General features: G+C 74.4%; 95 protein-coding genes (2 of these 95 running past the window's edge). 54 read left to right on the top strand and 41 right to left on the bottom strand.

The features are described 5' to 3' along the window. A protein-coding gene (locus OSR43_RS13330; protein WP_302267061.1) for a helix-turn-helix domain-containing protein crosses the window boundary here: on the bottom strand, nt 1–79 show its 5' end (the start). The gene continues 764 nt to the left of window position 1, outside the view; 79 of the gene's 843 nt are visible here — the first part of the coding sequence; the start codon lies at nt 77–79; the stop codon falls past the left edge of the window. A 51-nt stretch (nt 80–130) separates the two neighbouring features. On the opposite strand from OSR43_RS13330, the gene OSR43_RS13325 reads away from it, so the two are divergent. Then, nucleotides 131–514, top strand: a complete 384-nt coding sequence (locus tag OSR43_RS13325) for a VOC family protein (protein ID WP_302267060.1) — start codon at nt 131–133, stop codon at nt 512–514. A 62-nt stretch (nt 515–576) separates the two neighbouring features. Here OSR43_RS13325 and OSR43_RS13320 read toward each other — a convergent pair whose 3' ends face one another. Next, nucleotides 577–1,404: a 2-keto-4-pentenoate hydratase gene (locus tag OSR43_RS13320; protein ID WP_302267059.1), complete on the bottom strand. Its 828-nt coding sequence runs from the start codon at nt 1,402–1,404 to the stop codon at nt 577–579. A gap of 129 nt (nt 1,405–1,533) precedes the next feature. Between OSR43_RS13320 and OSR43_RS13315 the strand changes: the two genes are divergently transcribed. Further along, nucleotides 1,534–3,213, top strand: coding sequence for an AMP-binding protein (locus OSR43_RS13315; protein WP_302267058.1), 1,680 nt, complete (start codon nt 1,534–1,536; stop codon nt 3,211–3,213). Here the strand turns inward: OSR43_RS13315 and OSR43_RS13310 are convergent. From OSR43_RS13310 to OSR43_RS13280, 7 genes are read right to left on the bottom strand one after another with little or no spacing between them, the layout of a single operon-like run. Beyond that, on the bottom strand, nt 3,198–4,781 hold the full coding sequence (locus tag OSR43_RS13310) for an AMP-binding protein (RefSeq protein WP_302267057.1): 1,584 nt from the start codon (nt 4,779–4,781) through the stop codon (nt 3,198–3,200). The two genes, OSR43_RS13315 and OSR43_RS13310, sit on opposite strands and share 16 nt — an antisense overlap. Next, nucleotides 4,778–5,563, bottom strand: a complete 786-nt coding sequence (locus tag OSR43_RS13305; RefSeq protein WP_302267056.1) for an SDR family NAD(P)-dependent oxidoreductase — start codon at nt 5,561–5,563, stop codon at nt 4,778–4,780. The genes OSR43_RS13310 and OSR43_RS13305 overlap by 4 nt, the downstream gene beginning before the upstream one ends. Continuing rightward, nucleotides 5,560–6,063 carry a nuclear transport factor 2 family protein gene (locus OSR43_RS13300; protein WP_302267055.1) on the bottom strand — a complete coding sequence of 168 codons (504 nt, stop codon included), beginning with the start codon at nt 6,061–6,063 and terminating at the stop codon, nt 5,560–5,562. Before OSR43_RS13300 ends, OSR43_RS13305 begins: the two co-directional genes overlap by 4 nt. Next, nucleotides 6,060–6,938 (bottom strand): TIGR03619 family F420-dependent LLM class oxidoreductase, encoded by an 879-nt coding sequence (locus OSR43_RS13295; protein ID WP_302267054.1) that lies wholly within the window; start codon nt 6,936–6,938, stop codon nt 6,060–6,062. Before OSR43_RS13295 ends, OSR43_RS13300 begins: the two co-directional genes overlap by 4 nt. Further along, entirely contained in the window at nt 6,935–7,741 is an 807-nt protein-coding gene (locus OSR43_RS13290) for an SDR family oxidoreductase (RefSeq protein WP_302267053.1), read from the bottom strand. Before OSR43_RS13290 ends, OSR43_RS13295 begins: the two co-directional genes overlap by 4 nt. Beyond that, nucleotides 7,738–8,085 carry a hypothetical protein gene (locus OSR43_RS13285; RefSeq protein WP_302267052.1) on the bottom strand — a complete coding sequence of 116 codons (348 nt, stop codon included), beginning with the start codon at nt 8,083–8,085 and terminating at the stop codon, nt 7,738–7,740. Before OSR43_RS13285 ends, OSR43_RS13290 begins: the two co-directional genes overlap by 4 nt. Continuing rightward, a complete protein-coding gene (locus tag OSR43_RS13280) occupies nt 8,085–9,239 on the bottom strand; it encodes a Rieske 2Fe-2S domain-containing protein (RefSeq protein WP_302267051.1) in 1,155 nt (384 codons plus the stop codon). Before OSR43_RS13280 ends, OSR43_RS13285 begins: the two co-directional genes overlap by 1 nt. A 228-nt stretch (nt 9,240–9,467) precedes the next feature. Here OSR43_RS13280 and OSR43_RS13275 point away from each other — a divergent pair, with 228 nt between their 5' ends. The 6 genes from OSR43_RS13275 (at nt 9,468) to OSR43_RS13250 (ending at nt 14,902) form a co-directional block, all read left to right on the top strand. Then, entirely contained in the window at nt 9,468–10,289 is an 822-nt protein-coding gene (locus tag OSR43_RS13275) for an IclR family transcriptional regulator (protein ID WP_302267050.1), read from the top strand. Beyond that, the gene (locus tag OSR43_RS13270) at nt 10,286–11,164 is read left to right on the top strand and encodes an alpha/beta fold hydrolase (RefSeq protein WP_302267049.1); all 879 of its coding nucleotides are present in this window, start codon (nt 10,286–10,288) and stop codon (nt 11,162–11,164) included. Before OSR43_RS13275 ends, OSR43_RS13270 begins: the two co-directional genes overlap by 4 nt. Nucleotides 11,165–11,285: 121 nt before the next feature. Beyond that, nucleotides 11,286–12,470, top strand: coding sequence for an acyl-CoA dehydrogenase family protein (locus OSR43_RS13265; RefSeq protein ID WP_302267048.1), 1,185 nt, complete (start codon nt 11,286–11,288; stop codon nt 12,468–12,470). A 25-nt stretch (nt 12,471–12,495) separates the two neighbouring features. Further along, a complete protein-coding gene (locus tag OSR43_RS13260; protein ID WP_302267047.1) occupies nt 12,496–13,425 on the top strand; it encodes a VOC family protein in 930 nt (309 codons plus the stop codon). Between the two features lie 109 nt (nt 13,426–13,534). Then, nucleotides 13,535–14,158 (top strand): PaaI family thioesterase, encoded by a 624-nt coding sequence (locus tag OSR43_RS13255; RefSeq protein WP_302267046.1) that lies wholly within the window; start codon nt 13,535–13,537, stop codon nt 14,156–14,158. Between the two features lie 105 nt (nt 14,159–14,263). Further along, nucleotides 14,264–14,902, top strand: coding sequence for a TetR family transcriptional regulator (locus OSR43_RS13250; RefSeq protein ID WP_302267045.1), 639 nt, complete (start codon nt 14,264–14,266; stop codon nt 14,900–14,902). 16 nt (nt 14,903–14,918) lie between these two features. Here OSR43_RS13250 and OSR43_RS13245 read toward each other — a convergent pair whose 3' ends face one another. Then, nucleotides 14,919–16,586, bottom strand: a complete 1,668-nt coding sequence (locus tag OSR43_RS13245) for a class I adenylate-forming enzyme family protein (RefSeq protein WP_302267044.1) — start codon at nt 16,584–16,586, stop codon at nt 14,919–14,921. Between the two features lie 402 nt (nt 16,587–16,988). Between OSR43_RS13245 and OSR43_RS13240 the strand changes: the two genes are divergently transcribed. The 7 genes from OSR43_RS13240 to OSR43_RS13210 all read left to right on the top strand — a co-directional run bounded on the left by OSR43_RS13240 (nt 16,989) and on the right by OSR43_RS13210 (nt 24,929). After that, nucleotides 16,989–18,392: an ABC transporter substrate-binding protein gene (locus OSR43_RS13240; RefSeq protein WP_302267043.1), complete on the top strand. Its 1,404-nt coding sequence runs from the start codon at nt 16,989–16,991 to the stop codon at nt 18,390–18,392. A gap of 93 nt (nt 18,393–18,485) precedes the next feature. Next, entirely contained in the window at nt 18,486–20,804 is a 2,319-nt protein-coding gene (locus OSR43_RS13235) for an ABC transporter permease (RefSeq protein WP_302267042.1), read from the top strand. Further along, nucleotides 20,791–21,546, top strand: coding sequence for an ABC transporter ATP-binding protein (locus OSR43_RS13230; RefSeq protein ID WP_302267041.1), 756 nt, complete (start codon nt 20,791–20,793; stop codon nt 21,544–21,546). Before OSR43_RS13235 ends, OSR43_RS13230 begins: the two co-directional genes overlap by 14 nt. Beyond that, a complete protein-coding gene (locus OSR43_RS13225) occupies nt 21,543–22,295 on the top strand; it encodes an ABC transporter ATP-binding protein (protein WP_302267040.1) in 753 nt (250 codons plus the stop codon). Before OSR43_RS13230 ends, OSR43_RS13225 begins: the two co-directional genes overlap by 4 nt. A gap of 3 nt (nt 22,296–22,298) precedes the next feature. Next, nucleotides 22,299–22,652: a hypothetical protein gene (locus OSR43_RS13220; protein WP_302267039.1), complete on the top strand. Its 354-nt coding sequence runs from the start codon at nt 22,299–22,301 to the stop codon at nt 22,650–22,652. A gap of 1 nt (nt 22,653) precedes the next feature. Continuing rightward, nucleotides 22,654–24,081 (top strand): amidase, encoded by a 1,428-nt coding sequence (locus OSR43_RS13215; protein ID WP_302267038.1) that lies wholly within the window; start codon nt 22,654–22,656, stop codon nt 24,079–24,081. 161 nt (nt 24,082–24,242) lie between these two features. After that, nucleotides 24,243–24,929: a hypothetical protein gene (locus OSR43_RS13210; protein WP_302267037.1), complete on the top strand. Its 687-nt coding sequence runs from the start codon at nt 24,243–24,245 to the stop codon at nt 24,927–24,929. Between the two features lie 7 nt (nt 24,930–24,936). Here OSR43_RS13210 and OSR43_RS13205 read toward each other — a convergent pair whose 3' ends face one another. Both OSR43_RS13205 and OSR43_RS13200 read right to left on the bottom strand, forming a co-directional pair. Continuing rightward, nucleotides 24,937–25,623 (bottom strand): response regulator transcription factor, encoded by a 687-nt coding sequence (locus tag OSR43_RS13205; protein WP_302267036.1) that lies wholly within the window; start codon nt 25,621–25,623, stop codon nt 24,937–24,939. Beyond that, nucleotides 25,620–27,026, bottom strand: a complete 1,407-nt coding sequence (locus tag OSR43_RS13200; RefSeq protein WP_302267035.1) for a sensor histidine kinase KdpD — start codon at nt 27,024–27,026, stop codon at nt 25,620–25,622. The genes OSR43_RS13205 and OSR43_RS13200 overlap by 4 nt, the downstream gene beginning before the upstream one ends. Before the next feature lie 619 nt (nt 27,027–27,645). Between OSR43_RS13200 and OSR43_RS13195 the strand changes: the two genes are divergently transcribed. Genes OSR43_RS13195 through OSR43_RS13175 form a run of 5 tightly spaced genes read left to right on the top strand, consistent with a single transcriptional unit; the run spans nt 27,646 to nt 34,457 of the window. Beyond that, nucleotides 27,646–29,361 (top strand): hypothetical protein, encoded by a 1,716-nt coding sequence (locus OSR43_RS13195; protein WP_302267034.1) that lies wholly within the window; start codon nt 27,646–27,648, stop codon nt 29,359–29,361. Then, the gene (locus OSR43_RS13190) at nt 29,358–31,061 is read left to right on the top strand and encodes a lipopolysaccharide biosynthesis protein (RefSeq protein ID WP_302267033.1); all 1,704 of its coding nucleotides are present in this window, start codon (nt 29,358–29,360) and stop codon (nt 31,059–31,061) included. Before OSR43_RS13195 ends, OSR43_RS13190 begins: the two co-directional genes overlap by 4 nt. After that, a complete protein-coding gene (locus OSR43_RS13185; RefSeq protein ID WP_302267032.1) occupies nt 31,043–31,942 on the top strand; it encodes a sulfotransferase in 900 nt (299 codons plus the stop codon). The genes OSR43_RS13190 and OSR43_RS13185 overlap by 19 nt, the downstream gene beginning before the upstream one ends. Next, nucleotides 31,939–33,267 (top strand): methyltransferase domain-containing protein, encoded by a 1,329-nt coding sequence (locus OSR43_RS13180; protein WP_302267031.1) that lies wholly within the window; start codon nt 31,939–31,941, stop codon nt 33,265–33,267. Before OSR43_RS13185 ends, OSR43_RS13180 begins: the two co-directional genes overlap by 4 nt. After that, entirely contained in the window at nt 33,264–34,457 is a 1,194-nt protein-coding gene (locus tag OSR43_RS13175) for a hypothetical protein (RefSeq protein ID WP_302267030.1), read from the top strand. Before OSR43_RS13180 ends, OSR43_RS13175 begins: the two co-directional genes overlap by 4 nt. Before the next feature lie 46 nt (nt 34,458–34,503). Here the strand turns inward: OSR43_RS13175 and OSR43_RS13170 are convergent, their stop codons facing one another. From OSR43_RS13170 to OSR43_RS13160, 3 genes are read right to left on the bottom strand one after another with little or no spacing between them, the layout of a single operon-like run. Beyond that, nucleotides 34,504–35,517: a hypothetical protein gene (locus OSR43_RS13170; protein ID WP_302267029.1), complete on the bottom strand. Its 1,014-nt coding sequence runs from the start codon at nt 35,515–35,517 to the stop codon at nt 34,504–34,506. Between the two features lie 7 nt (nt 35,518–35,524). After that, on the bottom strand, nt 35,525–36,544 hold the full coding sequence (locus tag OSR43_RS13165) for a glycosyltransferase family A protein (RefSeq protein WP_302267028.1): 1,020 nt from the start codon (nt 36,542–36,544) through the stop codon (nt 35,525–35,527). Continuing rightward, nucleotides 36,541–38,733 carry an O-antigen ligase gene (locus tag OSR43_RS13160; RefSeq protein ID WP_302267027.1) on the bottom strand — a complete coding sequence of 731 codons (2,193 nt, stop codon included), beginning with the start codon at nt 38,731–38,733 and terminating at the stop codon, nt 36,541–36,543. Before OSR43_RS13160 ends, OSR43_RS13165 begins: the two co-directional genes overlap by 4 nt. Nucleotides 38,734–38,885: 152 nt before the next feature. Here OSR43_RS13160 and OSR43_RS13155 point away from each other — a divergent pair, with 152 nt between their 5' ends. From OSR43_RS13155 to OSR43_RS13145, 3 genes are all read left to right on the top strand, one after another. Continuing rightward, nucleotides 38,886–41,033, top strand: a complete 2,148-nt coding sequence (locus tag OSR43_RS13155; protein ID WP_302267026.1) for a hypothetical protein — start codon at nt 38,886–38,888, stop codon at nt 41,031–41,033. After that, on the top strand, nt 41,030–41,854 hold the full coding sequence (locus tag OSR43_RS13150) for a hypothetical protein (protein WP_302267025.1): 825 nt from the start codon (nt 41,030–41,032) through the stop codon (nt 41,852–41,854). The genes OSR43_RS13155 and OSR43_RS13150 overlap by 4 nt, the downstream gene beginning before the upstream one ends. 221 nt (nt 41,855–42,075) lie before the next feature. Continuing rightward, nucleotides 42,076–42,699 carry a LuxR C-terminal-related transcriptional regulator gene (locus OSR43_RS13145; RefSeq protein ID WP_302267024.1) on the top strand — a complete coding sequence of 208 codons (624 nt, stop codon included), beginning with the start codon at nt 42,076–42,078 and terminating at the stop codon, nt 42,697–42,699. A 6-nt stretch (nt 42,700–42,705) separates the two neighbouring features. On the opposite strand, the gene OSR43_RS13140 is transcribed toward OSR43_RS13145, so the two are convergent. From OSR43_RS13140 to OSR43_RS13125, 4 genes are all read right to left on the bottom strand, one after another. Then, nucleotides 42,706–44,274, bottom strand: a complete 1,569-nt coding sequence (locus tag OSR43_RS13140; protein WP_302267023.1) for a cellulase family glycosylhydrolase — start codon at nt 44,272–44,274, stop codon at nt 42,706–42,708. Nucleotides 44,275–44,372: 98 nt separating this feature from the next. Continuing rightward, on the bottom strand, nt 44,373–45,953 hold the full coding sequence (locus tag OSR43_RS13135) for a sugar transferase (protein ID WP_302267022.1): 1,581 nt from the start codon (nt 45,951–45,953) through the stop codon (nt 44,373–44,375). Nucleotides 45,954–45,965: 12 nt separating this feature from the next. Further along, entirely contained in the window at nt 45,966–46,517 is a 552-nt protein-coding gene (locus tag OSR43_RS13130) for a glycosyltransferase (protein WP_302267021.1), read from the bottom strand. After that, nucleotides 46,517–46,966, bottom strand: coding sequence for a UDP-N-acetylglucosamine--LPS N-acetylglucosamine transferase (locus OSR43_RS13125; RefSeq protein WP_302267020.1), 450 nt, complete (start codon nt 46,964–46,966; stop codon nt 46,517–46,519). Before OSR43_RS13125 ends, OSR43_RS13130 begins: the two co-directional genes overlap by 1 nt. A 277-nt stretch (nt 46,967–47,243) precedes the next feature. On the opposite strand from OSR43_RS13125, the gene OSR43_RS13120 reads away from it, so the two are divergent. The 6 genes from OSR43_RS13120 to OSR43_RS13095 all read left to right on the top strand — a co-directional run bounded on the left by OSR43_RS13120 (nt 47,244) and on the right by OSR43_RS13095 (nt 58,032). Beyond that, nucleotides 47,244–53,666: a PKD domain-containing protein gene (locus OSR43_RS13120; protein ID WP_302267019.1), complete on the top strand. Its 6,423-nt coding sequence runs from the start codon at nt 47,244–47,246 to the stop codon at nt 53,664–53,666. Between the two features lie 90 nt (nt 53,667–53,756). Next, nucleotides 53,757–54,290 (top strand): hypothetical protein, encoded by a 534-nt coding sequence (locus OSR43_RS13115; RefSeq protein WP_302267018.1) that lies wholly within the window; start codon nt 53,757–53,759, stop codon nt 54,288–54,290. 59 nt (nt 54,291–54,349) lie between these two features. After that, nucleotides 54,350–56,038 carry a bifunctional 3'-5' exonuclease/DNA polymerase gene (locus tag OSR43_RS13110; RefSeq protein WP_302267017.1) on the top strand — a complete coding sequence of 563 codons (1,689 nt, stop codon included), beginning with the start codon at nt 54,350–54,352 and terminating at the stop codon, nt 56,036–56,038. Nucleotides 56,039–56,257: 219 nt separating this feature from the next. After that, the gene (locus OSR43_RS13105; RefSeq protein ID WP_302267015.1) at nt 56,258–56,485 is read left to right on the top strand and encodes a hypothetical protein; all 228 of its coding nucleotides are present in this window, start codon (nt 56,258–56,260) and stop codon (nt 56,483–56,485) included. A gap of 84 nt (nt 56,486–56,569) precedes the next feature. Then, a complete protein-coding gene (locus OSR43_RS13100) occupies nt 56,570–57,097 on the top strand; it encodes a SigE family RNA polymerase sigma factor (protein WP_302267014.1) in 528 nt (175 codons plus the stop codon). Continuing rightward, nucleotides 57,094–58,032 (top strand): hypothetical protein, encoded by a 939-nt coding sequence (locus OSR43_RS13095; protein ID WP_302267013.1) that lies wholly within the window; start codon nt 57,094–57,096, stop codon nt 58,030–58,032. Before OSR43_RS13100 ends, OSR43_RS13095 begins: the two co-directional genes overlap by 4 nt. Nucleotides 58,033–58,038: 6 nt before the next feature. Here OSR43_RS13095 and OSR43_RS13090 read toward each other — a convergent pair whose 3' ends face one another. Continuing rightward, the gene (locus tag OSR43_RS13090) at nt 58,039–58,911 is read right to left on the bottom strand and encodes a sigma-70 family RNA polymerase sigma factor (RefSeq protein WP_302267012.1); all 873 of its coding nucleotides are present in this window, start codon (nt 58,909–58,911) and stop codon (nt 58,039–58,041) included. A 237-nt stretch (nt 58,912–59,148) separates the two neighbouring features. Here OSR43_RS13090 and OSR43_RS13085 point away from each other — a divergent pair, with 237 nt between their 5' ends. Then, the gene (locus OSR43_RS13085) at nt 59,149–60,687 is read left to right on the top strand and encodes a methyl-accepting chemotaxis protein (protein ID WP_302267011.1); all 1,539 of its coding nucleotides are present in this window, start codon (nt 59,149–59,151) and stop codon (nt 60,685–60,687) included. 149 nt (nt 60,688–60,836) lie between these two features. On the opposite strand, the gene glnA is transcribed toward OSR43_RS13085, so the two are convergent. Continuing rightward, complete coding sequence (gene glnA / locus OSR43_RS13080) at nt 60,837–62,261, bottom strand: type I glutamate--ammonia ligase (RefSeq protein ID WP_302267010.1); 1,425 nt, start codon at nt 62,259–62,261, stop codon at nt 60,837–60,839. A gap of 204 nt (nt 62,262–62,465) precedes the next feature. Between glnA and OSR43_RS13075 the strand changes: the two genes are divergently transcribed. Beyond that, a complete protein-coding gene (locus OSR43_RS13075; RefSeq protein WP_302267009.1) occupies nt 62,466–62,885 on the top strand; it encodes an RDD family protein in 420 nt (139 codons plus the stop codon). A 148-nt stretch (nt 62,886–63,033) separates the two neighbouring features. After that, entirely contained in the window at nt 63,034–63,942 is a 909-nt protein-coding gene (locus tag OSR43_RS13070; RefSeq protein ID WP_302267008.1) for a hypothetical protein, read from the top strand. Between the two features lie 137 nt (nt 63,943–64,079). On the opposite strand, the gene OSR43_RS13065 is transcribed toward OSR43_RS13070, so the two are convergent. Then, nucleotides 64,080–64,829: a DUF4191 domain-containing protein gene (locus tag OSR43_RS13065; protein WP_302267007.1), complete on the bottom strand. Its 750-nt coding sequence runs from the start codon at nt 64,827–64,829 to the stop codon at nt 64,080–64,082. Nucleotides 64,830–64,879: 50 nt separating this feature from the next. Continuing rightward, nucleotides 64,880–65,824: a lipoyl synthase gene (gene lipA / locus OSR43_RS13060; RefSeq protein ID WP_302267006.1), complete on the bottom strand. Its 945-nt coding sequence runs from the start codon at nt 65,822–65,824 to the stop codon at nt 64,880–64,882. Between the two features lie 76 nt (nt 65,825–65,900). Between lipA and OSR43_RS13055 the strand changes: the two genes are divergently transcribed. Next, entirely contained in the window at nt 65,901–66,389 is a 489-nt protein-coding gene (locus tag OSR43_RS13055) for an SRPBCC family protein (RefSeq protein WP_302267005.1), read from the top strand. A 22-nt stretch (nt 66,390–66,411) separates the two neighbouring features. Here the strand turns inward: OSR43_RS13055 and OSR43_RS13050 are convergent, their stop codons facing one another. Genes OSR43_RS13050 through lipB form a run of 3 tightly spaced genes read right to left on the bottom strand, consistent with a single transcriptional unit; the run spans nt 66,412 to nt 69,083 of the window. Beyond that, a complete protein-coding gene (locus OSR43_RS13050) occupies nt 66,412–67,368 on the bottom strand; it encodes a hypothetical protein (protein WP_302267004.1) in 957 nt (318 codons plus the stop codon). After that, the gene (locus tag OSR43_RS13045) at nt 67,365–68,300 is read right to left on the bottom strand and encodes an ABC transporter ATP-binding protein (RefSeq protein ID WP_302267003.1); all 936 of its coding nucleotides are present in this window, start codon (nt 68,298–68,300) and stop codon (nt 67,365–67,367) included. The genes OSR43_RS13050 and OSR43_RS13045 overlap by 4 nt, the downstream gene beginning before the upstream one ends. 54 nt (nt 68,301–68,354) lie before the next feature. Then, complete coding sequence (gene lipB / locus OSR43_RS13040) at nt 68,355–69,083, bottom strand: lipoyl(octanoyl) transferase LipB (protein ID WP_302267001.1); 729 nt, start codon at nt 69,081–69,083, stop codon at nt 68,355–68,357. Nucleotides 69,084–69,144: 61 nt separating this feature from the next. Here lipB and OSR43_RS13035 point away from each other — a divergent pair, with 61 nt between their 5' ends. Genes OSR43_RS13035 through OSR43_RS13025 form a run of 3 tightly spaced genes read left to right on the top strand, consistent with a single transcriptional unit; the run spans nt 69,145 to nt 70,836 of the window. Continuing rightward, entirely contained in the window at nt 69,145–69,642 is a 498-nt protein-coding gene (locus tag OSR43_RS13035; RefSeq protein ID WP_302266999.1) for a hypothetical protein, read from the top strand. Between the two features lie 32 nt (nt 69,643–69,674). Next, nucleotides 69,675–70,187, top strand: coding sequence for a GNAT family N-acetyltransferase (locus tag OSR43_RS13030; RefSeq protein ID WP_302266998.1), 513 nt, complete (start codon nt 69,675–69,677; stop codon nt 70,185–70,187). 22 nt (nt 70,188–70,209) lie between these two features. After that, on the top strand, nt 70,210–70,836 hold the full coding sequence (locus OSR43_RS13025) for a maleylpyruvate isomerase family mycothiol-dependent enzyme (protein ID WP_302266997.1): 627 nt from the start codon (nt 70,210–70,212) through the stop codon (nt 70,834–70,836). A gap of 3 nt (nt 70,837–70,839) precedes the next feature. Here the strand turns inward: OSR43_RS13025 and OSR43_RS13020 are convergent, their stop codons facing one another. The 3 genes from OSR43_RS13020 to lpdA all read right to left on the bottom strand — a co-directional run bounded on the left by OSR43_RS13020 (nt 70,840) and on the right by lpdA (nt 75,135). Further along, a complete protein-coding gene (locus OSR43_RS13020; RefSeq protein WP_302266996.1) occupies nt 70,840–71,730 on the bottom strand; it encodes a TIGR01777 family oxidoreductase in 891 nt (296 codons plus the stop codon). A gap of 89 nt (nt 71,731–71,819) precedes the next feature. Further along, the gene (gene sucB / locus OSR43_RS13015) at nt 71,820–73,724 is read right to left on the bottom strand and encodes a 2-oxoglutarate dehydrogenase, E2 component, dihydrolipoamide succinyltransferase (RefSeq protein WP_302266995.1); all 1,905 of its coding nucleotides are present in this window, start codon (nt 73,722–73,724) and stop codon (nt 71,820–71,822) included. Between the two features lie 31 nt (nt 73,725–73,755). After that, nucleotides 73,756–75,135 carry a dihydrolipoyl dehydrogenase gene (lpdA, locus tag OSR43_RS13010; RefSeq protein ID WP_302266994.1) on the bottom strand — a complete coding sequence of 460 codons (1,380 nt, stop codon included), beginning with the start codon at nt 75,133–75,135 and terminating at the stop codon, nt 73,756–73,758. A gap of 154 nt (nt 75,136–75,289) precedes the next feature. Here lpdA and OSR43_RS13005 point away from each other — a divergent pair, with 154 nt between their 5' ends. Further along, nucleotides 75,290–75,613: a hypothetical protein gene (locus OSR43_RS13005; protein WP_302266992.1), complete on the top strand. Its 324-nt coding sequence runs from the start codon at nt 75,290–75,292 to the stop codon at nt 75,611–75,613. A 384-nt stretch (nt 75,614–75,997) separates the two neighbouring features. Then, entirely contained in the window at nt 75,998–77,305 is a 1,308-nt protein-coding gene (locus OSR43_RS13000; RefSeq protein ID WP_302266991.1) for an HNH endonuclease signature motif containing protein, read from the top strand. Between the two features lie 417 nt (nt 77,306–77,722). Here OSR43_RS13000 and OSR43_RS12995 read toward each other — a convergent pair whose 3' ends face one another. Continuing rightward, the gene (locus OSR43_RS12995) at nt 77,723–79,234 is read right to left on the bottom strand and encodes a leucyl aminopeptidase (protein WP_302266990.1); all 1,512 of its coding nucleotides are present in this window, start codon (nt 79,232–79,234) and stop codon (nt 77,723–77,725) included. Nucleotides 79,235–79,273: 39 nt separating this feature from the next. Here OSR43_RS12995 and gcvT point away from each other — a divergent pair, with 39 nt between their 5' ends. From gcvT to OSR43_RS12950, 9 genes are all read left to right on the top strand, one after another. Beyond that, nucleotides 79,274–80,386, top strand: coding sequence for a glycine cleavage system aminomethyltransferase GcvT (gcvT, locus tag OSR43_RS12990; RefSeq protein ID WP_302266989.1), 1,113 nt, complete (start codon nt 79,274–79,276; stop codon nt 80,384–80,386). Further along, nucleotides 80,386–80,643, top strand: a complete 258-nt coding sequence (locus tag OSR43_RS12985) for a hypothetical protein (RefSeq protein WP_302266988.1) — start codon at nt 80,386–80,388, stop codon at nt 80,641–80,643. The genes gcvT and OSR43_RS12985 overlap by 1 nt, the downstream gene beginning before the upstream one ends. Nucleotides 80,644–80,666: 23 nt before the next feature. Next, nucleotides 80,667–82,154 carry a hypothetical protein gene (locus tag OSR43_RS12980; RefSeq protein ID WP_302266987.1) on the top strand — a complete coding sequence of 496 codons (1,488 nt, stop codon included), beginning with the start codon at nt 80,667–80,669 and terminating at the stop codon, nt 82,152–82,154. Between the two features lie 22 nt (nt 82,155–82,176). Then, on the top strand, nt 82,177–83,001 hold the full coding sequence (locus tag OSR43_RS12975; RefSeq protein ID WP_302266986.1) for a PhzF family phenazine biosynthesis protein: 825 nt from the start codon (nt 82,177–82,179) through the stop codon (nt 82,999–83,001). A 27-nt stretch (nt 83,002–83,028) separates the two neighbouring features. After that, on the top strand, nt 83,029–83,838 hold the full coding sequence (locus tag OSR43_RS12970) for a thymidylate synthase (RefSeq protein WP_302266985.1): 810 nt from the start codon (nt 83,029–83,031) through the stop codon (nt 83,836–83,838). Nucleotides 83,839–83,845: 7 nt separating this feature from the next. After that, nucleotides 83,846–84,340: a dihydrofolate reductase gene (locus OSR43_RS12965; protein WP_302266984.1), complete on the top strand. Its 495-nt coding sequence runs from the start codon at nt 83,846–83,848 to the stop codon at nt 84,338–84,340. Nucleotides 84,341–84,414: 74 nt separating this feature from the next. Continuing rightward, the gene (locus tag OSR43_RS12960) at nt 84,415–85,362 is read left to right on the top strand and encodes an LLM class F420-dependent oxidoreductase (RefSeq protein ID WP_302266983.1); all 948 of its coding nucleotides are present in this window, start codon (nt 84,415–84,417) and stop codon (nt 85,360–85,362) included. A gap of 9 nt (nt 85,363–85,371) precedes the next feature. Beyond that, entirely contained in the window at nt 85,372–86,295 is a 924-nt protein-coding gene (gene dapA, locus OSR43_RS12955) for a 4-hydroxy-tetrahydrodipicolinate synthase (protein WP_302266982.1), read from the top strand. Nucleotides 86,296–86,308: 13 nt separating this feature from the next. After that, nucleotides 86,309–87,994: a ribonuclease J gene (locus tag OSR43_RS12950; RefSeq protein ID WP_302266981.1), complete on the top strand. Its 1,686-nt coding sequence runs from the start codon at nt 86,309–86,311 to the stop codon at nt 87,992–87,994. A gap of 161 nt (nt 87,995–88,155) precedes the next feature. Here OSR43_RS12950 and OSR43_RS12945 read toward each other — a convergent pair whose 3' ends face one another. Continuing rightward, the gene (locus tag OSR43_RS12945; protein WP_302266979.1) at nt 88,156–91,044 is read right to left on the bottom strand and encodes a M4 family metallopeptidase; all 2,889 of its coding nucleotides are present in this window, start codon (nt 91,042–91,044) and stop codon (nt 88,156–88,158) included. A 247-nt stretch (nt 91,045–91,291) separates the two neighbouring features. Here OSR43_RS12945 and OSR43_RS12940 point away from each other — a divergent pair, with 247 nt between their 5' ends. The 3 genes from OSR43_RS12940 to OSR43_RS12930 all read left to right on the top strand — a co-directional run bounded on the left by OSR43_RS12940 (nt 91,292) and on the right by OSR43_RS12930 (nt 97,434). Next, nucleotides 91,292–93,964, top strand: a complete 2,673-nt coding sequence (locus OSR43_RS12940) for a DNA translocase FtsK (protein ID WP_302266978.1) — start codon at nt 91,292–91,294, stop codon at nt 93,962–93,964. Further along, nucleotides 93,961–95,913, top strand: coding sequence for a helix-turn-helix domain-containing protein (locus tag OSR43_RS12935; protein WP_302266977.1), 1,953 nt, complete (start codon nt 93,961–93,963; stop codon nt 95,911–95,913). Before OSR43_RS12940 ends, OSR43_RS12935 begins: the two co-directional genes overlap by 4 nt. Nucleotides 95,914–96,066: 153 nt before the next feature. Continuing rightward, entirely contained in the window at nt 96,067–97,434 is a 1,368-nt protein-coding gene (locus tag OSR43_RS12930) for a GntP family permease (protein WP_302266976.1), read from the top strand. Between the two features lie 9 nt (nt 97,435–97,443). Here the strand turns inward: OSR43_RS12930 and OSR43_RS12925 are convergent, their stop codons facing one another. Then, nucleotides 97,444–98,331, bottom strand: coding sequence for a LysR family transcriptional regulator (locus OSR43_RS12925; RefSeq protein ID WP_302266975.1), 888 nt, complete (start codon nt 98,329–98,331; stop codon nt 97,444–97,446). Nucleotides 98,332–98,429: 98 nt separating this feature from the next. Here OSR43_RS12925 and gabT point away from each other — a divergent pair, with 98 nt between their 5' ends. The 3 genes from gabT to OSR43_RS12910 are packed head-to-tail and all read left to right on the top strand — an operon-like array spanning nt 98,430 to nt 102,468. Further along, nucleotides 98,430–99,779: a 4-aminobutyrate--2-oxoglutarate transaminase gene (gene gabT / locus OSR43_RS12920; protein ID WP_302266974.1), complete on the top strand. Its 1,350-nt coding sequence runs from the start codon at nt 98,430–98,432 to the stop codon at nt 99,777–99,779. After that, the gene (locus OSR43_RS12915) at nt 99,776–101,059 is read left to right on the top strand and encodes a Glu/Leu/Phe/Val dehydrogenase (RefSeq protein ID WP_302266973.1); all 1,284 of its coding nucleotides are present in this window, start codon (nt 99,776–99,778) and stop codon (nt 101,057–101,059) included. The genes gabT and OSR43_RS12915 overlap by 4 nt, the downstream gene beginning before the upstream one ends. Beyond that, nucleotides 101,056–102,468, top strand: a complete 1,413-nt coding sequence (locus OSR43_RS12910) for an NAD-dependent succinate-semialdehyde dehydrogenase (RefSeq protein WP_302266972.1) — start codon at nt 101,056–101,058, stop codon at nt 102,466–102,468. Before OSR43_RS12915 ends, OSR43_RS12910 begins: the two co-directional genes overlap by 4 nt. 126 nt (nt 102,469–102,594) lie before the next feature. Here OSR43_RS12910 and OSR43_RS12905 read toward each other — a convergent pair whose 3' ends face one another. From OSR43_RS12905 to OSR43_RS12875, 7 genes are all read right to left on the bottom strand, one after another. Next, complete coding sequence (locus OSR43_RS12905) at nt 102,595–104,742, bottom strand: ATP-binding protein (protein ID WP_302266971.1); 2,148 nt, start codon at nt 104,740–104,742, stop codon at nt 102,595–102,597. 151 nt (nt 104,743–104,893) lie between these two features. Then, nucleotides 104,894–106,345 carry an NAD-dependent succinate-semialdehyde dehydrogenase gene (locus OSR43_RS12900; protein WP_367891495.1) on the bottom strand — a complete coding sequence of 484 codons (1,452 nt, stop codon included), beginning with the start codon at nt 106,343–106,345 and terminating at the stop codon, nt 104,894–104,896. Further along, nucleotides 106,342–107,310, bottom strand: a complete 969-nt coding sequence (gene speB, locus OSR43_RS12895; protein WP_367891494.1) for an agmatinase — start codon at nt 107,308–107,310, stop codon at nt 106,342–106,344. The genes OSR43_RS12900 and speB overlap by 4 nt, the downstream gene beginning before the upstream one ends. Then, entirely contained in the window at nt 107,307–107,678 is a 372-nt protein-coding gene (locus tag OSR43_RS12890; protein WP_302266968.1) for a cupin domain-containing protein, read from the bottom strand. Before OSR43_RS12890 ends, speB begins: the two co-directional genes overlap by 4 nt. Next, complete coding sequence (locus OSR43_RS12885) at nt 107,675–109,315, bottom strand: N,N-dimethylformamidase beta subunit family domain-containing protein (protein ID WP_302266967.1); 1,641 nt, start codon at nt 109,313–109,315, stop codon at nt 107,675–107,677. Before OSR43_RS12885 ends, OSR43_RS12890 begins: the two co-directional genes overlap by 4 nt. Before the next feature lie 13 nt (nt 109,316–109,328). Beyond that, nucleotides 109,329–111,899, bottom strand: a complete 2,571-nt coding sequence (locus OSR43_RS12880; RefSeq protein ID WP_302266966.1) for a CehA/McbA family metallohydrolase — start codon at nt 111,897–111,899, stop codon at nt 109,329–109,331. Beyond that, nucleotides 111,893–113,416 (bottom strand): APC family permease, encoded by a 1,524-nt coding sequence (locus OSR43_RS12875; RefSeq protein ID WP_302266965.1) that lies wholly within the window; start codon nt 113,414–113,416, stop codon nt 111,893–111,895. Before OSR43_RS12875 ends, OSR43_RS12880 begins: the two co-directional genes overlap by 7 nt. A 302-nt stretch (nt 113,417–113,718) precedes the next feature. On the opposite strand from OSR43_RS12875, the gene OSR43_RS12870 reads away from it, so the two are divergent. Beyond that, complete coding sequence (locus OSR43_RS12870; protein ID WP_302266964.1) at nt 113,719–114,609, top strand: Lrp/AsnC family transcriptional regulator; 891 nt, start codon at nt 113,719–113,721, stop codon at nt 114,607–114,609. An 18-nt stretch (nt 114,610–114,627) separates the two neighbouring features. Here the strand turns inward: OSR43_RS12870 and OSR43_RS12865 are convergent, their stop codons facing one another. Then, nucleotides 114,628–115,335 (bottom strand): cache domain-containing protein, encoded by a 708-nt coding sequence (locus OSR43_RS12865; protein WP_302266963.1) that lies wholly within the window; start codon nt 115,333–115,335, stop codon nt 114,628–114,630. Then, nucleotides 115,332–115,343 carry the end of a FadR/GntR family transcriptional regulator gene (locus OSR43_RS12860; RefSeq protein WP_302266961.1) on the bottom strand. Its footprint extends 735 nt past the window's final position, so only the last 12 of its 747 coding nucleotides appear in the window; its start codon lies off the right edge, out of view; it ends in the stop codon at nt 115,332–115,334. Before OSR43_RS12860 ends, OSR43_RS12865 begins: the two co-directional genes overlap by 4 nt.

The raw sequence follows: 115,343 nt of genomic DNA, 5'->3' as shown, positions 1-115,343 counted from the left end.
GCAGCGACGGGGTGAACCCGCGCGCGTCCCGCAGGTGGGCGGGCTCGTCCACCTCGATCGGTGCCACGGACCAGGTCACTGTCGGATTCTTGCAAGACCCACCGACGGTGGGTCGCCGATCGTGTTCACCATGACCAGCACCCCCGTCACCGCCCTCCTCGCCGTCACCATCGACTGCTCGGACTCCGCCCGGCTCGCCCGCTTCTACGCCGACCTCGTCGGTGGGGAGGTCACGGGGGAGTACCCGGAGCATGGCTTCGCCCAGGCCGTCCTGGACGGCACCACCGTGAACTTCCAGCGCGCCGAGGGGTTCACGCGGCCGCAGTGGCCCGGGCAGGAGCACCCGCAGCAGTACCACCTGGACTTCCGCGTCAGCGACCTCGGCCGGGCGGTCGCCCACGCCGAGTCGCTCGGTGCCACGCCGGCGCCCGAGCAGCCGGGCGGGGAGCAGTGGCACGTGATGCTCGACCCCGACGGGCACCCGTTCTGCCTGTGCCCGCCGCGGGAGGGCTGATCGCGGCCGGAAGATTCATCGGCCGGCCGATGTAGCTCCCGGTCAGCCGACGAAGCTCCCGGTCAGCCCGAGAACCGCGCGGTGACGGAGCCGAGCCCGCCGATCTCGGCGACGACGGTGGCACCGGGGTGCACCTCGCGCATCGGGCCCAGCGCGCCGGAGAGGACGACCTGGCCGGCGCGGAGCGGCTCGCCGTACGCCCGGGCGGCGCGGGCCAGCCACGCCAGGGCGTTGATCGGGTCGCCGAGGCAGGCTGCGCCGTTGCCGGTGGAGACCTCCTCGCCGTCGATCGTCATCCGCATGGTGACCTCGACCGGCTCGACCTCGTCGAGGGTGCGGCGCTCGGTGCCGAGGACGTAGAGGCCGCTGGAGGCGTTGTCGGCGACGGTGTCGCCGAAGGAGATGTCCCAGCCCGCGATCCTGCTGTCGACGACCTCGATCGCGGCGACGGCGTGGTCGACGGCCGCGCGGAGCTGCGCGTGGTCGAGCGGGCCCTCGTCGAGGTCGGCGCCGAGGACGAAGGCCACCTCGGCCTCGGCCTTGGGCTGCAGCAGCCGGGCCATCGGCACCTCGGCGGCGCCGGTGAGGTCCATGTCGTCGAAGAGCCAGCCGAAGTCCGGCTGGTCGACGCCGAGCTGCTGCTGCACCGCCACCGAGGTCGCGCCGATCTTCCGGCCGACCACCACCGCGCCCTCGGCCCGCCGCGCGGCGACGAGCCGGGACTGCACGGCGTACGCCGCGGCGAGGTCCTCGGAGCCGATCAGGTCGCGCACCGGCGCGCAGGGCTCGACGGTCCGCGCCGCCTCGAGGAGCCGGTCGGCGGCCTCGCGGATCGCGGCGTCGGGGACGTCGGTGCGGCCGACGTTGCTCGGGGAGTAGGGGTCGCTCACGGGGCCAGCGTGTCGTGCGCCGCGGGCCGGCCGCCGGACGGTCTCGCTGATCGGTACGGCCGGCGCGCGGAGGTACCGGTGGTCGGGAGGCCGCTGCGGGCGCCACCGTCCGCGACCTAGCGTGCGGTCGTGGAGACCTTCGCGCAGATCGTCCGCTCCCGGCTCGGCGACGGGGCGGCCGGGCTGCGCTTCGAGGACCGGGAGTGGACCTGGGACGAGGTCGTGCGGGAGGGGGCGGTGCGTGCCGCGGCGCTGGCGCGGCTCGTGCCCGGCCCGCCGGCGGGGGAGCGACGGCAGCTCCACGTCGGCGTCCTCCTCGAGAACGTCCCCGACCACGTCTTCTGGATCGCGGGCGCCTCCATGGCCGGCGCGGTGGTGGTCGGGCTCAACTCCAGCCGCAGCGGCCCCGAGCTGGCCCGCGACGTCCGGCACGCCGACGTCGACCTGCTGGTCACCGAGGACCGGCTGGCCCACCTCCTCCTCGGCGCCGACCACGGCGTCCCGCCGGACCGGGTGCTCGTCGTCGACCACCCGTCGTACGACGCGGCGCTGGCGCCCCACCGGGGCGCGGACGTGCCGGAGGAGCTGCCGCCGGCCGAGGCGGTCGCGCTGCTGCTGTTCAGCTCGGGATCCACCGGCGCGCCGAAGGCGGTCGTCGTCAGCCAGGGCCGGCTGGGGCGGCTGACGGAGGCCCTCGTGGAGCGGGTGCGGCTGCGGCGCGACTCGGTGACCTACCTGTGCATGCCGCTCTTCCACGGCAACGCGGTGATGCTCAACCTGGCGACCGCGATGCGGGTCGGCGCGACGGTCGCGATGGCCCGGAGGTTCTCCGCGGGCGGCTTCGCCGAGGACGTGCACCGGCACGGGGCCACCTTCGTCAACTACGTCGGGCGGGCGCTGTCCTACGTGCTGAGCCGCCCCGAGGGCCCGCGGGACCGCACCTCGACCCTCGAGCTGGCCTTCGGCACCGAGGCCTCCGAGGTCGACGTCGCCCGGTTCGCCGAGCGCTTCGGCTGCGAGGTGGTCGAGGGCTACGGGATGAGCGAGGGCGCCTTCCGCGTGGCGCGGACGCCGGACACCCCGGCCGGGGCGCTGGGCGTGCCTGCCGGTGGCGCCGACGTGCGCGTCCTGGACGAGGCGACCGGGGAGGAGTGCCCGCGGGCGGTGCTCGACGCGTCCGGGCGCCTGTCGAACCCCGAGGCGGTGGGCCAGATGGTCGCGATCGGCGGCGCTGCGTCGTTCGAGGGCTACTGGCGCAACCCGGAGGCGACGGCGGACCGCGTCCGCGGGGAGGACTTCTGGTCCGGTGACCTGGCCTACCGCGACGAGCAGGGCTTCCTGTGGTTCGCCGGGCGCTCCTCGGACTGGTTGCGGGTGGACTCGGAGAACTTCGCGACGGCTCCGGTCGAGCGGGTCCTCGCCCGGGTGCCCGGCGTGCTCTCCGCGGTGGTCCACGCGGTGCCGGACCCGGCCACCGGTGACCAGGTCATGTGCGCGCTGGAGCTGCTGCCGGGCGCGCGGTTCGACCCCGACGCGTTCGGGACCTTCCTCGCGGCGCAGCCGGACCTCGGCGCGAAGTGGTGGCCGCGCTTCGTCCGGGTCACCCCCGCGGTCCCGCTCACCGCGAGCGGCAAGGTCGACAAGGCCCCGCTGCGGAGGGCCGCCTGGCTGACCGGCGACCCGGTCTGGGTCCGGGTGGGCCGGACGTCGGCGTACGCGCTGCTCGACGAGGCGGGGCGGCGGGCGATCGAGCGGGACTTCGCCGCGCACGGGCGCAGCGCGCTGCTGCCGGCTCAGCCGGGTGCGTAGCGGTAGGAGCGTCCCTGCCGGATCAGGACGCCGTCGAGCCCGGTGTCGACGGCGCGCTTGACCACCTTGCTCGTCGCCGTGCGCGGCAGCTCGTCGACCAGGCGCAGGTAGCGCGGCACCCAGGTGGTGCCGAGGTCGGGCTGGGCGGCGAGGAAGCCGGCGAAGTCCTCGGCGTCGAAGGACACCCCGGGCGCCAGCTCCGCGACGGCCAGGACAGCGTCGCCGACCGCCTCGTCGGGCACCGCCAGCACCGCGACGGAGGAGAAGGCCGGGAACCGGCCGAGGAGCCGCTCGACGGGGGCGGTGGCGACGTTCTCGCCGTCGACGCGCAGCCAGTCCCCGGTCCGGCCGGCGAAGTAGAAGAACCCGGCGGCGTCGCGGTAGGCGAGGTCGCCGGACCACACCCAGCCGTGCCGCAGCCGGCGGGCCTCCGCCTCGGGGTTGCGCCAGTAGCCCTCGAAGAGCCCGGCCCCGGCCTTGTTGACGATCTCGCCGACCGCCTCGTCGGCGTTGAGCAGCACCCCGGCGTCGTCGAAGCGCGCCGGCGGGCACTCCTCGAGGGTCTCGGGGTCGACGACCACCGTGCCTGCGGGCGCCGTGCCGAGCGAGCCGGGCGGGGTGTCGGGGGTGCGCATCACCCGGACCTCGCCCTCGCTGGAGCCGAAGGAGTCGACGACCTGGCAGTCGAAGCGCCGGGAGAACTCCGCGATGTCGCGCTCCGAGGCCTCGTTGCCGAAGGCGATCCGCAGCGGGTTGTCGGCGTCGTCGGGACGCTCCGGGGTGGCCAGCACGTAGTGCAGCGGCTTGCCGACGTAGTTGAAGAACGTCACGCCGTGCCGCCGCACGTCCGGCAGCCACGCCGACGCCGAGAACCGGCGGCGCAGCACGATGGTGCCGCCGGTCCGCACGGCCGGGGCGATGCCCGCCATGATCGCGTTGGAGTGGAACATCGGCATCACCACGTAGAACACGTCGGCCGCGGTGAGGCCACGCCGCTCGACCTGCTGCGCCGCGATCCGGCCCATCCGGCCCTGCGTGCACACGACGGCCTTGGGGGCCGCGGTGGTGCCGCTGGTGAAGACGAGGGAGTACGTCGTGCCGGGCGCGACGGCCGCCTCCGCACCGGCGGCGAGCGGCGCGGCGTCCGCGAGCCGGGCGGCGTACGCCGGGTCCTCGACGTGCAGCGTGCGCTCGGCCGGGACCCCGGTGTCGACCCCCTCGAGGAGGGGTCGCCGGCTCTCGTCCACGACCAGCGCCTGGCACTCGGTGAAGGAGACGTCCCGCGCGAGGTCGGGGCCGCGCCGGGTGGGGTTCACGCCCACGACGGTGGCGCCGGCGAGCGCGGCGCCGCACCACCAGAACAGGTGCTCGGCGGTGTTCTCCATCGCCAGGCCGACGTGCCAGGGACCCTCGACCCGCAGCTCGGCCAGCAGGCCGGCTCGGCGCCGCGCCTCCTCGACCACCTCGCGCCAGGACCAGCGGCGCTCCTCGAACCACAGCGCGGTGGCGTCGTCCCCGGCGCGGTCGGCGACCAGTCCGGCGAAGGTCGGGTCAGGCGTCTGCGTCACGGCAGGTCAGGCTGCCACGCGACCCCGTTGATGTGCGCGCCACCGTCCACGAACAGCGTGTTGCCGGTCAGGTAGCGGCAGTCCTCGCTCGCCAGGAACACCGCGACCGGCGCGACGTCGGCGAGAGGGTCGCCGATGCGGCCCATCGGGTTGCCGGCGTCGGCCATCGCCTCGAGCTCGGGGTGGTCGCCCATCACCCGGCGGAACGCCGCGCTCTTCGCGCCGGGGCACAGCGCGTTGACGACGACCCCGGTCGGCGCCCACTCGCGCGCGGCGGTGCGGGTGAGCGCGCGCAGGGCCTCCTTGGCGGCGTTGTACTCCAGCGTGCCGACGTGGGCGTTGACCCCGTTGAGGCTGCACATGTTGACCACCCGGCCCCAGCCGCGCGCCGACATGTGGGGGAACGCCGCCTGCATCGCCCACAGGGGGCCGCGGAACCCGACCGCCATGCCCTGGTCGATCATCGCGTCGGTCTTGTCCTCGACCCGGCACAGCTGCGCGGAGCCCCAGGCGTTGTTGACCAGCACGTCGAGGGAGCCGTAGGTGTCCAGGGCGGTCGCGACGGCCACCTCCACCTGCGCCCGGTCGGAGACGTCGGTGCGCACGAAGGTGCCCCCGACCTCCGCCGCGACGGCCGGGCCGGTCTCCTCGGACAGCTCGGCCACGACCACCCGGGCGCCCTCGGCGGCGTAGGCCCGGGCCACCGCGGCGCCGATGCCGTCGCCGGCGCCGGTCACCAGCGCGACCCGGCCGGCCAGCCGGCCGGTGCCCGCGCCGCTCACGGCCGCTCGCCGCGGGCGCCGGCCGCGAGCAGGGCGGGGGACTCGGGCCGACCGTCCAGCACGCGGGTGGTCCGGACCGTCACCCGCCAGCCCTGCGGCGTACGACGCAGCTGCCAGTGGTTGGCGGTCGCCCGCCGCACCCGGAAGCCCTGCTCGCCGTTGACGACCATCAGCGAGTGGCAGACCGCGACGGCCTCGTCGCCGTCGATGCTGACGCGGGGCGGGCCGATGAAGTGCGCGCAGCCCCGCTCGATCCAGCCCTGGTGGCCGGGCGACTCGACCATCCGGCGGATGGCCTTGCCGCCGTCGAGGAAGACCTCGTCGACGTCGTACACGCCGTCCTCGGTCCACAGCGCCGCGACGTCCTCGGCGGCGCCGGCGTCGACCAGCGGGCCGTAGCCGGTGATCAGGTGGGTGATCTCGCGCTCGTCCTCGAGCTGTCCCAGCCGGCGCTCGAGCGCCTCGAGCCGGGCGGTGGTCTCCTCGGGCGGGGTGCTCATCCGATCTCCTCGCCGACGGCGGCCAGCGCCGCCAGCTGCTCGCAGTAGTGGTCGGCCGACTCGGCGTGGACCGCCGTGCTGACCAGGGTGGCTCCGGCGCCCAGCACGCGGCGCAGCCGGTCGGCGGTCGCCTCGGGGTCGCCGAGGGGGTCGACAGGTCGGCCCGGGGAGAGGACGACCTCGAATCCCTCGGGCACCTCCGCGCGCGCCAGCATCTCGGTCAGCGCCGAGAGCCCGAGACCGAAGGGGACCCAGCCGTCGCCGAGGGCCAGCGCGCGGCGCAGCGACCGCGGGGTGCGTCCGCCGATCCACAGCGGCACCCGGTCCTGGACGGCGTGCGGCTCGACGACGACGTCGCCGAAGGAGAAGTGCGGGCCCTGGTAGGACGGCGTGCGGCGGCCGAGCGCCGCGCGGAGGGCGGCGAGGGCGTCGTCGGCGATCGCGCCGCGGCCCTCGAACGTCGCGCCCAGCAGCGCGAACTCCTCCTCGAGGGAGCCGACGCCGAGCCCCAGCACCACGCGTCCGCCGCTGATCAGGTCGAGGGTGCCGTAGCGCTTCGCGATCTCCAGCGGGTGGTGGTAGCCCAGGACGAGCACCTGCGTGGCGAGCCGGATCCGCTCGGTGCGGGCGGCGAGGTAGCCGAGGGTCGCCAGCGGGTCCCAGTACGTCGCGCCGCGCTCGGCCGCGATCGCGGTCGGCACGGCGACGTGCTCGCTGCAGGTCAGGTGGTGGAAGCCCAGCCCGTCGGCCACCGCCGCGATCCGGGCGAGCTCCTCGATGCCGGCCCCCGCCTCCCACTCCTGGTGGGCGCCCGGGTTGGCGGTCACGACCGGGCTGACGACCCCGATCCGCAGCGCGGGCGCGTGGGCGCTCACCGGGCCGGCGCGGAGGCCGGGGGCAGCATCTTCTTCGACGCCTCGTGCGCGCCGAGCACCAGCCGCGCGCGGTCGGTGCGGCTGCGGACCTCGACGGCCTTCTCGTTGCCCGCGGCCACCTGGACCGGGCCGTCGCCGAGCGAGGCGAGCGCCTGGCGGGCGACGTCGTCGGGCTCGGAGACGTGCAGGCCGGGGATGTCCATGGACAGCCCGGCGCGTGCCATCGCCGGGGTGCGCGTCACGCCCAGCACGAACTCCAGGACGTCCACGTCGTGCTCGCGCATCTCCAGCCACAGCCCCTCGGCGAAGACGCGGCAGAACGCCTTGACCGCGGCGTACACCGAGATCTGGGCGGAGCCCATGAAGCCGGCCAGCGACCCCACGAGGAGCAGGCCGCCGCGGCGGCGCTCCTTCATGAGCCCGCCGAAGTGGCGGACCAGGGCGAGCTGGGCGGTGATGTTGAGGTCGATGACCTGCTGGAAGCGGTCGAGCTCGCCGGACACGAACTCGTGCCCGTAGGTGTTCGCGCCGGCGTTGTAGACCAGCAGGCCGACCTCGAGGTCGGCGGTGACCTCGGCGATCCGCTCCATCGCGTCGGCGTCGGTGAGGTCGACGGCGAGCGTCCGCACCTCCGCGCCCAGGGCGCGTGCCGCCTCGGCGGTCTCCTCGAGCGGGCCGGGCTTCCGGGCGAGCAGCACCAGGTCCAGGCCGGCCTCGGCGAGCTGGGTGGCGAAGGACGCGCCCACGCCCTCCGAACCGCCCGCGATGACCGCCCAGGGGCCGTGCCGGTCGACGTCGATCATGCGTGGGACACCTCGTGTTCGGGATTGCCGGGGTGGTCGGGGTTGCCGGGGTGCTCGGGGTTGGTCGGCAGGGGAGCGCCGTCCTGGACGGGCAGCTCGCCGCGTACGGCGGCCTCGCGCACGCTGTCGCGCAACGCCTGGCAGCCCGGGAAGGCCGTGCCGTTCGGGCCGGGCCGCGGACCGCTCGCGCGCCGCTCGAGGCACCGCTCCACGGCGTCCTCGTGCCACTGCACGGTGGTCTGCTCCCAGCTGCTCTTGCGGGCCTCGACCCGGGCGCCGCACGTGGTGCAGGCGACCGGCGTCATCGGCCCGTCGGAGAGGCGGTTGTCGGGACGGACCGCCATCAGACGGGCTGGCCGCTGGCCTCGGCCTTGCGGGCGAGGTTCGCCTCGACCTCCCGGCGCCAGGCCTCGTTGGGCCGGGTGGTGTCGATCTCGAACTCGAAGCGCTCGGTCATCTCGGGGGTCACCGCGGCGGCGTCGACGTAGAACTGCTCGTACCAGCGGCGGAGCTGGTAGACCGGCCCGTCCTCCTCGCACAGCAGCGGGTTGTCGATGCGGGCCTTGCTCTTCCAGATCGCGACGTCCTGCTCGAAGCCGAGCCGGATGAAGTTGCCCATCTTCTGGGCCATGACGGCCGCCTCGGCGTCGTCGAGGCCGGGCAGCTTCTTGACCATCACGCCGTACTGGAGCACGAAGGTGTTGGCGTCGACCGGGTAGTGGCAGTTGATCAGCACGCTCGGGACGTCGAAGTCGTCGTAGTGGTAGACGAGGTCGTCGATCATGAACGACGGGCCGTGGTATGTCGCGACCGAGGTCTGGGCCTTGACGGCGGGCGGGCGACCCGCCTTCGGCGGGGGCAGGATGTCCTCGCGACTCTCGCCGTTCATCCACTGCGTCGCGGTGTGGCCCTCGAAGACGTTCTTGAAGTACGTCGGGAACGAGTAGTGCACGTAGAAGAAGTGCGCCATGTCCACGACGTTGTCGACGATCTCGCGGCAGTTCGCGCCCTCGATCGTGGTGGTGTACCAGACCCAGTCGCTCCACTCGGGGTCCTCGTAGCCCTCGATCCGCGGGATCGTCACGTCGGCCGGCGGCGGGTTGCCCTCGGGGTCGTTCCAGACGAAGAGCATGCCGTCCTGGACCAGCGTGTGCCAGGCCTGGGTGCGCGCGCGGAGCGGGACGCGGCGGGCGTAGGGGATCTGCTTGCAGCGGCCGTCGCCGCCCCAGCGCCAGTCGTGGAACGGGCAGGCGAGCTCGTCGCCCTTGACCGTGCCCTGGGACAGGTCGCCGCCCATGTGGCGGCAGTAGGAGTCGAGGACCTTCACCTCGCCGTCGCTCGTGGCGAAGACGACCAGCTTCTGGCCGAACGCCTCGATGCCGTGCGGCTTGCCGTCACGGAAGTCCCGCTCGAGCCCGAGGCAGTGCCAGCCCCGGGCGAAGCGGGTCGGCGCGGCCTCCGCCTCGATCTGGCGGACCTCGTCCTTGGCGACGCTCATCTGCTCCTCCAACGGTGCTGGGTGCGGTCCGTCGAGTGTCGGACCGCTCGGCCGGGCCGGGATCGGGTCGTCCCGGTGAGCGGAAGCACCGCCCGGCCCCCAGGGAACCGGGTCGCCAGGGCAAAAACAAGAACGAATTCTAGTTTCGCTCTTCCATCCGGCTCGGGGATCGGTAGTGTGGCGCTCGCCACCGCACCTAGAATTCATTTCAGTTCTGGAGGAACCGCCATGACCGTCGCCCGCTCCGAAGCCCCCGAGCGCCGTGAGCTGCCGCCCTCGATGGTCGAGCGGATGACCCTGATCCTCGATGCGTTCCCGGGCCGGTCGGCCCGGCTGACCCTCGAGGACGTCGCCCGCATCACCCACCTGCCGCGCTCGACCGCGCACCGCATCCTCGACCAGCTGCTGAAGCTGAACTGGCTGGAGCACTCCAGCTTCGGCTACAGCCTCGGCCAGCGTGCGCTGCACCTCGGGGGCGTCGTCGACGACACCTCCGAGCTGCGGGCCGCGGCGTCGGCCCACCTGCACTCGCTGATGATCCGCACCGGGCTCACCGTGCACCTGGCGGTCCTCGACGAGGGTCGGGTGCACTACCTGGACAAGATCGGCGCCCGCTTCGCGACGGCCGTGCCCTCCCGCGTGGGCGGGTACGCGCCGGCGCACTGCACGGCGCTCGGCCGCGCGATGCTCGCCTGGCTCCCGGCCGAGGAGGTCGAGGAGCGGGTCGGCGAGGACCTGCGGGTGATGACCGGTCGCACCATCGCCGACGTCGAGGCGCTGCACCACGAGCTCACCCGCGTGCGCGCCCGCCACGGCCTGGCCTTCGAGCGCGGGGAGTGCTTCGAGGACATCGCCTGCGTGGCCGCGACCGTCCGCGGACCCGAGGGCCCCCTCGGGGCGATCTCGCTGGTCGGCGACTCGAGCACGCCGCTGGAGCGCGTGGCGCCGCTGGTGCTCGACGCCGCCCGGAAGGTCTCCCTCGAGCTGCACCCGGACCTCGCCCTCGGGCGCCCGGGCCAGGTCCGCCGCCTGCGCACCGTCACCGCGTGATCGCCGCCGTGCGCACCTGGACCGCCGAGCAGACCCTGCGCGAGCTGGACACCGAGGACGGTGTCCTGCGCTACCACGAGGCCGGCGACGCGGACGCGCCGCCGCTGCTGATGCTGCACGGCTCCGGGCCCGGTGTGACGGGCTGGCGCAACTTCGGCGAGAACCTGCCGGTGTTCGCCGAGCACTTCCGCTGCCTGGTGCTGGAGCTCCCCGGGTTCGGCGTCAGCGACCCCACCGACCAGCACCCGATGGTGGCCGCCCTGCCCTCGGTCGGTCGGTTCCTCGACGGGCTGGGCCTGGACCGCGTCGACGTCGTCGGCAACTCGATGGGCGGGGTGGTGGCGACCCGGCTCGCGATCGCCGAGCCCGACCGGGTACGCCGCATGGTCACCGTCGGCGGCATCGGCCAGGCGATCTTCAGCCCGTCGCCGGGCGAGGGCCTGAACCTGCTCATGGAGTTCACCGAGTCACCCAGCCGCGAGCGGCTCGTGCAGTGGCTGCACTCGATGGTCCACGACCGCTCCCTGGTGACCGAGGAGATGGTCGAGCAGCGGTGGGCCCAGGCGACCGAGCCCAGCACGCTGGCCGCCGCCCGCCGGATGTACAGCCGCGCCGCGCTCGAGGGGATGGGCCGCGCCGCTGCACGGTCGCCGGAGCCGCCGTACTGGGCGATGCTGCACCGCGTCCGCGCCCGCACGCTGCTCACCTGGGGCCGCGACGACCGGGTCAGCCCGCTGGACATGGCGCTGGTGCCGATGCGCACGATCGCCGACGCCGAGCTGCACGTGCTCCCCAGGTGCGGCCACTGGGCGATGATCGAGCAGAAGGCGGCCTGGGAGGCGGTCGTGCTGGCGTTCCTCACCCGCGCCGACTGACCCCGGCAGGGCCCCTCTCCCGTCCCACCTCCGCGCCCCCGCGGTCTCCCGGTCACCGGGAGACCCGGGGGCGCCGGCACGTGCGCGCTGGGAGCGTGGGGACACGTCTACAGGAGGTGTCATGACCAACCCCGCCCTCGCGGCCGTGGAAGAGCGTGCCGAGGAGATCGCCGCGCTGGCCGAGTCCAACGAGCGGCTCGGCCGTCTCGACGACGCAGCGGCCAAGCTGCTCCGCGAGACCGGCGTGATGCGCATGCTCCAGCCCGCGAGGCACGGTGGCGCCGAGGCGCACCCGCGCGAGTTCGCCGAGACGGTCATGCGGATCGCCTCGCTGGACGGCTCCACCGGGTGGGTCGCCGGCATCGTCGGCGTGCACCCCTGGGAGATGGCGATGTGCGACCCGGACGTGCAGGAGGCGATCTGGGGCGAGGACCAGGACACCTGGATCGCCTCGCCGTACGCCCCGATGGGCACGCTGCGGCCCGTCGACGGCGGCTACGTCTTCAACGGCCGCTGGCAGTTCTCCTCGGGCACCGACCACTGCCGGTGGATCTTCCTCGGCGCGATGCTCGCCGACGCCGACGGCAACCGGGTCATGCCGCCGCAGGCCTACCACGTGATCCTCCCGCGGTCGGACTACGAGATCGTCGAGGACAGCTGGGACGTCGTCGGCCTGCGCGGCACCGGGTCCAAGGACGTCGTCGTCACCGACGTGTTCGTCCCCGAGAACCGCACGATGTCCTTCGCCGGCTTCCTCGACGGCTCGCACCCGCGCAACGCCGGCCTCACCAGCCCGACGTACCACATCCCGTTCACCACGGCGTTCCCCATGGGGATCACCAGCGCGGTCGTCGGCATCGCCGAGGGGGCGCTCGCGGCGCACCTGGCCTACCAGCGCACCCGCGTGCAGGTGACCGGCACCAAGATCACCGACGACCCGTACGTGCTCTCGACCATCGGTGCCGCCGCCGAGGAGATCAAGGCCTCGCGGACCGCGGTGCTCGACAACGTCAGCCGCTTCTACGACGCCGCCGAGGCGGGCCGGCGGATCAGCTTCGCCGAGCGCGCGGCGTCGCGCCGCACCCAGGTCGCGGCCGCGTGGCGCGCGGTCCGCGCCATGGACGAGGTCGTCGCCCGGTCGGGCGGCAACGGCCTGCGGATGGACAACCCGATCCAGCGCTTCTGGCGCGACGGCCACATGGGCCTCGCGCACGCGATCCACGTGCCGGGCCCGGTCAACCACGTCTCCGCGCTGACCGACATCGGCGTGACCCCGCCGCCCGGTCCGCTCCTGTCGATGATCTGAGGCGGCGACCCGAGGTGACGACGCGATGACCGACGTCCGCGGCCTGGGCTACCTCCGCGTGCAGACCACCGACGTGCCCCGGTGGCGCGAGCTCACGGTCGAGGCGCTGGGGCTGGCGGAGACCGGTGGCCCCGACGCCGACGGGCTCTACCTGCGCATGGACGAGCGGGCGGCACGACTGGTCGTGCTGCCCGGGGCGACCGACCGGGTCCTGGCGGTCGGCTGGGAGGTGCGCGACCAGTTCGCGCTGGCGCGCGTCGGGCGGGCGGTCGAGGCCGCGGGGTTCGGCGTCACGGAGCTGACCCAGGCCGAGTGCGACGAGCGCGCGGTCGAGGCGGCGATCCTCCTCGAGGACCCCAGCGGGACCCCGGTCGAGGTCTTCTTCGGCCCCGTGCTCGACCACGACCCGGTCCGCACGCGGTGGATGCAGCGGTTCGTCACCGGGGACCAGGGCATGGGCCACGTCGTGCTCCCGACCACCGCCATGGACGACATCCTCTCCTTCTACACCGAGGTCCTCGGGTTCCTCCCGCGCGGCGCCATCCGCGTCGCCGGGCCGCGGCCGCCGGCCGGCCAGCCGCCGCGCCGCGTGCGGTTCCTCGGCGTCAACCGGCGCCACCACAGCCTGGCGGTCTGCCCGGCCCCGCACGGCGAGGCGCCCGGGGTGGTCCACCTGATGGTGGAGGTCGACTCCCTCGACGCGGTGGGCCGGGCGCTCGACGAGGTGAACCGCCGCGGCTTCTCGCTGTCCTCGACGCTGGGCCGGCACACCAACGACAAGATGGTGTCGTTCTACGTCCGCGCCCCCGGCGGATGGGACCTGGAGTACGGCACGGAGGGGGCCCTCGTCGACGAGGACTGGTACACCGCCGAGGAGATCACCGCGGACTCCTACTGGGGCCACGACTGGTCCGGCTCCGAGCCCCTCGCGGCGTTCTCGCCCCGCGCCAGGTGAGGCCGGTGGTGGTCCGTTCACCCCGGGACGCCGTCCCGGCCGGGGCGGCGGCGGACCCCGCGAGGACGCAGTGCCATCCTGCGCACGACCTCATCGACAGGAGCCACCCGTGACCGAGCGACCCGTCCTGACCGCCACCCCGAGCAACGCCGGGGTGGACGCGGCCGTCGCCGCGGCACGCCGCGTGGTGGCCGCCCTGCTGCACGCCGGCGGGTCCTCCCCGGCCGAGATGACGGAGGTGGCCGCCCGGCTCACCGAGGTCGCCGAGCACCTCGAGCAGCACGCACCGACCACCGAGCAGCGGCTCGTCGACATGTGGGGCGGCGAGGGCGTCACCCGGCACGACCCGGTCACCGGGCCGGAGAACGCCGTCGCGCCGCCGCTGCCGCTGCGCGGCCTGCCCGACGGGTCGATCGAGGGGCGGGCGACGCTGGGACTGCCGTACCAGGGGCCGCCGGGCTGCGTGCACGGCGGCGTCTCCGCGCTGCTGCTCGACCACACCCTCGGCGTCGCCAACCACTGGGCCGGCGTCTCCGGGATGACCGGCACCCTCACGCTGCGCTACCACCGGCCGACGCCGCTCTTCGAGGAGCTGGTCGTGCGCGCCCGCCAGGTGTCGGTGGACGGGCGGAAGATCCGCACGACCGGGGAGATCGTCGCCGGCGGCGAGGTCTGCGTGTCCGCCGACGGGCTGTTCGTCGACAAGCACCTCCCGCGCCCCGGCCGCGGCTGAGCGGTGCACGCGGAGCGTGAGCCGCGTCTCACCCAGCGGTAGGCTGGCGGAGGTCCACGCGCGGGGGCGCGGAGGATGGGGGTCCCGATCCACCGAGGGGGAGACGTGCCACGAGTCGCGGAGGACCGGCCGCCCGCCGAGCCGACGTCGCGCGAGCAGAAGGAGCGGTACGCCCGCATCCTGCGCGCCGCCGCCCGCCACGGCGCGGCCAAGGGACTCGAGCGCGTGCAGATGCACGACATCGCCAAGGACGCCGGCGTCGCGATCGCGACGCTCTACCGCTACTTCCCCTCCAAGACCCACCTGTTCACCGCGCTGATGCGGTCCCAGGTCGAGGGCCTGGCCGCCATGGCGGTCGAGCGGGTCCCCGGTGAGTCGCCGGAGGAGGGCATCGCCCGGGTGCTGGTCCGGGCCGGGCGCGAGCTGCTCGGCCGCCCCCTGCTGGCGCACGCGATGATGCAGTCCAACAACGCCACGGTCGCCCAGACCCCGTCCGCCGGGGTCACCGAGGTCTTCATCGACCTGATGCTCGACGCCGGCGGGATCGCCGAGCCGACCGCGCACGACCTGCGCCTGCTCGGCCTGCTCGAGCAGGCGTGGTACGGCATGATCATCTCCGCGCTGAACCGCGGCACCGACCCCCTCGAGCTCGAGCGGGACACCGCCCTGGTCGTCGAGCTCCTCCTCCGGGGCCGGGACCAGGACGGCGCCGCCGGCGGTCGCACCACCGACGACGCCGCCTGAGGCGCCCGGGGGGCGGCTAGGCCTCGAGCGCGATCTCGCGCCGGACCACCTTGCCGGTCGCGTTGCGGGGCAGCGGGCTGCGCGCCACCTTCCAGCGGGTCGGGACCTTGAAGTAGGCGAGCGCGCCGGCGGCGTGCTCGCGCAGCCGCTCCTCGAGGCCCTCGAGCTGCGCGCCGGCGGTCGGCACGACGACGGCGCCGACCTCCTGGCCGAGCTCGGCGTGGGTCACGCCCATGACGATGCACTCCGCGACGTCCGGGTGCTCGGCGAGCACGCCCTCCACCTCGGCGGGGTAGACGTTCTCGCCACCGCGGATGATCAGGTCCGAGCGGCGGCTGCTGAGGCTGATCCGCCCCGCCTCGTCGCGCACGCCGAGGTCGCCGGTGTGCAGCCAGCGGTCGGCGCGGATCGTGCGCTCGGTGGCCTCGTCGTCCTCCCAGTAGCCCAGCATGTTGTAGGCGCTGCGCACGCAGATCTCGCCCTCGACCCCGTCGGGGACGGGGCGGCCCTGGCCGTCGCGCACCTCGAGCTCGACGCCGACGATCGGGTGCCCGAGCGTGCCGGGCGCCTCGGCGAGGTCCATCGGGTTCGCGGCGGCGACGGCGGTGCAGGACTCGGTGAGCCCGTAGCTGTCGACCAGCGAGGAGGCGAACGGCAGCTGGGTGCGCAGGCGCTCCTTCAGCTGCGGGGAGGAGGGCGCCGAGGCCAGCGCGAACGCCCGGAGCGAGGAGGTGTCGTACGGCGACAGGTCGGCCTCGAGCAGGCGCGTGGCCATCGTCGGGACGGCGCCCCAGTTGGTGACCCGCTCGCGCTCGACGAGCCGCATCACCGGGTCGACCTTGAACGCCCCGAGGTGCAGCGCGACCTTGCTGCCGGTGGCGAGGCGGGGGAGGGCGAGGTTGTGCAGGCTCGCGATGTGGAACAGCGGCATCACCAGCAGGTAGGTGCGGTCACGCGGGTCGGTCGGGTCGCCGAAGGCGGCCATCAGCGCGTCGTTCATCCGGTGGTACTCGACGACGGAGAGCAGGTTGCGGTGCGAGTGCGTGGCGCCCTTGGGACGGCCGGAGGTGCCCGAGGTGTAGAGGATGACCGCCGGGTCGTCCTCGGCGACGTCCGCCGAGGGGAGCGGGGCGTCGGGGTACGCCGCGGCCAGGCAGCGCACGTCCTCGAGCCCGAGGACCGGCAGGTCGACGTCGTCGGTCGCCGCGATCTCGGCGAGCTGCGCGCGGCGCTTGTCGTCGGCGACCACCAGCGTCGGGCGGGCGTGGGTGAGGCCGTAGGCCAGCTCGCGCGTCGACCACCAGGCGTTGAAGCCGACGGTGACCGCGCCGATCGAGGCGGCCGCCCAGAAGACGAGGATCCACTCGAGGTTGTTGGCCGACGCGATCGCCACCCGGTCGCCCTGCCGCACGCCGTGGTCCTCGCGGAGGGCGCGGGCCAGCGACGAGACCATCGCCGCGTGCTCGGCGAAGCTCACCTGCTCCTCGAGCGTCGCGACGTACGTCCGGTCACCGTGGACGACCGACTCCGCCAGGACCTCGTGCAGGGCCCGCTTGCGGTGGGCGAACAGCGTGACCGGGGCGCCGAGCACGTCCTCGCGGACCAGCTCGAAGGGCGCACCGGGAGCGGTCAGGCCCGTGACCACCTGTCGGGCGGCGAGTCGGGGGTCGGTCTGGGTGGTCATGCGTTCTCCTGGCGGGCTGGTCCGGCGACGTCGGTACCAGTGTCGTCGCGCGCGTGACGGGGGCCACAGGCGACGTACCGATGAGCGGGACTCGCCACGGGCATGCCTGGCGCGCGGGAGGCAGTCCCGGTCACCGGGACCGTCCCGGATCGGGTGGTCCCGGTCACACCCATGCTCTGCCACCAGGTACGAGTCCCCACCGACGCCGGACCGGCGGAGGCCCGGGGACGTCCGCTCGCTCGTCGCACTCGGGAGCGCGACCCATGCCGGTCACCGGCTGCCACGCACGACGTACGGCAGCCCACCCGGCCCCTTTCCCCGTCTCTGCAGCACCCCTGCAGCACCGCTGCACCCACCCCAGCCCTGTCGCCGTCGGCGGCCGGCGAGAAGGAGAACACCCAGATGCGAAACCTCAGGAGCGTGCGCGCCGCCCGGCTGGGCGTCGCCGCCCTCGCCCTGGCGCTCACCGCCACCGCGTGCGGCTCGGACCGGAGCGAGGAGGACGGCAGCCAGGCGAGCGCAGGCGGCTCCTCGGAGTCGGCGGCCACCTCGGCCACCGCGTTCGGCGACCTCGAGTCCCCCTGCGGGGAGGGCGACGCCGCCGGCGCGACCGACCAGGGCGTCACCGACGACGCGATCACCATCGGCTACGGCGACGACCGCGGGTTCGCCGCGGCGCCCGGCCTGAACCAGGAGATGGGCGACGCGGTCAAGGCGATGATCGCCTGGTGCAACGAGCAGGGCGGGATCAACGGCCGCGAGGTCGTCGGCAACCAGTACGACGCCGCGATGACCAACGCCGCCTCGGTGGTCCAGAAGTCCTGCAAGCAGGACTTCATGCTGGTCGGCCAGGGCTTCGCCTACGACGAGGCCGCCGAGCAGTTCCGCGTCGGCTGCGACCTGCCGACCGTCGCCGGCTTCGTGATCGGCCCGAACTCCGCGATGGGCCCGGACAAGTTCGAGCCCGTCCCGCTGCCGGTCGACCGCTACAACTCCGCGATGCTCGCCTCGGCCATGGAGGTCTACCCCGAGCTCAAGGAGGCCGCAACCGGCCTCGGCTCGACCTCCCCGGCGATCTCGCAGGGCGTCAACAAGGTCCTCGACGCGATCGGCAAGCTCGACGGCAACGTCGTCGACTGCGGGGTCACGATCAACCAGGACGGCGAGGCCAACTACGTGCCGTTCGCCGAGAAGCTCAAGGACTGCGACGCGAAGGCGCTGTGGATCACCAACACCCCCACGCCGATCGCCTTCGGCCTGCTCGAGGCGCTGCAGCGCGTCGACGCCGGCAAGAAGTACGTCTTCGAGTCCACCTGGTACGGCGACGTCACCAGCCAGTGGAACGCCCAGTCGGGTGCCGCTGACGGCCTGCTGACCGGCCTGGTCTTCCAGCCGATGGAGAACGCCGACGCGGTCCCGGCCGTCCAGGACTACCTCGACGTGGTCGTCGACGGCGCCGGCGCCAAGCCGGGCCTGCTGGGCATGCAGGCCGTCTCGGCCTTCCTGCTCTGGGCCGACGTGGCCAAGGACTGCGGCTCGGACCTGACCCGCGAGTGCATGGTCGAGGGCCTGTCGGGGGTCCACGAGTGGACCGGTGGCGGCCTGCACGCCCCGGCCGACCCGGGCGCCAACATGCCGCCGAGCTGCGCGCTGGTCGTCCAGCTCGAGGGCGACACCTTCGAGCAGGTCTACCCGGAGACCAAGGGCGAGTTCAACTGCGACGACTCCTACGTCCTCGAGACCGACCCGGCCAACTCCGGCGTCACGCTCAACGAGGACCGGCTCTCCACCGCCTTCCTCAAGTAGCCCTTCTCGTCGCGTCGCGGCCGGTCGCCCTCCGGCGGCCGGCCGCGGCACGACCAGCGACCTGTCCGAGGCGACCTCCGAGGTGAGCCCCGCATGACCCTCTTCCTGACCTTCACCGTCCTGGGCCTGGTGCTCGGCTCGGTGTACGCCATCGCCGCCTCCGGGCTGGTGCTCACCTACAACACCTCGGGCATCTTCAACTTCGCCCACGGTGCGCAGGCCATGATCGGCGCGTTCCTCTACTACCAGCTCCAGGTGGTGTGGGGGGTCCCGACGCTGCTCAGCGTGCTGGTGCTGCTCCTGGTCGTCGGACCGCTCATGGGCTTCCTGCTCCACCGCTTCATCATGGGTGGCCTGCGCGACACCGCGGAGGTCACCAAGATCGTCGTCACGGTCGCGATCCTGCTCGGCTTCGTCTCCCTGTCCCACTGGGTCTGGGACCCGCAGGAGGCGCGGATGTCGAAGATGTTCTTCGGCGCCGACAGCTACGTCACCGTGGGCGGCGTGGTCATCCGGTACCACGAGATCATCTGCCTGGTCGCCGCCGCGGCCATCGCCGTCGGGCTGCGCCTGCTCTTCACCCGCTCCCGCATGGGCGTGCTGATGCGCGCCACCGTCGACGACCCCGACCTGCTGCGGCTCAACGGCCACGACCCCGAGCGGATCGCAGGTCTCGCCTGGGCGCTCGGCTCGACCCTCGCGGTGCTCGCCGGCATCCTGATCACCCCGGTCGCCGGTGGCGCCCTCGAGGCCAACGCGCTCACGCTGCTCGTCATCGACGCCTTCGCCGCCGCGCTCTTCGGCCGGCTGCGCAGCATCCCCCGCACCTTCGTCGGCGCGGTCGTGCTCGGCCTGGCCAGCACCTACCTGGTCGCCTACGCGCCGTCGGAGTGGACCTGGATCACCAACCTGCGCGACGCGCTGCCGATGATCATCTTGTTCATCGTCCTGCTGGTGCTGCCCCAGGACCGCCTCCGCGGTGCCGCGGTGCGCACCCGCGAGCGCTACGAGGTGCCGACCGTGCGGCGTGCGGCCGTCTGGGCGGGCGTGATGGTCCTGCTCACCGTGGCCTACCGCCAGCTCATCGACGACTCCAGCGTCGGCACGCTGCTGCTCGGCCTCTCCTTCGCCATCGTGGCGCTCTCGCTCACCCTCCTCACCGGGTACGCCGGCGAGCTCAACCTCGCCCCGATCGCCTTCGGTGCGATCGCCACCATCGTCGCCTTCCACAGCGGCATCGACGGCGAGGGCCTCGACGCCCGGATGAGCGTCGTGGGGCTGGGGCTCGGCGTGCTGGCCGCCGCGCTCACCGGCGCGGTGGTCGCGCTGCCGGCGCTGCGGCTGCGCGGGCTCTACCTCGCGCTGGCCACCCTCGCCTTCGGCGGCATCGTCTCCTCGATGGTGCTGCGCGAGACCCAGACCCGGTCCTGGTTCGGGCACGAGATGGCGCTGTTCCCCAACGGCAACCTGATCGTCTCCCCGCTCGCCGTCGGCCCGCTGGACCTGGGCGACCAGGACACCTTCCTCTACACGGTCGCGGCCGTCTTCGCCGTGCTCGGCGTCGGTGTCGTCGCGCTGCGCAACAGCGGCTACGGCCGACGGCTCGCCGCGATGAAGGACAGCCCGGCGGCCGCCGCGATGCTCGGCCAGCGACTGGTCCGGCTCAAGCTCTCCGTCTTCATGATCTCCACGGGCATCGCGGGCCTCGGCGGCATCTTCATGTCGATGGCGCTGACCTCGGTCACCTCCGAGCACTTCGTCTACACGCTCAGCCTGTCGCTGGTCATGCTGACGGTCGTGGGCGGCATCGGCTACGTCAGCGGGGCGCTCTTCGGCGGCCTGCTCGCCGGCGGCGGCTTCGCGCTCATCGTCGGCACCTTCAACGAGCTCTCGATCGACCACCCGGTGCACGCCGAGACCTTCGGCATCCTCTCGCACCTCTTCCTGGTGGCCACCGCGCTCATCGGCATCGGCGTGGGGGACAACCCCAGCGGCAACTTCCACCAGATCTTCCACGGGCAGCGCCGGCTCGCCCGGGCCCCGGAGGCGCGGTACGCCGCGGTCGCGGTCACCGCCGTCCTCTACGCCCTGGCCTACGCCGAGGTGATCGGGACCTGGACGTTCACGATCGTCGTGCTGGTGCTCTGGATGGCGCTGCCGGCGCTCGCCACCGCGCTGCGCCCGCACCGGATGCTGACGCCCGAGGCGCTGGCCGCCCGGCGGTCCGCGCCGCCGGAGCTGGTCGGCATCGACGAGCCGTACCCGCCGGTGCTGGCCGAGCACCTGGACCGCGAGCTCGGCCTCCCCGCGCGGCACCGCGCGCTCCCCGTCACGGTCGCGGTGCCCGCGCCGACCGGGCCCACCCGTCCCGCCGCCACGCCCGAGGAGGACACCCGCCATGTCCCTGCCTGAGACCACCCTCGCGCCGCTGCTGCGCACCGACGGGATCGTGGTGCGCTTCGGCGGCAACACGGCCGTCAACGACGTCGGCATCGACATCCACGCCGGCACCGTGACCGGGCTGATCGGCCCCAACGGCGCCGGGAAGACCACCCTCTACAACTGCATCACCGGCATGCAGCGGCCCGACGCCGGCCGGGTCACCCTCGACGGGGAGGACATCACCCGCACGCCGCCCGGGCGCCGGGCCCGGATGGGGATGGCGCGCACCTTCCAGCGCCTCGAGCTGTTCCTCTCCCTCAGCGTCCGCGACAACATCCGCGTCGCCGGGGACATCGTCAAGGCCAACACCCGCCGCAAGCTCGACGTCGAGGCGGAGACCGACCGGGTCCTGGAGCTGACCGGCCTCACCGACGTCGCCCACCTCGACGTCTCCGACATCCCCACGGGCCGTGCCCGCGTGGTGGAGGTGGCCCGCGCGCTGATGACCGGTCCGCGCCTGCTGCTGCTCGACGAGCCGGCCTCGGGCCAGACCGAGCACGAGACCGAGCGGTTCGCACAGATGCTGCGCGGCCTGGCCGACGACGGGCTGGCGGTCTGCCTCGTCGAGCACGACCTGCCGCTGGTCATGGGCCTGTGCTCCCGCATCCACGTGCTCGACCACGGCGTGCTGATCGCGTCCGGCACCCCCGCGGAGGTCCAGGCGTCGCCGGCCGTCATCGAGGCCTACATCGGGACGGAGGCCGTGGCGTGAGCACCAGCACGGACCAGCCCGAGCCGACGGTCGTCGCGACCGTCGTTCCGGAGTCCCCGGCCGTCGAGCTGGTCGGCGTGCGCGCGGCGTACGGCGCGATCGAGGTGCTCAAGGGCGTCGACCTCACGGTCCCGGCCGGCTCCGTCGTCGCGCTGCTGGGACCGAACGGCGGCGGCAAGACGACCACGATGAAGGTCGTCAGCGGGCTGATGCCCCTCACCTCCGGTGAGCTGCGGCTCTCGGGGCGGAACGTCACCGGCATCACTGCCACCGAGGCGAGCCGGCTCGGCGTCTGCTCGATCCCGGAGGGGCGCGGCATCTTCGCCAACCTCACCGTCCGCGAGAACCTCTGGGTCGCCACCGGCACCGGGACGCGGATGGCCGAGATCGAGGAGGTGGCGTACCGCCGCTTCCCCAAGCTCGGCGACCGCCGCAACCAGCTCGCGGGCTCCATGTCGGGCGGCGAGCAGCAGATGCTCTCGCTGGCCCGCGCCCTCGGGACCGACCCGGCCCTGCTCCTGCTCGACGAGCTGTCGATGGGGCTGGCGCCGATGATCGTGTCGGAGATGTACGACATCGTCGGCGGCCTGGCGGCGGAGGGGATCTCGATCCTCGTGGCCGAGCAGTTCGCCCGCGTCGTGCTGCCGATCGCCGACACCGCTGCACTCATGCTCGGCGGCCGCGTGGTGGAGGTCGGGACCCCGGCCGACATCGAGGCCGAACTCTCCACCACCTACCTGGGAGGCTGACCCATGCTCACCGAAGAACGCCGCGCCGAGTTCCACCAGCAGGTCGCGGACCACAAGCTCAAGGCCGACGGCTCGAAGTCGGACCGTCCCCTGCGGATCATCGGCATCCTGCTGATGCTCGGCGGCGTGGTGGGCGCGTTCGTGTCCTACAACGCCTCCCTGGCGCAGTCCGACCTGCGCGACATCACCTCCAGCCAGATCCTGGCCATCTCCTGCCTCACCCTCGTCGTCGTCGGCGCCGCGCTGTACGTCGCGACCGCGGTGGCCCGCGTGCTGCGGCTCTGGCTGCTGCGCCAGCTGGTCGAGGGCCAGAACCAGGCCGACCAGATCACCACCGCACTGCGCGAGCGCGCCTGAGGTGGCCGCGCTCGACGACGCGACCGGGATCGCACGGGCCGTCCGCGCGGGCGAGGCGGACCCCCGGGAGGTCGTCGAGCGCGCGATCGCCCGGATCGAGGAGCTGGACGGCACGCTGAACGCCGTCGCCCACTCCCGCTTCGAGGAGGCGCTCGCCGAGGTCGACGCGGGCCTGCCCGACGGGCCGCTGCGAGGCGTGCCCGTGCTGGTCAAGGACCTGTACGCCGACGTCGCCGGCCTGCCCTCCACGCGCGGCAGCCGGCTGTGGGCCGACCACGTGCCGGCCGCCGACAGCGAGCTGGTCCGGCGGTACCGCGCGGCCGGCGCGGTCGTGCTGGGGACCACCAACGTCCCCGAGCTCGGCCTCAACGCCAGCACCGAGGGAGCGCTCCTCGGGACCTGCCGCAACCCGCGTGACACGGGCCGGTCCACCGGCGGCTCGAGCGGCGGCTCGGCGGTCGCGGTCGCCACCGGGATGGTGCCGGTCGCCACCGCCAGCGACGGGGGCGGGTCGATCCGGATCCCGGCCGCCATGAACGGCCTCTTCGGGCTCAAGCCCGGTCGCGGCCGCGTCAGCCCGGCGCCGTACCCCTCCCTGCTGGCGGGGCCGGTCAGCGTGCACCACGCGCTGACCACCACCGTCCGCGACAGCGCGCTGCTGCTCGACCTGACCCACGGGTCCCTGCCCGGCGACGCGTTCGGGGCGCCGACCCCCGCGGCCTCCTGGGTGGAGCTGGCGGCGCGCGCCCCCGGCCGGCTGCGGGTCGGGTTGGCGGTGGCGCCCGGCGACGGGGAGCCCGCCCACCCCGAGGTGCTCGCCGTGCTCCGCTCGGCCGCCGACCTGCTCAGCGACCTGGGCCACGAGGTCGTCGAGACCGTCCTGGACCACGCCCTGGCCGACTCCCAGGGCGGGGGAGCGGCGCTGATGGGCGCCGGCCTGGTCGCCGCGGTGGACGCCCGGCTGGCCGAGCTCGGCCGCGGGCTGCGTGAGGACGACCTCGAGCCGTTCACCCGGCTCCTCCTCGAGCACCACCGGTCGACCACGACCGGCGCGGACGTGGTCCGGGCGCTGGAGACCGCGCAGCGGGTGGGCTGGCGGCTCGGCCGCCAGCTGAGCCGCGCCGACGGCGGCTTCGACGTGCTGCTCAGCCCGACGCTCGCCGAGCCCGTCCCGGCCCTCGGCGTGCTCGACACCGCGCGGCCGGAGACGATCTGGGAGCACGCCGGCAGGTACGCCGCGTTCACCAGCGTCTACAACCTGACCGGCCAGCCGGCCATGTCGCTGCCGCTGGGGACCGACGCCGCCGGACTGCCCGTCGGCGTGCAGGTCTCCGCCGACCTCGGCCGGGAGGGGCTGCTGCTCGCGCTGGCGACCCAGGTCGAGGCGGCCGCGCCCTGGCAGCGGCACGCTCCGACCCCGGAGGCCTAGGAGCCGGCCCGCACGAGCCGCTCGCCGGCCCGAGCCGCCGGACCGGTGCTTGCCGCGCACGGGGCACGTCTGCCAGGGTCGCCGACGGGGGGAGGAGCGACTGCTCGTCCTGGGGATGGTGTCGTGCTGCCTTGCGCACACCTCGACGCGGAGGGACAAGGGTGGACACGACCCGGGTGCACCGACCTGTCCCGGTGGTCGCCGACCAGAGGGTGTTCGGCGAGGTCGTCGCCATGGCGCTCGAGGGCCGGGGCGTCCCGGCCACCGTCGAGCCCTGGCGGGCCGGGCTCGCCGACCCCGTGCCGCACGACCCCGGCCGGGTCGGCGCCCTGCTCGTCGCGGCCGACGACGCGCTGGCCCTGGCCGGCGCGGTGGCCTTCGTCGGGCGGTCGACGTCGAGGTGGCTCGTCGTCACCACCGGACCGCCGGGGCCCCGGTGGGGAGCCCTGCTGCACGCCGGGGCCTGCGAGGTCGAGGACACCACCGCGGACGTCGACCGGCTCGTCGAGGCCGTGCGCGGGGTCATGGTCGGCGCCGGCTCGCGGCACCTCGCCACCGTCGGCGCCTTCCGGCGGTGGGCCGTGGAGTCGCCGTCCTCCGCCGTCCTGCTCGAGCGGCTGGCCCGGCTCGACTGGCACGAGCGGCACACCCTGCGCGCCCTGCTCGAGTCGCGGTCGGACGCGGACGTCGCCGCGCTCGTGGCGCTGGCCGCCGGACCCGACCCGGCCGACCGGCCGGCGGTGTTCGAGACGCTGCTGCGCACCCTGGGGGTCACCACGACCACGGCCGCCGTGGCGGCCGTCCGGAGGCTCGAGCACTCCTGGGCGGGCCCCACCCGGCACGGGTGAGCGCCGGTCACCCGCTCGGCGGCACCCAGCCGACGTGGTGGGCGAGACCGACCGCGGCCAGCTGCGAGGACACCTCGAGCTTGGCGAGGATGGACTTCACCTGGGTGCGCACGGTCGCCTCGGAGACGAACTTCTCGGACGCGATCTCCCGCACGGCCTTCCCCTGCACGAGCAGCGCGAGGACCTCGCGCTCGCGCTGGGTGAGCCGGTCGAGGCGCTCGCGGGCCTGCTGCTTCTCGCTGCGCTGGTCGTGCCAGAGGCGCAGCAGCTCCTCGCGCTCGGCGACGTCGGTGACCGGGAGGCCCTGGACCAGGCGGCGCACGGTCGCCAGGATCTCGGTCAGCGGGCGCGACTTGCTGATCACCTTCCGCGCACCCAGGCGCAGGCACTCACCCCACCGCCCGCGGTCCGGGCTGGCCGTCACCACGACGACGTTCACGCCGGCCCTCGCCAGCGGGCCGATGAGGCGGGCGGCGTCGCCCAGCCGGCCGAGGTCCAGGTCGAGCAGGACCACGCGCGGCCGGGTGCCGAGGACCGTGGACAGGATCGAGGCCATCGAGCCGCCGTCGTCGGGGATCGGCACCCGCCGCACGTCGTACCCCTCGACGGTGAGCACCATGTCGAGGGAGTCGGCGAAGAGCGTGTGGTCCTCGACCAGCGCCACCCGGGTGGCGTTCCGGGTGCCGCTGCTCACGAGGCCCGCTCCGCGCTGCCGCCCTCGCTCGACGCCGGCGCAGCGGGCAGGGTGAGGACGAACGTCGCCCCGCCGCCCGTGCGGGTCTCCAGCCGGAGGTCGCCGTCCTGCTCGTTCATCAGCCGGAGGGCGATGTTCAGCCCGATGCCCTGGCCCGACGAGCGCCGGCCCCGGTGGCCCCAGGCGAACACCTCCTCCACCAGGCCGGCCGGGACGCCGGGGCCACGGTCGCAGACCTGGATCTCCACGTCGTCGCCGGTCGAGCGGGCGTCGATGGTGACGTCCGTGCCGGCGTGCTGCGCGGCGTTCTCGAGCAGGATGTTGACGACCTCCACGAGGTCGTCGGGGCGGCACCGGACCTGGAGGCCGCTCGGCTGCCAGTGCACCTGGCGGCCCCGGGCCCGGTGGGCGGTCACCAGCGGCTCGAGCGCCGTGCCCAGGGCGACGTCCTCCAGCGGGCCGGTGCGGCGCCGGTCCACGAGCCGCTGCAGGCGCGCCATCTCGGCGTCGACCATGCGCTCGAGGTCGCGGCGGCGGGCCTGCGCCGGGAGCTCGCCGGAGTGCAGCAGCCGGGAGGCGTGGGCGATGCCGGCGATCGTGGCGCCGACCTCGTGCAGCCGGGCCCGGTCGGTGCGGACGTCGGCCTCGAGGTGCTCGACCCGCTCGTGCAGGCCCCGGATCGCTCCGCGCTGGCGCTGCAGCTGGTGCTGCAGCAGCGCGAGGCCGGCGGTGACGAGCACGACGCAGCCCGAGACGGTCAGCAGCACCGACGCGCCGTCGCCGACCGCGCCGCCGATGCGCGTCGGGGCGCTCAGGAGGTGGGCGCCCGCCAGCAGCACGACGGCGGCCGCGACGCGGGCGCGCACCCAGAGCGGGGAGCGGGGGAGCCGGCCGATCAGGACGGCCCCCACGAGCTGCAGGAGGACGAGCACGACCGCCGCCCGCCGCAGGGACGCCTCGGTGAGGTCCATCGAGGGCAGCTCGAGCACCCCGCCGCGGACGAACGTCGTGAGGAGGCCGCAGAGCAGGCCGAGGACGAAGGGGTCGAGGCGCAGCACGTGCCGGGCGGCGAGCACGGTCACGACCACCACGACGAGCTGGACGCCGAGGTCGACCATGGCCAGCCACCCCGCGTGCTGGGCGGCGGCGCCGGGCTGGGCGAGGTGCACCGCCGACGCCCCGAGTCCCTGCGCGCCGACGAAGGTGACCCCGGCCGCGAGCCACCCGGTGGTGCTGTCCTGGCTCATCCGCCAGCTGATGTAGAACAGCAGGCCCGCCGCGAGGACCGACGGGTAGACGCACAGCTCGTGGGCGAGCGCGGCGTACCGGACGCTCCGGCTGGCGGGCACGAGCAGGTAGACGACCGGGAGCGGCGCGACGACCAGCACGAGGACGGTCAGCACCTGCCCAGCGGCCCCTGGTCCGCTGCGCATCCTGGACGACGTCGTTCCGGTCCTCATCTCCCGCCTCCGCCGGTGTGCACCGAGTGGACGCTGGAAGCCCGAGCTCACAGCTACCGACGCTGCCCCCGCGAGAAGGACCTGACTGCTTCCCCACCACGTGATCGGCCTGCTCATGACGAGCAACCGTCGTCATGTCCAGTCCGTGCGTCAGATGATCTTGTCGGGTATACCGCAAAGTGGGGAACTTCACACTCCCTGGTTGACGAGAACCGGAGAACTTCCGGCCCGGCCCGCGGCCGGAGCCCGGCCGGAGCTCGAGCAAGAGCCCCGGCCGGGCCCACCAGCCAGCCGTTGTGACGGCCCGGGCGCTGGGCAGGCGAGCCGCCCTCGGGGGTGGGGGTGGGGCGGTCGCGGCGCGGGCGGTCCTGGCTGGTGGGCCGGCTCCGACGACGATGCCGCAGGCGATCACCCCTCCGCATCACTGATTTGAGGGAGCAGTGGTCGTCGGTCGGCGGCGCGGGGCAGCGGCGTCCCCAATACGGGGGAAGAAGGTCCGGCAGCGCTGCCCGGGCCGGAGGTGCGACCCGACGATGGCGGCTCCCAGCGAGAGGAGCCTGTCGTGCTCGACCGGACCCACCAGGTGGCCACCACCGAAGACGTCCACCGCCGCCGGCGTCGCCGTGCGCGGGCGGCTGCCGCGCTCGCCATCGTGCTCGGCGTCGTGGCCGGCGGCCTCGCGGGGACGTGGTGGGGGCTCCGGCAGGCCGAGGTGCACGAGGCGTCCTCCGTGGTGCTGGTCAACCCGCTGGAGGGCAACCCCTTCAGCCCGGACGGGCGCGGCGACGAGCTGGTGAACCTCGAGACCGAGGCCCAGCTGGTGCGCTCCGACGTGATGGCCGAGCTGGTGGGGGCCGCGCTCGGCGAGGACGCCGGCGCGCTGCTGGCCGGCCTCTCGGTCTCGGTCCCGCCCAACACCCAGCTGCTCGAGGTCTCCGCCCGGGCCGCGACGCCTGAGGACGCTGCGCTCCGGGCGCAGGCCTTCGCGGAGACCTACCTGGACTTCCGGCAGAGCCGCACCGAGTCCACGCGCTTCGACCGCGCAGCCGAGCTCGAGGAGCAGATCCGCGACCGGCTCGCCGAGCAGGAGACGCTGTCGGACCAGCTGGCCGCGGCACCGCCGCGGACGTCGCGCTCGGCCGTGCTCACCGAGCAGGTCGTCAACATCTCCGCCCAGATCGACGAGCTGCGGGCGCAGCTCGGCGCGACGCGCGGCTCCACGCCCGACCCCGGGCAGGTGGTCACGCCGGCGGTGGTCGGCAGCACCGGCCTGCCGGGCGGGACCGTGACCGCGGGCCTGCTGGGCGCTGCGGTCGGCGGCGTGCTGGCCTGGCTCCTGACCGCCGGTCTGGGCCGGGGCGGCCCGGCCGGGGAGGTCGACCCAGCCGGCAGCGCCCGCGGGCCCGGCAGCTCCGGCAGCGCCGGGGGCCACGCCGGTGCGGTGCCGGGCATCGGGGCGCGCCTGCCCGCCCCGCTGCTCGGTGCGGTCCCGGCCGCGGCCTCGGCCGAGGCGGCCGTGCCGCTGCGTGCCGCGCTCCTCGCCGCCGAGCGAGCACGCCCGCTGACGGTCCTGCTGAGCCACCCGACCGACGCGGCCGGGTCCGCCAGCGCGGTGGGCCTGGCCCGGTCGCTGGCCGCCGCGCACCTGCGCACCGTGCTGGTCGACGTACGGCGCCCGCTGGGCCCTCCCGGCCGCGGGCTCGCCGACGTCCTGCGCGGTGACGCCTCGGTCGACGAGGTGGCGCTGGGGGAGGGGAGCCACCTGCGGATGCTCGGGGCGGGCACGACGCCCCAGCACCTCGACGACCTGGCGGCCAGCCCGGAGGCGGCCCGGCTGCTCGCGGAACTGCGTGCCGACGCCGACGTGCTGCTGGTCTGCACCGGTGGAGCGGCCGATCCCCGGACCCAGGCGCTCGCGGCGTTCGCGGACACGGTCCTCCTGGAGGTCCACGAGCAGCGCCTCGGTCCCGACGAGCCGAGCGGCGCGGTCGACCTCGAGTCCGACGTCGAGCAGCTGCGCCGCGTGGGAGCAGCCTCGGTCCTCCTGGTGCTCGTGACCCCGGCCCCCGCTCGTGCCGCGGCTCCCGAGGCTGCTGCGCCGGGGACCACCGCGACCGCCCTCGGTGCCTCGCCGGCGCGGTCGGGGGTGCTCGCCCGCTCGTGGCGGCGGGTCCGCCTGGGCGCGTCCCGGGTCGTGACCGGTCGCAGCGCTCCCGTCCCGGCCGCGGCGACGGGTCCGGGTGCCGCGAGCTCGCGGGGGCCCGGGAGCGTGCGGTGACGCAGGGGGCCTCCGAGCACCTGCGGCAGGTCGCCCGAGGGGGCCTGGTCGGCCTGCTCGGCTCGGCGTTCGCCGCCGTCTGCGGGCTGGCGCTGACCGTGCTGGTGACGCGCGGGCTCCCCGCCGGCGAGGCCGGGCTCTTCTTCGCGGTGGTCGCCCTCTTCGTCATGGTCGCCACGGTCTCCGGGCTGGGCGTCGACACGGGGCTGGCGCGGTTCCTCCTGCGCCTCGAGGCGCAGGGGCGGGGGCAGGACGTGCGCCGGGCCGTGGTGGTGGCGGCCGTCCCGGCCGGGCTCGTCGCCTGCGCCGTCACCGTGCTCGTCGTGCTCCTCGCCGGGCCGATCGCGTCGGGAGCCGGCCTCGGCGACGAGGGCGCGACGGTGGTCCGGCTGGCCGCGCCGGCCCTGCCCTGCTGCGTCCTCGCCGACGTCATGCTCGCCGCGACCCGCGCCTTCGGCCAGATGGGCCAGACCGCGGTGGTCGACCGGGTGCTGCGTGCCGGCGCCCAGGTGGCGGTGGCGGCCGTCGTGCTGTCGGCCGGAGCCGGGCCCGCGGCGCTCGCCCTGGGCTGGTCGGCGGTCTACGCCGGCTCGCTGGTCCTCGCCGCGGCGGCGCTGCGGCGGTGCCTGCGCGCCCGACCGAAGGGCGCGGCGACGGTCCCCGAGCGGTCGCTGGCCCGGGAGTTCTGGTCGTTCACGTGGCCCCGCGGCGTCGCCGGCCTCGCCCAGGTGGCGGTGCAGCGCGCCGACATCGTGCTGGTCACCGCGCTCCTCTCGCCGCTGCACGGTGCGCTCTACACCGCCGCGACCCGCTTCGTCGCCGTCGGGCAGATGGCCAACCAGGCCATCCACCACGTGCTGCAGTCGCGCTTCACCCTGCTCCTGCTCCGCCGCGACGACGACTCGCTGGGCCGCACGTTCTCGGTGACCACGGCCTGGGCGGTGCTGCTGGTGTGGCCGGTCTACCTCGTCGTGGGCGCAGCGGCGCCCGTGTACCTCGCGATCTTCGGCGAGGAGTACGTCACCCGCGGCGCCGTGATCACGGTGGCGGTGATGGCCTCCACGATGCTGCTGGCGGTGGCCTCCGGGCCGGTGGACACGCTGCTCCTCATGGCCGGCCGCAGCGGCCTCAGCATGGTCAACGGGCTGGTCGCCCTCGCGGTCGACGTCGCGGCGTGCCTGGTCCTCGTGCCCCGGGTCGGCATCGCCGGTGCGGCCCTGGCCTGGGCGCTGGCGCTGGCGGTCCGCTGCTCGCTCGGTGTCTGGCAGGTCCGCCGTGCCGTGGGGCTGACCCGCTCGATGTGGGCCGCACCCGCGCTCGCCGGCGGCGCCGCCCTGGCCTGCTTCGGCGTGCCGGGCCTGCTGCTCGCCCTGCGGGGCGACCCCTCGCCCGGACCCGTGCTCCTCGTGGCCGTGGCCGGCTCCGGCGCCTACGCGGTGCTGCTGGTCGCCCTGCGTCGCCCGCTCGGCCTGGGCGAGGCGGCGGCCGCCGTACGCCGCCGGGCCGGCCGCGAGGCAGCCACCACCCCCACCGCGACCGCCGGCGACCCGGCGCAGCCGCACCCAGGAACCCCGCCGCTCCCGACCGGGGGCGGCACCCATCCAGACGACCGGATCCCCGGCGCGGCACCCATCCGGGTGCCCGGCGGGGGAGCGGCGCGACCGAAGGAGAGTGACGAGCCGTGCTTGCTCGAGACCTGACCCGGCAGCTGGGCGACCACCTGTCCCCGCGCACCACGAGCCGGCTGCGGGCCGCGCTGGGGGCGTGGGGGTGGCTGACCGCACCGGTGCGGATGGAGCCCGACCTCCTGGTCGTGGGGGCCCAGCGGGCCGGCACGACGACGATGTTCCGGCTGCTGTCCGAGCACCCCGACCTGGTGCGGCCCACCGCGACCAAGGGCACCAGCTACTTCGACGACGAGTACCACCGCGGTCCGCGCTGGTACCGCTCCCACTTCCCGGTCCGCGCACTGGCGGCGCTGGCCCGGCCGGGGCGTGACCTGCGCGCCTTCGAGTGCAGCGGGTACTACCTCTTCCACCCGCTCGCCGCCGAGCGCATCGCCCGCGACCTGCCCCGCGCCCACGTCGTGGTGCTCGTCCGCGACCCCGTCGAGCGGGCCCGCTCCGCCCACCGGCACGAGGTCGCCCGCGGGTTCGAGTCGCTCCCGTTCGACGCCGCGGTCGCGGCGGAGAAGCAGCGGCTGGCCGGCGAGGAGCAACGGCTCGTCGACGAGCCGGGGTACCGCAGCCAGGAGCACCGCCACCACGCCTACGTCGGCCGCGGGCGGTACGCCGAGCAGGTCCAGCGCCTCGTGGACGCCCTCGGCCGGGACCGCGTGCACGTGGTCGACGCCGACCGGTTCTTCGCCGACCCGGTCCCGCAGTTCGTCGCGCTCCAGCGCCGGCTCGGCCTCTCGGTGTGGGTGCCCGCCGCGGTCGAGCGGTGGAACGCCCGTCCGGCCGATCCACTGCCCCCCGACGAGCACGCCGAGCTGCTGCAGAGGTTCGCGGACTCCGACGCCGCGCTCGCCGACCTGCTCGGCGAAGAGCCGTCCTGGCGGACCGCGGCGGTGACCCGATGAGCACGCTCACCACCGCCCTGCACCGCTCCCGGGTCCGCGGGCTGCGGCACCGGATCGGACGACGCATCCACGACGGCACCGCGGCGGGGACCGCCGCGGTGGGCCGCGCGCCGATGCCGCCGCCGCTCAAGAAGGCGCTCTCGGTGGCCGTCTGGCACCAGGGCACCAGCCGGGTCCCGCTCGCCAAGGTGCTCCTGGGCGGCCAGAACGGTCTGCCCGCCTCCGCCGTCGCGGAGGCCACCGGCGACCTGCTCTGGGGGTCGCGGACGATCGCCGACGGGCCGCACGCGGCCCTGCTCCGGGCCGGCCGGGAGCGTCCGCTCACCGACGAGGAGGTGCTCGCGAGCGAGTACGCCGCCCTCGCCCGCGCCTGCATCCGGGTGTCGGGGCAGTACTTCGGGGCCACCGACGACGCCGGCGTGCTCGAGATCGCCCGGGAGTTCCTCGCCCGGGCGGCGGACGCGACCGACCTCGGGACGGCCGAGCGCGAGCCGACCCGTCCGAACCAGAGCGCCGCCGGCTCGCCGGTCCTGCTCGCACCGGTGCGGGACTCCGACTGCTACCAGGTCGTGGACGGCCACCACCGGCTCGCCCTGGACGTCGAGCACGGAGCGGTCGCGGTCGAGGCGCGCGTGCGCCGGCTCGCGGTCAGCACCCCGCTGCAGGACGTCCTGGACTCGATGTCGTGGATCGGCGGCGAGCACGAGCTCTACCAGCCCGTCGACGCCCCCGAGCTCCGCCGGTCCTGGCGGGTCGTGCGTCGCTGCACCGACCGGCTCGAGGCGATGTCCCCGCTGCTCGAGGAGGCCGCGGCGGGCAGCGACCACCCGACGTACCTCGACGTGGCCGCCTGCTACGGCTGGTTCGTCAGCGAGGTCGGCAAGCGGGGCTTCGAGGCCGAGGGCATCGAGCGGGACCCGGCGGCGCCGGGCCTCTCGGCGGCGCTGCACGGCACCGACCCCGGGCACATCCACACCGGCGACGCCGTGGACTTCCTGCGCGCCGCCGAGCGCCCGTGGGACGTCGTGTCGTGCTTCAGCCTCCTGCACCACTTCGTCCTGGGCCGCGGCACGTCCTCGCCCGAGGAGCTGGTGCGGCTGCTCGACCGCGCGACCGGCCGCGTGCTCTTCCTGGACACCGGGCAGGCGCACGAGCAGTGGTTCCGCGAGTCGCTCCCGGAGTGGGACGCCGAGCACGTGCGCTCCTTCCTCGCCGAGCACACGACGTTCGACCGGATCATCGACCTCGGTCCCGACACCGACGCCGTCGTGCCCTACGAGCGGAACTACGGCCGTCACCTCTTCGCCTGCGTGAGGGACCGGTGACGAGCCCGGCGGCGTGGCCGGCCCCACCGGTCCCTCCGCCGGACGGGGCGCTGGTCTCGGCGTTCCGGTCGTTGTGGCCCCGGGCGACGCTCGCCGAGGGGTCCGCCGGGGCCTGGGCGCTCGTGCCGAGCGCCCGGACGCCACGCCTCGTCGTCCCCGTGGGCTCCCGCCTGGCCGCCGCCCGCTCCCTGTGCCGCTTCAGCACCGACACCTCCCTGCCGCAGGCGGTACGTCGCGTCGTCGGCGCCGCCGTCGTCGGCACGACCCGGGGCGCCGTGCTCGGCACGCGGGTCGAGGTGACCGGCGCCTCGGAGGACTCCTTCGCCCGGCACCTCGAGGAGCTGCTGGGGCACCCGGTCGTCTTCTCGGTCGGCGTGGGCTCGGAGCGGGTCAACCGGAAGCCGGTGCTGCAGGTCTTCGACACGTCCGGGCACACGGTGGCCTTCGTGAAGATCGGCGACTCCGAGGTGTCCCGGGTCGACGTGGCGGCGGAGGGCGCCCACCTGCGTCGGGTGGGAGCCGTCCCGCTGGAGCTCCTGCGCGTCCCGCGCGTGCTGCACGAGTCGGTGTGGCACGGCCGGGTGGTGCTGGTCCTCGAGCCGCTCCCGACGGGTCGGCCGCGACTGTCCCCGCTGCCTCCGGCCCCGCCGGCCGAGGCGATGGCCGAGCTCGCCTCGGCGTTCGCCGAGGCGCCGGGGACCCTCCGGTCGCTGCCCTGGTGGGCCCGGCAGCGTCGCGCGGCCGCGGACCTCGCCGACCCCGCGTGGTGCCGGCGGCTGCACGACGCGATGGACCGCGTGGAGGAGGCGTCGGGCGACCACGTGTGGTCGGTCGGCGCCTGGCACGGCGACTGGACGCCGTGGAACATGGCGCGGGCGCGCGGCCGGGTGCAGCTGTGGGACTGGGAGCGGTTCGAGACCGGCGTCCCCCACGGCCTGGACCGGCTGCACTTCGCGGTGAACGTCGCGACCACGCGGCGCGGCACGACCCCGGCGACCGTCCTGCAGGCGGTCACCGCCCCGGCGACCGCGCGCGAGGACCGGCCCGGGCCCCGGGGCGTGCTCGCCGCGGCGTACCTCGTCGCGGTCACCGAGCGGTACCTGACGCTGGCCTCCTCGGCCCAGGGGGCCGCCATCCGCGACCGGGGGCTCTGCACGCTGACGGCGCTCGAGGACCTCCTCGACCGGTGACCGGGCCTGGTGGGCCCGGGTGGGCCCGGGTGGTGGGTCAGCCCTGTCAGCGCACCCACCAGGCGCGCGGGCTGCTGAGCAGGGTCTCCCGGAAGGCCTCCTGCTTCGTGCGGGTCTCCAGCGGCCACGAGCCGATCGAGTTCAGGTAGGAGTCGAAGTAGGTGAACGCCACCCCGCCGTAGTGGACCAGGTCGGCGTAGGTCTCCTGGATCCACCGGGGCTCGACCTCCGCGGCGGTGTCGGTGATGCCGGTCTCCGCCAGGCCCCAGGCCACGTCGTGGGCGGCCGCCCAGGCCGCGATCGGCGCGAAGTACTCCGCCCCCAGGTCGGGCCACTCCAGCTCGGTCCGGCCCCCGCGCGTGACCCCGACGTCGTTGTAGACGTCGAAGCCGGCGAGGTCGATCGTGACGTCGCGCGGCCACACCCGCTCCAGGGAGTACTTCTCCTCGCCGTACATCTGGTTCCAGCCGGTCAGCACGACCGTGAACCCGACGTTGTCCGCGAGGCCGCGCACGAGCGGGGCCAGCCGCTCCTGCATCCGCCGCCAGTCCTGGATGTCGCCGTCCCCCTCGGGCTCGTGGTGGAAGGCGACCCACACCGGGCCGGGGAGACGGGCGAGGCGTCGTGCCACGCGACGGGCCCAGGGGTCGCCGTCGCCGGCGGCCATCGCCGCCCAGTCGGTGGGCAGCTTGAAGCTGATCCAGGGCAGCCGGCCGCCGCGGAGGTCCTCGCGCGCGGTGCGGACGGCGCGCGCGACCTGCCCGGGGGTGTAGAAGGTGCGGCGGATGCCCAGCGGGCGCCCCGCCGCGGCCTCCAGCGACGTCGGCGGGGTGTTCGCGCCGTGCGTCGCCCCGACCAGCGCGCCGCAGGTGGGCAGCCCCCGGGTGGTGAGGGGGCAGTCGACGCCGGGCCCGGCCTGTGCGGCGGGTCCGGCGACCGTCGTGCCGGGGTCGGGGGCGGCGGCGCGCGGCACGCCGGGGGAGGTCGCGAGCAGCGCCCACAGGACGCCGGCCGCGAGGACGGCGGCGAGCGCGGTCGAGGCGCGTGCGGAGATGGCCACCGGCCGGTCAGCCCACGCGGCCGCGGCGGTCGGCCCGCTCGACCACCGCGTCGACGGACAGCAGGTGGAGGGCGACGGCGCCGGCGACGTACCCGCTCGGGTCCCAGGGCCAGGTCCGCAGGGCGCGCGCGGCGGCGACGAGCGCCCCGTGCTGGCCGGAGGCGGCGAGCGCGACGGCGCGCTGCCCGTGCAGCCGTCCGAGCGCCCGGGGGTCCTCGGCGAACGCGGCGTGCTTGGCGATCAGCCGGTCGATCGCCGCGACGGCGGCCGGCCACTGCGGGCCGAGGGGCCGGGGGCGGGCGAGGACGAGCCCCATCTCGACCACGGCGAACCGGTCGACGGTCGCGGCCCGCAGGAGCCAGTCGTAGTCCTCGGCGTACCCACCCGGCAGCTCCTCGTCGAGCAGCCCGATGTCGTCGAGCAGGCGCGAGCGCCGCACCATGACGGTCGGGACGTGGCCCGCGGCGGTCGGCCGCCGGGCGAGGCGGTGCACGGTGAGCTCGTCGGGCCTGGGGATGCGCGTGGTGCGGTGGTCACGGTGGTCGACGACCACCCCGGTGACCGAGGCGGCCGCGCCGGTGCGCTCCAGGACGGCCACCTGGCGGGTCACCTTGTCCTCGAACCACACGTCGGCCTGGTCGCAGAACGCGACGAGGTCGCCGCCGCCGGCGAGGATCCCCGTGTTGCGCGCACCCGCGGACCCGGGGGAGCGGGTGTTGGCGAGCACCTCGACGGACCGGCCGGGTGCCCGGCCGTCCAGGCCCTCGAGGCCGCCCAGCCCGTCGAGGCCGCCCGGGTCGCCCGGGCCGCCGCCCGGCCGGTGGTCCCGGTCGTGGACCACCAGGCAGCGGATCCGGCCCGCGTAGTCCTGGGCCAGCACCGAGGCCACGGCGGTGCGCGCCTGCCCGGGGTCCGCGCGGACCGCGACGACCACGTCGACGCTCGGCAGCCGGCGGCGCCCCTGCCTGGGAGCGGGAGTGGTGGCAGTGGTGGTGGTGGTGGGCGTGGCGGGCCGGTCGGTCCTCACGGGCGCTCCTCCTCGTGCTGCGGGTGCAGGGGTCCGCGCCCGGTCGGGCGCTGGGTCGGGCGTCGGGTCGGGCGTCGGGGCGGGCGTCGGACCAGGACCACGCCGGCGAGCAGGCCGAGGCCCGCGCCGGAGGCGACCGGCACCTCGCTGCCGTCAGGCAGCCGCACGGCCGGCATGGTGCGGATGACCTCGCCGACCTTGGGTCGCGACGTTTCGAGGTAGTCGATCTCCCGCGCGATGCCCTGCCGCTGGGTCTGCGACCCACCGACGCCGCTGTCGAGGGCGGCGAGCTCGCGGGTCAGGCGCCGGACGAGGTCGTCGCGGCGCTGCAGGAGGAACGCCTCGCGCTCGCGGAGGTACGACGAGGCGACCTCCGCCGCCGCCGTCTGCGCCTGGTCGGGGTCTGGCAGGTCGACCGAGAGCTCGAGCACCTCGGAGTTCGGCGGGGCGACGACCGCGACCGCCTCGCGCAGGTCGGTGACCGCCACCCCCGTGGCCGCGGACGCCCGGCGCAGCGAGCGCTCGGAGATCAGCAGGGCCGCCTCGGTGTCCACGGTGATGTTCCGCGGCGGGTCGTAGTCCTCGCCGGCGGCGACGCGGTCCGGCCCGGTCGAGAGGTAGACCGGGGCGGGGGTGAGCAGGATGAGCATCCGTGCCCGGTGCTCCGGCTCCTCGGGGGCTGCGGCCACCGCAGCGCCCGCGAGCGCGCCCAGCAGGACGGCCACCGCGACCACCGGCGCCGCCCGGCGCAGCCGCCGGCCGAGGTCGTCGACCCGCCTGCGCGCCGGCAGCGCGCCCGCCCGCTCGGACCGCTCCCGGGCGGCGAGACCGACCGCCACCATGACGATGTAGAGCGACATGCCGAGCGTGTCGTACACCGGCAGCTGGACGAGCAGGAAGAGCAGCGCGAAGGTGCAGACCGTCTCGTTGGTGGTGCGGCAGCGCCAGGTCCGTGCCAGCGCGAGCGCGACGAAGGTCAGGAACAGGCCGAGCCCGACCCAGCCCTGGGAGAACAGGACCAGCCACAGCTGGCCCTGGGTGCCGAGCGGGGGCACGCCGCAGGCGGGGCAGTCGGGGGTGGCGGCCCCGCTGATGGAGGCGAAGCTGCCCTGCACGTCCCGGGTGGTCCCGAACCCGGCGACCGGTGACCCGGTGGTCACCGAGGCGGCGGTCGTGGCCACCAGCTGCCCGCGACGCCCGTTGCTGTGCTGGTTCTCGAAGCGGTCGCCGTAGATCGCGCCGAGCGGACTGGCGAGCAGCGCGCCGACGCCGACGATGACCGCGAGGGCGAGGCCGACCGCGGCCCGCCGGTCGCCGCGTGCGGCGCGGAGCACGACCAGCGCGACCGCCCCGATCGCGATGCTGACCCACAGCCCCCGGTTCAGCGAGTAGACGACCGGCCAGGCCGCCACCACGAGCAGCGCGGGGATCGCGAGCCTGAGCCACGGCCGGCGGCGCCGGTCCAGTGCGACGAGGAAGACGAGGGCGAGGGACAGGACGCTGCCCCACGTGTTGGTGAACGCGAACGGCGCCTTGGGGCGGGGCTCGGGTCGCCCGAGGACCCACTGCACGTCCGCGACCTCCGCGTGCACCAGCGACGCGACGAAGGCGTTCTCGCGCAGGGCGCCCGGCAGCAGCGCCTCGGTCAGCGAGGTGATCTCGAGGTCGGGGTAGAGCAGCCCGACGATGCCGCCCGCCGTGCAGACGAGGAACAGCCAGGCGAGGAGCCCCCGGACGTGGCCGTCCGAGAGGTGCTCGCGCCGGCTGCTGGCGACCCAGACGAGCACGACCGCGCACGCGGCGTACCACGCCAGCCGGAACCCGAAGACGAGGAGGCGGGAGGGCCCGCCACCGCCGGGCACGGCGCTCGGCGCGTCGGTCCACAGCAGTGCGGCACCCAGCAGGATCCAGCAGAGGAACAGCAGGTACCACCCGAGCCCCGCGGGCAGGACGACCGTGCGTCCGCGCAGCAGCTGCCGGGCCATCGGCACGGCCAGGGCGAGGGGGAGGAAGGCGTCGATGCCGAGCAGCCACCACAGGGGGTAGCCGGCGAGGAGGACCGTGATCGGCCAGCCCGGACCGGTCCAGCGCCCGGGTCGCGCCGCCCCCGTCGAGCGCCCCGCCGGCGGTGCGACCGGGGGCGCGACCGGGGGTGCGTTCGGGGGCGGGACGAGGACAGCCGGATGCATGGTCTCCAGCCAACCCACGGGCGTCGCCGCTGCCCTCACCAATGTTGAGGAAGTCCGCGCGAGCGGCGCTCCCGAGCGTCCCCGGCGCTCCTAGCCTTCGAGCCTCGACGACCGGACGTGTCGTCGCCTGCTGCCGAGAGGTCGGGACCTTGATGAGCCTTCGAGCTGCCACGCCGCCGGCGACGGTGCCGGTGACGGTGCTCGTCACCGTGCTGCTGGTGTGCACCGGCCTGGCGGCCCCGGCCGCCCTCGCGGGGTCGACCGGCACCCTCGCGGCCCGGTCGGCGGGCGGTGTGGTCGGGGTGCCCGGCGTCGGCGACCACCTGGCCTCCGAGCAGCCGTCCGCGGGCACGCCGCACGTCCTCAACGGCCGGGTGTACTCCATCGCGCAGGTCGGCGACACGGTGTTCCTCGGCGGGACCTTCACCCGGGTGCGCGAGGACGGACCCGCCCCGCTCGCGACGCCGGTCCTCCAGCGGCGCGGGCTGGTGGCGTTCAGCGCCAGCACGGGACGCGTCCTGACCACCTTCCGGCCGCAGGTGGTCGGCGGCGTCCGGGTGGTCGAGCCGGCTGCGGACGGGGAGAGCCTGTACGTCGGCGGCACGTTCACCACCATCGACGGCGACCGGTACGCGCGGCTCGCCCGGCTGCGCACGAGCGACGGCGCGGTGGTGCCCTCCTTCGACCCCTCCCCGGTGGCCGGCAAGGTGCGGGACCTGCGCCTGCGCGACGGCCGCCTCTGGGTGGCCGGCGCCTTCACCCACATCGGGGGGCGGGCCCGCAAGGCGCTCGCGACCCTCTCGCCCTCGACGGGCCGCCCGACGGGCTACATGACGCTCCGCGTGGGCGGCCACCACCGGCGCGGCCAGACCCAGGTGCTGAAGCTCGACGTGTCTCCGGACGGCTCGCGGCTCGTCGCGGTCGGCAACTTCGCGCGCCTCGCCGGGGCCCGGGCGCACCAGCTCCTGACCCTGGACCTGCGCGGGACGGTCGCACGGCCGGGGCGCCTGCGGACCCGGTTCTACGAGGAGCCGTGCTCGCGCCACAACGACTCCTACATGCGCGACGTCGACTTCTCCCCGGACGGCCGCTACTTCGTGGTGGCCACGACCGGCGCGTACGGCGGCGGGTCGGCGGCCTGCGACTCGGTCAGCAGGTTCGAGGCGGCGGCGACCGGCCGGCGCGTGCAGCCCTCGTGGAACGACCAGAGCGGCGGCGACACGACGTACGCGGTCGAGGTGACCGGCCCGGCGGTCTACGTCGGCGGTCACGAGCGGTGGTGGAACAACCCCTTCGCCGGCAACCGGCCCGGACCGGGTGCGGTGGCCCGCAACGGCATCGCCGCCCTCGACCCGCTCAACGGCCTGCCCCTGGCCTGGGACCCCGGCCGGGACCGCGGGGCCGGTGTCTTCGACTTCCTCGCCACCGAGCAGGGCCTCTGGCTGGTGTCGGACACCGTGCACGTCGCGGGGGAGTACCACGCCCGGGTCGCGCTCCTCCCGCGCGGCGCTGCGGTGCCGCCCCCCGTGCGGCGGTCCGTCGTGCCCAACGACGTCTACGTCGGTGGCGTCGGCGGCTCGGACCGGCTGGAGAGACGCCGGCTCGTCGGCCCCTCCGGTCCGGTGGAGGGCCCCACGACCGCACCGGACGGCGGTGTCGACTGGTCGTCGGTCCGGGCGGCCTTCATGGTCGACGGGTGGCTCTACCTCGCCCACCCGGACGGTTCGCTGACCCGCCGGACCTTCGACGGGACGACGTACGGCGCCGCCGAGCCGGTGGCCACCCAGGACCGGATCCGCGTCCTCACCTCGTGGCGCGACGACGTGCGGAACGCGACCGCGATGTTCTTCCAGGACGGGCGGATCTACTTCACGCGCAGCGGGTCCGACGCGCTGCACTACCGCTACTTCTCGCCGTCCAGCGGCGTCGTCGGCGCCCGGCGCCGCGCCGCCGCCCAGCGGGTGCGTGGCTTCCACCCCGCGGACGTCCGCGGCATGGCTGCGACGAGCACCCACCTGTACGTCGCCGGCGCCGACGGCGGTCTGCGCCTGCTCGGGTGGCGACCGCGCAGTCGGCACGGCGTGCCCGTCGCGTCGTCGGCCCGCCGCCTCTCGGGCCCGGCGCTCGACGGGACCAGCTGGGCCGGCCGGGCCCTGTTCCTCTACTCCGGACCCGGCGGTGCCCCGGCGCCCGCCCCGACCGCGCCGGCACCCGGACCGGCTCCCGAGCCGGCTCCGGGCCCGCCGCCGGAACCGGCCCCCGGACCCGGGCTCGCTCCCGGAGCGGGGTTCGCGCCGTGAGCGCCCGAGCCCGCCGCGTGGCCACGGTCGCCGTCGCCCTCCTGGCGGGGACGTCGGTGGCCTGCACGCCGCAGCAGACCCGGCTCGCGGGCCGCGCGGACTTCCCCGTCGACGACCGGCCCCGCGAGCTCCGCCTGGACTTCGAGGGCGGGGCCGGCACGCCGGGCGCCGTGCTCGCCGGGGTGTCGAACCGCGGCACGCACCCGGTCGTCGTCGACGTGACCACCGAGGACGGCGGTCGGGTGCTCCTCGACGAGGGGGTGCCGGGCACCGGTGCGCGGTTCCCGGGCCTCGGCGAGGACGGCGCGGCCGCGGTGGTGGTGCGCTCCCAGGGCGGCCGCGACCGGTTGAGCCCGGGACTGGTGCGCTTCGCGTTCGGCGCGGACTTCGCCCTGGACGCCGAGTCCGACGGCACCGGCACCGACGACGGCGACAACCTGCTGCAGCGAGGCCTCTTCGCCGACGGCTCCCAGCTGAAGCTGCAGGTCGACCACGGCGTCGTCTCGTGCCGGGTCGCCGGCGACCGGGGCGCCGTGACCGTGAGCGCACGGTCCGCCGTCGAGCGGGAGCGCTGGTACCGCGCCTCCTGCTCGCGCCACGGGCGGCGCCTGGTCCTGGCGCTCGCCCGAGCCCGGCCGGACCGCACCTGGTCACCGCCGAGCCGCGTCTCCGCCGTCGGCCGCATCGGGGCCGTCGTCTTCGACCCCGCCGTCCCGGTGGCGGTGGGCGCCAAGGTGCTGCCCGGGGGCGTCATCGCGGCGTCCGACCCCGACCAGTTCAACGGCGCGGTCGACAACGTCTACGTCGACCAGGGCGGCTGAGCGCGGTGGCCACACGCGCGGGGGACGCGACCAGCCTCACGGGTGGTGAGGCCCCGGACGGAGCCGGGGCGGCGCCGTCGACCGGACCGTCGCAGGCGCGGTCGTCGGGCACTGCCCGCGCCCCGGAGCCGACCGGCCCGGGGGTCCCCGACCCGGCGACGGCCGACGAGGCGCGTCGCGGACCCCGGCCCCGGCTGGTGCTGATGGCGGAGGACCGGCTCGTGGGGGACACCGTGCGCGTCGCCCTCGCCAGCCGCGGGTTCGAGGCCGTCGACCTCGGGTGGCCACCGCCGCACCGCTCCGCCGAGGACCACCGGCGACGGGTCGCCCCGGCCCGCGCACGGGTCGGGATCATCTTCGGCGACCTCACCTCGACGCGGCACCGCGCGGAGGCGCGGGCCGTGGTCGAGGCGGTGCCGCTGCGGTGGCTCCTCGTCGTGAAGGACCCCACCGACCCGGTGTGGGGCGGCATGGTGGAGGCCGGGGCGGCGGGCGTCCTGCCCGACTCCGTCGGCCTCGACGACGTCAGCCTCGCCCTGACCATGCTGCTGGCGGGCGAGGAGCTGCTCTCCCCGGCCCGCCGGCGGCGCATGGTGCAGGACTGGTCCGAGAGCCAGCGCACCGACGCCCACCTCGCCGGGCTGGTCGCCCGGCTCACCACCCGCGAGCAGGAGATCCTCGCGCTGCTCTACCAGGGCGTCACGGTGGCCGGGATCGCCCGGCGCACCGGCGTCACCGAGCAGACGGTCCGCAGCCAGGTCAAGGCCGTGCTGCGCAAGCTCGAGGTGAACTCCCAGCTCGCGGCGGTCGCGGTGTACCGCCGCGTGCTGGGAGGTCCTCGATGAGCCGGCTCAGGGCAGGCGCAGCGCCGCCGTGCCGTCGATCGCGTCGGCGAAGTCCTGACGCTTCGAGGCGCTCGCGATCCGCCACGACCCGGCGCTGTTCAGCTCGGTGTTGAAGTACGCCGCCGCGACGCCGCCACGGGCGACGAGCTGGTCGTAGGTGGTCTGGATCCAGTCCGGGTCGCGCTGGTGCGCCTCGTCGGTGTAGCCCCACTCCGCGAGGCCCCAGGCGACGCCCTCGTCCGCGGCCCACCGCTGGATCTTGGCGAAGTAGTCGCGGTCGATCTCGGTCCACTTCGTGGACTTCTTGCCGTCCTTGACCGCGCCGAAGCCGTTGTAGATGTCGAAGCCCGCGACGTCGATCTCCACCCCGCGCGGCCAGAGGTTCGCCAGGCTGTAGGTGCTGGCGCCGTACAGCTGGTTCCAGCCGGTCAGCACGACGGTGTAGGCGACGTTGGGGGCGGTGCGGCGCACGAGCGGGGCGAGCCGCTCCTGCATCCGGCGCCAGGCGGCGATGTCGCCGTCGCCCTCGGGCTCGTGGTGGAAGGCGACCCACACCGGGCCGTCCAGCGCGGCCAGCTTCCGGGCCAGGCCCGTGGCCCACGCGTCACCCGCGCCGGAGGCCATCTGCTCCCAGGAGAGGGGGAGCTTGAAGCTCATCCACGGCAGGCGGCCGTGGGCGAGGTCGGTCCTCGCCTGGCGGACCGCCGAGTCGACGCCGGAGGCGTTGTAGAAGGTGCGGCGCACACCGAGGCGGCGTCCCACCTGCGACTCGAACGCGGTCGGGTCGGTGTTGCTGCCGTACGTCGCGCCGAAGTACGCGCCGCAGGACGGGACGCCCCGCGCGGAGTAGGCGCACCCGTTGGTCAGGGTCCCGGCACGGGCGGCGTCGACGGGCGCCGCACCGGCGCCGGTGCGGCGAGCCCGGAGGTCGGCGTCGTCGACGAGCAGGCGGACCTGCGAGCCGCTCGAGCGGACGACCAGGCGCAGCTCCACGGTCGAGCGGGCGCGGGTGGTGGTCACGGGGACGCGGAGCCGGGTCCACGTGCCGGCGGCGGGCGTCACGGTGCGTCGCTCGCTGTGGACCCAGCTCCCGCCGCGGAGCTCGCGCGCCACGAGGGTGACCCGCTGGCCACGCACGGCGGACCGGACCCACGCCCGGGCGGTCGTGGTGGTGCCGGCGGGGGTGCGCGTCGCGCGGGAGGTGGCGGTGCCGTCGAGGCGCACGGTGCCGGGCCGGGCCGAGCGCACCTGCAGGGCGCGGTCGCCGCTGCGGCTGGTGCCCGACGTGGTGAGGCGGGCCTTCGGGGCGCCGGTGAGCGACCAGCCGGTCGTGCCGCGCTCGGCTCCGCCGTTGACGACGCCGGCCGGGCTGCCGGCCTTGGCGGCGGGCGTGGCGGCGGGCGTGGCGGCGGGCGCGGCGGCGGGCGCGGCGGTGGCGCTCGGGAGGGTGGAGGGGGCTGTGGAGAGGAGCAGGGCCGCCGTTCCGACGGCTGCGGCTGCTCGGTTGCGGATCGGGTGGATGGGACTGGACCTCTGCGCTCGGCGACGCCCCTCCCGGTCGGGGGAGCGGGCCACCGTAGTCACGTGGAGGTGGTCGCAGGCTCCGCGTCATCCCCCATATGGGGTACGACGTGGCCGGTTCCACACGCGGGAGGTGGTGGAGCGGGGTCGGTTCAGTACGCCCCGTCGTGCCCCACGACGGCGTGGAGGGTGCGGCAGAGGATCTGCAGGTCGAGGCTGAGCGACCAGTTGTCGACGTAGCGCAGGTCGAGGCGGACGGTCTCCTCCCAGGAGAGGTCCGAGCGGCCGGAGACCTGCCAGAGACCGGTGATGCCCGGCCGCACGGCGAGCCGGCGGTGGGTGTCGGCGTCGTACCGCGCCACCTCCTCCGGCAGCGGCGGGCGGGGCCCGACGAGCGACATCTCGCCGCGCACGACATTGACCAGCTGCGGCAGCTCGTCGAGCGAGTAGCGCCGCAGGACGGCGCCGACCCGGGTGACCCGGGGGTCCGCCCGCACCTTGAACAGCACGCCGTCGGACTCGTTGAGGGCCGCCACGGCACTGCGGCGGGACTCGGCGTCGACGCCCATGCTGCGCAGCTTGAGCATGGTGAAGGGGCGGCCCCCGCGACCCACGCGCTCCTGGCGGAACAGCGCCGGACCGGGGGTGTCGAGGCGGACGGCCAGGGCGAGGAGCGCGAGGAGCGGGGACAGCAGCACCAGGGCGGCGGCGGCGAGCGAGCGCTCGGCGGCGGTCTTGAGCATCCGCCGGGCGCCGGTGAGCTCGGCGTGCCGGACGTGGAGGAGGGGCAGGTCGCCGGCGTACCCGATCCGCGCCCGGGTGGCGGAGACGTCGAAGAGCCCGGAGGCGACGAGCAGGGCGGTGCCCGAGGACTCCAGCTGCCACCCCAGCCGGCGCAGCGTCATCGGGTCGAGGTGGCGGCAGGGCGCGACGATCACGGCGCGGGCGCCGTGCTGGACCGCGACGGTCGGCAACCTGTCGAACCCGCACGTCTCGGGCACGCCGAGGTCCCTGCCGTGGGGGCTGGGGACGCACACGCCGGCGACGCGGTACCGGTGGTGGCGGCCCCGGGCGAGCTCGTGCATCACCCGGGCCACCTCGCGCCGGTGGCCCGCGACCACGACCGGCACCTGGGCGGTGCGGCTGCGGCCCCAGTGGTCCCCGACGACCCGGTGGGCCGCGCTCAGCGCGGTCGCGGTGCCGGCGAAGAAGACCAGCTCGACCGGCCGGAGATCAGGGCGGGTGAGGGCGGCGGCGACGGCCGTGACGACGGTGAGGCCGGTGCCGCACCGCAGCACGCGGCGTACCTGGTCGAAGCGGGAGCCGACGTGCCGGTCGTAGCAGTGGTCGGCCGAGAGCAGCAGCACCCAGGCGAGGACCACGAGAGCGAGGACCGGGAGGGGCGGCAGCCCACGGGAGGCGGGGGTCGTGGCCACGACGACCGCCAGCACGTCACCGGCGGCCAGCACGACGGGCGGGCGCCACCGCGGGACCCGGCCGCCGGTGACGTCGGTGCCGAGGAGGGCGGTGATGGGGCTGGGGGAGCGGAGCGCGTCCGCGACCGCGGCGCCGTCGTCCCCGCTGTCGGCGGCGCCGTCGGGAACGGTGCGGGGTGCGGGTGCGGCCTCGAGAGCGGGCTCGACAGCGGTGTCGGTGTCGGTGCCGGGTGGGGCCGGGAGGGCCAGCGGCGCAGCCAGCACGGGGCCGGGCGGCGGCGGGATCGTCGCAGTCACGAGGGACGTCGCTCAGGCCCGGCGGACCAGCTGGTCCACGAGGACACCGAAGCGCTCGGCCGCCGTCGGACCGCCGGGCACCGCGGCGCCCGGGTCACCGGGCAGGCCCGGCACGGCCGGTGCGCCGGAGGTACGCCGGTCGGTCCGGCCCGCGACCAGGCCGGCGGCGACGGCTCGGCGGTAGGCCGGCACGTCGGTGGCCGCGGCGACCAGGCCGGTGCGGGCGATCCGGGCGACGAACCGGAGCTGGTGGTCGTCGACGTGCTCACCGCGTGCGGGGTCGCGCGGCACGACGACCGGGAGGTGGCCGGCGGCCCGGGCCTCCATGATCAGGCCGGGCCCGCCGTGGGTCGTGACCACGGTGGCGCGGCGGAGCAGGGCGTCCAGGTCGCGCACGCCGAGCATCGCGGCACCGTCGAGGTCGGCCGGCAGCGGGGTCGCCCCGTGCTGCACGAAGACGTCGGCGCCGGTGACCCGGCGGACCTCGGCGGCCCAGCCGGTCAGCCGGGTGAAGGGGTGGTGGTCGGTGCCGAGCAGCACGGCGACGAGCGGGCGGGCGGACATCACCACACCTCCCCGAGCAGGACGCTCGACCGGTACATCCGCTGCTGCTCGGGCCACTGCACGAGGAACAGGTCCGAGACCGGGCGGCACAGCCGGCCGGTCAGCGTGGGCGTCTCGATGCGGTCGAACACCTCGAGGTAGACCGACGCCGCGCCGAAGGGGCGGTGCAGCCAGAAGAAGGGCACGGCCACCCCGGCCCCGGTGGTGACGACGACGTCGGGCCGGAACTGCGCCATGAGCCGCAGGGCGAGCGCGGTGTTGCGGGCGAGGTTGCGCACGTTGCGGGTCGTGGGGTGGTGCGCCCAGGTGACCTGCTCGCCCTCGAGCTTGCTGACGGCGTCCTCGGTGTCGAAGGTGACCCAGTGCCGCTCGTGCCCGTCCCACCAGGGCCGCAGGCACATCAGCTGGGCCAGGTGTCCTCCGGACGAACTGACGAGCAGCACTTTCATGGGCGTCTCCTCGGGTGACGCGGCGTGGGCCGCTCGCCCCAATCTCCGGCCGGGCGCCCGGGGACGCATGCCCAAATTCGGTGAGGTGGGGTCGGCGGAGGTGGTGGGGTCCGGCCGATCGGGACCGCCGGACGCGGTCGCCGCGAGGTCGATCAAATTTGGGCATGAGGTGGGGTCCCGGTCGCGCCGACGATGCGGCTAGGCCGCTGTCCGGTGGTCGTCGTCCCTCTGTGGTGGGTGAGCTCCTGTGTCCCGTTCCGTGCCCCGGCCTCCCGAGGTGTCCCGCACCTCCTCCTCCGTCCTGCCGCCCCGGCGGCGCCTGCTGACCGTGCTCCTCACCGTGCTCGTCGCCCTGGTCCCGGCCCTCGCCGTGACGGTCGTGACCGCGGCGACCGTGCCGGCGCAGGCGGCCCCCGGGGTCGTCGACTTCGTCGCGGCCGACAGCACCGCGGGCAACCGCACCGCACACACCGTGCGGGTGCCGGCGGCCGTCCAGGCGGGGGACGCCCTCGTGCTGGTCCTCACCACGAACTCGACCACCTCGACCGTCACGGACACGCTGCCGGGCTGGACGCTGCTGCAGTCGCGTGACGGGGACGGGGTCCGGGGCCGGGCGTGGACACGGACGGCCACGGCCGCCGACGCCGGCTCGACCGTCACCGTCACCGGCAGCGCGCTGGCGAAGTCGGTGCTCGCCGTCTCGGCGTACCGCAGCACCGGCGCCGCGTCGGTCGTCGCCTCCGCCATCGGGGGAAGCGACGCGAGCGGCACGAGCCACGCCACCCCCCCGGCCGCCGTCACCCAGGCCGGGTCCTGGCTGGTGAGCGCCTGGGCGGAGAAGTCCTCCTCGACGCTGGCCTGGACGCTGCCGGCGGGCACGACCGCGCGCACCACCGCCGCAGGGACCGGCTCGGGCAAGATCAGCGGCGTCGTCGGCGACTCCGCGGGCCCCGTGGCCGTGGGAGCGCCCACCGCGCGGACGGCGACCACCGACGTGGCGGCCTCCCGGACCTCCCTCCTCTCGGTCGTCGTGGCGCCCGGCGAGGTGGCCGCGCCGACCAACACCGCACCCGAGCCGGTGTTCACGACCTCCTGCGACGCGCTGTCGTGCACGTTCAACGCGACCGGCTCGACCGACGCCGACGGCGACGAGCTGACCTACGCCTGGGACTTCGGCGACGGCAGCAACGGCACCGGCGCCACCCCCACCCACGCGTACGCCGCCGACGGCACCCGCACGGTCCGGCTCACGGTGAGCGACGGCACGGCGACCGGCACCACCACTCAGCCGGTGACCGTCTCCCGCGCGGTCGCCCAGGGCGAGATCTCCTTCGTCGGCGCCGCCAGCACCCAGGGCGCCCGGACCAACCACCGCGTCGTCGTCCCGGCCACCGTCCAGGCCGGCGACGTCCTCGTCCTCTTCCTGACCACGAACACCACGGCCGCCACCATCACCGCGCCGGCCGGCTGGACGCCGCTGCAGACGCGCACCGGTGACGGCATCGTCGGTCGCACCTGGACCCGCACCGCCACCGCGACGGACGCCGGCGCGGACGCGACGCCCACCACCAGCGTCACCGCCAAGGCCGTCGTCGGCGTGGCGGCGTACCGCAGCACCGGCGGCGCCGACGTCACCGCGTCCGCGATCGGCGGCAGCAACACCTCGGGGTCCAGCCACACCACCCCGTCGGTGCCGGTGGCCCGCACCAACTCCTGGGTGGTCAACGTCTGGAGCGAGAAGTCCTCGACCACCGCGACCTGGTCGCTGCCCGCGGGCGTGACCGAGCGCACCGCCAACGCCGCCACCGGCACCGGGCGCATCAGCGCGGTCCTGGCCGACTCGGCCGCGACCGTGCCGATCGGCACCGCGCCGGGACGCACCGCGACGACGAGCGTCGCGGTCTCCCGCACGGCGCTCTCCTCGATCGTGATCGGTCCCGAGCAGGAGGCGCCCAACCAGCCGCCGACCGCAGCCTTCACCTCGAGCTGCGACGCCCTGGTCTGCACGTTCGACGCGTCCGGCACCACCGACGCTGAGGGCGACGAGCTGACCTACAGCTGGGCCTTCGGCGACGGCCAGAGCGGCACCGGCCGCAACGCGCAGCACACGTACGCCGCGGGCGGCCAGCGCACCGTCACGCTCACGGTGGGCGACGGGGTCGACACCGACACCGCGACCGGCACGGTCTCGCCGACGCCCAGCGTCGTGCAGGGCGACATCTCCTACGTCGGCTCGGCCAGCTCCGCCGGCAACCGGCCCTCCCACACGGTGCGGGTCCCGGCGACGGTGAAGCCGCTGGACCGGCTGGTGCTGTTCCTGACCACCAACTCCACGGAGGTCGCGCTGCCGACCGACATCCCGGGCTGGACGCTGCTGCAGTCGCGCGACGGCACCGGCATCCGCGGCCGCGTGTGGACCCGCAGCGCGACCCCGGCCGACGCCGGCGCGGACGTCACGGTCACCACGGCCTCGTGGATCAAGTCCGCGATGAGCGTGGCCGCCTACCGCAGCACGGGCCCGGCGCTGGTCTCGGCCTCGGCGGTCGGCGGCAGCAACGTCAGCGGGACGAGCCACACGACCCCGAGCGTCCCCGTGGCGCACGCGAAGTCGTGGCTGGTCAACGTCTGGAGCGAGAAGTCCTCGACCGACGGCACCACCTGGACGCTGCCGACCTCGAGCACCCAGCGGACCACCGCGGCGTCCACGGGCACGGGCAAGGTCAGCACGGTGCTCGGCGACTCGGCGGGGGAGGTCCCCGTCGGCACCGCCGCCGGCCGCACCGCCACGACGAGCGCGTCGGTCTCCCGGTCGATGCTGTTCTCGGTGGTGATCGACCCCGGCACGGACGCCACGGAGACCAACGAGGCGCCCACGGCGGACTTCTTCGCCGGCTGCTCCGGCCTCACCTGCGAGTTCGACGCCGGTGACTCCTTCGACCCCGACGAGGACCAGCTCACCTACACCTGGGACTTCGGCGACGGCACGACCGGTGACGGCGTCGACCCCTCGCACACCTACGCCACCAACGGGCAGCGCACCGTCAAGCTGACCGTGAGCGACGGCGTGCTCAGCGACGAGGCGACCCGGACGGTCGCCACCTCGCCGGTGAACCCCGCCCCGGGTCACACCCGGATCGTCCCCGACACCCCGCGCACGAACATGCCCTACATCGCCAACGGCGAGATCTGGGACATCGAGTTCGTCGGCAACCGGGCGTACGTCGCGGGCACCTTCACCACGATCGCCAACCGCGCGAACGGCAGCACGACGACCTACCAGCAGGCCGGCCTGGCGGCGTTCGACGCCAGCACCGGACTGGTCGACGCCCGGTTCCGCCCGGTCCTCGGGCTCGGCGGCGTCGAGGCCGTCGAGGCCTCGCCCGACGGGCAGCGCCTCTACATCGGCGGCGACTTCGGCACCGTCAACGGCGTCTCCCGCAAGGCGATCGCCCGGATCGACCCGGTCACCGGCGCGCCGGTGGAGGAGTTCCAGGCCAACGGCAACGGCAAGGTGCAGGAGCTGGCGGTCACCAACACCACCGTCTACGCCGGCGGCCGGTTCACCTCGGTGAACAACGTCCCGCGCAGCTCGCTGGTCGCGGTCAACGCCGTCACCGGCGAGGTGCGGGGCGACTTCGTCAACAACATCACCGGCGGCATCGGCACCAACGGCGCGACGACGGTCCAGCGGCTCAAGCTGACCCGCGACGAGGGCCGGCTGCTGGTCGTCCACACCGGTCGGCAGGTCAACGGCCACGACCGGTACGGCGTGGCGATCATCAACACCCGGACCAACCAGCTCACCGCCTGGCGCAGCCGGATCTGGGAGGAGAACCTCCAGTACGTCGGCGGCATCCAGCGCATCTACGGCGGCGACATCTCGCCCGACGGCTCCTGGTTCGCGGTGAGCAGCGGCTCCGGCGGCGACCGGCCGCCGATCAACGACACCGTCATCGCGTTCCCGATGGAGGGCGGCGACGACGTCAAGCCGATGTGGATCTCGCGGCTCTTCGACAGCGTCTACTCGGTGGCGATCTCCGAGCAGGCGGTGTACGTCGGCGGCCACTTCGCCTGGAACGAGTCGCCGACCTCGCCGCAGCCGTGGCCGGGGCTCGACGACCAGGGCTACGGCACCGGCCAGGGGCTTTCGGGCTACGGTCTCGGCGACGCCGTGGTCAAGCGCGAGCACCTGGGCGCGCTCAACCCCGCGGACGGCACCGCCGTGGAGTGGAACCCCGGCTCGAACTCCTTCGAGGGCAACAAGCACATCGAGCTCACCCCCCGGGGCCTGTGGACCGGCGGTGACGCCTCGACGCAGGGCGAGTTCAACGTCGGCCGGCTGGCGTTCTTCGACTTCGGCTCCGTGCCGGCGGCCAACGGCGTCGAGACCGCCATCACCGACCCGATCGAGGGCCGGATCAAGCCGGTCGCCGAGGAGTTCACGATCAGCGGGACGGCCTCCGCGGCCAGCGGCGTGCGCAGCGTCCAGGTCGAGATCATGGACCGCGGCTCGCGCCGCTACCTCAACGACGACCTCACGACGTGGGGCACCACGACCAGCAACACGATCACCGCGACCCTGACGACGCCGGGCGCGACGTCGACGGGGTGGACCCTGCCGCTGTCGATGTCCTCGAACCGGGAGCTGAAGGTGCTGGCCCGCACGGTCGCGGCGAACGGCTCGCAGGACCCGTCGAAGGCGACGAAGAAGTTCGAGACCTTCGGCACCGCCGACCAGCCGCCCAGCACGAACGTCACGGGACCGTCCGGATCGGTCATCAACACCACGACGTTCACGATCACGGGCAACGCGACCGACGACATCGGCGTCAACTCGCTGACGCTGGCGGTCAAGGACTCCCAGAACCGCTACCTGCAGGCGAACGGCACGGCTACGTCGACCTACTACGCCTTCCGGGTGACCCCGGACGTCGTCGGAGGCGTCTCCACGACGTGGTCGCAGGAGATCACGGTCCCCCACGAGGACACCTGGATGGCGATGGCACGTGCGACCGACACCGCGGGCCAGGGCGACCTGGACACCGCCGACCGGTCGTGGCTGGTGGCCACCAACGCGGTGGCCCCGACGGTGACCATCAGCAAGCCGGTGACGATGACCCCGCCGACGGCCGTCGGCACGGTGCAGGTCGCCCCGGGCCAGCCGGTGACGTTCTCCGGGACGGCCACCGACGACCAGGACCTGCGCGAGGTGTTCATCAGCCTGCGGAACACCACGACCCGGGAGAACCTCGGCGCCGACGGCAGCTGGGGCGTCGACGTCATCGCCGGGGCCTACCGCGTCTCGCCGGTCAACATCACGGGGAAGACCTTCGACTGGAGCTGGACGACCCCGTTCAACCTCCAGCCGGGCTCCTACTCCTTCTCCGTGGGTGCCGAGGACGACCTCGGGCTCAGCACCCCCGGCTCGATGCAGGGCCGCCTGACGCTGGCCGCCCAGATCACGGGTGACGCGCCGCCCAACGGGCTGCTCAACGTCACCGGGACCGTCACCGGTGGCCAGTCGCTCCACCTGGACCTGGCCGGCACCGCGACCGACGACAAGGGCGTGGCCGAGGTCCGCGTCGCGATCGAGGACCAGGACACCAACCGGTACCTCCAGCCCGGCGGCACCATGGGCGCGGCGTTCGCCACCCGGAACGCGGTGCTCGCCACCCCCGGCGGCACGAGCACCACCTGGACCCTCCCGGTCGACCTGCCGACGCAGGGCGACTGGGCGGTCACGGCGTTCGCCTTCGACACCGCCGGCCAGCAGGACACCTCGACGACGGGGGCGACGGCCCGGTACCGGATCTACCCCGGTGACCAGCCGCCGGTCCTGACCGACAACCTGTTCGCGCCCACGGAGGGGGCGACCTTCCCCGACGGCAAGATCTTCATCAGCGGCCGGGCCGAGGACGACCAGGCCATGCAGCGGGTCGAGGTGGCCGTCGTGAACGCCGCCGGGCAGTACATGAGCTCCAGCGGCACCTTCACCAGCACGACCGCCAGCTGGCGCTCGGCGTTCCTCAACAGCCCGGGCACGCCGGGGTCGAACTTCTCCTACACGACCCCGGTGATCCCGGCCGGGGCCTACACGGTCCGGGCGCGGGCGGTGGACCAGCACGACCAGGTCACGCCGGTGCCGACCGAGCGGCACGTGACGGTCACGGTGCCCGACGGCAACCAGCCGCCGGTCCCGAGCTTCACCGTCACCTGCAACCAGAACGTCTGCACCCTCGACGCCCGCGGCTCGACCGACGAGAACCCGACGGCGCTGACGTACTCATGGAACTTCGGCAACGGCAGCGGCTCGGGCGCGGTCGTGACGAGGACCTACACCGCGGCGGGCACCTTCACCATCACCCTCACCGCGAGGGACGAGTGGGGCGTCACCGCCACGGCCACGCAGACGGTCACGATCACGGAGCCGCCGACCAACCGGCCGCCGAACGCCGTGCTCAACACCCCGGCCTGCACCAACCTGTCGTGCAACTTCTCGGCCGTCGGGTCCGCCGACCCCGACACCGGCGACACGGTGACCTACCGCTGGGTGTGGGGCGACGCCACGCCGAACTCGACCACGGCGAGCGCCACCCACGTGTTCCCGGCGGCCGGGTCGTACACGGTGGTGCTGACGGTGACCGACGGCTGGGGCAAGGCGACCACCGTCGAGCGGCAGGTGACGGTCTCGGCCGGCTGACCGGCGGACCCGGCCCGCGCTCCCGGGCGCGGGCCGGGCCGCCGCCATCGATCCCAGCGTGCCGGCCGAGGGGCCGGGGAGGAGGACGACATGGCCAAGCCCGACCTTCGGCCGCTGCGTGAGGCGGTCGCCCGCTCGACGAGCCTGCGCGAGGCCTCCGGCCACGCGGCGGCCTGGTCGGTGGCGCACCTCGCCGCGGACCACGCCGGCATCGCGGTGCACCCCCCGGGGCGTCGACCGGTCCGGCTCGCGGCGACCAGCCGGGCGCTGCGGGTGCTCGACGAGGTCGTGGAGCGCCACGGCTGCGGCTTCGGCCACGAGCCGCTGCCCGAGGGGCTGGCCGCGGTCCTCGACGACACCCGGCTGGACCTCGAGTGCCCGCCGTGGACCCGGGCCGCGTTGCGGCAGCAGGTCCGGTCGGCCTGGTCGGTGGGCCTGCCACCGATCCGCGGGGTGCCGGCGACCCTGCTCCTCCTCTCCGCGGACGCCGGCACGTACGCCGGGCGGGGCGCCCCGTCGAGCGCGACGGTGCAGGCGATCGGCTACCTGCTGCTCCGCGCGAGCGCCGACCACCGGGTCCGCCCCGCTCGCGCGGTCACGCACCTCCCCGGCGTGCGGTCCTGACCTCCGTCGCGGACCCGGCTGCGCGGTGTGGTGTCGGGGCCGGGTGACAGGGTGTGCCCGTGGTCCGGATCCGTCTCGCGCGCCTGCCGGGGGAGCGGGTGCTCGTCGTCGGGGACGGCCCTCCCGGCGAGCGCGAGCGGGTGCTCGACGCGGCCGACCTGGCGGCGTACGTCGCCGAGCGCGAGGCCGCGGACGGGCCCCGGTGGGTGTGGGACGACACCGCGCGGTGGTACCCGCCGCTGCTCGCCGCCGGGGTGCGGGTGGAGCGGTGCCACGACCTGCGCCTGGCCCGCCGGGTGCTGCGCCGCGCGCCGGCGGTGGACGTGCGCCTGCTGGCCGGGGACGAGGCCGAGCACTGGGACCGGCTCGCGCCGAGCGCCCCGTCGGACCCCGCGCTGTTCGCGGTCGAGGACACCGCCGAGCACCTCCGCGCCGACCTCGAGGACGCCCGCCAGCTCGCCGCGGCCACCGCCTCGCCGGAACCTGCCAGGCTCGGGCTGCTGCTCGCGGCGGAGTCCGCGGGCGCGCTCGTCGCGGCGGAGATGACGTGGGCCGGGGTGCCCTGGCGCACCGACGTCCACGAGCGGCTGCTCGTCGACCTGCTCGGGCCGCGGCCACCGCGCGGGGCCCGGCCGCAGCGGCTCGAGGCGCTCGCGGGCGAGGTGCGCGCCGCGTTCGACGCCCCCGGCCTCAACCCGGACTCGCGGCTCGAGCTGCTCGCCGCGCTGCGCCGGGCCGGGCTGGACGTCACCGACACCCGGGCGGGGACGCTGCGCCGCGTCGACCACCCGGGCATCGAACCGTTGCTGCGCTACAAGCGGCTGGCCCACCTGTTCTCCACCAACGGCTGGTCCTGGATCGACCAGTGGGTCCGGGACGGGCGCTTCCGCCCGTCGTACCAGCCGGCGGGCTCGGCCACCGGCCGCTGGTCCTCCAACGGTGGCGGCGCGCTGTCGTTCCCGGTCCAGGTGCGGTCCGCCGCCGTCGCCGACGAGGGCTGGGTCCTCGTCGTCGCCGACGTGGCGCAGCTCGAGCCCCGCGTGCTGGCCGGGATGAGCGGCGACCGTGCCCTGGCCCGCTCGGCGCGCGGAGCCGACCTCTACCAGGGGATGGTCGACGACGGGGCGGTCGCGAGCCGCAACGACGCCAAGCTCGGCCTGCTCGGGGCGATGTACGGCGCGACGAGCGGGGAGAGCGGACGGATGGTCGCCGAGCTGACCCGGCGCTACCCGGCAGCCTTCGGCCTGGTCGAGGCGGCCGCACGCGCGGGGGAGCGCGGCGAGGTGGTCCGCACGCTGCTCGGACGGGGCTCGCCGGGCCTCGGTGACGCCTGGGACCGGGACCCGGACGACCCGCCGCTCGACCCGGACGGCGAGGCGCGCCGGCGGCGGGCGCACGGCCGTTTCACCCGAAACTTCGTCGTCCAGGGCACCGGCGCGGAGTGGGCGCTGTGCTGGATCGCCGACCTGCGCAACCGGCTCTGGCGGCTGGGCGGCACCGGGCCGGTGACGTCGCGCCCGCACCTGGTCCTCTTCCTGCACGACGAGGTCGTCGTCCACGCCCCGGCCGGTCTCGCCGCGGCCGTCGTCGCGGAGGTGACCGAGGCGGCCGCCGCGGCCGGGCGCCTGCTCTTCCCCGGCGCGGCACTGGACTTCCCGCTCAGCGTCTCGGTGGTCCGGTCCTACGCGGAGGCCGGGAAGGGCGGCGCGGCCGGCGAGGACGGAGCGGCCGGCGAGGACGAGTCCTGACCGGTGACCGGGTCGGACCGCCAGTGGCACCTCCGGCTGCTCCTGCAGCGCGACGCCGGCTTCGAGCCGACCGCGTGCCCCCGGGATGACCGACCCCGCCGCTCGCCGCCGTCCTGCCTTGCGGGACCATGTCCCGCGCAACGACCGATGCCACCCGACGCCGCAGCTGGCCCGGGTGGCGCACCACGAACCCGTGCCGCCGCACAGATGGGTGACGCCGTGGCTGTGCACCACGTCCTGACCGTGCCGAGCGAGGTCCCCGCGCACCTCGCCGACGCCGTGCTGACCGCCGTCGAGCAGGCCCTGCTCCGGGCGGGCGCCACCAGGATCTGGATCGACCCGACCGTCGTCCCGGACGCCGTGGTCATGGCCGAGCTCCCCGAGCCCCCGGTGGCGGCTCCGGACGCCCCTGCGTCGCACGAGGAGCCGGACCAACAGGGCGGGTGACCGGGCCGCGCGAGGTCGCGTGAGACCTCGGCGGGGCCCTGGCGCGTCTTCTCGGTGTACTGGCCCCGGCAGGGAGGAGACACCGTGCGTGTGCGCGGCCGGGACGACACGGAGTTCACCGAGTTCGTGGTCCTGCACTCCGACCGGCTCTACCGGAGCGCCTACCTGCTGACCACCTCGCCCCACGCCGCCGAGGACCTGCTGCAGACCACGCTCGCCAAGGCCTTCGCCGGCTGGCGGCGGCTGCGCACCGCCGACGACCCGGTGGCCTACTGCCACCGCATCCTGCTCAACACGTTCCTCTCCGACCGGCGGCTGCGTCGCAGCGGTGAGCTGCCGGTCGGGGAGCTGCCCGGACGGGACGCTGCCGGCACCGCCACGCCGTCTGCCGACGTCGCCGACCGGGTCACGCTGATGGCCGCCCTGGCCGAGCTCGCCCCGCTCGACCGGGCCGTGGTGGTGCTGCGCTTCTGGCACGACGCCAGCGTCGCCACCACGGCCGCCCACCTCCACCTCACCGAGTCGGCGGTGAAGAACCGCACCGGCCGGGCCCTGCGCCGGCTGCGCGACCTGCTCGCCGACGACATCGACCTCCCGAGGAGCACCTCATGAACGACCCCACGAACGACCCCATGGACGACCGCACGGACGGGACCGAGTCCTTCGACGCACGCGACCGCCACCTCGGCGAGCGGATGGAGCGCGCCGTGAGCGGCCTGCGCGCCCCCGACGTCGCCCACCTCGCGATGGTGCGCGGGCGGCGGCAGCGCACCCGTCGGCGCCTCACCTGTGCCGCTGGTGGCCTCGCCGCGGCCACCACGCTCGTGCTCACCGTCCCGACCGCCGCCACGGACTGGACGGGTCGGGACCAGGACCCCTCCGCACCCTCGGTGGCGACCGACCCGGCCGCCACCGCACCGGCGCCGGGCGCAGGCGCGTCCGGCGCTTCCGGCGCGCCGTGCGGCGCGGCTGCGACCGGGTGGTGGAGCAGGTCCTCGACCCAGGTCGAGGCGGACCTCTCCGCGCTCCTGCCCGGGGCCGTCCGCATCGGCGGGACGGACGACCGCGGGGCCGGCACGTGGAGCGGCGACCTCCTCGCCGGTGGCGACGCGGACTTCGCCAGCCTCACCCTGCTGCCCCCTCCGGGCGTGCCGGGCGGGCGGACGTCCCTGGAGGAGCTGGCGGAGGGAGGGCCCTGCGCCGGGGGCAGCAACGCGCCGATGCAGGCGGTCGAGCCCTGCGACCAGCTCAGCGGCCTCGTCTCCTGCCAGGAGATCCGGTCCGAGGACGGCACGCTCGTCGGTGTCGTCACCGAGGGCCTCGAGCAGACGGTCGTGGACGGGCAGGACCGCCCCACCGACCGGAGCTACGTCCTCGCCACGGTCGCCGTGCCCGACGGCGGGCACGTCGAGCTGTACGTCGCCGAGGGCACCCGCGCGGACCGGCCGGACACGGTGCACGACCCCGCCGACGAGCCCGCACTCACCGTGGACCGGGTCCGCGACATCGTCACCGACCCCGTGTGGACCGCGCCCGCCTCCGGCTGACCCGGGTCAGACGACGCGCGGCAGGTGCGCGGCCCCATGGGCGGCCGTGCTCCGGCCGGCCGCCTCGCGGGCGAGCACGCTCGCGGCGTACGCGTCCCGCCGCCGGGCGGCGACGCCGTCGGCGGGCCCGGCCGCGGTGGTGACGCGCTCCGGGGTGAGGACCGGGTGCAGCGCGTGGCAGATGAGGGACAGGGCCTGCGCCCGCATCTGCGAGATCCGGGACTCGGTGACGCTCAGCTCGCGCGCCAGGTCGGCCATCGGCCGCTCCTCGAGGAAGTAGCCCTCGACCACCCGGCGCAGGCGGGCGGGGAGCTCGGCGATCGCCGCCTCGAGGTAGCGCAGCCGCTCGCCGGTCTCGGCGCTGGCCTCCGGCGACGGGCTGGTGGCGGGCACCTGGTCGACCAGGGGCGCCACCTGGCCCGCCTCCAGGGAGGCGACCTGCGAGCGGGCGACGTCGCCCTCGTGGCGGGCCAGGTCCTGCACCCCGATGCCGAGCGCCTCGGCGACCTGCGCCGGCTCCGGCAGCCGACCCAGCTGGACGGCCAGCCGCTCCCGGGCGGTCTCGACCTCCCGGCTGCGCTGCCGCACCGAGCGGGGCGCCCAGTCCAGCGAGCGGAGCTCGTCCAGGATGCCTCCGCGGACCCGGGCGGTGGCGTAGGCGCCGAACGGCACCCCGGCCGTGGGGTCGAACCCCCGGGAGGCGCGCACGAGCGCCTCGAGCCCGGCGGACCGGAGGTCGTCGCGGTTGACGAAGGACGGGACCCGCCCCATCGTCGCGTTCACCAGGTGGGTCACCAGGGGCAGGTGGCACCGGACCAGGTCCTCGGCGGGTGCGTCCCCGTCGCGTCCGTCGTGCCCTGCCTCGTGATGGCTCGTCAACGTTCTTGTCTCCTCCGCGTGGTGCGGCCACAGAACGTCCCCCCGAAGTGACGTCCAACTTTCAACATCTCCACGGAGTAGGACTCCCGGATCGGCGATTTCATGCCCCGGCGGCCCGCCCGTCTAGACGACCGGTCGCCGACCGTTCAGGTGGGTCGCGGGTGCGACCGATGTCCGGCTCCCAGCCCGGGGGCACGTCGTCGTGCCCGGCGCGTCGACACAGGAGTGGACACCATCGTGCGGAGCATCCGATCCATCCGCTGGACCGTGGGACGGCGACTGGCCGTGGTGACGGCGCTCGCCCTCGTGGCGATCTCGGTCGTGGCCGCGGTCGCCTGGACCGCCGCGACGACCGTCGACACGGACGGTGACGGGGTCCGCGCCTCGGCCGAGGCGGAGGCCGGCTACCTCCGCCTGGACGGCCTCGTCAGCGAGCTGTGGGCGGCGCACCTGGCCAGCACCTCCGCGGGCACCGCGTCCGTGGCCGCCGAGGCGGAGTCCACGGTCCGCGAGCTGGCGGCCGCCGCCGGCACCGACGCCGAGCGGCGCCGGGTCGACGGCGTGCAGCAGGCGGTGACGACGTACGCCGCGGAGGTCGCGGCGGCGGGGGAGGGGCGGCGCACTGCGGCCGCGGACGGGCGCGTCGAGGCCGCCGCCGAGCAGACGCACGACGTGCTCGGGGACGCCGTCGACGCGAGCGCCGCGGACAGCGCCGAGGCGGGCGACCACCTGCTCGACGCCACCGCGTCGATGAAGACCGGCGTCGCGGTCGCCTCGCTGGTCGGCATGGCGCTGCTGGCGCTCGCGGCGAGGGCGATCACCCGCAGCCTGGTGCGGCCGCTGCGCGCGGCCATCGACGCGCTCGAGCAGTTCGCGGAGGGCGACCTGCGTCCGCGGCTCCCGGAGACCGCGACCGGCTGCACCGGCGACCTGCAGGTCGCCTTCAACCGATCGGCGGAGAACATGAGCAGCATCATCGCGACGCTGTCGGCCTCGGCCGACGCCGTCGCGGCCTCCTCGGAGGAGCTGTCGGCGTCGAGCCAGCAGATCGCGGCCGGGGCCGAGGAGACGAGCGTGCAGGCCGGCGTGGTCTCGGCGGCCGCCGAGGAGGTGTCCCGCAACGTCGCCACCGTCGCGGCGGGAGCCGAGCAGATGGGGGCCTCCATCCGGGAGATCGCCCACTCCGCCGACCAGGCCGCCACCGTCGCCTCGCAGGCCGTCGCCTCGGTCGAGTCGACGACCGAGACAGTCGCGAAGCTCGGCGCGTCGAGCCGGGGGATCGGCGACGTCGTCAAGGTGATCACCTCGATCGCCGAGCAGACCAACCTCCTCGCCCTCAACGCCACCATCGAGGCGGCCAGGGCCGGCGAGGCCGGCAAGGGGTTCGCCGTCGTGGCCAACGAGGTCAAGGAGCTCGCCCAGGAGACCTCCCGCGCCACCGAGGACATCTCCCGCCGGGTCGAGGCGATCCAGGCCGACACCGGCAGCGCGGTGACCGCCATCGGCGAGATCGCGACGATCATCACCGCGATCAACGACCACCAGCTCACCATCGCCTCGGCGGTCGAGGAGCAGACCGCCACCACCAACGAGATGTCCCGCAACGTCGCCGAGGCCTCCGGCGGCTCCGGCGAGATCGCCACCAACATCTCCGGCGTGGCCGTCGCGGCCGGGACCACCACCGAGGCCGTCAACCAGACCCTGGCCGCGGTCTCCGAGCTCGCGGCGATGGCAGCGGACCTCAACAGCGAGGTCGCGCGCTTCCGGATGGCCTGACCAGGCGGCGGTCAGCCCGCCCGCGGGCTCGGCCGACGACGAGGTGGCCGCCCCGCCGACCAAGCACGACGGCCCCGCAGGGGGAGTCCTCAGGACTCCGCCGCGGGGCCGTCGCGTGGTGCAGGTCAGGCGGCTCGCGCCGCCGTTCCTCAGATGTCGTAGTACAGCTCGAACTCGTGGGGGTGAGGACGGGCCTGGACGGGCGCGATCTCGTTGGCGCGCTTGTAGTCGATCCACGTCTCGATCAGGTCCGGCGTGAAGACGTTGCCGGCCGTGAGGAACTCGTGGTCGGCCTCGAGGGAGTCGAGGACGGCGTTGAGCGAGGTCGGGACCTGGTCGATGTCGGCCATCTCGTCCGGCGGGAGCTCGTAGATGTCCTTGTCGATCGGGGCGGCGGGCTCGATCTTGTTCTTGATGCCGTCGAGGCCGGCCAGCAGCAGCGCCGAGAAGGCGAGGTAGGGGTTGGCCGACGGGTCGGGGCAGCGGAACTCGATGCGCTTGGCCTTCGGGTTGGAGCCCGTGATCGGGATCCGGACGCAGGCCGAGCGGTTGCGCTGGGAGTAGACCAGCGAGATCGGGGCCTCGAAGCCGGGCACCAGGCGGTGGTAGGAGTTCACCGTCGGGTTGGTGAAGGCCAGCAGCGACGGGGCGTGCTTGAGGATGCCGCCGATGTAGTAGCGGGCCATGTCCGAGAGGCCGCCGTACCCGGTCTCGTCGTAGAACAGCGGCGAGCCGTCGTTCCAGATCGACTGGTGGACGTGCATGCCCGAGCCGTTGTCGCCGAAGATCGGCTTCGGCATGAAGGTGGCGGTCTTGCCGTTGCGCCAGGCGACGTTCTTGACGATGTACTTGAACTTCATGACGTCGTCGGCGGCCTGCAGCAGCTCGCTGAAGCGGTAGTTGATCTCGGCCTGGCCGGCGGTGCCGACCTCGTGGTGGGCACGCTCGACCTGCAGGCCGGAGCGCTCCATCTCGATGACCATCTCGTCGCGGAGCTCACCGAAGTGGTCGGTCGGCGCGACGGGGAAGTAGCCGCCCTTGTACTTGACCTTGTAGCCGCGGTTGTCGTTCTCGAACGCGTCGCCGGTGTTCCAGGCGCCGGCCGAGGAGTTGATCTCGTAGTAGCCGGCGTTCGCCTTGGTCTCGAAGCGCACGTTGTCGAAGACGTAGAACTCCGCCTCCGGGGCGAAGAACGCGGTGTCGCCGATGCCCGTGGTGCTGAGGTAGGCCATCGCCTTGCGGGCGATGTTGCGCGGGTCGCGGGAGTACGCCTCGCCGGTGAGCGGGTCGTGGATGAAGAAGTTCACCACCAGCGTCTTCGCGGTCCGGAACGGGTCGATGTAGGCCGTCGTCGGGTCCGGGAACAGCGACATGTCGGACTCGTGGATGGCCTGGAACCCGCGGATCGAGGAGCCGTCGAAGCTCAGCCCGTCCTCGAAGACGCTCTGGTCGAACGACGAGACGGGGACCGTGAAGTGCTGCATGATGCCCGGCAGGTCGCAGAAGCGGACGTCGACCATCTCGACGCCCTCGTCCTTGATGTACGCGAGCAGCTCGTCGCTGTTCTGGAACATTCGTCCTCCTGTGGCTGCGACGTGGGCCGCCAGCCGGCGAAAATCTCTGGGTCGTGACGGCCGGGGCGGCACTGCTCCGGACGACTGCCGCCACCCTCGCTGGGGGCGGTTTCTCGACCATATCCAGAATGTTTCCGGCGTGTAACAGGTGCCCCGGCTCCGGGCGGTCGTCGGCGGCCGGCGACCGCCGCCTAGGCTCGGGTCGTGACGAGCACAGCCCCCGGACCAGGCATCGAGACCGCCTCCTGGGCGCGGCGCATCCTGGCGCTCGTCGTGGACTGGATCGCCTCCACGCTGGTCGTCATCGCCTTCATCGGCATCGACGACTACGCGGCGACCGGCAGCCCGGCCCCGGCCTACGTCCTGCTCGTGTACGTCGTGGAGTCGGCGCTCCTCACCTGGCTGGCCGGCGGCAGCTTCGGCAAGCTCGCGACCCGGCTGCGCGTGGTGCGGGTCGACGCCGGCACGCGGCCGCTGAACCCCGCGGTGCTGCTGGCCCGCCAGGTCGCGATCGCCCTGGTCATCCCGCCGCTGGTCTACCGGCCCGATGGCCGCGGGCTGCACGACGTGCTCGCCGGGACCTCCACCGTCACCCTGCAGGTGTACCGCTCGCTCGGCCGCTGACGGCCATCCCGACGGCTGCCCCGACGGCTGCCCTGACGGCTGCCCCGGCGCCGGGTCACGGCCTGGTCACATCGGGCCGGCGCAGGTTTGGGCAGACGGCTCGGGGCCATGCTGGGGGAGACCTTCCCGATCACCAGAAAGGCCCGACGTGACCCGTCCGCTCCGCACCCGCCGCCTGCTCGCCGCCGTCGCGGTGGCCCCGCTCCTGTCGACCGCGCTCGTCGCGTGCGGCGGTGACGGCGACGAGGAGGCCAGCGACCCGGCAGCCAGCAGCTCGACCAGCGAGTCCTCCGACGCCGAGACCGACGCGGCCGAGACCGAGGACGCCGGGACCGGCGACCTCGAGGAGGGCCAGACCGTCGAGCCGTCGGCGTTCGTCGACATCGTCGCCGGCGGCGTCGAGGCGTCCACGACCGCCAACGTCACCCAGCGCTCGTCCTTCGGCGGCACCGAGTTCGGCGGCGAGGGTGTCGTGGACTACACGACCAAGCCCCCGTCGATCGCCATGACCAACGACAACCCCGCCGGCGGCGGCGAGACCAAGGTGGTCTCCGTCGACGGCATCACCTACATGAACCTCGGCGCGCTGAGCCAGGGCAAGTACTGGAAGTTCGACCCCGCCGACGCCAGCGGCCCGCTCGCGGAGATGGGGCTGGACAAGATCCTCCAGCAGAGCGACCCCCTCGCGGCCCTGCAGGCCATGGAGGACAGCATCGACACCGTCACCTACGTCGGTGAGGAGGACGTCGACGGTCGCGACCTGGACCACTACGAGATGACGGTCGACCTCCAGGCCTCGCTCGAGACCCTCGGCACCGACCTGCCGCCCGCCGCGACCAAGGGCATGCCCAAGACGATCGCCTACGACCTCTGGCTCGACGAGGAGGACCGGTTCGGTCGGATGGTGATGGACATCCCGATGGGTGGCCAGGAGATCACCACGGAGATGGTCCTCGACGACTGGGGCACCGACGTCACGATCGAGGCCCCGCCGGCCGACCAGGTCACCGACATGCCGAAGATGCCCGGTGGCGCGGGCGGCGGCGTCGCGGGCTGACCGCACCGGTCTCAGGACCGACCGAGCACCGACGAAGACGAGCGCCCCTCGGCCGACCGGCCGAGGGGCGCTTCGCTTGCTGCTGCTTGCTGCTGCTGCTGCTGGTGGTGTCGTGCCGTGCTGCCGGGGGAGTGTGCTCAGCGACCGCGGAGGTTGCCGCGCATGCCCTTCATCGAGGTCGGCACCGGGCCCTTGGGCAGCGGGATGTTGGAGCGGGTGGCGTCCAGCGCCTTGAGCCGCGAGAGCACGTCGGTGATCTCGGCCGGCTTGACCTGGCGACCGAGCTTCTGGACGTGGCGGATCAGCTTCGGCAGCGGGACCTGGCCCTCGCCGTTGCCGCAGACGACCTCGTGGATCGGGACCTCGGAGGCGACCCGCTCGTGCTTGCGGTGCTCGTTGACGAGCAGCTGCTTGATCCGGGTGGGGCTGGTGCCCTCGCCGATCAGCACGATGCCCGGAGGGCCGACCACGCGGTGGACGACGTCCTGGTTCTTGTTGAAGGCGATGACCGGGTCGGACTTCCAGCCGCGTCGCAGCATCCGCAGCGCGGCCGCCGCGGCACCGGGCTGGCCCTCCATCTGGCGGTACGCCGCGTTCTGCGCCCGGCGGCCGAAGACGATCATCGCCGCCAGCGAGCCCGCGAGCAGCGAGCCGACCACGGCCAGGATCCAGCCGATGACGCCCTCGCCCGGCAGCACCCAGAACACGAGGAAGCCGAGGAAGCCGGCGACCAGCGCCGAGCCGAAGGTGAGCAGGCCGACCTTCGAGTCGTTGCGCCGGGTCATCCGGTAGGTCTCGACGATCTGCTGCCGACGGCTCATGTCGGCGGTCGCCGTCGGGACGGCGGTCGCCCCGGTGCTCTTGTTCTTCGAAGCGTCCTTGGCCATGGAGGAGGTTCGTGCCCTTTGCTGTCGTGCCGAGGTGAGGAGGCCGCCGGTCAGGCGGTCGCGACGCCCGCGCGGGCGTCCATGGCCTGACGGTACAGGCGCCCGGCGCGGTACGACGAACGCACCAGCGGGCCCGACAGGACGCCGGAGAAGCCGATCTCCTCGGCCTCCGCGGCCAGCTCCACGAACTCCTCGGGCTTGACCCACCGCTCGACGGGGTGGTGGCGCACCGAGGGCCGGAGGTACTGGGTGACGGTGATCAGCTCGCAGCCGGCGGCGTGCAGGTCGCGCAGCGCCTGGCTGACCTCCTCGCGGGTCTCGCCCATGCCGAGGATGAGGTTGGACTTGGTGACCAGGCCGAAGTCGCGGGCCTGGGTGATGACGTCGAGGGACCGCTCGTAGCGGAACGCGGGCCGGATCCGCTTGAAGATCCGCGGCACGGTCTCCACGTTGTGGGCCAGCACCTCGGGCCGGGACTCGAAGACCTCTGCCAGCAGCTCGGGCCGCCCGTTGAAGTCGGGGATGAGGTTCTCGACGCCGGTGTCGGGGTTGAGCTCGTGGATGGCGCGCACGGTCTCGGCGTACAGCCAGGCGCCGCCGTCGGGGAGGTCGTCGCGGGCGACGCCGGTGATGGTCGCGTAGCGCAGGCCCATCGTCTGGACGGACTCGGCGACCCGGCGGGGCTCGTCGCGGTCCAGCGCCTGCGGCTTGCCGGTGTCGATCTGGCAGAAGTCGCAGCGCCGGGTGCACTGGTCGCCGCCGATGAGGAACGTCGCCTCCCGGTCCTCCCAGCACTCGAAGATGTTGGGGCAGCCGGCCTCCTGGCAGACCGTGTGGAGTCCCTCGGACTTCACCAGGCTCTGCAGGTGCTTGTACTCCGGGCCCATCTTGGCCCGGGTCTTGATCCACTCCGGCTTCCGCTCGATCGGGGTCTCCGCGTTGCGGACCTCGAGGCGGAGGAGCTTTCTTCCTTCGGGAGCGGGAGCCTGCGTCACGCCCTTCACTGTACGCCGCAGGGGTGCGGCAGCCCGACTCGGCGGCGGGTGCGCGGGCCGGGTGCAGGATGGGCGCATGCCCGTCCCCACCGGCCGCGTCGTCGGCGGCACCCTGGTCCTGACCCGCCACCTCCCGCTCCCTGCCGAGGAGGTGTGGGCGGCGCTCACCGAGCCGGACCGGCTCGAGCGCTGGATCGGGACGTGGACCGGCGACCCGGCCGAGGGCAGCGTGATGTTCCGGATGACCGCGGAGGGCGAGGACGCGCCCACCGAGCAGATGACGATCAGCGTCTGCGAGCCGCCGCTGCGGCTGGTGCTGGTCTCCCGCGTCGGCGACGACTGGTGGGACCTCGAGCTGGAGCTCGGCGCGGCCACCGACGGCGGCACCCTCCTGACCTTCCGGCAGCCGGGCCTCGACCCCACCGCCGCCGAGAGCGTCGGCCCGGGCTGGGAGTACTACCTCGACCGGCTCGTCGCCGCGGAGACCGGCGGGGACGTCGCGGCCGTCGACTTCGACCGCGACTACTACCCGGCGATGGCCGGGCACTACCGGTCGCTGGGCTGAGCGGGCCCGCGGTGGTCCCGGGTCAGGGGACGTCGCGACGCCGGAAGGACAGCACCGACGCGGCGCCGACTGCCAGCAGCGGCGCCCCGAGGTACAGCACGCCGTGCACCGGGCCCACCTCACGCCGGTCGTCGCACTCGGAGCCGTCGGGGACCGGTCCGCGGCTCGTCCAGCACCGCTCGGGCACGTCGACCCAGTAGGTGGTGCCGTTCTGCACCACGGCGGCGACGTTGACCTGGGGCTGCCAGCGCTCGCCGATGCCGAGCACGCCGACGAAGAGCACGCCGAGCACCGCGACCGCGAAGAGCACGCCCAGGGTGGCGACCGTGCTGCGGAGCAGCATCGTGAGGGCGTAGCAGCCGAGGGCCGCCGCGGCGGCGAACCCGGCGCCGCGCAGCCCCAGCTCCAGGCAGTCGCCGAGCGCGCCGTCCCTGAGGGGTAGGTCGCGGGCCCGCGCGACCGACCAGAGCGTGAGCCAGTAGGCGCTGCTGACCGCCGCCGCGACGACGCCCGCCAGCCCGGTGACGGCGAGCGCCTTCGCCGCCCACACCCGCCCGCGCCGTGGCTGGAACAGCAGCTGGTTGCTCATCGACCCGCTGTTCCAGTCGTGCCCGACGAACGTCGTCGCCGCCAGCATCAGCAGCACGGTCAGCAGACCGGTGACGGCGATCCCGGAACCGGCGCGCTCGCGGGCGAGGCTGAGCGGCTCGCGGCCGATGTTCCAGCCGACGAGCAGCTGCTCGCACCGCTCCGGGGCCGCCCGGGGCACGCCGTACCGCCCCGGCCGCTGCTCGCAGCGGGCGATCTCGCCCGCGACGCCCGCGCGGACCTCGGCCAGCTCGGACTCCGACACCGGGCGGGTGCCCCACAGGGTGCTCGCGGCGATGAGGGCCGGCACCACCAGGCAGCCGAGCAGCAGGAGCAGCACCGCCCGCCGCCAGCGCAGCCGGGTGAGCTCGACGCGGACCAGGGAGGTCATCGGTCCTCCTCCTCCGCCGAGTCGCTCAGCCCGGCCCCGGCAGTGAGGTCGAGGAAGATCGACTCCAGGTCGGCCCGGACGGGGGTGAGCTCGGTCAGCCAGATGTCGCGCGCGGCGAGCAGCCGGGTGACGCCGGCAGGGTCCTCGGTCTCGACCCGCAGGGCGCCGTCCTGCACGGTGGCGGTCACGCCGGCCGCGGCGAGCGCGGCGGTGGCCGCGGCCGGATCGGGGACGACCACCCGGTACGTCGTGCTGCGGCCGAGCAGGTCCTCGACGGTGCCGCTGGCGAGCAGCCGGCCGTTGCCGACGATCGTGGCGGACGTGCACACCGCCTGGACCTCGGCGAGGATGTGGGAGCTCAGCAGGACGGTCACCCCGGCGGCCCCGAGGCCGCGGATGGTCTCCCGGATCTCCCGGATGCCGGCCGGGTCCAGGCCGTTCGTCGGCTCGTCGAGGATCAGCAGCTCCGGCTCCTTGAGCAGGGTGGCGGCGATGGCCAGGCGCTGCTTCATGCCGAGGGAGTAGGCCTTGTACCGGTCGCGGTCGCGGCCGGTGAGCCCCACGGTGTCGACCGCGGCGTCCACGCGGGCGTCGGGCGCGCCGATCGAGCGGGAGAGCAGCAGGAGGTTCTGCCGGCCGGTGAGGTTGGGGGAGAACTTCGGGGACTCGACCACCGCGCCGACCCGGTCCACGACGGCGGGCAGGCGCTCGGGCACCGGCTGTCCCAGCAGCCGCATCGTGCCGCGGGTGGGGCGCGAGAGCCCCAGCAGCATCCGGATCGTCGTGGTCTTGCCCGAGCCGTTGGGGCCGAGGAAGCCGTGCACGCCGCCGGCACGCACCGCGAGGTCCAGGTCGGACACGGCGACGCGCAGCCCTCGTCGGGTGCGGTACTCCTTGCGGAGCCCCTGGGTCTCGATCGCGAGGTCGGGCACCTCGCGAGTCAAGCAGCGACCCGGCCGGTTGTCCGGGGACGCGCCGAGGGTCCTTTACCTGGGGGTGAGCAGCTCGATGCGCGGCCCGCGGCCCGGCTCCGGCCTGGGGTCGTAGTCCGGAGTCGCGGCGTACGGCTCCCAGGCGAGGTACGTCGCCAGCTCCTGCTCCACGAGCGGGAGCACGTCGTTCGTGGTGACCCGGCGGCCCAGCTCGGCGGTCAGCGTGGTGACGCCGGCGTCGGCGATGCCGCACGGGACGAACCGGTCGTACCAGCCGAGGTCGACGTCGCAGTTGAGCGAGAAGCCGTGCATCGTCACGCCCCGGCTGACCCGGATGCCGATGGCGGCGATCTTGCGCTCCGGGCCCCGGTCGTCGGCGCGCAGCCAGACGCCGCTGCGGCCCGGGACGCGCGCGGTGGGGACGCCGAGAGCGCCGCACACGCGGATCAGCGCCTCCTCGACCCGGCGCACGTAGTCGACGACCTTGACGTGGTCGGGGAGCGCGACGATCGGGTAGCCGACGAGCTGGCCGGGGCCGTGGAAGGTGATCTTCCCGCCGCGGTCGACGTCGACGACCTGCGCGCCGCCGGGGTCGAGCGGGCGCTCGTGCGGCTCGGTGCGCTTGCCGGCGGTGTAGACGGGCGGGTGCTCGAGGAGCAGCACCGTCGGCGGGAGGGACCCGTCGGCGACCTGCGCGTGGACGTCGCGCTGGAGCTCCCAGGCGGCGAGGTAGTCGACCGCGTCGGCGCCGAGGCCGACCGTGCGGAACGTCAGGCTGCTCACCTGTTCGACTCTACCTGTGGACGACGCGCCGCGACCCGCCCGTGCTGGGTAGGTGACCGGTGTGCGCCGACCGCTCCTGCTGCTCGCCTCCGTCCTCCTCACCGCCGGGCTCGTGGTGCCCGGCGTGCTGCTCGCGGGCGGCCCCGCGCCACCCGCCCCGCCGCCTGCCCTGCGGGCCGTGGCCACGGTCGGGCCCGACGCGCGGTCGGTGCTGGCGGCGTGGGACGACCGGCGGGCGGCTGCCTGGGCGGCGGGCGACGTCGGCGCGCTGCGGCGGTTGTACGTCGCCGGGTCGGCGGCCGGCCGCCACGACGCCGCGCTGCTGGCGCGGTGGGCCGCCCGGGGGCTGCGGGTGACCGGTCTCGAGCTCGACCTGCTGGAGGTCAGCGAGCTGCGGACCGGGGACGGCCGGCTCGAGCTGCGGGTCACCGACCGGGTCGCCGCGGGCCGCGCCGTCGGGCGCGGGGTGGACCGGAACCTGCCCTCCGACGGCCCGACGACGCGGCGGGTGACGCTCGTGCGGACCGCCGGCGCGTGGCGGGTCGAAGAAGTCAGGTGAGCGACCGGCACCTCGTCGGCGAGGATGTGCCCGTGGGCGACCTGAGACTGCGACCGCTGCGCACCGACGACGAGGCCGCGGCCGTCCAGGCCCACCGCGAGCTGGAGGCAGACGGCTTCGAGTTCCTGCTCGGCTGGACGCCGGAGCGCCCCTGGGCCGACCTCCTCGCGCAGTACGACGCCGAGCGCCGTGGCACCGACCTGCCCGCGGGCCGCGTGCCGGCGGCGTTCCTGGTCGCGGACCTCGGCGGCGAGGTCGTCGGCCGGTTGTCGATCAGGTTCGAGCTGAACGACTGGCTGCTGGCGTACGGCGGCCACGTCGGGTACGGCGTGCGGCCGGCGTACCGCCGTCGCGGCATCGCCACCGAGCTCCTGCGCCAGGCGCTGGTCATCGCGCGGGCCGGCGGGGTGGACCGGGTGCTCGTCACCTGCGACGACGACAACCAGGCGTCCGCCGCCACGATCGAGCGGTGCGGCGGCGTCCTGGAGGACGTGGTGGAGCAGCCGGGCGAACCGGTCGCGAAGCGTCGCTACTGGATCGACTGAGACGACGGGGCGAGGATGCCGTGTGGACATCTTCGAGGAGATCGCCGACGAGCGCCGCGCCGTGGCCGACCTGGTCTCCGGGCTGACGCCCGAGCAGCAGGCCGCCCGCAGCCTGTGCACCGAGTGGAGCGTGCGCGAGGTCGTCGCCCACCTCGTCGTGCCGCTGGAGGTGGGTCTGCGCGGGTTCGCGCTCGCGATGCTGACGAGCGGCGGGAGCTTCGACCGGGCGAACGTCCGGCTGGCCCGCAGGCAGGCCCGCAGGCCCTCCGAGGAGCTCGTGGAGGTGCTGCGGCAGCGGGCCGGCTCGCAGTTCACCCCGCCCGGGTCGGGCCCCGAGGCGCCGTTGACCGACGTGCTGGTGCACGGCCTGGACCTCCGCTGGCCGCTCGGGCTGCACCGGGACGTGCCGGCCGAGCGGCTGCGGACCTCGCTGGACTTCCTGGCCGACGCCCGCGGAGGCGGACTCGTCCCGCGCGGCAGGACCGACGGGCTGCGGTTCGAGGCGGCCGACGTCGGGTGGGCCCACGGCCGTGGGCCGACGGTGCGCGGGAGCGCCGAGGCCCTGCTGCTGGCGCTCACCGGCCGGGTCGCCGCCCTCGAGCACCTCGACGGGGAGGGCCTGCCGGCGCTGCGCGATCGGCTCGCGTGAGCCTCAGCGCAGGCCGGCTTTGAGCACCGCGGTCACGTCGCGGTCGGAGAAGGTGAACCCCGCCGCCTCGAGCGCCGCGGGCCGGACGTTGAGCGACCCGAGCAGCTCGGGCGCCATCCGGCCCGCGCCGAGGCGCAGCGCGAGCGAGGGGACCGGCAGGACCGCCGGCCGGTGCACGGCGCGGGCGAGCGCGCGGGTGAAGTCGGCGTTGGTCGGCGGCTCCGGGCAGGTGAGGTTGACCGGACCGCTGACGGTGTCGTGCTCGGCGAGGAACACCACGGCGTCGACCCAGTCGCGCAGCGAGATCATCGCCATGTGCTGGCGGCCGCTGCCCAGGCGGGCGCCGAGCCCGGTGCGGAAGAGCGGGGCGAGCAGCTTCAACGGCGCCGCGCGCCGGTCCATCACCGGCGCGGTCCGCAGGTAGCAGACCCGGGCGCCCGCCTCGACCGCCGGCTGCGCCGCCGCCTGCCACTCCCGGGTGACGTCGGTGAGCAGCGCCTGCCCCCGGCTGTCGGAGGCCTCGGTCAGGACCTGGTCGCCGTGGTCGCCGTAGTAGGAGATGCCGTTGCCCGCGAGGTACGCCGGCGGGCGGGGCGCCTCGGCGACCGCGCGCGCGAGCACGCGGGTGGAGGTCACCCGGCTCTCGCGCAGCTCGCGGGCCCAGGAGTCCGAGTGCGGGTTGCCGAGCGTGGGGGAGCCGGCCAGGTTGACCACGACGTCGGCGCCGTGCACCGCGGCCCGGTCGTAGGTGCCGGCCGCCGGGTCCCACGCCGCCTCGTCGGGCGCGGCCGGCGCGCGCCGTACGAGCCGGGTGACCTGGTGGTCCCGGTCGCGCAGCGCGTCGACGAGGTGGCTGCCCAGGAAGCCGGAGGAGCCGGCGATGACGATGCGCATGCTGCGAGCCTCCCAGGACGGACAAGCCATGGACGCACAGGGGCCCGGGACCTGTGCGGTCCCGGGCCCTCGTGGTCAGGCGGTGGTGCTCAGACGTCGAAGACGCCGGCCTCCAGGCGCTTCTTCACGTCCTGCAGGAAGCGGCCCGCGTCGGCGCCGTCGACCAAGCGGTGGTCGTAGGTCAGCGCGAGGTAGACCATGTGGCGCACCGCGATCGTCTCGCCGAGGTTCGGGTCATCGATCACGACGGGCCGCTTGACGACCGCGCCCGGACCGAGGATCGCGACCTGCGGCTTGTTGATGATCGGGGTGTCCCACAGGGCGCCCACGCTGCCGAGGTTGGTGATCGTGAAGGTGCCGCCGGACAACTCGTCGGGACCGATCTTGTTGGTCCGGGTGCGCTGCGCGACGTCCGCGATCTTCTTGGCCAGGCCCGCGATCGACAGGTCGCCCGCGTCCTTGATCACCGGGGTGATCAGGCCCTTCTCGGTGTCCACCGCGATCGCGAGGTTCTCGCGGTCGTAGTAGGTGATCTCGCCGGCGTCGGTGTCGATGCCGGCGTTCAGCTTCGGGTGCTGCTTGAGCGCGTCGATCGCCGCCTTGGCGAAGAACGGCAGGTACGACAGCTTGACGCCCTCGCGCGCCTGGAAGTCGCCCTTCACCGAGTCGCGCAGCCGCGCGATGTTGGTGACGTCGACCTCGATGACCTGCGTGAGCTGCGCGCCGGTCTGCAGCGAGTCGACCATGCGCTCGGCGATGATCTTGCGCAGCCGGCTGATCTTCTCGGTCGTCCCGCGCAGCGGCGAGGGGCTGACCGACGGGGCCTGCCGGGCCGACGAGGCCGACGAGGTGGACGCGGCCGGGGCGGCGGGCTGGGCGGCCGGAGCCGGTGCCTCCTTGGCCTTCGCGGCGTCGAGGACGTCCTGCTTGCGGATGCGGCCGCCGACGCCGGTGCCCTCGACGGTCGACAGGTCGACGTCGTGCTGCGCGGCGAGCTTGCGGACCAGCGGGGTCACGTAGCCGGCACCGTCGGCGGTCTTCTCCGAGCGGGCCTGCTCCTGGTCCCCGCCCTTGTTCCCGGAGTCGTCGGACGCGGAGCGCTCACCGGTGCTCGGCGACTGCGAGCTCGGGGCGGGCGCGGTCTCGGCGGCCGGCTGGTGGTCCTTCTCGGGCTCGGGCTGCTCGGTCGCGGCCTCGCCCTCGTCGGTGGGCTGGGTCGGCTTGGTCTCCTCCTGGGCCGGGCTCGGCTCGGCGGCCTGCGCCGGCTCGGGGGTCGGCTCGGGAGCGCTCTGCGGGGCGGCGCCCTTGTCGCCGATGATCGCCAGCTCGGCGCCCACCTCGACGGTCTCGTCCTCCTCGGCCTTGATCTCGAGCAGGGTGCCCGCGACCGGCGAGGGGATCTCGGTGTCGACCTTGTCGGTCGAGACCTCCAGGAGCGGCTCGTCGACGGCGACGTCGTCGCCGACCGACTTCAGCCAGCGGGTCACGGTGCCCTCGGTGACCGACTCGCCCAGGGCGGGCAGCACGACCGGCGTACCACTGCCGCCGCCACTGCCACCGCCGTTGCCGCCGGAGGAGGCGGCGGGCTGCTCGGAGCCGGAGGACTTCTCGGCCTCGGGGGTCTCGTCGCCCGGGGGCAGGTCGCCGGTCTCCTCGGCGATCTCCTGCTCCTGCTCGGCCTTCTTCTCGGCCTGCTCCTCGTCCTTGGGCTGCGCCTCGGGCTCGGCGGAGCCGGACGCGTCGCCGGCGGACTCACCCTCGTCACCGATGACCGCGAGCACGGCACCGACCTCGACGGTGTCGTCCTCCTGCGCCTTGATCTCGAGCAGGGTGCCCGCGACGGGGGAGGGGATCTCGGTGTCGACCTTGTCGGTCGAGACCTCGAGCAGCGGCTCGTCGACGGCGACCGAGTCACCCACGGCCTTCAGCCAGCGGGTGACGGTGCCTTCGGTGACGGATTCCCCGAGGGCCGGGAGGTTGACTTCGGTGGCCATGAGTTCCTTCGCTCTTCGGTGGTTGCGGTGGTCAGGAGTGCGCGTGCAGGGGCTTGCCGGCGAGGGCGAGGTGGGCCTCGCCCAGCGCCTCGTTCTGCGTGGGGTGGGCGTGGACGAGCGGAGCGACGTCCTCCGGGTACCCCTCCCAGCCGTAGATGAGCTGAGCCTCGCCGACGAGCTCGCCGACGCGGTCGCCGACCAGGTGGATGCCGACGACGGGTCCGTCGGTGCGGCGGACGAGCTTGACGAACCCCTGGGTCTTGAGGATCTGGCTCTTGCCGTTGCCACCGAGGTCGTAGGTCACGGTCTCGATGCCGTCGGCGCCGTACTTCTCCGCGGCCGTGCGCTCGTCGAGCCCGACGGAGGCCAGCTCGGGGTGGGAGTAGGTGACGCGGGGGATCGCGGTCTCGTCGACGGGCCGCGGGTCGAGCCCGGCGATGTCCTCGGCGACGAAGATGCCCTGCTGGAAGCCCCGGTGGGCCAGCTGCAGGCCGGGGACGATGTCGCCCACGGCGTACACGCCCTCGACGTTCGTGCGGCAGCGCTCGTCGATGACCACGAAGCCGCGGTCCAGGGCGATGCCCTGCTCGTCGTACCCCAGGCCGTCGGTGACGGGGCCGCGGCCGACGGCGACGAGCATCAGCTCGGCCTCGATCCGGTCGCCGCCCTCGACGGTCACGGCGACGCCGTCGTCGGTGCGCTCGACCGACTCGAACCGGGTGCCGGTGCGGAAGACGATGCCGCGCTTCCGGAACGCCCGCTCGAGCGCCTTGGAGCTGGCCTCGTCCTCGGCCGCGACCAGCCGGGGGAGGGCCTCGACGATGGTGACCTCGGCGCCGAAGCTGCGCCACACGCTGGCGAACTCGCAGCCGATCACCCCGCCGCCGAGCACGACGACGCTGCGGGGGACGCGGTCCAGGCGCAGGGCGTGCTCGGAGGTCAGGACGCGCTCGCCGTCGACCTCGAGGCCGGGGAGGCTGCGCGAGTGGGACCCGGAGGCCAGCACGACGCTGCGACCGGAGTAGGTGCGACCGTCGACGGTGACCTGCTTGGGGCCGGTCAGGCGACCCTCGCCCTCGATGACGGTGATGCCGCGGCTCTTGACCAGGCCGGTGAGGCCCTTGAAGAGCCGGCTGACGACCCCGTCCTTGTAGGAGTTCACGCCGGCCATGTCGATGCCCTCGAGCGTCGCGCGGACGCCGAACTGCTCGGAGTCCCGCGCGCTGTCGGCGACCTCGGCGGCGTGCAGCAGCGCCTTGGTGGGGATGCAGCCGACGTGGAGGCAGGTGCCGCCGACCTTGCCCTTCTCGACGAGACCGACGGTGAGCCCGAGCTGGGCGGCGCGGAGGGCGCACGCGTAGCCGCCGGAACCCGCACCGAGGATGAGTACGTCGTAGTCGGCGTCGGCCACCGTGGTCCTTCCCTTGTCGGCCTCGGCCCCTCTGGATCGCAGAGGAGCGCCCGACCATCTTTGCACCCTTCCCGGGCGTGTCCACACCGGGTCGCGTGGCTCCCGGCAGACTGGTGCCATGGCATGGACCGACCGATTCCGACGCGGCCCGCGGATGAGCAAGCCCGCGGGCGACGCGGCGCGCACCGGTTCGACGCGGGTGCGCGCGTCGGACAAGGTGGACGAGCAGCACCTGCGCACCTGGGTCCAGGAACGACGCGGTGTCGAGGGGTTCGTCGAGCCCCGCACCGCCGTCAGCGACGTGACCCTCCTGCTCGTCGCCCACGACGGTGAGTGGACCCGTCGTCGCGTGCCCTCGGTCGAGTGGGCCCACCGCTTCTGCAACGACCACCGCGTCCCCTCCTACGACGCCGCCGTCGTCGGCGTCCCGCAGCGCATGCGCGACTACAACCGCCGCCGCAAGCAGCAGGGCCTGTAGGTCCGTCGCCGGTCGAGCAGCGAGCGTCGTCGAGACTGCACTGCTCGTCGAGCAGCGAGCCCTGGCGAGCGTCGTCGAGACCCGCGCACTGCTGGTCGAGCAGCGAGCCCCGGCGAGCGTCGTCGAGACCCCTGGCAGCCGACCTGCGGCCTGCGGGTCGTGGGTGGTCGCGGTGGAGGCAACTAGAGGACGGAGTACGCCGTGGGTCCCGCGCCGTCGCCGGCGCACTGCTGGTCGAGCAGCGAGCCCCGGCGAGCGTCGTCGAGACCCCCGCCAGCCGACCTTCGGCCCGCGGGAACTCGACGGGTCGGGGGTCGCGGTGGTCGTCCACAACCCCTGCACATGGACCTTTCATTCGAACACACGTGCGAGTAGAATGAGGCCATGGCCCTCACCGCGACCCTCGAGCACCCGCTGGACACCCCAGCCGACGTGCTGCGCCTCGCCCGGGCCAGCCAACGCGCCGCGAACGCCGCCGAAGCCGAACTCCTCCAAGCCGCGGTCCAGTGGTGCGTCATGCACCCCGCCGAATCAGTCGGCACCGCCTCGGCGTGGTCGACGCTGAAGGGGTTCGGCGACAAAGCCATCGGCCTCGCCGGGGACGGTGCACCGTTGGTGAGCGAGTTCGCCGTCATCGAGTTCGCCGCCGCGCTCGGGAAGTCCGAGGACGCCGGCCGCGCCTACCTCGCCGAGGCCCTCGAGCTGCGCTACCGCCTCCCGCGGGTGTGGGCGAAGGTCACCAACCTCGCCCTCCCCGCGTGGAAAGCGCGGTCCATCGCCCGGCGCACCCTGCACCTCCCGAAGGCCGGTGCGGGGTTCGTGGACACCCACGTCGCCCCCGTCGCTGCCACCATCGGCCCCGCCGCGCTCGACCGGCTCCTCGACGAAGCACTGGTCCGGTTCGACCCCGAGGAAGCCGAACGGGTCCGGTACGAACGCACCGAAGCCCGCCACTTCACCATCCAGACCCGACAGGTCTCCTACGACGGCCACGTCGACATCTGGGGCACCCTCGACCTCGCCGACGCCCTCGACCTCGACGACGCGATCACCAAGGGCGCCGCCCGCCTCGCCCAGCTCGGCTCAACCGAAGCCGAAGGCGCACGGCGGGCGATGGCCGCCGGCGACATGGCCCGGCGCCAGCTCCAGCTGCAGTTCGACACCGACCCCACACCCCTCGTCGTCCACGTCCACCAGAAGGCAGATGGTGAACTCGACGGCATCACCCGGGTCGAGGCCACGAGGGGGTTCGTGCTCACCACCCAGCTCGCCGAGTGGTGCACCCGCGCCGCCCGCGACGGCGCACACATCACCATCAAGCCCGTCATCGACCTGAACGAACGCATCCACGTCGAGGCCTACGAGGTCCCCGACCGCCTCAGCGTCCAGACGAGGCTGCGAGACCACCACTGCGTCTTCCCCTGGTGCACCCGCCCCGCCCACACCACCAGCAAGGTCGACGACGACCACGTCATCCCCCACAACAAGGGCGGGCCCACCGCCACCGAGAACATCGCACCCCTGTGCAGGCGCCACCACCGCGCCAAGACCCACACCGGCTGGCACCAACACACACCCCAACCAGGGACCTACCTCTGGCGCAGCCCCACAGGGATGACCTACCGGGTCGACCACCGAGGCACCCACGGCACCCACGGCACCCACGAGACCACCGACCCGCCCGACCAGTAGCCACCCCGCCCCACGCCCCGCCGGAGCAACCAACCGGCGGGGCACAGGCACGTCGTCACGGGCACGATGGACCCATGCCGGACGAGCGCACCACGTACGCCTGGGTGGTCAGGTGGATCGCTGCAGACGGTCGCACCCATGAGCGGGCCAGGTCGTACGAGCGGGTCGCGGACGCCGAGGACGCGGCGGACGACGTCCGTGCGGCCGGGATCGGGACCGAGGTGACGCTCACGTCCGAGCCCGACCTGGTGCCGGAGGGCCTGTGGCCTGCGTTCGTGGCGCGGATGGGGGTCGAGACGAGGCCCGGTCGGGTGTACGTCGACCGGGGTCTCGAGTCGTTCCCAGGTCGACTACCTGCGGCGGACCGGCACCGACTCGCCCGCCGAGGCGCTGCAGGATCGAGCCCGCCCGGCCAGGTCAGCCCTTCGCAGCGACCGCCCGGGCGTAGTCGACCAGCGTGGCCACGGCGACGCCGGTGCCGCCGGAGGTGACGTGGCCCGAGGGCCCGCCGGAGGCGAAGGCGGGGCCGGCGATGTCGAGGTGGGCCCAGGGGAGGCCCGCGGTGAACTCGCGGAGGAACGCGGCGGCGTACAGCCCACCGCCCCAGCGGATCCAGTCGTGCTGGGCGAGGTCGGCGATCTTGCTGGAGGTGATCCGCTCGCGCATGTGCTCGGGGATCGGCATCGGCCAGAACTCCTCGCCGGCGACGACCGCCGCGTCGAGCACGTCCTGGACGACGGTCTCGCTGCCCATCACGCCGGCGACCTTGTCCCCGAGGGCGACGACCATGTGGCCGGTGAGCGTGGCGACGTCGAGGATGGTGTCGGGCTGCTGCTCGGTGGCCCGGACGATCGCGTCGGCGAGCACCAGGCGCCCCTCGGCGTCGGTGTTGAGCACCTCGACGGTCGTGCCGCCGTAGATCCGCAGCACGTCGCCGGGGCGGGTCGCGCCGCCGGATACCATGTTCTCGGCCATCGGCACGAACGTGCTGACGCGGATCGGCAGGCCGAGCGCGGCGATCGCGAGGGTGGCCTGGACGACGGCGGCGGCACCGGCCATGTCGGACTTCATCTCGTGCATGCCCTGGGCCGGCTTGATCGACAGGCCGCCGGAGTCGAACGTGATGCCCTTGCCCACGAGCCCGAGGTGGTGCTTGGCGCCGCGGGGGGAGTAGGTCAGCTCGACCAGGCGCGGCGGCGCGTCCGAGCCGGCGCCGACGCCCAGGAGGCCGCCGCAGCCGAGCTCGGCGAGCGACGCCTCGTCGTGGACGGTGATCCCGATCTTGGGGGTGCCCCGGCCCTTGGTCGCGGCCTTGGTGGCGGCGACCACCGCGTCGGCGAACGCCGGCGGGCGCAGGTCGCCGGGAGGCGTGTTGACCCAGTCGCGGGTGGCGGCGACGGCGGCCGCCACGACCTGCGCCTCCTCGAGGGCGGACGTGGCCTCCTTGCGCCGCGCGGCGGCGGTCAGCACGACGACCTCGGCGGGCGCGGAGTCGTGGGGGTCCTTGGCGTCCTTCTTGTACGCCGTGAAGGAGTAGCCGCCCAGCTGGTGGCCCTCGACCACGGCACGCACGAGCTCGGGCGTCCCGGCCGGGAGCGCGAGCGCGATCGAGGCGGCGTTGGTGACCGCGCGGGCGGCGGCGCCGGCGGCACGGCGCACGCCGGCGGGCGTCGTGTCCTTGCCCAGGCCGACCAGCACCAGCAGCGGGCTCGCGACGGCGTCGCCGGTCGGCACCTTGACGACCTCGCCGGCCTTGCCGGTGACACCGAGCGTGGACAGCAGCGGCCGCAGCTTGCGGCCGTAGGCCTTGGCGACGTCGGCGCCGCCGTCGGCGAGCTCGGGCCCGTCCCCGCCCTGGAGGACACCGACCACCACCGCGTCGGTCTTGGTCTTGGCAGGGCTGGCGTTCCGGAGCGTGTACGACGTCACCCGAGGAAGGATAGACAGACGCTGCGGTAGGTTCCGGGCATGGCTGAGGACCCCACCCTGCTGCGGTCACCGATCCACGACCGTCACGTCGCCCTCGGCGCCAAGATGGCCGAGTTCGGCGGCTGGTCGATGCCCCTGGAGTACGCCGCCGGCACGGTCAAGGAGCACACCGCCGTGCGCGAGGCGGTCGGCGTCTTCGACGTCAGCCACCTCGGCAAGGCGCTCGTCTCCGGGCCGGGCGCCGCGGCGTACGTGAACGCCACCCTGACCAACGACCTCGGCCGGATCGCGCCGGGCCAGGCGCAGTACACGCTGTGCTGCGACGACGCGACCGGCGGGATCGTCGACGACCTGATCGTCTACCTCCACGACGACGAGCACGTCCTGCTCGTCCCGAACGCCGCGAACACCGCCGAGGTGGTCCGCCGGCTCGCCGCGGAGGCGACGGACGGCGTGACCGTCGAGGACCAGCACCGCGACCACGCCGTGCTGGCCGTGCAGGGGCCACTCTCCGACGAGGTGCTCGCCGGGGTGGGCCTGCCGGCCGGCCACGACTACATGTCGTTCGTGGTGGCGCCGTTCGCCGACGCCGAGGTCGTGGTCTGCCGCACCGGCTACACCGGCGAGCGCGGCTACGAGCTGATCGCCCCCGCGGGTGTCGCCGTCGCCCTGTGGGACGCGCTCCTGGCCGCCGGCGAGCCGCACGGCATGCTCGCCTGCGGCCTCGGGTCGCGCGACACCCTGCGCACCGAGATGGGCTACCCGCTGCACGGCCAGGACATCTCCCTCGACGTCACCCCCAACGAGGCGCGCCTGGGCTGGGCCGTCGGCTGGTCGAAGCCGGCGTTCTGGGGTCGCGACGTGCTGCTCGCCGAGCGCGAGGCCGGGCCCAAGCGGGTGCTGCGCGGGCTGGTCGCCACCGGCCGGGGCATCCCGCGCCCGCACATGAGCGTCTCCTTGACCCGCGACGTGCTGCTCGGCGAGGTCACCTCGGGCACCTTCTCCCCGACGCTGCGCACCGGGATCGGGATGGCGCTCCTGCCGTCGTTCGTCGACCCCGAGGCCGAGGTGGGCGTCGACGTCCGCGGCCGCCGCGAGATCTTCCAGCTCACCAAGCCGCCGTTCGTGCGCACCAACGTCCGGAGCAGCTGATGAACCTCCCCGAGCAGCCCACCACGTTCCGCACCCCGCCGCCGACCGAGCGGCCCTGGTTCTGGCGGCTCGAGAACGCCGCGGGCGAGGAGGTCAGCGTGGCCGGGGAGCTCGGGGCCGAGCGCTTCACCAACCAGTCCGACGCGGAGTCGTGGGTCGGTGAGGTCTTCGCCGAGCTGGCCGCCCACGGCGTCGACGCGGTCACCCTCTTCGAGCTCGACCGCCGGGTCTACGGCCCGATGTCCCTGCACCCCTAGCACCGGGGCGACCGGGAGGACCGATGCGCGCGGCCGACGACTTCCCGGACTACCTCGCTGCGCGCTGGACCACGCTCGTCCGGGTCGTCCTGCTGCTGGGCGCGCCCCGGCCGGTGGCCGAGCAGGTCGCTGCGGTCGCCCTGGGACGCGCCCGTCGGGACTGGCGGGCGCTGCGCACGGCCGCCGACCTCGACGCCGAGGTCGTCGAGGTGCTGCTCGCCACCTGGGCCGACGCGCGGCGGCACCAGCCCGACGCGGCGGCCGCCGTCGAGGCACCCGCCGTCGAGACCGCCGCGTCCGAGGACCTCGATCGCGTGGGTCGGCGCCTGGGCGCGCTGCCCGGCGCCGAGCGCGAGCAGACCGTGGTGAGCGCGCTCGTCGGGACCGGTGCCGTGCCGGCGGACCCCGCCCTGGAGGAGGAGGTACGGCGTGCCGCCGCCGACCTGCTCGTCGGTGGCCCGCCACCGGCGGACTCGCTCCCCACGCGGCTTCGCCCGCCGCGGACCGGCCGGTGGCTGGCCGCCGGGGCGGCCGTCCTCGCGCTCCTCGTCGCCGCGACGTACGTCCTCGGTGTGGTCCGGGGCGACCCGCCCGACCCGGACCGGGAGGAGCGGCTCCCGGCCGTGACGGTGCGGAGGGAGGCGAACCCGGCACCGCTCGCGTGGTGGGCCGACGGCGTGCTGCACCTGCCGCGGACGTCCGTGGAGCTCCCGGGCGTCATCGACCTGGTGGAGGTCCCGGACGGCGCGGTGGTGACCGACGAGGACCACCGCGTCGTGCACGTGCGGTCCGACGGCGGCCGGACCGTCCTCGGGCGCCAGGTGCCGGGCAGCGGGCTCGCCGTCGAGCCGGGGGCGGCGCTGGTCGCCTGGGTGGAGCCGGAGCACGACGTCGTCCTCCACGACCTGGCGGCCGGGCGCGACGTCGGCCGGCACACGCTGGACATCTTCGACGCCGACTCCGGCCGGGTGGTCGCGGTGGACGGCGGCGCGGTGCTGCTCACCTCCTCCTTCGGGGACGTCCGGTGGCTCGGCGGCAGCGCGGTCTCGGCGATCGAGCAGCCACCGGTCCTCCTCGACCGCGCCGCCGGGACGGTGCTGACCCGGCTCGACGGCCGCCGGCTGCGCATGCAGCAGCCGTTCTTCAGCGTCGGCTTCACCGTGCGCGGGCGCGCCGGCCAGGTCTCGCCCGACGGTCGCCACGTCCTCACCGCGCCGACGACCGTCGGCGGGCCGGCCTCGGCGCTGCGCCTGCGCGACGCGGCCACCGGTCGCGTGCTGGCCACCGGCCTCGCGGGGGACGCCGGGGACACCGGGGACGCGGTCGTGCTGGCGTCCGCCTTCGGTGCGTCCGGCCGCACCCTCACCCACCTCCTGAGGCGGTCACCGGAGGCCGTCGAGCTGGTGACCTGCCGGGTGCCCGGGCCGGGGCGCGGGGCCTGCCGGGTCGACGCCACCCTCGACGGTGGCCCCTACGGGGTCGGCAGCGCGCCCCTGCTCGCGACGTCCTGAGGATCGGCCTAGGGTCGGCGCCGTGAGCAGCCGTGTGTTCCGCCAGGTCGACGTGTTCTCCACCGAGCCGCTGCTCGGCAACCCCGTCGCGGTGGTCCACGACGCCGACGGCCTCAGCGACGAGCAGATGGCCGCGCTGGCCCGCTGGACGAACCTCTCGGAGACGACGTTCCTCCTCCGCCCGACGGACCCGGCGGCCGACTACCGGCTGCGGATCTTCACGCCGGGCCGGGAGCTGCCCTTCGCCGGCCACCCGACCCTCGGCAGCGCGCACGCCTGGCTGGAGGCCGGGGGAGCGCCGGCCGGCGCGGAGCTGGTCCAGGAGTGCGGGGCGGGACTGGTGCGCCTGCGCCGCGAGGAGGTGCTGGCCTTCGAGGCGCCCCCGCTGCTCCGCTCGGGGCCGGTGGACGCCGCCGACCTCGACGCGATCGCCACCGCGCTGCGGCTGGACCGCGAGGACCTCGTGGACGCGGCGTGGATCGACAACGGCCCCGGCTGGGTCGGCGTGCTCCTGCGCGACGCCGCGGCGGTGCTCGACCTGCGACCGGACTTCGCCGCCTTCGGCGAGCTCAAGATCGGCGTCGCGGGGACGTACGCCGACGGGCCGGTCGCCGTCGAGGTCCGCGCCTTCTGCCCGCAGTACGGCGTCCCGGAGGACCCGGTCACGGGCAGCCTCAACGCCGGGCTCGGCCAGTGGCTCGCCGGCACGACCCTCCCCGCGTCGTACGTCGCGGCGCAGGGGACCGCCGTCGGGCGCCGGGGCCGGGTGCACGTGGCCCGCGACGGCGACGTCGTCCGCGTCGGCGGCGCCACGCGGACCACCGTCCTCGGGACGATCGACCTGTGAGCGCCGCGGCGGTCTAGGCTCGCCCCCGTGCAGCAGTACCTCGACCTCCTCCGCCGGGTCCTCGACGACGGCGTCGAGAAGGGTGACCGCACCGGCACCGGCACGCGCAGCGTCTTCGGGCACCAGATGCGGTTCGACCTCAGCGAGGGCTTCCCGCTGGTGACCACCAAGAAGGTGCACACCCGCTCGGTCTTCGGCGAGCTGCTCTGGTTCCTGCGCGGCGACACCAACGTCCGGTGGCTCCAGGAGCGCGGCATCAGCATCTGGGACGAGTGGGCCGACGCCGACGGCGAGCTCGGGCCCGTCTACGGGCACCAGTGGCGCTCCTGGCCCACACCGGACGGCCGCCACGTCGACCAGCTGGCCCAGGTCGTGGAGCAGGTCCGGCGCGACCCGGACTCCCGACGGCACATCGTCTCGGCCTGGAACGTCGCGGACATCCCTGAGATGGCCCTCGCGCCGTGCCACGCGCTGTTCCAGTTCTACGTCGCACCGCAGGCCGACGGCCCGGGCCGGCTCTCCTGCCAGCTCTACCAGCGCTCGGGCGACGTCTTCCTCGGCGTGCCGTTCAACATCGCCTCCTACGCGCTGCTGACCCACATGGTCGCCCAGGTGACCGGGCTCGAGGTGGGCGACTTCGTCCACACGCTCGGCGACGCGCACCTCTACCTCAACCACCTCGACCAGGCCCGGCTGCAGCTCACGCGCGAGCCGCGGCCGCTCCCGCGGCTGGTGCTGGACCCGACGGTGACCGAGCTCGACGCCTTCGAGCTCGAGCACATCGAGGTCGCCGGCTACGACCCGCACCCGGGCATCAAGGCGCCGATCGCCGTATGACGCTCCTGTGACGCCGGGCGGCAAGCGGGTCGTCCTGGTCGCCGCGGTCGCGCGCAACGGCGTGATCGGCGACGGACCCGACATCCCCTGGAAGGTGCCGGGCGAGCAGCGGCTCTTCAAGGAGCTGACCCTCGGGCACGTGCTGCTGATGGGCCGGACGACCTACGAGTCGATCGGCCGGCCGCTCCCGGGCCGGACCACGGTCGTGCTGACCCGTGACCCGGCCTGGAGCGCCGAGGGCGTGCTCGTGGCCCACGGCGTCGAGGAGGCGCTCGAGCTGGCCGCCACGCTGCCCGGCGACGTGATGGTCGCCGGCGGGGGAGAGGTGTACGCCGCGCTGCTCCCGCACGCCGACGAGCTCGTGCTCAGCGAGATCGACCTCGAGCCGCGGGGTGACGCGCACTTCCCGGCGTACGACGCCGCCGAGTGGCCCGAGACCGCGCGGGAGCACCACGAGGGGTACGACCGGGTGTTCCGCGCGCGGTCCGGGGACCGCCGCTAGCCGGCCGGCCGCTCCTCGGCGCCGTCGCGGGGCTCGGGGGCGGCTGACCTGGAGGCGTCTGGGAGGCTGGGCGCATGGAGCTGCGTGTCTTCACCGAACCCCAGCAGGGTGCGACGTACGACGACCTCCTCGCCGTCGCCAGGACCGCCGAGGAGCTCGGCTTCGGGGCGTTCTTCCGCTCCGACCACTACCTCGGCATGGGCACCGAGGGCCTGCCGGGCCCCAGTGACGCCTGGGTGACGCTGGCCGGGCTCGCCCGCGACACCAGCACGATCCGCCTCGGCACGATGATGACGAGCGCGACGTTCCGCCACCCCGGGCCGCTCGCGATCAGCGTCGCCGGCGTCGACCAGATGAGCGGCGGCCGGGTCGAGCTGGGCATCGGTGCCGGCTGGTTCGAGGCCGAGCACACCAAGTACGGCATCCCGTTCCCCCCGACCGGTGAGCGCTTCGACCGGTTCGAGGAGCAGCTCGAGGTCGTCACCGGCCTCTGGGCCACTCCGCTGGGGGGCGACGGATTCTCCTTCGAGGGCCGCCACTACCGGGTCACCGACAGCCCCGGCCTGCCCAAGCCGGTGCAGACCGACGGTCGCCGGGGAGGGCCGCCGGTGCTCATCGGCGGCCTGGGCAAGAAGCGCACGCCGGCGCTGGCGGCGCGCTTCGCCGACGAGTTCAACCTGCCGTTCGTCGACGAGGCGACCACCGAGGCGCAGTTCGGCCGCGTCCGTGCCGCCTGCGAGGCCGCCGACCGCGACCCGGCCACCATGACCTGGTCGAACGCGCTGGTCCTCTGCGTGGGTGCGGACGAGGCGGAGGTGGAGCGCCGGGCCGCCGCGATCGGCCGCGACAAGGACGAGCTGCGGGAGAACGGCCTGGCCGGGACGCCGCAGGAGGTCGTCGACAAGATCGGGCGGTACGCCGCGCTGGGCGCCGAGCGGGTCTACCTCCAGGTGCTCGACCTCACGGACCTCGACCACCTCCGGCTGGTGGCGCGCGACGTGATGCCGCACGTCGGGCGATAGCCTGGACCCATGACCGACTCGGCCACCTCGACCCCCGCAGCGACCCCCGCAGCGCCCTTCGGCCGCGTCCTCACCGCGATGGCGACGGCCTTCGCCCCCGACGGGGCGGTCGACCTCGAGGCGACCCAGCGCATCGCCCGGCACCTGGTGGACCACGGGCACGACGGGCTCGTCGTCTCCGGCACGACGGGGGAGTCCCCGACCACCACGCCCGAGGAGGACGGCGACACCCTCGCGGCCGTGCGGGACGCGGTCGGCGCCGACATCCACCTCGTGGCCGGCGTGGGCACCAACGACACCCGCACGTCGGTCGGCCTCGCGCACCAGGCGCGCAAGAACGGTGCCGACGGCGTGCTGCTCGTGACGCCGTACTACAACAAGCCGGGCCAGCGCGGCATCCTCCAGCACTTCCGCCAGGTCGTCGACGCCGCCGAGCTGCCCGTGATGCTCTACGACGTCCCGGGCCGCACCGGCTCGACGATCGCGCTCGAGACCTACGAGCAGGCGATCGCCTGGGACGGCGTGGTGGCCGTCAAGGACGCGGTCGGCGACTTCGCCCGGGGCGTGCGCATCAGCGAGCTCGGCTACGCGGTCTACTCCGGCGACGACGCGGCGAACCTCGGCTGGCTCGCGCACGGCGCCGTCGGCTTCGTCAGCGTCGTGGGCCACGTCGCGGGCGACCAGCTCCGGGCGATGGTCGACGCCTACGCCGCGGGCGACCCCGCCACGGCGCTCCAGGTCTACACGCGGATGCTCCCCGCGATCGACGCCGTCATGGGCGTCGCCAACTACGGAGCGACCACCGCCAAGGCAGCGCTCCAGCTCCTCGGCGTCCTCGACAACCGGCGGGTCCGCTCTCCCCTCGTGGAGCTGGACGACGACGAGGTGGCCGCGCTGCGCGTCGGCCTCGTGGCCGCCGGTCTACTCACGTGAAGGACCGACGCGCTTGAGCCACCCGCACCCTGAGCTGTCCGAACCGCCGGCACTGCCGCAGGGGGGCCTCCGGGTCATCCCGCTCGGCGGCCTCGGCGAGGTCGGCCGCAACATGACCGTCTTCGAGTACGACGGCCGCCTGCTGGTCGTCGACTGCGGCGTGCTGTTCCCCGAGGACCACCACCCCGGCGTCGACCTGATCCTGCCGGACTTCGGCCCGATCCGGGACCGGCTGGACCGGATCGAGGCCCTGGTGCTGACCCACGGGCACGAGGACCACATCGGCGCGACGCCGTACCTCCTCCGCGAGCGCGGCGACATCCCGCTCGTCGGCTCCGAGCTCACCTTGGCGCTGCTGGACTCCAAGCTGCGCGAGCACCGCCTGCGCGAGACCGTGCACCACCGGGTCTCGGAGGGCGACCGGATCAGCTTCGGTCCCTTCGACCTGGAGTTCGTCGCGGTCAACCACTCGATCCCGGACGCGCTCGCGGTGGCGATCCGGACCGGCGCCGGGATGGTGCTCCACACCGGCGACTTCAAGATGGACCAGCTGCCGCTGGACGGCCGGATCACCGACCTGCGGGCGTTCGCCCGGCTGGGGGAGGAGGGCGTCGATCTCTTCCTCACCGACTCCACCAACGCCGAGACCCCCGGCTTCACCCCGGCGGAGAAGTCGATCACCCCGGTCATCGACCAGGTGTTCCGCGAGTCCTCCCAGCGCATCATCGTCGCCTGCTTCGCCTCCCACGTGCACCGCGTCCAGCAGGTGCTCGACGCGGCGCACGCCCACGAGCGCCAGGTGGCGTACGTCGGCCGCTCGATGGTCCGCAACATGGCCATCGCGCGCGACCTGGGCTACCTCAAGGTGCCGCCGGGGACGCTGGTCGACACCAAGGACCTCGCCGACCTCCCGCCGCAGCACCAGGTGCTGATCTCCACCGGCTCCCAGGGCGAGCCGATGTCGGCGCTGAGCCGGATCGCCCAGCGCAGCCACAACTTCGTCCACCTCGAGGAGGGCGACACCGTGCTGCTCGCCTCGAGCCTCATCCCGGGCAACGAGAACGCCGTCTACCGCGTGATCAACGGCCTCGCCCGCTGGGGTGCCCGGGTCGTGCACAAGGGCAACGCGCTCGTCCACGTCTCGGGGCACGCCAGCGCCGGCGAGCTGCTCTACTGCTACAACATCGTCAAGCCGCGCAACGTGCTGCCCGTCCACGGCGAGATCCGGCACCTGCTGGCCAACCGCGACCTGGCCAGGGCGACCGGCGTGGAGAACGTCGTCGTCGCCGAGGACGGCGTCGTGGTCGACCTGGTCGACGGCGTCGCCAGCATCACCGGCAAGGTCGAGTGCGGCTACGTCTTCGTCGACGGCTCCTCGGTCGGCGACATCACCGAGTCCGACCTCAAGGACCGCCGGATCCTCGGCGAGGAGGGGTTCATCTCGGTGATCGTGGTGATGGACTCCGTCAGCGGCAAGGTCTCCGGCGGGCCGGAGATCCACGCCCGGGGCTTCGTCGAGGACGCCGTGGACTTCGACGAGATCAAGCAGCCCATCATCGACGCGCTCGACCGGGCGGTCGCCGAGGGCAACACCGACACCTACCAGCTGCAGCAGACCGTACGGCGCGTGATCGGCCGCTGGGTCAGCGGCACGCACCGCCGGCGGCCGATGATCATCCCGGTGGTCATCGAGTCCTGAGGCCGCGACGAGCCGAGGGCCTGCCGAGACCCACGTGGACGACGTCCTGGCCGAGCGTGCGGCGTACGACGGCCGGACGTCCTGAGGACGGCGAGAGGCCCCGCCCGGATCGCTCCGGGCGGGGCCTCTGCGGTGCTGCGGGTGCTGCTCCTGCCGCTGGGTCAGCGGACGTCGGAGGCCTCCTGGCGGCCCTTGGTGCCACCCTTCTTCCCGCAGGCGACGATCTTCACGTCGTCGACGGCCCAGCCCTCGAGGCCGCCGCAGCCGTCACGACCCATCTCGAAGCGCAGCTTGATCTTCGTGCCCGGCTTGGCGCCGATCTTCTTCAGGTCGATGATCGAGCGGCCCCAGGACCCGCCGGCGACGTTGCCGTCGGTGCCGGAGAAGGCCGGCTGGGAGGCCATCGGGTTGGTGTTGCCCTCGGCCTTGGTCAGCAGGGTGGTGTTCGGCGCGTTGAACAGGTAGGCGGCCGGCTTGACGACCTTCCACTTGCCCGAGCCGAGCTTGACCTTGACGTTGCCGCCGTCCACGTCGAGCTCGCTGGCGACGTAGTGCCGGAACTGCAGGCGCATGCCCGTGCCGCCGCCACGGAGACGGATCGCCCGGCTGGTGATCGCGTTGGCGCTCGACCGGTCGAACCGGTCGTAGGTGCAGGTGCCGCGGTCGTCGCTGGGGTCGAAGGCGACCTTGGACCGGTTGCCGGTGACCTCGCGGCTGGCGCGCCACGGGATGCCCTTGCCACCCTTGAACGCCACGCGCTCGGACTTCTTCCAGCCGGCCAGGCCGTCCTCGAAGTCCTCCTTGTAGAGCACCTTCGAGGTCGTGCCCCCGCCGCAGGTCGCCGGTCCGCCCTTGCGCAGCAGCGGGCGGAAGTTGCACTGCGTGGGGTCCTTGCGCAGCTCGGTGGCGGCCACGACGGCCGAGACCGACGCGCAGTCGCCGGCCACGATCTCCGCCGCGGGCTGCGAGGTGCCGCCGGGGTCGGTGGACACCCGGTTGATGTCCTTGCCGACCAGCTCGGTGCAGGAGGCCTCGAGCCCGTCGGCCAGGTCGACGAAGTTCGACGTGGGCGTCAGGTGCGCGACCTGGGTCTGCCAGAAGATGTTCGCCGCCTTGTCGAGGCCGAGACCGGCCACGGTGACGTCGTTGGACGTGCCGCCGTCGACCAGGAGGGCGTAGGCGTGGTTGACCACGCCGGAGTTGCTGTGCACGCCGCCGCTGTCGTCGGTGGAGCACTTGTACTCCGCGTCGGAGACCTTGGCCGGGTCGCCGAGGCAGGTGGGGTTCCACATGTCGCGGATCGCGCCGCCGAAGGCGGGGTCGCCCTCGCCGGAGAGCCAGCGGTAGGAGTCGAACCGGTCGCCGCCGGCGTCGATGATCTCGACCTCGACCGGCTGGCCGTCGGCCAGGGTCTTCCGGATCGTCTCGCGGTCGGTCAGGCCGATCGACACCGTCGGCGGGAGGCTCTTGTCGGCGTCGGTGAAGCCGATAGGGGCCTCCTCGCGGTTGCCGATGATGACGGCCTTCGCACCGGCCGCCTTGGCGACCTGGGCCTTCTCGACGAACGTGCACAGGCCGCGGTCGACCAGGACGATCTTGCCCGCGGCGGCGGACGCGTCGGCGTACGGCGAGCAGCCGTCGGTCGTGGTGCCGCCCTCCTCCTCGGCGTCGGTCGGGGCGACCACCTGGCCGGTGATCGGCCCGTCGATCTCACCGAGCGTGCCGCCCGTGGCGCACTCCTTGGCGATCGACTCCGGGGCGGTGATGGTGAGCACCGGGATGGCGCCGGTGTAGGCCGAGCAGAGGCCGTCGGCCCGCTTGACGTCCGGGGTCTCGTTGTAGCGGTCGTTGATCTGGTCGACGGTCTCGCCCCAGATGTCGGAGAACGCCTCATTCATCGCGCCGGACTGCCATTGGTAGACCAGCCCGGAGGTGTACTCGGTGTAGGCGTGGCCCCACTCGTGGGCGACGGTGTCGTCGGAGCTGACGCCCGAGCAGTAGTTGGTCGTCTTGCCGTTCCAGTTGGCGTTGGGGCAGGCGATGGTCGGGTCGTTGTTGACCGTCACCATCTTCGCGCCCTTGCCGTCGAAGGAGTCCCGGCCGAAGGTGTTCTTGAAGAACCAGTACGCCTCGCCGGTGCCGTTGACCTCGTTGAGCTGGTCCTCGTCCAGCGAGCCGGGCAGCGGGTCGCCCTCGCGATAGACGGTCGTGTAGGAGATCTTGTCGTCGCTGACGTCGTCGGGCGTGCCGCCGTCGCTCTCGAGCTTCGCCTCGCGCAGCTCGCGGTTGAGCGCGGTGTGGATCATCGAGTAGCGGTTGAGGAACTTGCCGGTGAGCGCGTCGACGAAGACCTTCTCGCGCACGGTGGTGCCGTTGCCGACGCCGACCACGTGGACCAGGCGCGCCGGACCGGTCTCGCCCTTGACCGAGCCCATCCGGTACACCGAGAGGGTGTTGTCGGTGACCCGCAACCCCGACAGGTCGAGCGGCGTCTCGCCGGGCGGGTCCTCCCGCACCGTGGCCACGGCGCGGCGCCCTGCCTCGGCCGCGCTGGTGCGCGGCGTGGTGCCCAGGCGCAGGTCGGGCGCGACGTACCCGCTGACCGCGGTGAGGTCGCCGTCGTCGTCCACGCTCGCGACGAGCTGGCCGCCGAAGACGGGCAGCCCGCGGTAGGTCTGGTCGAACCGCACGGCCCACCCGCGGGCGGTCTCCTGGACCGAGGACTCGCGCAGCTGGTCGGCGGTGGCGCCGAACACGCGGGCGTGGCGGTCGAGGAAGGCGTTCGCCTTCTCGACGGCGCCGGCGCGTCCGGAGGCGCGGACGTCGGGCAGCAGGTCGCCGCCGCGCGCGGCGCGCGCGAAGCCGATCTTTCCGGTGGCTGGCTCGGTGGCCAGCCGGACCGCGCCCTCGGCGTCGCTCTTGAGGCGCTGCACGAGGGACCGGCCGTCCGCCGGAGCGATCGGCTCCGCCGCGGTGGCCGGCTGGGTGGGAACGGCGGCAACGCCGGCACCCAGCAGAACGAGGCTCAGCCCCGTCTTCAGGATCTTCACTTAGGTAACCCTCCGAGTATGGGTGGCGCCGGCCACGTCTCCGGGCCGACCCGGGCACCCTAGGGACGGCTCCCCGCGCAGGTCCAGAGGCGCCGGACAATTCGTCGCCGTTCCGTGATCAGGCCGCAAGGCGTGCACGCGGCGTGACGGCGGTCCACCCGGCGCCCCGGACGGGCCGGCCGGGCGGGGACGACACGCACTCCTGTGGTCCCTGTGACTGGTGTGACGCCGAAGTAGGTTGACCACCATGGCGACCCGTACGTCTTCCCCGCCGGGGTCGCGGAGCAAGAGCACGTCCACGTCCAGGTCAGCCAGCAGCAGCGGCCGTGGGAGTTCGAGCACCCGATCCCGGAGTACGCCCACCCGACGACCCGCCGCGAGCGCGAGCAAGAAGCGTCCCGCGGCCCGCAAGCCTGCCCGCCCGGCGGCCCGCCCGGCCCCACGGGCGGTCCGCTCGGGGCCGGGGCCGGTCGCCCGTCTCTTCCAGGCCCTCGCCCGGGGGCTCGTCGCCGTCTGGCTCGGCATCGCGCACGGCGTCGGCGCCGTCGCCCGCGGCATCGGGCACGGCGCCCGCGACATCGACCCCGAGCACCGCCGCGACGGCGTCGGCCTGCTGCTCCTCGGCCTCTCCCTGGTCGTCGCCGCAGCGGTCTGGTTCCAGGTCCCGGGCGGGGTCATGGACCTGGCCCGCACCGCGGTCTCCGGCACGGTCGGCAAGGTCGGCTGGTTCGTCCCGATGGCCGTGGCCTACGTCGGACTGCGCACGATGCGCGACCCGGTCAGCAACGGCCCCGCAGGCCGCCAGGTCATCGGCTGGACCGCGCTCGCCTTCGGCGTGCTCGGCATCGTCCACATCGCCAACGGCAACCCGCAGCCCGTCGCCGGCGACGCCAGCGACCTCCAGGGCGCCAGCGGGGCGATCGGGTTCGTCGTCTCCTCCCTGCTGCTGGACCTGCTGCGCACGGCGTACGTCGTCGTCCCGCTGCTCCTGCTGCTCTCCGCCTTCGGCGTCCTGGTGATCACCTCGACGCCGGTCTACCTCGTGCCCGAGCGGCTCGCCGACCTGCGCGACCGGCTGCTCGGGCGCGGGGTCGAGGACCCGGCCGACGAGGGGTCCGCGCGCCGCCGCCGCGGCGCGCCCGAGGACGACGAGATCGACCCGGACATGGGCGACCCGGCGTACGACACCCCGGTCCTGGAGGACCGCGAGGTCAAGAAGCGTCGTGGCCGCAAGGCGGCGGCGGTCGAGAAGCCCGAGGCCGACGCCGGCGCGGAGGTCTTCGACCCCTACGCCGACGAGGTCCCCTCGTTCCCCGATCTCTCCGACCCCGACGCCACGGTGCTCACCGAGGCCGTCTCCGACGCGACCGGCGAGCTGGCCCGCGGCGACATCGAGCCGCCCCCGCACACGCCGCTCCCCGAGCGTGCCGAGCAGCTGGCGATCTCCGGCGACGTCGTCTACTCCCTGCCGGGCAACGACGTCCTCAAGCCCGGATCGGTCCACAAGGCCCGCTCCAAGGCCAGCGACGCGGTCGTCGACCGGCTGACCCAGGTGATGGAGGAGTTCGCCATCGACGCCCAGGTCACGGGCTACACCCGCGGCCCGACGGTCACCCGCTACGAGGTCGAGCTGGGCCCCGCGGTCAAGGTCGAGAAGGTCACGGCGCTGTCGAAGAACATCGCCTACGCGGTGGCCTCGGCCGACGTGCGCATCCTCAGCCCGATCCCCGGCAAGTCCGCCATCGGCATCGAGATCCCGAACGTCGACAAGGAGATCGTCTCCCTCGGCGACGTGCTGCGCTCCGGCGCCGCCCGCGGCGACCACCACCCGATGGTGGCCGGCCTCGGCAAGGACGTCGAGGGCGGCTTCGTCGTCGCGAACCTGGCGAAGATGCCGCACCTGCTCGTGGCCGGTGCCACCGGCTCGGGAAAGTCGTCGTTCATCAACTCGATGATCACCTCGATCCTGATGCGGTCGACGCCCGACGAGGTGCGGATGATCATGGTCGACCCCAAGCGGGTCGAGCTGAACGCCTACGAGGGCGTCCCGCACCTGATCACCCCGATCATCACCAACCCCAAGAAGGCCGCCGAGGCGCTGGCGTGGGTCGTGCGCGAGATGGACATGCGCTACGACGACCTCGCCAACTTCGGGTTCCGCCACATCGACGACTTCAACAAGGCCGTCCGGGCGGGCAAGGTCGAGGTGCCCCCGGGCAGCGAGCGCGAGCTCACGCCGTACCCGTACCTGCTGGTGATCGTCGACGAGCTCGCGGACCTGATGATGGTCGCCCCGCGCGACGTCGAGGACGCCGTCGTCCGGATCACCCAGCTCGCGCGTGCGGCCGGCATCCACCTGGTGCTCGCCACCCAGCGCCCGTCGGTCGACGTGGTCACCGGCCTGATCAAGGCCAACGTGCCCTCGCGGCTGGCGTTCGCGACCTCCTCGCTCGCCGACAGCCGGGTCATCCTGGACCAGCCGGGCGCGGAGAAGCTGGTGGGCCAGGGTGACGGGCTGTTCCTGCCGATGGGCGCCTCCAAGCCGGTGCGCGTGCAGGGCTCGTGGGTCACCGAGGCCGAGATCGCGCTGGTGGTCAAGCACTGCAAGGCGCAGCTGGAGCCGACGTACCGCGAGGACGTCACCGCCCCGGCCGCGGCCAAGCGCGAGCTCGACGACGACATCGGCGACGACATGGACCTGGTCATCCAGGCCATCGAGCTCGTCGTCTCCACGCAGTTCGGGTCCACCTCGATGCTGCAGCGCAAGCTCCGGGTCGGTTTCGCCAAGGCGGGCCGGCTCATGGACATCCTCGAGAGCCGTGGGGTGGTGGGTCCGAGCGAGGGCTCCAAGGCCCGGGACGTGCTCGTGAAGCCCGACGAGATCGACGGCGTGATCGCGACCCTGCAGGGGGAGATGTGAACGGATCGAACGTGCTCGACAACGACGACCTCCAGCTCGACGACCAGTACGGCGGGTTCGAGGACCCGGCGGCCACCGGTCCCGAGGACGGCATCGTCGTCCGGCGCAACGCGGCCCTGTCGGCGGTCGTGGGCGGCCTCGCCTCGGCCGTCGCGATCGCCTACCTCGCCCGGGCGACCGGGACGGGGGCCTGGCTGGACTGGGTGCTCTTCCTCGTCATGGGCGGCCTGGCCGCCGTCCACCTGCTCGGGCTGCTGGACTCCCGCGGTCCGCTCCTGGTCGCCGACGGCCACGGGGTGCGGATCCGCGAGGGCCGGGCCTGGCACGGCATGACCTGGGACTCGCTGCTCTCCATCGAGCACCTCCCGCGGCGCGGGATGATCCACGACGGCCGTCTCGACGTCGTGCTCACCGGGCCGGAGGGCGCCGAGCAGGTGCTCTCGGTGCCGCTGTCGATGTCGACGCGGGTCGCCAGCACCGACCCGGACCTCACCTCGGCGCTGCTCGCGCTCACCGACGGCCGGACCGAGGTCGTCGAGCTCGACCCGACGCTGCCGCTGGACGAGGCCGAGGACGAGGCCGAGGACGAGGACGGGGCGGCGGAGCCGGCCGAGGCCGGGGACGTCGCTGGGCACGTCGAGGAGGACGCACTCGTCGCCCGGGAGCCCGTCGCGCACGAGCCGGTCAGCGAGCCGGTCGTGCCCGCGGAGCCGGCGGCGGAGCAGGCGCACGAGGAGGACGAGGACCGCGAGCCCGCGGGGCCGCGGCTGCACGACCCGCGACCGGCCCTGGCGCGCGGCATCGGTGCGATCGCCGCTCGGCTCTCGCGCCGGTCGTCCGACGGCGGCCCGGTCGTGCCCGCGGCCGAGCCGGTGCCGGTCGCGCCGTTCGCGCTCGACCTGCCTGCCGACCCCGCCGACCAGTCCGCCGACCAGCCGCAGGCCAGCCCGACCCCCACCCCGCTGCGGTCGCCGGTGACCGCCGTCCGCGCCGAGACCGTCCACGACGGCCTGGCCCTGGACGCGGTCCACGGCGCGAACGCGCTCGACCTCGGCGACGGCGTCACCCCGGTGTCGCGGACCCTGCCCGAGGCGCGGGAGCTGCGGCGACCGGGCAGCGTCGACCTCGTGGAGGACACCCAGGTGTGGGGCGCCCGTGCGGGTGCGGCCACGCCGACGCCGGTGGTCATCGACGGGTTCGCGATCGAGGCGCCGGTGCAGCCGGCCGCCGACCCGGTGATCGGCCCGGAGCTGGCCGCGGCGCGGGCGCGGATCGGCCTCAGCGTCGACCAGCTCGCCGACCGGACGCGGATCCGCCCGCACGTCATCGAGTCCATCGAGGTCGACGACTTCGCACCGTGCGGTGGTGACTTCTACGCCCGCGGCCACCTGCGGACGCTGGCCCGCGTGCTGGGCGTCGACGTGGCGCCGCTGCTGGCGTCGTACGACGAGCGGTACGCCGACGCCCCCATCGACCCGCGCCGCGTCTTCGAGGCCGAGCTGGCCACCGGCGCGAACGGGTCGATCCGGGGGACCCGCGGCGGGCCGAACTGGTCGGTCCTGGTCGCCGCCGTCATGGCGCTCGTGCTGGCCTGGTCGGTCGCGCGCCTGGTGATGGACAGCCCGGTCGACCTCAACGGCGAGGCGCTGGTCCTCAACGGGTCGCGCGGGATCGACAACGGCAGCAGCCAGGTCGGCAAGCCGGTGTCGGTGCTGCTGACGGCGGCAGGCGGCGGGACGAACGTCGTGGTCCGCGACGGTTCGAACGAGATCGTCTTCTCCGGGGACCTCGCCTTCGGCGAGTCCAAGGAGCTCAAGGTCGCCCCGCCCGTGCGGGTGCAGTCCTCCGACGGCTCGCTGGAGGTCGGCGTCGCCGGCGGCGAGCCCGAGGCGGTCGGCGAGACCGGCCAGCCGGCCAAGGGCACCTTCGTCGCCCCGGCCGCCGAGTAGGTCACGCGCAGCGGCAAGGCCGACGGCGCCGGGGGCTGACGCCCCCGGCGCCGTCGTGCGTCCCGGCCCGACGCGCGGCAGGTCCTCCGGCACGGACCCGGACCCGCGTGGGACGATCCCCGGGCCCCACCGCGCCCCACAGAACGGAACCCCATGGAGATCGTGCACTCCGCCATCGCGATCCTGGCGGCGATCCTGCTGATCATCCGGTTCGGGATCGACCCGGTGATCTCGCTGCTCGTCGCGAGCGTCTACCTCGGCCTCGCCACCGGGCAGGGCGCCGAGGGCACCGTCGGGGAGATCACCGGCGGCTTCGGCGAGATCATGGCGGAGGTCGGCCTGCTCATCGGCTTCGGCGTGCTCATCGGCGCGCTGCTGCACTCGATGGGCACGTTCCGCGACCTCGTCGACCTGCTGGCCCGCCGGGTCGGCCGACGCCTGCCGTACGCCATGGCGGCGACGCTCTCGACGATCTTCCCGTCGATCTACGTCGACGTGCAGGTGGTGCTGGCAGCGCCGATGGCCAAGGAGTCGGCGGCGGCAGTGGACCGTCGGCACGGGCTGCCGTGGCTCGCGGGCGCGATGGGCATCGGCATCTTCTCCGGCTACGTGTTCGTCGTGCCGGGCCTCGCCGCGGTCGCCATCGCCGGGCTGATGGACGTGCCGCTGGGCACCTACCTGCTCTACGGCGTGCCGATCGGGCTGGCGACCGCCCTCATCACCACGGTCCTCTTCCGGCTGCTGCTGGGCTGGGGGCTGTGGAAGGAGGACACCGACCTCGACCCCGACGTGGTCGCCCGTGGGGACGACCCGGACGTGGAGGCCGAGGAGGTCCCGCACGCCGAGGGAGCGGCGCGGCTGCCGCTCCTCGTGCGCCTGCTGCCGATCCTGGTGCCGCTCGTGCTGATCGCGTCCGCGGCGATCGTCGACGTCGTCGGCGACCTCCCCGCGGCGCTCGCGTTCCTCGGCGACGCCAACATCGCGCTCTTCCTCGGCCTGCTGATCGCGTTCTTCATGGTCCGCCCGTCGCTGGGCGCGGACGGGGTCGGCAAGGTCCTGACGTCCGGGTTCCACACGACCGGCGAGATCCTGCTGGTCACCGGCGTCGGCGGCTCGCTGGGTGCGGTCATCGCCGGGAGCGGGCTGGACGCGACGCTCACCGACCTGTTCGCGGCGGACGAGAACGCACCGGTCGTCCTGAGCATCCTGCTCGCGTGGTTCATCGCGGCGGTGCTGCACTTCGCCATCGGCTCGGTCTCCGTCGCCGCGATCACCGCGGCCGGCATCATCGCGCCGGTCGTCGGCTCGCTCGGGGTCGACCCGGTCGTCATCGCCCTGGCCATCGCCTCGGGTGCGATGTTCGCGCTGCACGTGAACAGCAACTTCTTCTGGATGTTCACCACGCTGCTCGACCTGTCCACCAAGGGCAGCCTGAAGACGCTCACCCTGGCCACCTCGCTCGGTGCGGTCGTCTCGCTGCCGCTCGTGCTGGTGGCGAGCCTGGTCGCCGCGGCCACCTGACCGCGCCGGTCAGGCCGGCGGGACGCCGTACCGGTCGCAGACGAAGGCGCTGAGCCGGCTCGAGAGGGCCTCAAGGGTCGGCGCCGCGACGTGGCGGGAGTCCCAGACGGCCAGCAGGCGGACGCTCAGCGTGCCGCGGTCCGGGAGCTCCACGGCCAGGGGCACCAGGTCGTAGCGGGGGTCGTCGGACACCACCGCGACCCCGCGGCCCGCCGCGGCCAGCGCCTGGGCGACGGTGCCGTTGGCCGCCTCGACGAACGTCCCGCCGGCCACGCCCGCCCCGACCACGGCGGCCTCCAGGGCCTGGCGGGCCGTGAAGGCCGCGGGCAGCCCGATCACGGGCTCGCCGACCAGGTCGCCCACGGTCACCCGCTGCCGCCGGGCCCAGCGGTGGTCACGTGGCACGTAGGCCCAGACGGGCAGCACGGCGAGCGGCCGGGAGCGGTACGGCGCGGCCGGGCGCGCGGTGCCGATCGCGAGGTCCGCCCCGCGACCGAGCACCTCGGCGGTCGACAGCCCGTCCGCCCCGACCACGTCCGTGGTGGGGTCCTCGGGCGCCAGGGTGGCGATGAAGGGCGCGACGACGTCGGTCAGGGTGACGGTCGGCGCGCCGATCACCACCCGGTCGAGCCGCCCCTCGGCGTAGTACGTCGCCGCGACCCCGAAGGCGTCGACGCGCTCGAGCAGGTCCCGGGCCAGCGGCACCAGGGAGCGACCCGCGCTGCTGAGCGTCAACCGGCCCGCGGAGCGCTCGAAGACGGCGACGCCGAGCTCCTGCTCGAGCTGGCGCAGCTGGCGGGAGAGCCCGGGCTGGGTGACGAAGAGGCGCTCGGCGGCGCGGCTGACCGTGCCGTGGTCGGCGACGGCGACCAGGTAGCGCAGGTGGCGCAGCTCCACAGCGATGCCTCCTGGGCATGGGAACGAGAAGGAACAAGTATTGGACAGCATATGAGCCCGGGCGGAGGCTGGAGCCCCACCGACAGAAGGGCACCGCCATGACCACCCAGCCCCCGAGCACCGCCGGCGTGACCCAGCACCGGGCGCTCGTCACCGACCTCCCCGGCCCCCGCTCGCGCGCGCTGATGGAGCGCAAGACCGCCGCCGTCGCGGCCGGCGTCGGCACCACGATGCCGGTCTTCGCCGCGAGGGCCGGGGGCGGTGTGGTGGTCGACGTGGACGGCAACCACCTCATCGACCTGGGCTCCGGCATCGCCGTCACGACCGTGGGCAACAGCGCCCCGCGGGTGGTCGAGGCGGTGCAGCAGCAGGTCGCGGCGTTCACGCACACCTGCTTCATGGTCACGCCGTACGACGGGTACGTCGCCGTCGCGGAGGCCCTCAACCGGCTCACCCCCGGCGACCACGCCAAGCGGACCGCGCTGTTCAACTCCGGCGCCGAGGCGGTCGAGAACGCCGTCAAGATCGCCCGGGTGGCCACCGGCAAGGACGCGGTCGTGGTCTTCGACCACGCCTACCACGGTCGCACCAACCTCACGATGGCGATGACGGCGAAGAACATGCCGTACAAGCACGGGTTCGGACCGTTCGCGCCCGAGGTCTACCGCGCTCCGCTGTCCTACCCCTTCCGCGACGGCAAGGAGGTCGACGGCCAGGCCGCCGCCGCCCGCGCGCTGGACGTGGTGGAGAAGCAGGTCGGCGCGGAGAACCTCGCCGCCGTGGTGATCGAGCCGATCCAGGGTGAGGGCGGCTTCATCGAGCCGGCGACCGGGTTCCTGCCGGCGCTGGCGGCATGGTGCCGGGCCAACGACGTCGTGCTCGTCGCGGACGAGGTGCAGACCGGGTTCGCCCGCACCGGCGACCTGTTCGCCTGCGACCACGAGGGCGTCGTGCCCGACCTCATCGTCACCGCCAAGGGCATCGCCGGCGGCCTCCCGCTCTCGGCCGTCACCGGACGGGCCGAGCTGATGGACGCGGTCCACGCCGGTGGGCTCGGCGGCACCTACGGCGGCAACCCGCTCGCCTGCGCCGCCGCCCTGGCCGCGATCGAGACGATCGAGGCCGAGGACCTCGTGGGCCGCGCGCGGGAGGTCGAGCGGCTGATGAAGGACCGGCTGCACCGCCTGCAGGCCGACGACGCCCGCATCGGCGACGTCCGCGGACGCGGGGCGCTGATCGCCGTCGAGCTCGTCGAGCCCGGCACCACGACGCCGGACCCGGTGCTGACCCGCGAGCTCGCCGCCGCCGCGCACCGCGCCGGCGTCATCGTGCTGACCTGCGGCACCTACGGCAACGTGCTGCGGTTCCTGCCGCCGCTCGCGATCGGCGACGACCTGCTCCACGAGGCGCTCGACGTCCTCGCCGACCTCCTGGCGGGCACGCGGTGAGCACGGGGTCGGCCGTCGCGGAGCCGACGGGCACGAGCGTCGCCGGCCCGCTCGGCGAGGCCCGGGCCCAGCTGGCCGAGGCGGCCGCGATCCTCGGCTACGACGCCGCGGAGACGGCGGTGCTGGCCGCGCCCCGGCGCGAGGTGACGGTCAGCATCCCCCTGCGCCGCGACGACGGCACGACGGAGGTCCTCACCGGGCACCGGGTGCAGCACAACCTGTCCCGCGGTCCCGCGAAGGGCGGCCTGCGCTACAGCCCGGACGTCGACCTCGACGAGGTCCGCGCCCTCGCGATGTGGATGACCTGGAAGTGCGCGCTGCTCGACGTGCCCTACGGCGGCGCCAAGGGAGGGGTCGTGATCGACCCGCGGCAGTACTCCACCGCCGAGCTCGAGCGCGTCACCCGCCGCTACACCTCCGAGATCATGCCGATGATCGGTCCCACCCGGGACATCCCCGCTCCCGACATCGGCACCGACGAGCAGACGATGGCCTGGATGATGGACACCTACTCGGTCGCCAGCGGCCACACGGTGCTCGGCGTCGTCACCGGCAAGCCGATCAGCCTCGGGGGATCCCTGGGCCGGGCCAGCGCCACCTCCCGGGGTGTCGTCTACACCGCGCTCGCCGCGCTGCGCCACCTCGCGATCGACCCGGCGTCCGCCACCGCGGCGGTGCAGGGGTTCGGGAAGGTCGGCCGCGGCACCGCCCGCTTCCTCGACGAGGCGGGCGTCCGGGTCACCGCCGTCAGCGACCAGTACGGCGCGGTGTGGTGCGGCGGCGGGCTCGACCTGCCCGCGCTGGAGGACCACGTGGACCGCACCGGCTCGGTGACCGGTTGGTCCGGCGCCGAGCCGGTCGAGAACGACGTGCTGCTCGCGCTCGACGTCGACCTGCTCGTGCCTGCCGCGATCGAGGGCGTGATCCACCGCGGGAACGCTGCCGCCGTCCGGGCGCGTGTGGTGGTCGAGGGCGCCAACGGCCCGACCACCACCGAGGCCGACCGGCTGCTGGAGGAGCGGGGCGTCCTGGTCGTCCCGGACATCCTCGCCAACGCCGGCGGCGTGGTCGTGTCGTACTTCGAGTGGGTCCAGGCCAACCAGGCCTACTGGTGGAGCGAGGCGGAGGTCGAGGCACGCCTGGCCGACCGCATGGCCGGCGCCTGGCAGGACGTCCTGGCCGCCTCCCGGCAGCACGACTGCTCGCTCCGCACCGCCGCCACCTGCCTCGCCGTACGACGCGTCGCCGAGGCTCACCGTCAGAGAGGGCTCTACCCGTGACCACCACCCCCACCACCGGGCCTGCCCCGGCCGGCACGTTCGCCGTCGAGGACCCGGCGACCCTCGAGGTCGTCGACCACGTCCGTGACCATGACCTGGCCGACGCCCGCTCCGCGGTCGACCGGGCGGCCGCGGCGCTTCGACCCTGGGCGGGGCTCGCCCCCCGCGTCCGGTCGGAGGTGCTGCGCCGCGCGCACGAGCTGATGCTGCGGGACCGCGACCGGCTGGCCGGGCTGATCGCGGCGGAGAACGGCAAGTCGCTCGTCGACGCCGCCGGCGAGGTCACCTACGCCGCCGAGTTCTTCCGCTGGTTCGCCGAGGAGGCCGTCCGCCCGGGCGGTGACTACGGCGAGTCGCCGGCCGGAGGCACGCGCACGGTCGTCCGGCACGTCCCCGTCGGCGTCGCGGCCCTGGTGACGCCGTGGAACTTCCCGGCCGCGATGGCCACCCGCAAGCTGGCGCCCGCCCTCGCGGCCGGCTGCACGGTCGTGCTCAAGCCGGCCGCGGAGACCCCGCTGACGGCGCTCGCGGTGGCCCGCCTGCTCACCGAGGCAGGTGCGCCCGACGGCGTGGTCAACGTGGTGCCCACCACCGACGCGGCCGGGGTGGTCGGTGCCTGGCTGGCCGACGAGCGCGTCCGCAAGATCTCCTTCACCGGCTCCACGGCCGTCGGCCGGCTGCTGCTGCGGCAGGCCGCCGACCGCGTCGTCAACGCCTCGATGGAGCTCGGCGGCAACGCCCCGTTCATCGTCACCGAGGACGCCGACCTCGACGCCGCCGTGGCCGGCGCCATGGTCGCCAAGTTCCGCAACGGCGGTCAGGCCTGCACCGCCGCCAACCGGTTCTACGTCCACAGCGACGTCGCGTTCGACTTCACCGCGCGCATCGTGGCCGAGGTCGAGAAGCTGACGACGGGGCCCGCGGCCGACGGGTGCGCGATCGGTCCGCTCATCAGCCGTGCGGCCGTCGAGCGGGTGGAGCGCGCGGTCGCGGACGCCGTGGCCGAGGGTGCGCGCGTGGCCGGCCGGGGCGCACTGCCCGAGGCGCCGGGTCACTTCGTCGCGCCCACGGTCCTCGCCGACGTGCCGGCCGGGGCGGCCATCATGCGCGAGGAGATCTTCGGGCCGGTGCTGCCGATCACCACCTGGTCGGAGGAGGCGGACATGGTCGACCTGGTCAACGACACCGAGTACGGCCTCGCCGCCTACGTCTACGCGGGCGACCTCGGGCGCGCCATGCGCCTGGGCGAGCAGGTCGAGGCCGGGATGGTCGGCGTCAACCGAGGCCTGGTCTCCGACCCGGCGGCACCGTTCGGCGGCTTCAAGCAGAGCGGTCTGGGCCGCGAGGGCGCGCGGGACGGCCTCCGGGAGTTCCAGGAGACGCAGTACCTCTCCGTCGACTGGCCCTGACCGACCGACGCGGACCGGGTGCCCGCCCCACCGGGCCGAGGCCCGGGGGAGCGGTCACCCGGCCCCGGCGAGCGGCAGCCGGACGGTCGGGTGCCCGCCCCACCGGGCCGAGGCCCGGGGGAGCGGTCACCCGGCCCCGGCGAGCGGCAGCCGGACGGTGACGGAGGTGCCGACTCCCGGCCGGGAGTCGAGCACGACGGTGCCGTGGTGCTGCTCGACGATGGCCCTGACGATGCTCAACCCCAGGCCGGTCCCCTGGATCGCGTGCTCGTCGGCGGCCGACGACCGGTAGAACCGCTCGAACACGGCCTGGTGGTCGGCGGCCGGGATCCCGAGGCCGGTGTCGAGCACCACGATCCGGGCCGCGTGCGGTGCGGAGGCCCGGCCGCCGGCGGGCGAGGCCGTCCCGTCGCCGTCCTCGGCCGCCGCCGGCGGCGGGTCGAGCTCGACCCTCAGGTCGACGGATCCCCCGTCCGGCGTGAACTTGACGGCGTTGCCCAGCAGGTTCACGACGACGCGCTCGAGCATCTCCCGGTTGCCGCGCACCGGCACCGGGGTCCGTGGCGTGCCGAGCCGCACCTCGAGCGCGCGCTCGCCGACCTGGCTGCGCAGGTGGTCGTGGGCGGCGGTGGCGACGTCGTTGAGGTCGACCACCTCGGTGGCGACCGGCTCGGTGGCCGCCTCGGCACGCGACAGGGTGAGGAGGTCGTCGACGAGGTGGCGCAGCCGGTGGCTGTTGCGCTGGATCCGTTCCACCGCCCGGACCTGGGGGACCGGCATGTCCCCGAGCTCCCCGTCGAGCAGCAGCTCGACGTACCCGGCCACGTTGGTGATCGGCGTCCGCAGCTCGTGGCTGACGGTGGAGACGAGGTCCTGCTTGACCTTGTCGGCGGCGCGGAGGGCCTCCACCGAGGCCCTCTCGCGCTCGAGCGCCTGCTCGAGGGCCCGCTGGGTCGTGATCCGGTCCGTGGAGTCCTCGCCGCTGGCGATGTAGCCGACGAGCCGGCCGCTGTCGCTCATCGCGCTGATGGTGAGGGAGATGGCCCGGTCGCCGCCGTCGCGGTGCAGGAACAGCCAGTCCGACCGCCTGCCACTGGTGATCTGCGCGGTCACGGCGCGCAGGTAGGTCTCGGCGTGGGTCTCGGTGCCCGACGGGCCGGCGTCCTCGCCGAGGGCCTCCGCATGGCGGGCCACCTCGGCCGGGGAGTGCAGGGTCGAGGAGTGGCGGCCGAGGACGGCGTCCGGCGCGAAGCCGAGCGCCTGCTGGGCGCCGGGACTGTAGTGCGTGATCGTCCCGGACGGGTCGGTGGCGATGAACACCGTGCCGGTGGCGGAGTCGAGCATCCGCGTCACGGTGGTGGCCGCCCGCGTGGCCTGCCTGGTCACCGTCACCAGCCTCTCGACGGTCAGCGCGAGGGGGATCAGCAGGTAGCAGATCGAGGCGATGAACATGTAGACGAGCAGGGGCGTAAACGGGCTCGGATCGCTCGCGCTGCCCAGGGCGAACGGGCCACGCCCGGCCAGGGTCGAGAGGAAGGCGGCGCCGGAGGCGAGCGCGACCTGGAGGTGGGTCTCGGGGGCACGGGCACGGATCGCCGCCCAGCCCAGGATCGGGAACACCAGAAAGCCCACCGGAGGCGTGCTCGGGAAGGCGAAGATGCCGGCGAGGAAGACGAGGAGCATCGACCGCTGGGCCCACAGCTCCACGCTGTGCGCCAGTCGCCAACCGCCGGCGGACCGCAGCCAGAAGGGGATCGTGACCAGCTGCGCGGTGCTCGCGGCGAAGAAGGCGATGCCGGCCGTCAGCAGGACCTGCGCGGGGTCGCCGCGGTCGGCGGCGACCGCGGCCGCCGCCGTCAGGGCGGCGCACAGCAGGCCGGAGAGGGCCGTGACGCCGTGGTAGGCGTCGACCTCGCCCTCGTTGAACCGTCGGTAGGCGGCCGTGCCCGGCCGCACCCACCTGGCCGTCACCAGCGCGGGGACCGTCACCGCGAGGCTCCCCACCAGGCCGAGGAGCGGCCCGACGTCGTAGACGACGCCCAGGACCAGTCCGAGCCCGACCGTCTGGGCTGCGAGCCAGGCGAGCGTCGTGCGCCGGCCGGAGCCACCGACGGTGAGGAACAGGAGAGCGGCGAGGCCGACGCCGGGCCACCCGGCGTACGACGTCACCTCCCACCGCTCCACCGTCTCGAGGCTGGGCAGGGCGCTGCACGCGAGCAGCAGCGCCAGGAGGGTCGGCGGGAGCAGGGACGCAGGTCGGGGGTGCGGGATCACGTGGCCTTCCCGTGGTGCGGCGCGAGGTCGCGCCGGCTGCGGAGCAGTACCCGGTTCATCGGCAGCGTGGACGCGGCCCTGAGCCACCCCGAGCGCGGCCGGGCGAGCACGCCGCGGGAGCGGCCGGCCACGACGACCGCTCCCGCCGGGGTCAGCGCACGGTCCGGATGAGCTTCTTGTTGACGAACTCGTCCATGCCATGGCGTCCGAGCTCGCGGCCGAAGCCCGACCTCTTGACGCCACCGAAGGGCAGCTCGACGCCCTCGACCAGCACGCCGTTGACGAACACCATGCCGACGTCGAGGCGGTCCGCGACCCGCTCGGCCTGCTCGGCGGAGGTGGTGAAGACGTACGAGCCGAGGCCGTAGGGGGTGTCGTTGGCGAGGGCGACCGCCTCGTCCTCGGAGTCGACGCGGAAGACAGTGGCCACCGGGCCGAAGAGCTCCTGGTGGTAGGCGTCGTTGTCCGGGGTGACCCCGGTGAGGACCGCCGGCGGGAAGTGCGCCCCGCGCCGCTCGCCACCGGTGACCAGTCGTGCGCCCTGGTCGACCGCGGCCCGGACCTGGGCGTCGAGGCGCTCGGCCGCCGCCTCGGAGGAGAGCGGCGCGATGCCGTCGGCGGCGGCGAGGAGGGCGGCGGTGAAGCGCTGCACGAACGGCTCGTAGAGGTCGCCCGCCACGATGAACCGCTTGGCCGCGTTGCAGGCCTGGCCGGTGTTCTCGAGCCGGGCGGCGACGGCCTGGTCCACGACCGGGTCGAGGTCGTCGGTCGAGAGCAGGAGGAACGCGTCCGAGCCGCCGAGCTCCAGCACGACCTTCTTCAGGTTCCTGCCCGCCGTCGCGGCGACGGCGGCGCCCGCGCGCTCGGAGCCGGTGAGCGAGACACCGGCCAGGCGCGGGTCCTCGATGATGGCGGTGACCTGGTCGTCGGTGGCGTTGAGGTTCGTGTAGGCACCGCGGGGCAGGCCCGCGTCGGCGAAGACGTCCTCGAGCGCCGCCGCGGACCCGGGGCACTGCGGCGCGTGCTTGAGCAGGATCGTGTTGCCGGCGGCGAGGTTCGGGGCGGCGAAGCGGGCGACCTGGTAGGCGGGGTAGTTCCACGGCATGATGCCCAGCAGGACGCCGTACGGCGCGCGCCGCACCAGCGCCGTTCCCTCGCCCTCGAGCACGGGGATCGGCTCGTCGGCGAGGAAGTCCGCGGCGTTGTCGGCGTAGTAGCGGTAGATCGCGGCGCTGAACTGCACCTCGCCGACCGCCTCGTCGTGCGGCTTCCCCATCTCCCGCGTGATGATCCGGGCGAGGCCGTCGGCACGCTCCTCGTGCAGGTCGGCGACGCGGTGCAGGAGCGCCGCCCGCTGGTCGACGGAGGTCTCCCGTCCCCACGCCCTCCCCGCGGCGGCGGCCCGGGCGAGGGCCGACTCGACCTCGAGGTCGGTGGCGGTGGGGAAGGTGCGGACGAGCTCCCCGGAGGCGGGGTCGGTGACGGCGTACAGCGCAGCGCCGGTAGCGGCGGCGTCGGAGTTCACGAAGGGGTCCTCGGGCGGTGGGTCGGGAGTTCGGGCGGTGTCGGCGGGCGGTGCCGGCGGGCGGTGGGTGGTGGTCACGCCCGCCGCTGCAGGGTCATCAGGGTGAGGAGGTCGTAGGCGACGTGCGACGCGGCGACCCCGGTGAGCTCGGCGTGGTCGTAGGCGGGGGAGACCTCGACGACGTCGGCGCCGACGAGGTGGAGCCCGCGCAGGCCCCGGAGGATCTCGAGGAGCTCGCGGCTGGTGAGGCCGCCGGCCTCGGGCGTGCCGGTCCCCGGTGCGTGCGCGGGGTCGAGCACGTCGATGTCGACCGAGACGTACAGCGGTCGGTCGCCGACCCGCGAGCGGAGCCGGTCGACGATCTCCAGGACGCCCTGGTGGTAGACGTCGCTGGCGGTCAGGATCCCGAACCCGAACCGTCGGTCGTCCTCGAGGTCCTTCTTGCCGTACAGCGGGCCGCGGGTGCCGACGTGGCACAGCGCCTCGGTGTCGACCAGGCCCTCCTCGACGGCGCGGCGGAACGGCGTCCCGTGCGTGTAGCGGGCGCCGAAGTAGGTGTCCCAGGTGTCCAGGTGCGCGTCGAAGTGGAGCAGCGCGACCGGGCCGTGGCGCTCGGCCACGTCGCGGAGGAGGGGGAGCGCGATGGTGTGGTCCCCGCCGATCGTGAGCAGGCCCGCGCCGCTGCTGGTCAGGCCGGACGCCCCCGCCTGGATGGCGTCGATGGCGGCCGGGATGTCGAAGGGGTTGGCGATGATGTCGCCGCCGTCGACGACCTGGGCGAGCTCGAACGGCGAGGCGTCCAGCGCCGGGTGGTAGGGGCGCAGCAGCCGGGAGGACTCCCGCACGTGGCCGGGCCCGAAGCGGGCTCCGGGCCGGTAGGAGACCCCGGTGTCGAAGGGGACGCCGGCGACGACCACGTCCGCGTGGTCCACCTGGTCGATCCGCGGCAGGCGGGCGAACGTCGCCGGCCCGGCGTACCGCGGCACCAGGGAGCTGTCGGTAGGCCCCACGGTCCGTGGGTCGGGGCTCGGGTGGGCGGTCATCGCATGGCCACGAAGTACTTGACCGACGGCTCGAGGGTCTCCCACGTGCCGCGGAAGCCGCGCGGGACGACGAACGCCTCCCCGGGCCCGAACTCGCGGCGGGCCCCGGCGTCGTCCCGGACCGCGACCCGGCCGCTGATCACCACGCAGAACTCGGTGTAGGGCCAGGACTCGAAGAAGACCTCCCCGGGCTCGCCCTCCCAGAGCCCGCCCAGGGAGTCGTCGGCGATCTCGACGGCGCGGTACTCCGCCTCGGCCCAGTCGCCGGTGACGCGGTCGTAGCCGGCGGGGTCCGGCACCACCCTGGGGGCGGTGCGGTCGACCGCGCGGACGGCGTCGATGGTCAGGGGGGTCGCGGGGGTCGTCATCGGGTCTCACCCTTCGTGAAGCGGTCCAGGACGTTGCGGACGATTCGGTCGACGAAGGGGTCGCCGACGCGCAGGGCGTTGGACCACTCGGTCGAGCCGCCGTTGAAGACCTCGCCGTCCCCGCGGGTGAAGGCGGCGATCATGCCGGCGCCGCGCATCTGGTTCTCGTGCACGTAGTCGGGGAGGTCGTCGCCGAGCTCGGCGTTGTAGGCGTACACCTCCGCCTCCGGGCCGCCGATGGGGTGCTGGCCGCCGAAGCGGTCCTCCTCGCCCTTGGCGGCCGGGCACATCGCGAGGATCTCGAGGGTCTCGGGGGCGCCGTCCTCGTAGGTCGGGTACGGCAGACCGCGCCGGAAGGTGTACTCGACCGAGTCGACCTCGAAGGCGGCCAGGAACGCCGGCGCCCCGCCGAGGAGGTCGCCGTAGTAGAGGTCGGTCCCCTCGAACGACCAGTGCTCGGGCCGGTAGACCGTGAAGCCGCCGGAGGAGCGCGGGACCGCGGCGCCGTACCGGTTGTAGATGCCGCCCAGCCCGTTGAGCCCGATGGTCGTGGCTCCGGGGCGGCCGACGCTCTTGGCCTCCCAGTTGGTGGTGGCGCGCCGCGGCGTCGTGGCGGCCTCCGGGTCGAGCGAGGGCAGGCGGTAGCAGTACTGGGTCGTGCCGTCCTCGCTCAGCCGGACCTGCCACTGGAAGTTGCCCGCGAAGCGGGCGAAGCCGCCGCCGCGCTCGACGAAGGCGTCGACGACGTCGCGCTGCTCCCAGGTCCAGTACTCGTCGTGGCCCACGACGACGGCGCAGGCGTAGCCGTCGAGGGCGGTCGGGTCCTGGTGCAGGTCGACCTGGGTGAGGTAGTCCAGCTCGTAGCCGGCCTCCTCCGCCCACACCACGAAGCTGCGCTCGTAGGTGGCCCAGAAGGCGTCGGCGTGGTGACGGCTGTAGCCGTTGAACCTGGCCCACTCGTAGGAGTCGTACCGCGGGACCCAGCCGATGCTCGGCGTGTAGGGGTGGTACTCCCGGGGGGCGTCGACGGGCTTGCGGAGCATGCCCCGGCCGATCGGGCGCTGGGTGCTGGAGAGCGGGGAGCCGGAGTCGTTGCGGGGGTCGTCGCCGATGCCGCGGTAGTGGTTGGCGCCGCCCCAGTCGTTGTACGCGCTCAGGGTGCCGGTGGTGAGGACGAGGGCGATGTCGCTGCGCCGGTCGGCGGCGGCGCGCACGACGAAGAAGTGCTCGCGCTCCCAGGTGCCGTGGGGAGTCGTGTTGCGGACGGTGACGAGGAAGAAGCCGGACCGGCAGTCCTCGGGGACCTGCCAGCTGTGGGTGGGCGTCCACCCGCACCCGGCGGCGTAGGCGTCCTCGGGGGTCTCCTGCTGCGGCGCGGTGAGGTGGTGCGCGTGGTGGACCGTGGTGGGCCGGCTGCCGTCGCGGACGATCTCCAGCTCGAACTCCTCCGCGGAGGAGGAGACGTGGAAGGTGACCGTCTCGCCCGGGCTGTAGGAGTACCGGTCGGTGTAGATCCAGGTCTCGGGGTCAGCGGGGTCGCTCGAGGGCCGTTCCGAGGGCCAGCCCTTCGGCGACCAGGCGAAGGCCGGGGCGGGGGTGTTGGTGAGCGCGCTGAGCGTGTCGGGGTTCATCGTCATGGGGGCCTGCTTTCTAGGACGTGCCGGAGGCGCCGAGCCGCGCGTGCAGCGCGGCGGTCGCCTCGTCGAAGGGGCGGGTCAGGTGGGCGAGGTGGTCGGGCTCGCCGTGGCGGTGGCGCACCGCGCCGTGCCAGCGGGTGCGTGCCTCCTCGGTGACGTGGCGCCGTGCTCCCTCGACCATCGCGAGCATCGTGTCGATGACCTCGCGGTCGACGCGCTCCCAGGTGGGTGCGGAGCTGACGTACACCGGCGAGGTGTGGGCGACGACCGGGCGCGCCCAGGTGTCGGTGTGCCGGGCGCCGGCGTCGCCGGACCCGAAGCACCGGGCGAGGAGCCAGTCGGACCCGTCGACGTCGACGGGCAGGTCCAGCAGGTGGGTGCTGGTGCCGGCCTCGACGTGCTCGGTGTGCAGCACCTCGCCGTTGCGGACGACCTCGATGCGGTCGACCGGGAAGATGGTCTCGAGCTCGACGCGCAGGTGCACGGTCGACCGGCCCGTGATCACCGAGCCCGGCGGCTCGTCGTCGACGGTGAGCCAGAGCAGCGGGCCGCTGGACACCATGGTGTCGCCGCGGCGGATGCCGGCGCACCACGCGTCGTGGTCCACCTCGGCGGCCGGGCCGGTGGTGGCGCCGGGGGTCCTGGTCGAGGCGTAGGTGCGGACCAGCCCGACGGGGACCTCGCTGGTCATCTTGTCGGTGCCGCCGACCAGCGGGACCCGGAACCCGGCGTTGAGGTACCGGTAGTACTCCGTCACGTTGTAGTCGTCGTAGGCGATGGTCTCGACGGCGTCGAGGCGTCCGGTGGCCAGGAGCGCCGCCGTCTCGCCGTAGGGCACGGGGAAGTGGGCGAGGACGACGGTGCCGCCCTGGGCGTGGCACTCGTCGGCCCAGTGCGAGAGCGTGGTGGCCAGGCCGCCGCCGAGCTCGTCCTCCTCCGACCCGCCCGTCGACCACGGCATGATCGGCTTCTTCAGGCCCAGCAGGTTGATGTGGCCGAGCATGTTGGTGCGGTTCTCCTGCCCTGCGTACACGACCGTGTGGTGGTCGTGGGAGACGTGCGCGTGCCCGGTGAACTCCTCGGTGCCCGTGAAGTGCTCGCCCCACTGGGCCAGCAGGAGGTTGGCGATGTGCAGGTCCTCGGCCCGCGCCTCGAGCTCGGCGCCGTGCGTGGACATGAAGTGCACGTGGGTGTCGCCGCTGAGGTAGCCGCGCTCGCGGGCGTCGAAGCGGCGCTCGAGGACGAGGTCGAGGTGGCCCTGGTCGGGCGCGATCGTCACGGTCCGGCGGACGGGCTCGTGCTCGAAGCCGCGGACCACCTCGACCTGGACCTCGCCGGCGGGCAGCCAGCCCTCGCAGTCGCCGTCGATCGCGGCGTAGGTGTGGCTGCCGAGTCGTACGTCGCCGCCGATGTCGAGGTTCCACGTGCCGCCGTCGGAGTTGATGTGGGCGTGGTGGCCGTACGGCGCGATCGGGATGCCCTCGAGGGTCTGGAAGCGGATGCGGCACGGCACCGGCCGGCCGGCCGCGTCGCGGACCCGCGTGCGGACCCAGTTCTGGTCGGGCCGGGGGAGGCGGACGGTGCCCCAGTCGAAGGAGAGCACGTCGTGGGCCACGAGGTCGGCCCAGCGGAACTCGCCGATCGGGTGGCCCCCGCGGCGCACGGTGACGGTCGCGGAGGGGGAGGCGGAGATCTTGGTGTACCCGGTGGGCCAGGCCGACGGCCGCGGGGCGCCCCACCCGGCGGGGAGCCCGGCGGCGTCCTGGACGTCGGGCGTGGTCCGGTAGACGTAGGTCGCCGAGCCGCGGTCGACGTCGACCTCCACGGTCTCGTCCACGTCGCCGTCCCGGATGTCGAGCAGCACCTCCCGCGCCACCGTGGTGGTGAAGGGCTCCTCGTCGAGGCGGCTGAGCGTGAGTGCGCCGAGCAGGAGCGTCGCCTCGTCGGCCGTGACCGAGACGGCCGTCAGGTCGGCGTCGGGGCGGGGGTTCTCCAGGGCCCACAGGTAGAAGCGGTAGGGCAGCACGTAGGGAACCTGGGACTGGGGGTCGTCGATGCCGACCAGGCGTGCACCGGCCTGGTCGTACCGGCCGCAGCTGCGGTCCATGAGCACGTGCTCGGCGTCGTTGCGGGCCAGCAGGGGCGTCTGGCCCCAGTCGAGCGGCAGCGGCCGGTCGTCCCAGCGGCGGGGCGTCGGGCCGATCTCGAAGCGCTGGCGCAGCGGGTGGGTGTGGGTCGTCCCGTCGGCGTACTCGAGGGTGTAGGAGCCGACCCGGTCGCCGACGCGGCCACCGCGGTAGAGGTCGGCCTCCAGGACGGCGTGGGCGAAGACCAGCCAGGTGGCCGGCCCGGTGGCCGGGACGCGGGTCGTCGTGCGCGGGTCGACGCGGACGACCGCGCGCTCCGGCGTGCCGAACCGGAAGGGCAGCCCGTGGAGCCGCCGCTCGCCCAGCTCGACGTCGGCGGGGTCCTCGAAGACGTCGACGCTCGCGTCGGCGACGGCGTCCAGGTCGACCGGGCGGTACTCGGGCTCGGGGGAGGCGGGGCCGTGGGAGGCGGGGGAGGGCAGCACGGGGATCACCACGTCCTCGGCTCGTCGGTGGGCTCGGCGACCGGCTCGTCGGCCGGCTCGTGGGCGGGGTCGGCGCCGGCGTCGGTCGTCCCGAGCCGGGCGTAGACCTCCGGGACGCGGGCCCGCAGGTACAGCGCCCGGCCGACGCCACCGACGACGGCGAGGGCGGCGATGGTGAAGAGCGTGGCGTTGACCGCCGGTGTGCCGCCGGAGAAGAGGTCGAAGTTGGCGATGACCAGGACGAAGACGACGGCGAGGGCGACGGCCGCGAGGAGGGGCGCGACGGCCGAGCGCCAGAGGCCGACCTCCGGATGGTGGCGGCGCATGTAGACGACGGCGGCGAGGGCGCACAGCGCCCACAGCGCGATGATCCCGAGGAAGCCCAGGGCGCTGCCCCAGAGCAGCAGGCCGAGGTAGGGGTCGACGTCGAGGGCGACGCAGGCGACCAGCACGACGGCCGCGACGGCGCTCTGCGTCAGGCCGGCGACCCACGGGGACCGGGTGGTGGGGTGCGTGCGGGCGAAGGCGCTGGGGATCAGGCGCTCCCGGCCCAGGGCGAACGCGTAGCGGTTGCTCGCGTTGTGCAGGGCGAGCAGCGCTGCGAAGGCGCTGAGGAGCAGCAGGACGGAGACCAGCTCGCCGACCCATGCGGAGGTGTAGCGGTCGAAGAGCACGACGACCAGGCCGGCGGGGTCCTCGCTGGCCGCGGTGGCGATGTCGCCGACGCCGTACGCCGACACGATGACGTAGGCGATGGCGGCGTAGAACACGCCGATGACGGCGACGACTGCGTAGGTGGCGCGGCGCATGGTCCGCGCGCCTCCCGCGGTCTCCTCGGAGTAGATGACCGTGGACTCGAAGCCCATGAAGGCGCCGAAGATCAGCCCGTACATCGGGCCGTTGGAGGGGTCCAGGACGGTGCTCGGGGAGAACGGCGTCAGGGAGAGCGGACCGGTGCCGCCGTCGGCGAGGATCGCGACGGCCAGCGCGGCGAGCGCGACCATCTCCAGCGTCAGCACGACGGTGAGGACCTTCGCGCTGGCGGTGATGCCGCGGTAGCCGAGGAGCGCGACGAGGACGAGCGCGACCGCACCGTAGAGCCACCATGGTGCGTCGATCCCGAAGACCTGCTCGACGACGTCGGCGGCGTAGAGGCCCAGGGCGCCGTACGTCGAGACCTGCAGCGCGTTGTAGGCCACGATCGCCAGCAGCGCCGAGGCGGAGCCGGGGACCTTGCCGAGCCCGCGGGCGATGATCGCGTAGAACGCGCCGGTGTTGCGGATGTAGCGCATGATCGTCGTCAGCCCGACGGCGAACAGGCCCATGACGGCGGCGGCGACGAGGTAGCCCCCGGGCACGGCCGGACCGCCGACGAAGAAGTGCAGCGGCATCACGGCGACCACGAGGGTCAGCGGTGCGAGCGCCGCCATCGCGGTGAAGACCAGCTCCGGCAGGTTGAGCGCGTTCCGCGCCAGGCCGGTCGTGGCGGTGTCGGATCCTTCAGACCCGCTGTGCAAGGTGTCGGACACGTTCGGCTCCCTCATCGATGTCAAGCCCCGGACGGGTGGCACAGGCGGGCGACGGCTGGCCGTGCCCGATCAGGAGCCGTGTCCTGTGCTGCCGTGATGGCGATCTCACCCGGCAGGCGACGACCCTAGGTAGGCCCCCGTTCCCTGGCAAGCCGTTCGTGCGTAACCAGCGCGTAACGAATCACGATCGGCGCGTCGAACGCGGTGCAAAGGGTCAGTTCGGGCGGCCCGGGGCACTGCTGGGGTACGTTCGGCGCGGCCGTCGTGGTCAAAGTTGCTGACAGAATTTCGGAGGCGCACCCATGGACGCGGTCGACCAGGTCATCGTCGGGCTGCTGAAGTCCGACGGCCGGCTCCCGCACCGGGAGATCGCCCGGCTCTCGGGGATCTCCCGATCCGTGGTCGCCGCGCGCATGCACCGGCTGCTGACCTCCGGCGAGGTCGTCGTCCGCGGCGTCGTGCACCCGGCCGTCCTGGGCCGCAGCTCCCTCGCCCACGTCGGGGTGGCCGTCTCGGGCCGCGCCGATGTCGTCGCCGAGCGGGTCGCGGAGCGGTCCGACGTGCCCTTCGTGTCGCTGACGGCCGGCCCGTACGCCGTCGTCGCCGAGCTGCGGACCGGGTCGCCACGGGACATCGACGAGGCGCTCGCGGCGATCCGGCTCCTCCCCGGCGTGCGGGCGCTCGACACCCTTCCCTACGCCGAGGTCATCCGGGACGTGGTGGGACCGACCGGTGCGGTGGCCACCACGGTCGACGCGACGGACGTGGCTCTGCTACGGGCCCTGCAGGACGACGGGCGCGCGTCGTACGTCGAGCTCGCGGCGGTGGTGGGGCTCTCCCCGGCGGGTGTGCGGCGGCGTGTGGTGCGGTTGCTGGAGGCCCAGGTCGTCCGGGTCGGTGCGCTGGTGCGGCAGTCGGGGGACGACCCGCAGGTCGCGCTCGGGATCGGCATCCGGCTGGGCGGGGGGCACGTGGAGGTGGTCGCCGCGCTCCTCGGGCTGCCGGCGGTGAGCTTCCTGGCGCGCACGTGGGGGAGGTTCGACGCGGTCGCGACGCTGCGGACGTTCACCCCCGGGGCGTTGCTCGAGGCCCTGGACGCCGTGCGGTCGTTGGACGGCGTCGCCGACGTGGAGAGCTGGAGCCACCTGCGGTTCGTGAAGGAGACCTACGCCGCGCCGGCGCTGCAGCCGTGAGCGGCCCCGGGGCCGCCGTCAGTCGCCGAGGTCGACGACCGACAGCGGCAGGCCGTCGATCGCGCGGGTCGCGCGCACGGGGGAGGCGGGGTCGGTCTCCAGCAGGTCGCCGCAGACGTGGCGCCCGCTGTTGCTCGACAGGATCCGGCCGTCGCCGTTGACCACCGCGAGCCGGGTGCCGGCCGCGCAGAGCGCGGGCAGCAGGTGCTCCTCGACGTGCTTGACGGCGATGTCGGCGCCGGCCACGCCCACGAAGCGGCCGCCGGCGTGGACGGGGGTGCTGAAGGTGAGGGTGTACTCCTCGGTGCACAGGTAGTCGACGTAGGGACCGGTCACGTGCCGGTGGCCGGAGTCGCGGGGCACGACGTACCAGGGGAGCGACTCGTAGTCGTAGAAGCCGATGCCGTCGGGGTCGGAGTGGGTGACCAGCCGCTGCACCCGTCCGTCGGGGTCGCGCGCGAACCACTCCAGCCACCAGGGCGCGTCCTCGAGCAGCCCGACGGCCGCCACGAACCCCGCCCCCTGCTCCGGCTGGTCCAGGTCGGCGAGCACCGGGCCGACGAGCGCCTCGACCCCGGTGAGGTCCGAGCGACGTGGTGCGGGTCGCGCCTCGAGCGCGGGCTGGACCGCGGCCGCGATCCGGTCGGCGAGCTCGAGGGCGTGGCCGACGACCTCGAGGACCGCCAGGGTCACCCGGTCGACGTCGGGGGAGTCGTGCAGGGTCATCGGCGGTC

Origin of the sequence: Nocardioides sp. Arc9.136, assembly GCF_030506255.1 — a bacterium.
Taxonomy (GTDB): Bacteria; Actinomycetota; Actinomycetes; order Propionibacteriales; family Nocardioidaceae; genus Nocardioides.
This window is presented reverse-complemented; position numbering and strand designations above follow the sequence as displayed.

Bases quoted from the DNA above. Each gene is read 5' to 3' on its own strand.
- OSR43_RS13325 (WP_302267060.1), top strand. From the start codon at position 131: ATGACCAGCACCCCCGTCACCGCCCTCCTCGCCGTCACCATCGACTGC.
- OSR43_RS13300 (WP_302267055.1), bottom strand. From the start codon at position 6,063: ATGAGCACCCCGCCCGAGGAGACCACCGCCCGGCTCGAGGCGCTCGAG.
- OSR43_RS13290 (WP_302267053.1), bottom strand. From the start codon at position 7,741: ATGATCGACGTCGACCGGCACGGCCCCTGGGCGGTCATCGCGGGCGGT.
- OSR43_RS13285 (WP_302267052.1), bottom strand. From the start codon at position 8,085: ATGGCGGTCCGTCCCGACAACCGCCTCTCCGACGGGCCGATGACGCCG.
- OSR43_RS13280 (WP_302267051.1), bottom strand. From the start codon at position 9,239: ATGAGCGTCGCCAAGGACGAGGTCCGCCAGATCGAGGCGGAGGCCGCG.
- OSR43_RS13275 (WP_302267050.1), top strand. From the start codon at position 9,468: ATGACCGTCGCCCGCTCCGAAGCCCCCGAGCGCCGTGAGCTGCCGCCC.
- OSR43_RS13265 (WP_302267048.1), top strand. From the start codon at position 11,286: ATGACCAACCCCGCCCTCGCGGCCGTGGAAGAGCGTGCCGAGGAGATC.
- OSR43_RS13260 (WP_302267047.1), top strand. From the start codon at position 12,496: ATGACCGACGTCCGCGGCCTGGGCTACCTCCGCGTGCAGACCACCGAC.
- OSR43_RS13245 (WP_302267044.1), bottom strand. From the start codon at position 16,586: ATGACCACCCAGACCGACCCCCGACTCGCCGCCCGACAGGTGGTCACG.
- OSR43_RS13240 (WP_302267043.1), top strand. From the start codon at position 16,989: ATGCGAAACCTCAGGAGCGTGCGCGCCGCCCGGCTGGGCGTCGCCGCC.
- OSR43_RS13235 (WP_302267042.1), top strand. From the start codon at position 18,486: ATGACCCTCTTCCTGACCTTCACCGTCCTGGGCCTGGTGCTCGGCTCG.
- OSR43_RS13230 (WP_302267041.1), top strand. From the start codon at position 20,791: ATGTCCCTGCCTGAGACCACCCTCGCGCCGCTGCTGCGCACCGACGGG.
- OSR43_RS13220 (WP_302267039.1), top strand. From the start codon at position 22,299: ATGCTCACCGAAGAACGCCGCGCCGAGTTCCACCAGCAGGTCGCGGAC.
- OSR43_RS13180 (WP_302267031.1), top strand. From the start codon at position 31,939: ATGAGCACGCTCACCACCGCCCTGCACCGCTCCCGGGTCCGCGGGCTG.
- OSR43_RS13160 (WP_302267027.1), bottom strand. From the start codon at position 38,733: ATGCATCCGGCTGTCCTCGTCCCGCCCCCGAACGCACCCCCGGTCGCG.
- OSR43_RS13155 (WP_302267026.1), top strand. From the start codon at position 38,886: ATGAGCCTTCGAGCTGCCACGCCGCCGGCGACGGTGCCGGTGACGGTG.
- OSR43_RS13130 (WP_302267021.1), bottom strand. From the start codon at position 46,517: ATGTCCGCCCGCCCGCTCGTCGCCGTGCTGCTCGGCACCGACCACCAC.
- OSR43_RS13125 (WP_302267020.1), bottom strand. From the start codon at position 46,966: ATGAAAGTGCTGCTCGTCAGTTCGTCCGGAGGACACCTGGCCCAGCTG.
- OSR43_RS13115 (WP_302267018.1), top strand. From the start codon at position 53,757: ATGGCCAAGCCCGACCTTCGGCCGCTGCGTGAGGCGGTCGCCCGCTCG.
- OSR43_RS13095 (WP_302267013.1), top strand. From the start codon at position 57,094: ATGAACGACCCCACGAACGACCCCATGGACGACCGCACGGACGGGACC.
- glnA (WP_302267010.1), bottom strand. From the start codon at position 62,261: ATGTTCCAGAACAGCGACGAGCTGCTCGCGTACATCAAGGACGAGGGC.
- OSR43_RS13065 (WP_302267007.1), bottom strand. From the start codon at position 64,829: ATGGCCAAGGACGCTTCGAAGAACAAGAGCACCGGGGCGACCGCCGTC.
- OSR43_RS13055 (WP_302267005.1), top strand. From the start codon at position 65,901: ATGCCCGTCCCCACCGGCCGCGTCGTCGGCGGCACCCTGGTCCTGACC.
- OSR43_RS13050 (WP_302267004.1), bottom strand. From the start codon at position 67,368: ATGACCTCCCTGGTCCGCGTCGAGCTCACCCGGCTGCGCTGGCGGCGG.
- OSR43_RS13020 (WP_302266996.1), bottom strand. From the start codon at position 71,730: ATGCGCATCGTCATCGCCGGCTCCTCCGGCTTCCTGGGCAGCCACCTC.
- sucB (WP_302266995.1), bottom strand. From the start codon at position 73,724: ATGGCCACCGAAGTCAACCTCCCGGCCCTCGGGGAATCCGTCACCGAA.
- OSR43_RS13005 (WP_302266992.1), top strand. From the start codon at position 75,290: ATGAGCAAGCCCGCGGGCGACGCGGCGCGCACCGGTTCGACGCGGGTG.
- OSR43_RS13000 (WP_302266991.1), top strand. From the start codon at position 75,998: ATGGCCCTCACCGCGACCCTCGAGCACCCGCTGGACACCCCAGCCGAC.
- gcvT (WP_302266989.1), top strand. From the start codon at position 79,274: ATGGCTGAGGACCCCACCCTGCTGCGGTCACCGATCCACGACCGTCAC.
- OSR43_RS12985 (WP_302266988.1), top strand. From the start codon at position 80,386: ATGAACCTCCCCGAGCAGCCCACCACGTTCCGCACCCCGCCGCCGACC.
- OSR43_RS12980 (WP_302266987.1), top strand. From the start codon at position 80,667: ATGCGCGCGGCCGACGACTTCCCGGACTACCTCGCTGCGCGCTGGACC.
- OSR43_RS12960 (WP_302266983.1), top strand. From the start codon at position 84,415: ATGGAGCTGCGTGTCTTCACCGAACCCCAGCAGGGTGCGACGTACGAC.
- dapA (WP_302266982.1), top strand. From the start codon at position 85,372: ATGACCGACTCGGCCACCTCGACCCCCGCAGCGACCCCCGCAGCGCCC.
- OSR43_RS12940 (WP_302266978.1), top strand. From the start codon at position 91,292: ATGGCGACCCGTACGTCTTCCCCGCCGGGGTCGCGGAGCAAGAGCACG.
- OSR43_RS12930 (WP_302266976.1), top strand. From the start codon at position 96,067: ATGGAGATCGTGCACTCCGCCATCGCGATCCTGGCGGCGATCCTGCTG.
- gabT (WP_302266974.1), top strand. From the start codon at position 98,430: ATGACCACCCAGCCCCCGAGCACCGCCGGCGTGACCCAGCACCGGGCG.
- speB (WP_367891494.1), bottom strand. From the start codon at position 107,310: ATGACCGCCCACCCGAGCCCCGACCCACGGACCGTGGGGCCTACCGAC.
- OSR43_RS12890 (WP_302266968.1), bottom strand. From the start codon at position 107,678: ATGACGACCCCCGCGACCCCCCTGACCATCGACGCCGTCCGCGCGGTC.
- OSR43_RS12885 (WP_302266967.1), bottom strand. From the start codon at position 109,315: ATGACGATGAACCCCGACACGCTCAGCGCGCTCACCAACACCCCCGCC.
- OSR43_RS12870 (WP_302266964.1), top strand. From the start codon at position 113,719: ATGGACGCGGTCGACCAGGTCATCGTCGGGCTGCTGAAGTCCGACGGC.
- OSR43_RS12865 (WP_302266963.1), bottom strand. From the start codon at position 115,335: ATGACCCTGCACGACTCCCCCGACGTCGACCGGGTGACCCTGGCGGTC.